Source organism: Arthrobacter sp. zg-Y238, from assembly GCF_024385525.1.
In the GTDB taxonomy this organism is placed as follows: domain Bacteria; phylum Actinomycetota; class Actinomycetes; order Actinomycetales; family Micrococcaceae; genus Arthrobacter_B; species Arthrobacter_B jinronghuae.
In genome coordinates this window covers 1-112981 of record NZ_JANFLU010000016.1, presented here as the reverse complement: position 1 = coordinate 112981, position 112981 = coordinate 1, and the positions used below count along the sequence as shown (strand labels likewise).

The window sequence follows — 112981 nt, the reverse complement described above, 5'->3', positions numbered from 1 at the left end:
TTTCGGGGGTGTGCCGGTGGCTGCCGCCCACCCCGTAGGGACTCATCCCGCCCAGGACTTCCGAGCCCAGCAGGTGCGGTTTCGCGGCCTTGCCGGCCCCCGAGGTGCCGGACGCGGACACGATGACGACATCCTGCGGCTCCAGCAGTCCGGCGGCAAAGCCGGGTGTCAGTGCGAGCAGGGAGCTTGTGGGGTAGCAGCCTGGGACGGCAATCCGTCGGGCTCCCTTGAGCCGGTCGCGGTGTCCGGGCAGCTCGGGCAGTCCGTAGGGCCAGGTTCCGGCGTGCGGAGAACCGTAGAACTTTTCCCAGGCCATCGGATCCTCGAGCCGGTGGTCGGCACCGGCGTCGATCACCAGGGTGTCCGGATCCAACTGCGCGGCAATCCCCGCGCTGGCGCCGTGCGGCAGGGCCAGGAAAACGACGTCGTGTCCCGCCAGCATCTCGACAGTGGTGTCCGCCAGGACCCGGTCAGCAAGGGAATGCAGATGCGGCTGCAGCTCCCCCAGCCGACTGCCCGCGTTGCTGTGGGCCGTAATGGCACCGATGGATACCTCCGGGTGGCCGGCCAGCAGGCGCAGCACTTCGCCCCCGGCATAGCCGCTGGCGCCCGAGACTGCTACGGAAATCGTCATGCCCCCACCATACAGCACATTTATGCACTGCCTCCAATATTTATGCAAACCGTATGATAGGAACCACATCGGGCAACGCCCGCACCGCCCGGCACGTAACAGCGAAGCAGAAGAGGCCTGCCATGCATAAAGCCATTGTCGTCCCGCAGTCCGGCGGACCGGAAATCCTGCGTTATGAAGACGTTGCCCTTCCCCAGCCCGGACCCCGCGAGATCCTGGTGAAAGTAGCGGCAGCGGGCGTGAACTTCATCGATACCTATCAGCGCGGCGGCGTTTATCCGATGTCATATCCCTTCATACCCGGTTCCGAAGCCGCCGGAACGGTGGTGTCCGCCGGGCTTGAATCGGGCTTCCGGGAGGGTGACCGGGTAGCCACAGCGGAGGGCGGAGGGGCCTACGCCGAGTACATGCTGATGGATGCAGAGGTGGCGCTGCCGGTGCCTGCCGGAATCGGGGACGACACCGCGGCCGCAGTGCTGCTCCAGGGTATTACCGCGCATTACCTGTGCAACTCCACCTTTCCGGTGCAGGAAGGACAGACGGCGCTGGTGCATGCCGGTGCCGGCGGCGTCGGACTGCTGCTGATCCAACTGCTCAAGGCCAAGGGCGCGACGGTGATCACCACCGTGTCCACCGAGGAAAAGGAACAGCTTGCCCGCGGCGCCGGTGCCGACCATGTGCTGCGCTACGACGGTTTCACTGGACAGGTGCGTGCCCTCACCGGAGGACAGGGCGTAGACGTGGTGTACGACGGCGTCGGGCAGGCCACTTTCGACGGCTCGCTCGCCTGCCTGCGCCCGCGGGGCATGATGGTGCTCTTCGGGGCCGCCTCCGGGCAGGTCCCGCCCTTCGACATACAACGGCTGAACTCCTCCGGTTCCCTGTTCCTGACCCGGCCCACGATTGCGCATTACCTGCTCACACCCGAAGAACGCCAGTGGCGGGCCCGCGAACTGTTTGACGCGGTCCTGGCCGGCAAGCTGGATGTGCGGATCGGACAGACCTATCCGCTGGCCGAAGCGTCCCGTGCACACGCTGACCTTGAAGGCCGGAAGACCACGGGGAAGGTGCTGCTGGTTCCCTAACCGACAGAACCTGCCCATACTGGCATTTCCGGGACAAAGCCGCAGCAGGAATACCTGCCGTGGATCCCGTCTCCGCACGGAACGCCCTGTGCCCCTTTGGACCAAGGAGTAAACATGGCCAATACTCTCTCCGGGTCTGCTCCCGCTGCGCTCCAGGAGTATTACCGCGTCCTGGCATCCGGACCGCAGGCATATGGTGACGGCAGCGAACTCCGTGCCCTCCTTTCAGACCGGCTGGACTTCACCGGTTCCCTTGCAGGCCATCGTCCCGATGCCACGGACGGCTTCCTGCAAGGGGTCGCAGGCTTCATTGGAACGGTGCGGAGCATCAACATCCTGCGCGAAGTGCACGACGAATCGGGGTCCGCGGTCCTGTACGACGCTGAGCTGCCGGCCGGTTCGGTCCGATTCGCGGAATTTTTTACCTTTGAGGACGGCGTGATCGACAGCCTCAATCTGCACTACGACGGAGCGGATTACATCGCCAAGGGTGGCCGCTGACGGCGGACTGTCTCGCGCAGCGTCGGCACACTACTTACCGGCCAAGCACCGAGAGCTCCGCCCGCAGGTCCGTCCCGCCGGTGTGGAGGATCGTTCGGAACCCCATGGTCCGTGCCGTAGAGATGTTCTGCGGGTTGTCGTCTATGAAGACGATGTCCTCGGGAGCCGCACCCAGACCGGCAACCACCCGCTCGAAGATCTGCCGGTCCGGTTTCACCAGGCCCATCCGTCCGCTGAAGTACAGCTTGGAGAAATACTGCGCCCAGGACGATTCGGCGGAATACCTGCGGGACATGCCGTCCGGCATGTTGGAGAGCAGGGCAAGGTTGGCGCCCTCGCTGTGCAGCGTCTCCAGAACCTCCATAGTCCGGGGATTCAGATGCGCCCACTGCGCTGCGTCCAGTTCCTCCAGGGTGTCCACCTCGGCCTGGCCCGCGTCCCGGCCCCGCACGCTTTCCCAGTACTGCGCCGGGGTCAGCCGGCCGGCGTCAAAGTCTTCGCGCCGTCGCCAGTACGGGCTCGTTCCAGCCTCCAGCTCCCGGAGGCCGGTTGCCTGCTCCAGCAGCCCCCAGTCCTCCGGAGCAGGAGCCGTCGAAATCACCATGCCGTAATCGAAGAGGTACCAGCGGGTTCCACGGGGAGTCATCGCCACAGCTTAGCGAACGGTCCGGAGTGCGGCAGACAGGTGCGGCTCCCGCCGGGCTCCGGAAACTGATCTGCACCGGCAGGGCTTAAACGCAGCAGGCCCCGCCGGATAACGACATCCGGCGGAGCCTGCTGGCTGGTTGGATAACCCTAGCGCTGAACGGCACCGAACCGTTCGGCGGCCAGGGCGACGGCGGCCGCCCGCGCCTCGGAGGCTTCGTCCGCGGTCAGGGTCCGGTCCGGCGCGCGGAAGCGCAGTGCGAACGCGAGCGACTTGTGCCCGGGCTCAATGCCCTGGCCCGCGTAGACGTCGAACAGTGCCACGTCTTCGAGCAGTTCCCCCGCACCCTCGCGCAGTGCCTCGCGGACCTGCTCGGCGGGAACATCCTCTGCCACCACCAGTGCCACGTCCTGCGTGGAAATGGGGAAGCTGGAAATCGGACGGGCCACGATGACGTCGGGGGCGGCATCGAAAATCGCATCCACGTTCAATTCCACAGCCACCGTGCGGGCGGGCATGTCCCGTGCGGCCAGGAGCTTGGGGTGCACTTCGCCGGCGTAGCCCACGGTTTCACCGCTGCGCAGGGCAACGCGTGCGGTGCGGCCCGGGTGGAACGCCTGGTGGGTTCCCTGTTCCACCACGAGTTCCACACCCAGGACGTCGCCCATCAGCTTTGCGAAGTCGACGGCGTCGGCCCAGTCCCAGGCGCGCGGCGTGTTGCCGGCTCCGGGGGCGGATTCGTGGCCGGCCAACAGGACACCTACGTGCAGCGGCTGGTCCGGAATTCCGGCATACAGCTCATCGAGGACGTCGTCGGACGGCTTGGCGCCCAGCGGCGGGATGCTCTCCGTGCCCAGGTGCTCGCCGGGCAGGAAGACCGTGCCGGATTCGAACAGGGCCAGGTCACGGAAGCCGCGGGACATGTTGCGCTTGGCCACCTCGAACAGACCGGGCAGCACCGAGGTGCGCAGGTAGCCGTATTCGGCGCTGAGCGGGTTGGCCAGCTTGAGCGCCGGCCGCGTGCCAACAGGTGCACCGAAGGTGTTGTTGTCCGCCTCGGTCACAAACGGGTAGGCCAGCACTTCGGTGAGCCCGGCAGCCGCAAGGGACTGCATCAGGCGGCGGCGCTGCTGCTGCAGACGGGTCAGACCGCGTCCGGGAGGGGCCACCGGCAGGGTGGACGGGATCTTGTCGTAGCCCACCAGCCGGATGATTTCCTCGGTGAGGTCCTCGCGCGTCTCCAGGTCCGTGCGCCAGCTCGGGGGCGTGACCAGGTAGCCGTCGTCGGTCTTCTCGACGGTGGCGCCCAGATCCTCGAGCGTTCCGGTGATCTGGGACTCGGTGAAGTCCAGGCCGATCAGCCGGGCCGGGAACTGCGCAGCCAGTTCGATGCGGCGCGGCGCGGGGGCCGTGCCGACGTCGGTAATGGACTCGTCGGCCGTGCCGCCGGCGAGTTCCACCAGCAGGTCCACCGCACGCTGCGCAGCGACGTCCGCCACGTTCCAGTCCACGCCGCGTTCAAAGCGCTTGGACGCTTCGGAGGGCAGCTTATGCCGGCGCCGGGAGCGGGCAATGCTGACTTCCTCAAAGTGGGCGGCTTCGATCAGGACGTTCTGCGTTCCGTCGGCAACCTCGGTGGCAGCTCCACCCATCACGCCGGCGATGCCGATGGCACCGGAGCCGTCAGTGATCAGCAGGTCTTCCGGGGAAAGCCTGCGTTCCTTCTCGTCCAGGGTCTTCAGGGTCTCCCCCTGGGCTGCGCGGCGCACCACGATCTCGCCGGTGAGCTTATCCAGGTCGTAGAAGTGCAGCGGCTGGCCGAGTTCGAGCATCACGTAGTTGGAAATGTCGACCACAAGCGAGATGGACCGCATGCCGGCCAGGCGCAGGCGCGAGGACATCCACGGCGGGGTGGGCCGGGAGGTATCGACGCCGCGGACGGTCCGTGCCACGAACCGGTCACAGCCGGGCTTGCCGTAGATGGGCGCGGCGTCGTCGAGACGCACCGGGTAACCGTTGCCGTCGGCCTGCGGAACAACGACGGCGGCAGCCGGGTCAGTGAACTTGGTGCCCGTGGCGTGGGCGTATTCGCGGGCGGCGCCGCGGATGGAGAAGACATAGCCGCGGTCAGGGGTGACGTTGATTTCCGCCGCCTGGTCGTACAGGCCCAGGAGCTCCATCGCGTCCGTGCCTACCTCGGGGTCCAGCCCCAGGGTGGAAAGCACCAGGATGCCGTCATGGTCCTCGCCGATGCCGAGTTCACGGACGGAGGCAATCATGCCGGCCGAGACATGGCCGTAGGTCTTGCGCGGGCTGATGCGGAAGTCTCCGGGCAGCACGGCACCGGGCAGGGTGACAACAACCTTGTCTCCCACCTTGAAGTTGTGCGCGCCGCAGACGATGCCCTGCACGCCGGAGGGCTCGATGCCCTTGCCGGTCAGGGTCTGCTCGGCACCTTCCGGAACCACCCGGACCGAGCACCAGTTGATGGTCTTGCCGTTGCTCTGTGCCTCCGGCTCCATGCTGAGCACCTGGCCCACCACGATCGGGCCCTGCAGCTCGTCGGTGGGACGGTGGACGTCCTCCTCCTCCAGGCCGACCTTCACGAGGTCTTCCATTACGTCTTCGGCGGTTGCGTCCGCCGGCACCTGGGCATACTCGCGCAGCCAGGAAAGTGGGATTCTCACTTAGATCTCCATCCCGAAGTGTTCGCTGAAACGTACGTCGCCTTCAATCATTTCGTGCATGTCCGAAACCTCGTTGCGGAACATGAGGGCACGGTCAATGCCCATGCCGAAGGCAAATCCTGAATAGACCTCGGGGTCGATCCCGGCGGCGCGGAGCACGTTGGGGTTGACCATGCCGCAGCCGCCCCATTCGATCCAGCGCGGGCCGCCCTTGGCGCCTGGGTGCCAGATGTCCAGTTCGGCGCTGGGCTCGGTGAAGGGGAAGTAGTTCGGGCGGAGCCGGACCTTTGCCTCATCGCCGAAAAGGACACGGGTGAAGTGTTCAAGGGTGCCGACCAGGTCAGCCATGGTCAGCCCCTTGTCGATGGCCAGGCCTTCGAACTGGTGGAAGACCGGGGTGTGCGTGGCGTCCAGCTCGTCGGTGCGGAACACCTTGCCGGGGCACAGCACGTAAATCGGCAGGTCCCGTTCAAGCATGGAGCGGACCTGCACCGGTGAGGTGTGCGTCCGCATCACCAGGTGCGCCTCGGGCGGCTCCACGAAGAATGTGTCCTGCATTTCCCGGGCCGGGTGGTCCGGCTTGAAGTTCAACGCGTCGAAGTTGAACCACTCGGATTCCACCTCGGGGCCTTCCGCGATTTCCCAGCCCATGCCGACGAACACATCCGCCACCCGGTCCTGCAGGGTGGCGATGGGATGCCGGCCGCCGATGTGACGGCGGCGGGGAGCTGCCGTGACGTCCACGGCCTCTTCGACGAGGATCCGGGCGTCCCGCTCCGCTTCGAGCTCAACGGTGCGGGCGGCGAGCGCGGAGTTGATCCGGCCGCGGGCGGGGCCCACGAGCTTGCCGGCGGCGGCCTTCTGCTCCTTGGGGAGCTTGCCGATGGCCCGGTTCGCTCCGCTCAGCGCCGACTTCTCGCCGGTGACGGCAATCCGGACCTCCTTGAGCTCGCTCAAGTCCGCGGCAGCGGCAATGGCGGCGAGCGCCTGCTCGACGGCGGCGGCTATGGCGGCTTCATCCAGCGGATTCGGCGGCTCGGGCTGGGTGCCCTCAGGGGAAGTATCTGGGGAACCGGTCCCCGGTGTGGAGTTAGACATGTACTGTTCTTACCTGTTTCCGGCCCTAGTTGGGTTCTGGCTTATCATTGCAAGTCTAGTAGACGCCCCCGACCGGGCCGTCATACTGCCGCAGGGAGGTGCCATGCCGTCCGTACCGATCGTTCTCCGCCCGCACGCAGTCTCCATCCGCCGCTGGATCAATCTGTTGAATCTCTCCACCCCTGCGGGTGTGCTGCTGGCACGGGCAACCCGGTGCAGCATCACCCCGGGGCCGCAGAAGATCACCCTCGCCGAGGGCTATCCACTTCCCCTCCCCCGTGCGGCCGCCTTCACCGTCGGCAACGTGGTCCTCTACCGTTCCTCCTCGGCCCGCCGCATCCACGCGCCGGACAGCCCGCTGCTGCGCCACGAGATCCGCCACAGCTCGCAGTACGCACTCCTGGGTCCGTTCTTCCTGCCGGCGTACTTCGCCGCCTCGGCCCTCTCCCGCGCCTTCGCCGGGGATCCGGCCTCGGGGAATCCGTTTGAACGGCTCGCAGGACTGCGCGACGGCGGCTACCGTCCGAACCCCGGAAGGCCGCGGCGGCGTCCCCGGGGCGCCGGTCCGGGCCGACCCCGCCGCCCGTTCCGCAGCAGCTAGAGCTATCCCTCGATTCGAACATATGTTCTAATAAGGGAATGAGGTGGCAAGGTCAGGAACTCAATGCACCGCCCGCGCAGGGCGACGATAACCGCACCGGTCGCGTCACAGCTTCCCGGACAACACCTCCAGGCACAGACGCTCCCGGCTCTGCGGCAGCCGATTCCGCGCTGCCCCTTCCCGCCGGGCCCGGCACCACCGATCCCCTGATTCCCCTGCAGGGCCTGGTCCGTTCCGTCCGCACTCCGGACTTTGCCGGGGTGACGTTCCACGAGGTCCTGGCCAAGTCGGTACTGAACAAGGTGGGCGGCGGCTCGAACATGCCCTTTGAATGGACCGTCAATCCGTACCGCGGCTGCAGCCATGCCTGCGTTTACTGCTTCGCCCGCAAGACCCACACCTACCTGGATATGGACAGCGGCGCAGATTTCGACAGCCAGCTGGTGGTCAAGGTCAATGCTGCCGAGGTCCTGCGGCGGGAACTCGCCCGGCCCTCCTGGCAGCACCACCATGTGGCCATGGGAACCAACACTGATCCCTATCAGCGCGCCGAGGGCCGCTACAAGCTGATGCCCGGCATCATCCGTGCGCTGGCAGACAGCGGGACCCCGTTCTCCATCCTGACGAAGGGCACCCTGCTGGCGCGGGACATCCCGCTCCTGAAGGAAGCCTCCGCCCAGACCGAGATCGGGATGGGCATTTCACTGGCGCTGGTGGATCCGGAACTGGCCAAGCGGGCGGAACCGGGAACGCCCACACCCCGTGCACGGCTGGAGCTGATCAGCCGCCTCCGGGACGCCGGCCTGCCGTGCTCGGTCATGGCCATGCCCATCCTGCCGTGGCTTACCGACGGAGACGAATCCCTGGACGCCCTTTTCTCCGCGCTTGCTGCTGCCGGGGCCACGGGTGTCACGGCAGGAGCACTGCACCTGCGCCCCGGAGCCCGCGAGTGGTACCTGCAGTTCCTGGCCCGGCACTACCCGGAGCTGTCCGGCAAGTACGCCGACCTGTACGGCAAGGGCACCTACGCGTCCAAGGAATACCGCGACTGGCTGGCCGGGCGGATCCGGTTCTTCAAAGCCAAGTACGGCTTCACCGGCGGCGCCCGGTTCCTGCGGCCGGCGGGGGAAACGGCTCCCGGAGCGGGAAGGCCGGATGCCGCACCGGCTGCCAGCCAAGAGGCACTGTTCTAACTTCCGGCAGCAACCGTTTGCTGCAGGGCGGTAACAATCGGCAGATCAGCCGGTATCCAGGGCAGCTCCATCAATGCCTTTTCGGTGAGCTCCACCCAGCGAAGCTCGTCGTGGTCTTCCAGCGGCTCGGGTGTCCCGTCGGTGACTTCTGCCAGCCACACGCGCATTGCGGCGGAGCGGTTGAGCGGCCAGCCCTGCTCCAAGGGGCCAGGGACTTCAGCACCCAACTCGACCCTGATCCCGAGCTCCTCTGCCAGTTCCCGGTGCAGCGCCTCCATGCAGCCTTCCCCTGGTTCCACCTTTCCGCCGGGGAACTCCCATAATCCGGCGAGCGCTTCGGGAGCGCTTCGGCGTGCTGCCAGGAGCTTCGAGGGCCTGGCCAGGGAATCCAGGATTGCAGCGCCCACCACCTGCACAGCGGGCGATGAACGGGGAGCTGTTGTACCGGCCTGGCTGGAGTTCTCTTCTGAATGCACACCCCGAGCTTAACCGGTTAGCCCGATGCCCTTGGTCCTCCGGGGCGGTGCGCTGCCCACCGCAACCGTGGCATCGGTTTCCTCATCCCGGAGAATCTGCGGGGACAGGCCTGCCGCGGCAAGCAGCCCGCTCACCGCACTTGCCTGTTCCCCGCTGCATTCGAGCAGGACCTTCCCCCGGGAACCGAGCCACTGCGGAGCTTCGCTGATGATGCGTCCCACCGTATCGAGTCCGTCCCGGCCGCCGTCGAAGGTGGCGGCGGGCTCGTAGTTCCGTGCCTCGCGCGGCAGCGTGGCCAACGCCGCGGTGGGGACATAGGGTGCGTTGGCAACAACGAGGTCGACCCTCCCGCGCAGCTCGCCGGGCAGCGCCAGAAAGAGGTTCCCCTCCAGGACGGAGGCCTGCGGCAGATTGCTGCGGGCACATTCGACTGCTTCCGGGTGAAAGTCGACGGCGTATATCCGGCAGTCCGGTACGGCCGCCGAGATTACCATCGCGACTGCCCCCGACCCGCAGCACAACTCCACCACCAGGGCAGCACTGCGTCCTGCAAGCACATGGACCGCCTGTGCGGCCAGGAACTCCGTACGCCGCCGTGGAACAAAGACTCCCGGCCGCAGCGCAACCCGAAGACCTCCGAAAGACGCCCAGCCAAGAATCTGTTCCAACGGCTGCCCGGCCAGCCGCCGGGCCACCATGAGCTCCAGCACCGCTGCGCCCGGGGCGTCCGACACCAGCAGGAGCGCTTCTTCTTCAGCGAAGACGCACCCTGCCTCCCGCAGGCGGGACACCAGCCCCTCGGGAATTTCACGGCTCTGCACGCGTTAACGGTGACAGGCCGACACTGCCGCCACCAGTCCCCCGCCATATCGGCCACGCCCCCTGCAGCAGGGAACCTTTCCCGTGCGCAGCTGTGCACTAGGCTTGAGGGGACGAAGCCGTCCCGGCGTCCGGCAGGAGCATTTCCTGCTCGTTGACCGTGAATGCCGTCCGCAGCGGCACAGCCGCATCCCCCACTCTTGAAAGCGAACATGTCCCGGAGCACCACCGCGCCCATTTCACTGTCCGGCCAGCGCACACCCGGCAACCGCCATACCACCGCAGCCAAGGCCATAGTTGCCTTGGCCGTGGGCAGCTTCGCGATCGGCACCACTGAATTCAGCATTATGGGCCTGTTGCAGGAAATGGTCGAAGACCTGGGCATCTCCGTCCCCGCGGGCGGCCACGTGATCTCTGCCTACGCAATGGGCGTTGTGGTGGGGGCTCCCGTGCTTGCCGCACTCGGAGCCCGGATGCCCCGCAAGACCCTGGTACTGGGCCTGATGCTCTTCTTCGCCCTGAGCAACTTGTCTTCGTTCTTTGCCGGGGATTACTCCTGGCTGCTTTTCACCCGGTTCCTGTCGGGACTGCCGCACGGCGCCTTCTTCGGCGTTGCCGCGGTCATTGCCGCATCACTGGTGGCGCCGACGCGCCGGGCCTGGGCCATCTCGATGGTCATGCTGGGACTGAGCATCGCCAACGTTGTAGGAGTCCCTTTTGCGACCTGGCTGGGACAGCAGGCCGGGTGGCGGTGGATGTTCGTCCTAGTGGCGGCCATCGGTCTCCTGAGCGTTGCCATGGTGGCCCGTTTCGTCCCGTACCAGCCGCCTCTGGCCGGTGCCAGCATCAAGGGTGAGCTCAGCGCCCTCGGACGTACCCAGGTGTGGCTGGCCCTGTTGGTGGGAACCGTCGGTTTCGGCGGATTCTTCGCCGTGTATTCCTACATCGCGCCCACCATGACCGAGGTGGCAGGCATCTCCGAGAACGTGCTGCCCGTCGTCGTCGGGCTCTACGGCGTGGGCCAGGTGATAGGCAACGTGGCCGGCGGACGGCTGGCCGATATCAATGTCATGGGCAGCATCTACGCGATCCTGGGCGGCACGGTGGTAATCCTGCTGGCCTACGCGTGGGCGGTGCAGTACGCGGTGACCGCCATGGTGCTGGTTTTCCTGGTGGGGGTGATCGGCTCAATGCTGACGCCGCCGCTGCAGACCAGGCTGCTGGATGTTTCGCCGGGTGCCGAGTCGCTGGCATCCTCACTGAACCATGCGGCCCTGAACCTGGCCAATGCGCTGGGAGCGCTGCTGGGCGGCGTCGTTATTGCCTGGGGCTGGGGGTACCGCTCCCCCGCTGTGGTGGGAGCGGTACTCGCCCTGCTTGGTTTGGCTATTGCGCTGATCAGCGGGTCACTTGACCGGCGTCCTGCGCGTTCTTCGAAGCAAATACATCAGGCTCCAGGTAAATAGCGGTAGCGATCGGCACGGCGGCACGGATCCGTGCTTCCGCAGCATTGATGCCGTCCGCGATCTCCTGCCCGGTGTCGCTCTTGGCCATGGTGATCTTGGCCGCCACAAGCAGTTCCTCCGGACCCAGGTGCAGGGTCTTGAGGTGGATGATCCGCGTATCGGGGTCTTCCTGGATGGCAGCTTCAATCCGGCGGACGTCAGCCTGCGTTGCAGATTCACCGAGCAGCAGGGACTTCGTCTCCATGCCCAGAATCACGGCGATGCCCACGAGCAGGATGCCGATCATCGCGGTGCCCAGCGCATCCCAGATGCCGTTGTGGGTCACCAGGGTCATGCTCACGCCGAACAGGGCGAAGACCAGACCGAGGAGTGCGCCGAGGTCTTCGAGCAGGACGACCGGCAGTTCCGGTGCCTTGGCAGTACGGACGAACTGCTTCCAGCTCTGCTTGCCGCGCGTGTGGTTCGATTCACGGATGGCGGTGCGGAAGGAGAACGCTTCGGCAAGGATGGCACCGACGAGGACTGCCAGCGGTACCCACCACCAGCGGCCTTCGATCGGGTGCGGATCCTGCCACTTGTGGTATGCCTCGTAGAGCGCGAACAGGCCGCCGACGCTGAAGAGGACGATGGAGACGATGAACGCGTAAACGTAGCGTTCACGGCCGTAGCCGAAGGGGTGCTCGGGGCTGGCCTGGCGCCGTGCGCGTTTGCCGCCCACGAGCAGCAGTGCCTGGTTGCCGGAATCGGCAACCGAGTGGATAGCCTCCGCGAGCATGGAGGATGAACGCGTCAAAGCGAAGGCAATGAACTTCATGACCGCAATGGCCAGGTTGGCGCTCAGTGCCGCGATAATCGCCTTATTACCGCCGCTGGCAGACATATAAGACCCGTTTCTCTTTTGTGCGTGGATTGGCTGGTTCAGCTGTCCGGAGACATCTGTTACCAATACGCTACATGCGAGAAGTTCCGCCGGGAGAAGACGGTACCGAGGTTTTCTGTCAGCGGGGTTTGCGGAGAGAACCTGCGGGGTTACCCGTTCTGGGCGCGCGCGGAGGCGTAGAGGCACACAGTTGCGGCAGTGCCGACGTTCAGGCTCTCAGCCCGCCCGTAGAGCGGGACCGCGACGCGGTGGTCGGCTGCGGCCAGTTCGGCGTCGGACAGCCCCTGGGCTTCATTGCCGAAGAGCCAGGCCGTGGGCTGCTCAAGCTGCGGCAGGGCCGCCTCTGCGGCTGCGTCCTCCCCATCGGGGCGGGAACTGGCGGCAGCCGCGGTTCCGCCGAAGCGGCGCACCGCGCTCAGGTCCTGGAGCCGGTCCAGATTGACGTTGCCGTAACCGTCGGCGGCCAGGACCGTCACGCCTGAGGCCTGCAGGGAGTGGATGACATCGGTGAACTCGGCGCCGGTAACCACCGGCAGGTGAAAGAGCGACCCTGCGGTGGAACGGACCGCCTTGGGGTTGTAGATGTCCACGCTGGACGCCGTGAGCACTACGGCATCGGCACCGGCGGAATCCGCTGCCCTCAGCACGGTGCCCGCGTTGCCGGGATCCCGCACCTCGCACAACACGGCAACGAGCTTCGCACCCGCGGCGAGGACATCCTCGAGCGTGGCCGTGGAGGTATGGCAGACAGCCACAATGCCCTGCGGGGAAACGGTGTCAGCCATGGCGGCCAGGACTTCGTCGGTGGCCAGGCGGAGCATGACGCCGGAGGCCAGATCAGCCAGCTCCGGCAGACGGTCCAGGCAGGCCTCGGTGGCATAGACCTCGTGGACGACGGCGGGGCCGCCGTCGACCGCAGCCGCACGGTGCGCGGAAAGCGCCTCCCGTACGGCCTGCGGACCTTCGGCCAGGAAGCGGCCGGTTTTTAAGCGCGAAGAGCGCCCGGCAAGCTTCGCTACATCACGGACCCGATCGGCTCGGGGGTTGGACATAAGCGGTGCCTGCGGGCGCCCTTCAAGGTTCATCGGCGTTTGGGAACCGACTTAGCCCTGGAACTTCTGGCGGGATTCTCCGCCAGCAGGCTCCAGGCCTGCAGCCTTGGCTGATTCAACGGAGTTGAACCAGTACTCGGCAACGGTCTGCTCGTACCAGGTGGAACCCGGGACGTGGTACTTACCCGAACCCAGGTTGCCCTTGATGACGAAGCCTTCCGGGGCGTCGCCCTCGGAAGCCTTGAAGCCGCCCTGAGCGGTGGCAACGGCAGCAGCCGGCTTTTCAGCGGCGGCCGGAGCAGCAGCCTTGGCAACCGGAGCAGCTGCGACGGCCGGAGCGGAGGTGTCGGACGGCAGTGCGTCCTTGGCCAGCTGGACCAGTGCGGCGAAGGCAGCAGCGTCATTGACGGCCAGTTCAGCCAGCATGCGGCGGTCAACCTGGATCTCCGCCAGCTTCAGGCCCTGGATCAGGCGGTTGTAGGTCAGGCCGTTGGCGCGGGAAGCAGCGTTGATGCGCTGGATCCACAGGCGGCGGAAGTCGCCCTTGCGCTTGCGGCGGTCGCCGTAGCTGTACACAAACGAGTGCAGCAGCTGCTCTTTGGCCTTACGGACCAGGCGCGAACGCTGTCCGCGGTAACCCTTGGCGCGCTCGAGAATAACCCGACGCTTCTTGTGGGCGTTAAGCGCCCGCTTCACACGTGCCACGTGCGTACTCCTTTTGGTAAATCTCCCCGACTTCAAAAAAGTCTCTGCACCTGTAAACCCAGGCGGGGAAAGCTTGATGGGTGACGCCGGCCCGGACGGGTCGGCTATCGGGGACTGGCTAGATGCCGAGCATCTTCTTGATGACCTTGGCGTCCGCCGGTGCCACGAGCTTGTCGTTGGCGAGGCGGCGGGTCAGCGTGGAAGGCTTGTGCTCCAGGTAGTGGCGGCGGTTAGCCTGCTGGCGCTTGAGCTTGCCGGTACCGGTCAGCTTGAAGCGCTTCTTGGCGCCACTGTGGGTCTTCATCTTCGGCATGTCTACCGATCTCCTTTAGGTTTCCGCGGGCAGGCCCGCGGGGCTTCGGACACCTTGCGGGTGCCAGGGCTTATTACTGGACGCCGGAACGAGGCGCAGTGCAGTGAAACTACTCTGCAGTTCCGGGCTTGTTCTGGCCGGTGGTCCCCCGCGAGGAGGACGGCTTGCCGGCAGGCTTCGGTGCTGCGGCAGGCTTGGGCCGGGCTGCAGGCTTGGGCGCAGGCTTTGCCGCCGTCGGCTTCGGAACCGCTGCAGGCTTCGGCGCTGCGGCAGGCTTCGCTGCTTCTGCCGGCTTCGCGGGCTCGGCCGGCTGGGACGGCTGGGACGGCTGGGCGGGAGCCGCAGCTTCAGCGGCAGGCGCTGCGGCCGGCCTGCTGGCTGCTGCCACACGGCGTGCCTCGGTTGCAGCCTTTTCGGCAGCTGCAGCCCTGGCCCGCTTTGCGGCCTGTTCCTTTTCAGCCTGCTCCTGCTCTGCACGGGCCTTGTCGGCAGCTTCAGCGGAGGAACCCAAACGCAGTCCGTCCGGAAGCAGGTCCGCGAGGCTCTGCGTCATAGGAGCAGCCTTCTCCGAGGTGTTCACCCGTTCGGGTGCCTCCCCGTTCTTCACTGCCTCGTTCGCTGCCTTGGCATCGGCACGCTGGGTTGCCCGTCGCGCTTCTGCCTTGGCCTCGGCCTTGTTCTTCACCGGGCCAATGACCATGACCATGTTGCGGCCGTCAATACGCGGGGTGGACTCAACCACACCCACCTCGGCAACATCCTCAGCGAACTTGTTCAGCAGCTTCATGCCCATTTCGGGGCGCTGCTGTTCACGTCCACGGAACTGGATCATGGCCTTGACCTTGTCACCGGCGGCCAGGAAGCGCATGGCGTGTCCGCGCTTGGTTTCGTAGTCGTGGGTGTCGATCTTCAGGCGGAAGCGGATTTCCTTCAGAACGGTGTTCGTCTGGTTCTTCCGGGCTTCGCGTGCCTTGACGGCGGCTTCGTACTTGTACTTGCCGAAGTCCATTAGTTTGCACACCGGAGGCTTCGCCTGCGGTGCTACCTCAACAAGATCCAGGTCAGACTCGGCAGCCAGACGAAGCGCGTCCTCAATCCGGACCACTCCGACCTGCTCACCCGCCGGACCTACCAGCCGCACCTCGGGGACGCGGATCCGATCATTGATTCTTGGCTCGCTAATGTTGCAGCTCCTGTGCTCTTCAAAACGGCTACCGCCTGCAAATGAAGAAGGCCTCCAATTGCAAGCGCAATCGAAGGCCCTGTGGGGGTCGGCAGGAACTGCCCCGAAGCCAGTTCGAAGGCAGTTAGCTCCCGGAATAAACCGCAGTAATACTGCAGCCCGTCCGGGGCCGACCTGAACCCGGCAACTCTGCCGCCAACGAGGGCGGTCAGGCTGACGCGGGTGGGAGGGGTCTCCGCTTGCATACCGGCGACGTAAGCTTCCAGGAGGAAAGTGTGATTTTCATCCCGCCCGTGATGGGCATTGAAAGTAACGACAACCAGTCGGTCTGTGACAAGCTTACCAGTATGAGTACCCCACAGAGCAATCCGGCAGGCGAAGCAACCCGCCACTCCTTCCCGGGAACATCAGCAGAGTCCGAATCTGCGGCAGCAGCACAGCAGGAAGTCGTCGAGCAGATGCGCGACATCGCCGAGGTGCCGGCCATCGAGGTCATTACGACGGCGGCCGTGCACCTGATGAGCGCAGCAGCCGTGAAGTGCGGCCTGGCCGAAGGCGATGACGCCGAGGAGCTCAAGGACCTGGACGAGGCCCGCAAGCTGATTACCGCCCTGGCCGGTTTTGTCACCGCCGCCGCTCCGGAGATCGGCAGCCAGCATGCCGGTCCGTTGCGCGATGGACTGCGTTCCCTGCAGCTGGCCTTCCGCGAAGCTTCCGTTATCCAGGATGCCCCGGGCAAGGGTCCGGGCGAAAAGTTCACCGGCCCCGTCAGCTAGTCTCCGTTCCTCCCCACACCATTTGATCGCCCGAAGGGCCTGACTCCGGCAGCTGCCGGTACCGCGGAGTCCGCGGCAGGCCCTTCGGGCTTTTTCCTGCCCGGAAACTAGCGGACCGATTCCGGGCGCCGGACGAACCACCGGACCGTAAGCGTCACCAGCGCAAGCAGGGCTGCGGAACCGCCGGCCATCAGGAAGCCGGACCAGGGACCAATGACGTCGATGGCCAGACCTGCCACGGGCGCGCCCAGCGCGGTGCCGGCAGTCATTGACGAGCCGTACCAGCCCATGGCTTCGCCCCGCCGTTCTTCCGACACGAGGTCAGCCACCCGCTCGGATGCTGAAGACAGCACAGGCGCGCAGAGCAGGCCCGCGGGAATTGAAAGCAGTGCAAGGCTGAGGGTGCTGGTGGCGAAGGCCATCGGCATGGTCAGGACGGCCATGGCCAGCAGAAGCAGCATCGGCGAGATCCGCCGGTTCATGGCTCCGTAGAGGATGCCGCCGACGGCCGACGCTGCACACCACGCGACGAACACGATGCCGACCTCGGACGGGTTCCCGCCGGCTTCCACCAGCGCCACGATGCCGACGTCCGTGCTGGACAGCAGCAGCCCGGCGCCGACGGAGACCGCAAAGACCACTGCCACGCTCGGGGTAAACCAGCCGAAGCTTCCCGCGAGGCCGTTCCTCAGCCTGCCGAACAGGTTCTGCGGTCCGCCCGGCAGGCCGGCTCCGGTCAGTTCCATCGGCGCTTCCTGCACGTTTGCGGGGGCCACGGCGACGGCGGCGGCCGCAGCGGCCTCCTGCTCATCGGCCGCGGTCACGGCGTTCCGGGGCTCCACAGTGCGGGTCGGCGGGTTAAACCAGATCAGCAACAGTCCCGCTACTGCGGAGGAGACCCCGACTGCGGTCAGTCCGATAACCGACGAGCGCGTAGCTATCACCGCGCCCAGGGCAGGGCCCATCATGAAAATCAGCTCAGTGGCGATGGAGTCCAGCGCAAAGGCGGTACGCCGCTGTTCGCCGGTGGCCAGGACGCCCAGTGACTGCCGCACGACGCTGAAGACCGGAAGGGTGAACACGCCGCCGATCAGCGCCAGGACCAGGAGCCATTCGAAGCTGGCGTGCGGAGCAATACTCCAGATGACTGCTTCGGCAATAACCGAGGGAATCAGGGCACGCCGCAGGCCCACGGTGTCCACGCGGCGGCCGCGCCAGGGGGCACCCACCGCGATGCCGATGGTGACGACGGCGGCTACGGCGCCAGCCGCTGCGTAGCCCTTGTCCATGGTGTTGACCACGTGCAGGGTCAGCAGCACTCCGGCGGCGGAATGCGGGAAACGGGCGATCATCCCGATGAGCAGGACACGGCGGATAGGAGCTATCCGCAGCATCTCGCGGTACAGGCCAAAGTTCACGGCAGTTCTCTTCTGGCGGCTACGCCGGACGGGTCAGCGCGTGATTTTCAGATCAAGTGAATCCACGCGCTCAACAAACTCGGGGTTGGCAGTCAGGCGCTGCTGCAGTCCGGCCGCCAAGGCAGAAACGTCCTGCGGATCCAGTCCGGGCGCAAGCTGAAGCACCATTCTAAGCTCAGGGCCGGCCCCGCCCCCGGCCACCGGGGTTCCGGCGGCAGTCCGCGACGCGGTCCCCGGTCCCTGTTGGAGGGTCACGGCCAGGATCCGGAGGTCCGGCCCGGCAGCGGCTTCGGCCGCCGCGACGAGTCCGGGGTCGGCATAGGAGGGCAACCACTCCTGTTGCTGGGCCAGGGCCCACATGGCCGGACGCCGTACCACGAAGGTGAATTCGGCTCCCGGGTCGATAACCAGCAGCTGGGCGTCTTCGGCGACGGCAGAGAGTGCGGCACGGTTGGCGTAGACCGCAACCGGCCGGGCTTCGGGATGCCAGTGTTCCAAAGCGGCAACGGAGGTGAACACCGGCAGCGCCTTGCGGCCGTCCGGGGCGTTGAGCGTCACCAGGGCCATGTCGGCCTGCTTGTCCGCGGTCAGCCCGTGATCGGATTCCGCTTCCTCGCCCAGCACGGCGACGATCGGCACGAACACGCGGGCAGTGGCCAGGGATGCTACAACTTCCGCTTCGCTTCCGCTCCCGGCTATCAGTTTCGCCAGGGCCGCCGCGTAGCCGGCGTCGGTCTGCCCGTTGTCGGAGTCGAAGTTGTGCAGCGGGTTTCCCTCACCGGCCAGGTCCCGTCCGGACCACGGCCGGCCTGCGGAATCGGTGGGCCCTCCGGCCCCGGCAAGGGCCGCGGCGATGTGGCCGGGCAGTTCGCGTGCTGCCATGCCTAGCGTTCCGGGTGCCCGGCGACGTCGAGGGCCTGGGGCAGCGTAAACGCGCCGGCGTAGAGTGCCTTGCCCACGATGGTGCCCTCGAGTCCCAGCGGAACCAGTTCGCGGAGCGCAGCCAGGTCATCGAGGCTGGAGATGCCGCCGGATGCGACTACGGGGCGGTCGGTGCGCTTGAGGACCTCGCGGAGCAGTTCCAGGTTGGGTCCGCGCAGTGTGCCGTCCTTCGTGACGTCGGTGACCACGTAGCGGGCGCAGCCGGCCTCTTCCAGCCGGGCCAGGACCTCCCAGAGGTCCCCGCCTTCCTGGGTCCAGCCGCGTGCGGCGAGGGTGGTGCCGCGTACGTCGAGGCCGACGGCGATGGCCTGGCCGTAGCGGGCAATGACGCTGGCGGTCCACCCCGGGTTCTCCAGTGCCGCGGTTCCCAGATTGACGCGGGCAGCGCCGAGCTCCAGCGCCTTTTCCAGGGACTCGTCGTCCCGGATGCCGCCGGACAGTTCCACCTTGATATCCAGGGACTTCACCACGCGGCTGAGCAGGTCAAGGTTCGAACCGCGCCCGAACGCTGCGTCGAGATCCACGAGGTGGACCCATTCGGCGCCGTCGTTCTGCCATGCCAGGGCTGCGTCCAGCGGATCGCCGTAGCTGGTCTCACTGCCGGCCTCGCCCTGCACCAGTCGCACGGCTTGGCCGTCCGCTACGTCAACGGCGGGCAGCAGTTCAAGGACAGGGGTTTCGCTGAAGGGCATTTGGATGCTTTCGGTGGTGGGGTCAGGAAAGGTCGAGGGTCAGCAGGTACGCGCCCAGCAGGGCCATTCCGGCCAGGACCCAGAAACTGATAACAATGATTTTGGACATGCCCTGGCTGCGGAAGGACACCGCTCCGCCGATAAGCAGTCCGGCCAGGCCCATGAGGACAACGCTCCACATATCGGTGCCTAGCCCAGGGTCTTCAGCCAGTTGTTCAGCAGCGCCGCACCGGCGTCACCGGACTTTTCCGGATGGAACTGGGTGGCCGACAGCGCGCCGTTCTCCACGGCGGCGATGAACGGGCCGCCGTGGTCCGCCCAGGTGACCTGCGGGGGGCGCATGGCGGGCTGGGTGACGTCGAAGTCCCATTTCTGCACCCCGTAGCTGTGCACGAAGTAGAACCGCTGGTCCTCGATGCCCTCAAACAGGGCCGAACCTTCCGGCGGAGTCACGGTGTTCCAGCCCATGTGGGGTACGACGTCGGCGGCCAGGCGCTCGACTACGCCGGGCCATTCGCCCATCCCCTTGGTCCGGACCCCGTGTTCCACGCCTTCGTCAAAGAGGACCTGCAGGCCAACGCAGATGCCCAGGACCGGCCGGCCGCCGGCTACGCGGCGTCCGATCATGCGGATCGCATCCACGTCCTTGAGCCCCTGCATCACGGCGGCGAAAGCTCCGACGCCGGGCACCACCAGTCCGTCGGCGTTCAGCACGTCGTCCGGCTTGGCGCTGAGCGTGACGTTGGCGCCGGCGTGCTCCAGGGCGCGGACGGCCGAACGGATGTTGCCGGAACCGTAGTCCAGGACAGTGACGTTGCGGGGACTCACAGTGCTCCCTTCGTGGAGGGGATGCCCTCGACGCGCGGATCGGATTCGACGGCTGCGCGCAGGGCGCGGGCAAAGGCCTTGAACTGGGCCTCGACAATGTGGTGCGGATCGCGCCCGCCGAGGACCCGCATGTGCAGGCAGATCTGGGCGTGCAGGGTGATGGCTTCGAACACGTGGCGGGTCAGGGATCCGGTGAAGTGTCCGCCGATCAGGTGGTATTCCTGGCCGGCGGGTTCCCCGGAGTGCACCAGGTAGGGGCGGCCGGAAATATCGACGACGGCGTTTGCCAGCGCTTCGTCCAGGGGCACGGTGGCTTCACCGAAGCGGCGGATGCCGGCTTTGGTGCCCAGGGCGGTCTTCAGCGCCTCGCCGATGCTGATCGCAATGTCCTCAACCGTGTGGTGGACGTCGATGTGGGTGTCGCCGGTGGCCCGGACGGTGAGGTCCATCAGGGAGTGCTTGGCCAGCGCGGTCAGCATGTGGTCGTAGAACGGTACCGAGGTGCTGATGTCGGCGCGGCCGGTGCCGTCCAGGTCCAGCTCGACGAAGACGGACGATTCGCTGGTGGTCCGCTCAAGGCGGGCGGTGCGTCCGGTGGCGGTCTCCACAGTCATGGGGTTCCTTCACGAAGATTGGAAGCGGGGCAATAGACAAAGCCCCGGCAGGTCATCAGTTTAGTCCCGAACGCCCCGACTCCCTGAAACCGGGACATCCTGGGCGCCCGGCTGCCGCTCAGGCGGCGAGCAGTTCCCGCAGCCGCGTCAGGAACGCAGTGGTTTCGGCTTCGGTGCCGGCCGTGACCCTCAGATGGCCCTCGATGCCGATGTCCCGGACGAGGACACCTGCCTCGAGCAGGCCTTCCCACACCGCCCGGGGATTCTCCATCCCTCTGAACAGCACGAAGTTGGCGTCCGACGGCGCCGGTTCCAGTCCGAGCGCACGCAGTTCCGTCACGATGCGGTCCCGCTGGCCCTTGATGTCTTCCACATTGGACAGGAGCGCATCGGCATGCGTGAGGGCCGCATTCGCGGTCGCCTGTGTGAGTGCGGAGAGGTGGTAAGGCAGGCGGACCAGGCGAAGCGCGTCCGCAATCTGCGGTGCTGCGGCAAGGTAGCCGATGCGCGCTCCGGCGAGTGCGAAGGCCTTCGACATGGTCCGGGAAACGATCAGTCGTTCCCGTCCAGGGAGCAGCTGCAGCGCGCTGGGAGTATCGGCGTGGGAGAACTCTGCGTAGGCCTCGTCCACCACCACGATGGCATTGGAGGCTTCTCCTGCTTCATAGGCGGCTTCGATCACCTCAAGTTCCAGGGCCGTACCCGTGGGGTTGTTCGGGGTGCACAGGATCACGATGTTGGGTGCCTGCGCCCGGATCTGCCCCGCAGCCGATTCGGGGGTCAGGGAGAAGTCCCGGTCCCTCGTGCCGGTCACGTATGCGGTGCCGGTGCCGCTGGAGAGCAGCGGGTACATGGAGTAGGTGGGAGGGAAGCTCATGGCCGTCCGCCCGGGTCCGCCGAAGGCCTGCAGGATCTGCTGGAGAACCTCATTGGAACCGTTGCCGGCCCAGATATTCTCCGCGGCCAGTCCGTGGCCGAGGTATTTGGCCAGGTTTTCCCGCAGCAGCGTGAATTCGCGGTCGGGATATCTGTTCAAGCCGGCCACCACTGATTCAATCTCGGCCATAATGGCCCGGCGCACATGCTCCGGAAGACCGTGGGTGTTTTCATTGACGTTCAGTAGGACGGGCACATCCAACTGGGGGGCGCCGTACGGGGTCAGGCCCCGCAGATCATCGCGCAGGGGAAGTCTGTTCAGGTTTTCCAACTGTTCGTTCACCACTACAGCTTAGGACGCTGCGCGGTGACGTTGCATTTGGCCGACTTCCCGCACCCCTCTGTTACGGGTTCGCGCAGGTAAAGAACTTCGGGATGCCTGCCTGGCGAATCAGCGCGAGACCGGGATGTAAATCTGGCTGCCGGCGGGGACGGTGGCATCCGCCAGGTTGTTGAGTTCCACGATGTCTGCCACCACGGTGCGGGGATCCCGGTCCGGAGCGAACTCGGTGGCGAGCGACCAGAGCGAATCACCGGCGGACACACCCACCTGGATGGTGCGTGTCTGTTCCTGGGCGTCCCCCGAAGCCATAGCCGGTGCGGTGAAGAATCCGATAAAGACCAGCAGTGCGGCGGCCACGATCATCAGCGGGGCGCCGACCAGGACGAGCCGGCCGCGCCGCGTCAGGCGCAGCGGGACCGACGCCTGGGTGTCGGCGGTGTGGGCGGCGGCAGCGGCCCGGTCCGGGGCACGCTCAGTGAGGCTCTGTGCGGTGAAGGGAAGTACGTGTACTGACATGTCAATACCTTTCCGGTCCGAAGAGCAGCTCCGCCGATTCCCCCGCTTCCCGCAAAAGCACCGGATAAACAGTGTGGCTCGAAACTGCATTCGAACATCTGGTGGGCCCGCCGAGGTGTCGGCGGGCCATTTCAAAGTCGGATCCAAACTCAGATCCATACTCAGACTCGAACGTATGTTCTAACTTGTACTCGAACATTTCTAGCACTTATCTACGAACATTGTCGAGACTCGCTCGAATATATGTTTGAAAATGAGGCTGCGCTCCCCTAGCGTTGAACCTGTTGGAAGCGGCTGGGACCAACTAACCATCCGGCACTGACAAAACGGCACTGACAAACGGCTCGGCGGGACAGACCACCACACCCGTTATCACCGCATCACCGCATCACCGCATCACCGCAGGACAAACCAGATACACCGTAAGAACCATCCGGCCCGCATCCACGGGCCGACTGTGAAGGGAAGCCGACGTGGCCCGTGTTACCAATGGCAGCACCCCCTCCCCTGCCGCGCCCGCGCCGGCAGGACGCACCAAGGGCCTAACCGCCCGCCAGACAAAGATCCTGGAAACCATCCAGCGTTCCGTGAACGCGAACGGTTACCCGCCGTCGATGCGGGAGATCGGCGACATCGTGGGCCTGGCCAGCCTTTCCAGCGTTACGCACCAGCTGAGCCAGCTGGAGAAGCTCGGCTATATCCGCCGTGACCCCAAGCGGCCGCGTGCCATGGAAATACTGGTTCCGCTGATGCTCCGCGACGCTCCCCCGCGCCGCGGCAAAGGCAACGCGGCGAACGGCGGGAACACCGGGGAGGCTGCTGACGGCACCGCAAAGGGCGGCCTGAGCTCCGTCGGCGGCAACGCACGCACACCCGCCTCCGGCAGCGTTTCCGACCTCACCACCGCAATCGACACGGCGATGGTTCCGCTGGTCGGACGGATCGCCGCAGGCGGACCCATCCTGGCCGACCAGCAGGTTGAAGAGATGGTCCCGCTTCCGCGCCAGCTCGTCGGGCACGGCGACCTCTTTATGCTTCGCGTTGCGGGCGATTCCATGGTGGATGCGGCTATCTGCGACGGTGACTGGGTGGTTGTCCGCCGCCAGCCCACCGCCGAAAACGGTGACATTGTCGCGGCCCTGCTCGAAGACGAAGCGACCGTGAAGACCTTCCGGCAGCGCAACGGACACACCTGGCTGCTGCCCCAGAACACCCGCTATGAGCCCATCCTCGGTGACGAAGCCACCATTATGGGCAAGGTTGTCTCCGTAATGCGTTCGCTCTAGGCACACCTTGAGAGGCCTGGTCGGACGCTGACAAGGTCCACGCAAAAGCAGCACCGCCGGCACACGGCGGCGCTGCTTTTTGTTTTCCGCCGATCCGGGTCCGGCGGGTTTTACTTCTTCGCGCCGGCGGGTTCCGCGGCGAGCCGCTTCAGCGCCTGAAGCACCACGGAACGGTCGGTGGTGGACCAGAAGGGCGGCAGTGCGGCCCGCAGGAAACTGCCGTAGCGTGCGGTGGCCAGGCGCGAATCCAGCACGGCCACCACTCCCTTGTCGCCGGAAGCGCGGATCAGCCGCCCGGCGCCCTGGGCGAGCCGGACGGCCGCGTGGGTGGCCGAGACGCTCATGAAGCCGTTTCCCCCGGCCTTGGCAACCGCGCGGGTCCGGGCGGTCATCAACGGATCGTCGGGACGCGGGAACGGAATCCGGTCAATGATCACCAGCCGGCAGGAGGCGCCGGGGACGTCCACGCCCTGCCAGAGGGACATGGTGCCGAACAGGCAGGTCTCGTCGTCGTCGGCAAACTGCTGAACCAGGGCGGACATGGTGGATTCGCCCTGGCAAAGGATCGGAAAGTCGACCCGCTTCCGCAGTGCTTCCGCGGCTTCTTCCGCTGCACGGCGGGAGGAGAACAAACCCAGGGCGCCGCCGCCGGAGGCCTTGATCAGCGCCTCCAGTTCATCCAGCTGCTCCGGGGAGGTTCCGCGTCCCGGTTTCGGCAGGTCCTTGGTTACGTACAGCACCCCCTGCCGGGGGTAGTCGAAGGGACTGCCGACGTCGGTCCCCGTCCATTTCGGTGCACCGGCGCCCACCAGCCCCAAGGCCCCTGCAACCGGACCGAACTCCGACCCGATGGCGAGGGTGGCCGAGGTCAGCACCACGGTGTGTCCGTCGAACAGGCCTTCGCGCAGCCGTCCGGCCACGGACAGCGGGGCAACGTTGATGGTGGGCGGTGCATCTTCTTCCGGGGCGGTGTAACCGGCGCCCGGCGAGAAGGTGCTGGCACGCGATGCCCACAGCACCTCCCCTGAATTCACTGCGTCAAGGACGCGTTCGCACAGTTCCAGGACAGCCATCAGGCGGGAGCGTGCCATCTGGCGGCCGCCGTCGACGGCGTCGGAGCCTTCGGGCTTGGAATCGGACAGGGCCGTGCGGCAGGCTTCACGCACCGCGCCCAGGACCAGCTCCTGGTCCTCGGACAGTCCTCCTGCCAGCAGGCCGGAGGGCACCGGGGCAAAGACCGAGTCGAAGGCCCGGCCGGCAGCCGCAAGGGGCTCCATGGTGGCTGAAGTGTGCTTGCGCGCGGCGGCGACCGCCGCGGAAATAACGGTTCCGGAGAGCTGCCCGGTAACCGCGCCGGTGACGCGGTCCTGCAGCTCGTGCGCCTCGTCAATGACCACCACGTCGTAGTCCGGCAGGACCGCCAGTCCCTCGAACGCGCTGATGGCCAGCATCGCGTGGTTGGTGATCACCAGGTCGGCGACGGCCGCCTTGGCCCGTGCCTGTTCGCTGAAACAGGCCTCCGCCACCGGGCACTTCTGCGCCCCCAGGCACTCCATTGAGGTGACGGACACCTGACGCCAGGCACGGTCGCTGACGCCGGGAAGCAACTCATCCCGGTCACCGGTTTCCGTTTCCTGCGCCCATTCCTGCAGGCGGACGACGTCGCGCCCCAGCGCCGAGGTGGGCCCGCCCGCAGGAGCGGGATGGGAAACAGCGTGCTCGTCGCCAAGCAGAAACAGTGTTCCGGCTTCGTCTTCCTCGGGGAAACCGCCGCCGGTCTTGTGGACACAGACGTAATTGCTGCGGCCCTTGAGCAGGGCGACGTCGACCTCCCGGGGAAGCTTCGGTTCCAGCGTCTTCAGCAGGCGCGGGAGGTCCCGTCCGACAATCTGTGATTGCAGGGCCAACGTGGCCGTGGAGACCAGCGCGGGTTTGCTGCTCTCCAGGGCGTGCGCGATCAGCGGGATCAGGTAGGCAAGCGACTTGCCCGTACCGGTTCCGGCCTGGACCAGCAGGTGGTCGCCGGACTCAATGGCCTCGGCCACCTGCCGGGCCATCTCGTGCTGGCCGGGCCGGTTCTGCCCGCCCATGGCCGCTACCGCGGTGTCGAGCAGTTCCAGGACCTGGGCAGGTCCCTGCGGGTCTTTCCTACCCATTGGTCACGAACTGCTCCAGCTCCGCTGCCAGCCCTTCACGAACCTTCACATGCAGCTGGGTACCGGATTCACCGTGCTCCAGGGACAGGATTTCAGCGTCCTCCTGGTGCAGGCGGGAGACGACGTCGCCGCGCTCGTAGGGCACCAGCAGTTCCAGGTCCACGCCGGGGCGCGGAATGCCTTCGGAAATCGCCTGCAGCAGCTCGGGGATGCCCTCGCCGGTACGCGCCGAAACGACCACGTGCCGGGACTCGCGCTGCCGCAGCCGCTCAAGAACGAACGGATCCGCTGCGTCGGCTTTGTTCAGCACGATGATTTCAGGCACCTTGCGGGCGTCGACTTCCGCCAGGACGGAACGGACGGCTGCAATCTGGCCTTCCGGGTCCGGGTGCGAAGCGTCAACGACGTGCAGGATCAGGTCTGCGTCCGCTACTTCCTCAAGGGTGGAGCGGAAGGCTTCCACCAGCTGGGTCGGCAGCGACCGGACAAACCCTACGGTGTCCGCCAGCGTGTACCCGATGCCGTCTTCGGTCTGGGCCTTGCGGATGGTGGGATCCAAGGTGGCGAACAGTGCGTTCTCCACCAGTACCCCGGCATCGGTGAGCCGGTTCAGCAGCGAGGACTTTCCAGCGTTGGTGTATCCGGCGATAGCTACGGACGGCACTGAGTTGCGGTGGCGGTTGGCCCGCTTGGTTTCCCGTGCCGGCTTCATGCCCGCTATTTCGCGGCGGAGCTTGGCCATCCGCGTGCGGATCTTCCGCCGGTCCAATTCGATCTTGGTTTCACCGGGGCCGCGCGAACCCATGCCTGCGCTGGCGCTGCCGACCTGGCCGCCTGCCTGCCGGGACATCGATTCGCCCCAGCCACGCAGGCGCGGCAGGAGGTATTCCAGCTGCGCCAGTTCCACCTGGGCCTTGCCCTCGCGGGACTTCGCGTGCTGGGCAAAGATGTCCAGGATCAGCGCCGTCCGGTCGATGACCTTGACCTTGACGATGTCTTCCAGCCCGCGGCGCTGGGACGGAGCCAGTTCGCTGTCCACGATCACTGTGTCTGCGCCGGTGGCCGTCACAATGTCCTTGAGTTCCTGGGCCTTGCCCGAACCGAGGAAGGTGCCGGGATCCGGCTTCAGCCGGCGCTGGATGATGCCGTCGAGGACTTCCGACCCCGCGGTTTCCGCCAGCGCGGCAAGTTCCTTCAACGAGTTTTCGGCGTCGGCGGCAGTGCCTTCACTCCACAGTCCGGCAAGTACAACCCGTTCCAGCCGCAGCTGGCGGTATTCGACCTCGGTAACGTCTTCGAGTTCGGTCGAGAGGCCGGCGACGCGGCGCAGTGCTCGGCGTTCTTCCAGGTCCTGCTGGTCGCCGTCGTAGACGGAATGCTCGTCGTCGCCGAGTGCCAGGGCACGGCCCTGCTGCTTGTCGGCCGGAGCCTTTGCTTCGACGGCGCTGTCCTTGGCGAGGATCCTGTCGATGACCCCCTGGATATCCGAAGGGCTCAGTTCCGGTGTGGAACCGTTCGCAGAAGTGTCTGTCGAATCCGTGGCACGGGAGTTGTTGATGGTCATAATCTCCTTATAGGAACGTACTTTCTATGGTAGGCCAGTGAACCGACAAATCCTCAGGAAAACAACCTTCTCCGCTATGGATCCCTACCGCGCCAGCCACCCTTTACAACCCGTGCGGCCGTCCATAAATTCCATGCCGCACGCCTGCAGCGACTAATCTGGATTGTTATGGGTTCAGACCACTACTTCTCCTCCACACCGTCCGGGCCCGAGGTCCGCAAACCGCTGCGCGTCAGCCTCAACGGAACCGAAAGGACCCTGCAGACAGCCGGTGGCATCTTCAGCCCCGACGGGATCGACAAGGGCACGATGGTCCTGCTGGATGAAGTTCCCGCCCCGCCGGAGACCGGCAACCTGCTGGACATCGGCTGCGGCTGGGGCCCCATCGCCCTGACCCTGGCACTGAAATCCCCGGCCGCCCAGGTCTACGCCGTCGACGTCAACGAACGCTGCATCGCACTGACCCGGGATAACGCAGCAGCTTTGGGGTGCGGAAACGTCACGGCCTCCCTGCCTGAGGAGGTTGACCCGGAAGTACGCTTCGACACCATCTGGTCCAACCCGCCCATCCGGATCGGCAAAGAGGAGCTGCATGCCCTGCTGCTGCTTTGGCTGCCGCGCCTGGCCCCGGGAGGCACTGCCTGGCTGGTGGTGCAGAAGAACCTGGGCTCGGATTCCCTGCAGCGCTGGCTGGCGGAGACCCTGCCGTCCGGATTCGCGGTCTCCCGCCACAGCACCGCGAAGTCCTTCCGGACCCTGAAGGTGGAACGCAGCGCCTAGAGCAGGGTTCCGCGGGCCACCAGCACGGCCGGTCCGCTGAGCTCCACATGTTCGCGGCCGTCGGGTCCGGTGCGGAAACGGACGCCGACGACGCCGCCCGGCACAGTCACTGCCCAGTCATCGGGTGCTTCGGCTCCGGCCCAGAACCGGGTGGCTACGGCGGCGGCGCAGGCGCCGGTTCCGCAGGAGAGGGTTTCGCCGACGCCCCGCTCGTGGACGCGCATGGTGAGCAGCCCCACCCCGTCTTCTACGAGCGGCTCGGCCGGGACCACGAACTCCACGTTGGTTCCGTTCTCCGGTTCCGGCTGCACGGACGGTGCTGCGGTCAGGTTGGTCGAGGCCAGTTCGTCCAGTTCCGCGAGGGCCACGACGGTGTGGGGGTTACCCATGCTGACGGAGAGGCCCGGGCGCGGCACTTCCAGTCCGTCTGCGTTGACCACTGTATCCATGGACTTGGCAGCCGCGTGGTCGGGGTAAATGAACTCCCAGGGCCCCATGTCCACCGCGTAGCCGCCGGCCATCCGGGTGACGGTCTTGACCCCGGCGCGGGTACCGATCACCAGGGACGCGCCCTCGGCCAGTTCCACCAGCCGCTCTTCCAGCAGGAAGTGCACGAAGACACGCACCCCGTTCCCGCACATTTCCGAAATGCTGCCGTCCGAGTTCCGGTAGTCCATGAACCACTGGGCTTCCGGAGCCGTCTGCAGCAGGGCACGGCCTTCCGGGAGATGCTCGGACCGGACGGCGCGGATGAAACCGTCGCCGCCCACTCCGCGGTGCCGGTCGCAGACTGCGGCTACTTCGTCGGCGGCAAGATCATGCGCAGCGTCGGGATCGGCCACCAGCACAAAGTCGTTGCCGGTGCCGTGGCCCTTCGCGAAGGGCAGCCCGGCCACGGAGGAGGGAAGGCCGGAGGCGGACAGGGATGCAGCTGAGGCAGCAGAAGTATTGGTCACTTATCAAGGATACTGGGCGGGCGCCCTTCACGGACGGCCGCGGCCGCCCGGGCCAGCAGCCGGGGGTCGTTATGCTCCAGCCAGGTGATCCGCGGATCCGCACGGAACCAGGTCAGCTGCCGGCGGGCGAACTGGCGGGTAGCCACCACTGTGGCCGCCGCGGCTTCCGGCACGGACGATTTCCCGTCCAGGACGGCCAGGAACTGGGCGTATCCCAGGGCGCGCGAGGCGGTCCGGCCGGTCCGCAGTCCGGCCGGCTCAAGCCGCCGGACTTCTTCCAGCAGACCTTGGTCCACCATCCTGTCCACCCGGCGGGCCAGGCGTTCGTGCAGCACCGGCCGTTCCACGCCCAGGCCGATCTGCACGGCCGGCGAGACGTACTCCCGCACCGGCATGAAGGAGCTGAACGGTCGTCCGGTCAGCTCAACCACCTCGAGTGCGCGTACCACCCGGCGCGCATCGGAAATCCGTTCGGCAGAGACCGGGTCCACGTCCCGCAGCCGGTCCTGCAGCGCGGGCAGGCCCCGGGCTTCCAGTTCGGCTTCGATCCCGGCGCGGACGGCCGGGTCGGTGCCCGGGAATTCCAGGACGTCCAGTGCGGCCCGGACGTACAGCCCGGAACCTCCGACCAGGACGGGATACCGGCCCCGCGCCCGGATCCCGGAAATCAGCTCCCGTGCCTGCGCCTGGAAGGCCGAGACGCTTGCCTCTTCGGTCACGTCCATGGTGTCCAGCAGGTGGTGCGGCACGCCGCGGCGTTCGGCCTCGGTAATCTTCGCGGTGCCGATGTCCATCCCCCGGTAGAACTGCATGGAGTCGGCATTGATCACTTCGCCGCCGAGTTCCAGGGCCAGGGCAACGCCCAGGTCGGACTTTCCGGACCCGGTGGGACCGACGACGGCGATCACCGGCCGTTCGTCGGCGGACGGCATAGGAGCACTCACGGGGGCTACCGCAGGGGAATTTCCGGGGACACTTTGGGAGGGGTTCACGGGCGCTCAGGAACGCGGCGGCAGCGCCGGCATGCCGAGGGACACGCCGGTCCGGGTGCCTGCAGGTCCGGCCGGTACGCCGCAGGACTCGGCCTGCGAGCGGTCCCAGGCATCACCGGCACGGGAACGCCGCAGCGAGTAGTCGGCGGGTCCGGCGGGGTCGGAGATCAGGTGGAACGCGGCGGCGGCGGTGACCGGCACGGTAACGAGGTCGCCCGGGCGCGGTACCGGCGCGCCGTCGGGCACCGAGAAGTGCACCAGGCGCTGGTCCCGGGAACGTCCGGAGAGGCGTCCCGTCTCCCCGGATTTGCGGCCCGAGGCCGCGGTGACCATGACCTCAACGGTGGTGCCGACCTGCTTGGCGTTTTCCTCGGCGGCGATCCGGTCCTGCAGCGCGGTGAGGCGTTCATAGCGCTCCTGCACCACGGCCTTGGGCAGCTGGTCGGCCAGCTCCGCCGCCGGGGTGCCCGGACGCTTTGAATACTGGAAGGTAAAGGCGTTCGCGAAACGGGACTGCTCGACGACGTCGAGGGTGGCGGCGAAGTCTTCCTCCGTCTCCCCCGGGAAACCCACGATGATGTCAGTGGAGATGGCTGCGTGGGGCATCCGTTCCCGGACCCGGTCCAGGATCCCGAGGAACTTCTTTGACCGGTAGGAGCGGCGCATGTCCTTGAGGACCTTGTCCGAACCCGACTGCAGCGGCATGTGCAGCTGCGGCATCACGTTGGGCGTCTCGGCCATGGCCTCAATGACGTCGTCGGTGAATGCCGCAGGGTGCGGGCTGGTGAAACGCACCCGCTCCAGCCCCTCGATGTCGCCGCAGGCACGCAGCAGTTTGGCGAAGGCCCCGCGGTCGCCGAATTCCACCCCGTAGGAGTTCACGTTCTGGCCCAGCAGCGTTACCTCGATGGCGCCGTCGTCCACCAGGGCCCGGATTTCCGCCAGGATCTCCCCCGGCCGCCGGTCGCGTTCCTTGCCGCGCAGCGACGGGACGATGCAGAAGGTGCAGGTGTTGTTGCAGCCTACAGAGATCGAGACCCAGCCCGAATACACCGAATCGCGTTTGGTGGGCAGCGTGGAGGGAAAGACGTCCAGGGACTCCAGGATCTCCAGCTCGGCCTTGGCATTGTGCCGGGCCCGTTCCAGCAGTGCCGGCAGCGAGCCGATGTTGTGCGTGCCGAAGACGGCGTCCACCCAGGGTGCCTTGCGCAGGATGGTGTCCCGGTCCTTCTGCGCCAGGCAGCCGCCCACGGCAATCTGCATCCCGGGCCGCTTTTCCTTGACCGGCGCCAGCTGCCCGAGGTTGCCGTACAGCTTGTTGTCCGCGTTCTCCCGCACGGCACAGGTGTTGAACACGACGATGTCCGCCAGTTCGCCGTCGGACGGCACGTAACCGGCGCCTTCCAGCAGGCCCGAAATCCGCTCGGAATCGTGCACATTCATCTGGCAGCCGAAGGTGCGCACCTCGTAAGTGCGGGGCTGGGCCGCGGTGGCCTCGGGGGCAGGAGAGGAAACAGTCAAACTCACCCTCCTAGGGTACGTCCATTGGCGCTGCCGCCCGGTATGCCCCGCGGCAGACTTTTTCCTAGTACCAGTTGTTGGCGTAATGGAAATTGAGTGCGCTGCAGGGGCTGCCGTAGCGCGACGCAATGTAGTCCAGGCCCCAGTTGATCTGCGTGGCATAGCTGACTTTCCAGTCGGCTCCGGCAACTGCCATCTTCTCGGCCGGGAGGGACTGCGCGATCCCGTAGGCACCGCTGCTGGGATTGACCGCGCTCGTCAGCCATTCCGATTCCTTGGTCCAGAGGGTGTCGAGGCAGGTCAGCTGGCCCGCATCCCAACCCCGGGCGGGCAGGGCCGAGGCAGCATAGGCCTTGGCCGCGGCGGGATCATCCAGCGGTACGGCCGCTCGGGCCGCTTCTTCCGCAGCCGTTTGCGCAGCGGCGTCGGCTGCGGCGCTCCGTGCGGCCGCATCGGCCGCAGTCTTCGCTGCGAGCTCCAGGTGTTCCGGGACCTCCACCCCTGTTCCCGTCCCTGCTTCGACCTTGTCGGGCCGGGCTTTCTCCGGCGCCAGCCGGTCGGACTCGTTATCAGCCGGTGGACGGTCGTCAGGTCCGGCTGCCCGAGCCCCGCCGTCGTCGGCGTTTTCGGCGTTGTCGACGTCCTCTGGGGCGGCAAGGAGCGGTTCGGCCAGGTTCACCAGCTGGACACCGGCCGTGGACCGGAGGTTTGCCCCCGCAGTGCCAACGGCAGCGCCGGAAACACCGGCCACAGCCAGGGAACCCAGCGCGGTCGCGGCACCGAGGCGGAGCCGCCGGCGGCGTCGCCGGCGGCGTCGCAGGGCTCGCCGGATGCGGGTCTGATCGCGTCGCGTGAAGTTAGTTGAAGTCACAAGCGCAGGACCGTATCGGAGTTTTCTAGGAAAAGTCTCAAAACGGTAACGCTGCTATTGACTCGATCAGGTAGCCCGTTTCCCGCCGCAGGTACCTGATCAGTACCAGTTATTGCGCTGCCAGAAACCATAGGCCGCACACGGTGTGCCATACCTGGAACTGATGTAATCCAGCCCCCAATTGATCTGGGTCCGGTAGTTGGTCTGCCAATCGGAGCCATGACTCGACATATTGCTCCCCGGCAGGGACTGCGGGATGCCGTAAGCGTCGCTGTACGGGTTGTCGGCAGTGGTTAGCCAGTTGGACTCGTGATTCCAGAGGATTACCAGGCAGCGGAACTCGTTCCCGTCCCAGCCGTAGTTGCCCATGCGCCCGGATGCGTAGTTCTGCGCACCCGCCGGGTCATTCACCGGCTGCCCCGGTGCGGGTGCGGGCGGCGGTGCAGGCTGGACCGGGGCAGGTGCCGGTGCCGGGGCTGGTGCCGGTGCGGGGGCTGGGGCTGGCTGGGGCGCAGGCACCACGACTTCCGGGGGCCGTGTTCCCGGCGGATTCGGTGCCGCACCGACCGGCGGATTTGCCGGCTGTTGCCCTTCCGGCGCGGGCTCTCCTGCAGCCGCCCGTCCCGCGGCATCGTGCTGTTCCTGAAACGCCTTCTCGGCGGCGATCCCGCGGAGCCGTGCCTCCTCGGCGGCGGCTGTGCTGCCGTGCAGGTCTGCCAATTGTGCAAGCAGGACGGCCTTGCGGGCCTCTTCGTCCTGCACTGCCTTGCCAGCGGCGGCAGCGGAGGCTCCGGCCTCCTCGAGGGCCTTTTCCGCTTCGGCGGCAAGCTCGGCCCGTGCGTCCCTGGCTTCCTGTTCCTGCTCCCGGAATCCGGCGGCAACTTTTTCCGATGCCACTGCTTCGGCATACAGGTTGCCCGCCCGCGACGAGACCCTATCCATAAGGCCCGCACCGTGCAGTGCGTCCGCCGAGGCATCCGTGTCCAGCAGCATCAAAGCCATGCTGTCGGAAGCCGACCCGCCGGACTTGTAGGTTTCGGCCGCGAGCCCGGCGACTTGCCGCATCAATCCAGCTGAATGCTCGGCTGCCGCTTCGCGCTGTGCGGCCATGGCAGCAAGCTCCTTGTCGCTGGCGGCAAGGGCATCCTTGGCTGCGTTGTAGCGGTTCGCCGCATCCACGGCTGCATCGCCCAGGGATCCGGCGTCCTCGCGCAGGTCCGACAGCAGGCCTTCCAGCTTCTCCGCTTCAGCAGCTTTGGCAGACTCAGAGGATTTTGCCTGCTGGATATCGTCCCAGGAAGGGTAGGGATCCGCCGCAGAACCGGGCGCGGCAGTCAGGACCGCCGAAGCGAGCACACCGGTAAGGACCAGGGCATAGAACGGGGTTCTCCGTGCACGCACCAGAGAGAAACGACGTACCGGATGCAACATGGGCCCCGCCAACCTCATCTTTAACATAGTTGGCACAGCATAGGATACGGCGCGTCGGATTGACACTACGACGAATAGTGCTGGTTATTTCCCGTCCTGTGCATTGCGCCGGGTAGCTTTGCTTCGCCACCTGCCCTACGGCCGGGGCCCGGCCCGCGGTCCGCCGCCTAGACGGAGTCTCCCCGGGCATCACGGACTTCGCCGATAATTTCGGCCGCCACCGTAAAGCCGAGCGACGGGGAATAGCCCTTCCGGGCCAGCATCCCCACCAGTCGGCGGGTCTGTTTGTCGCGCACGCCGCGGTCGGAAAGATCGGCGGACATCTGGAGCTTTTTCCTTGCCAGGGCGCGCGCCGCCTCGAGTTCGTCGTCGGCACTGACCTGCTCAAGCGCTTCGGCGGCGAGGTCCGGCGCAATCCCCTTTTCCGTCAGTTCACGGCGCAAGGCACCGCGGGCAAGGGACTTGCTTTGGGACCTGCTGCGGACCCACAGACGCGCAAACTCGGCATCATCCACGAGTTGCACTTCTTCGAACCGGTCAAGGACCGCAGCTGCGGCATCCGGCGGAATGTCTTTTTCCGCAAGCTTGGTTTCAAGCTGTTTGCGGCTCTTGGGAGAGGCAGTCAGCTGACGCAGGACGATCGCCTTGGCCTCAGCGTAAGCTTCCTCGGGCGTCAGCGCGACGGCTTCCTCCGGCGGGCCTGCGTCTGCACCCTGCTGTCCCCAGGCCTGCCGTCCGCGGCCGGACTTTTTCCCGCTCCGTTTCGAACCGGCGTCCCCCGTACCGGTTTCCGCCCAGGGCTCGTCGGCGGGAGCTTCCTCACCGAAGCCGTCTTCCTTGAAGGTGTCGGGTACTTTGGCAGGCGGCTTCCGGCGTCGGGTCGGTGTGGCAGCACGGGTGTCCACCGGTTCGGGTGCCGTGCGTGTTCCCTTCGCACGGCCCGGAGCGGCCCCGTCGCCGGCCGGCGTGGCTGCCGCCGCCACGCTGATTTCGGCGAGCCGCCGCTTCAGCTCAGCCAGGGTCTCTTCCTGCGAGGTATCCATAACTATCCGCTCCCGGGACTCTGCTCCCGTTTTCCTCCCCCGGACTTCCATTCCCTGGACCGCCGCGGAGAGTGGCCGCGGGTAGCGCGCCGTTCCGAGCGGCCTGGGCAGACCGGACAGGAAGCCGCCCCCTCTCCGGGAGCGGCTTCCCTCTGTCCCGGGTCCGGTATCGCCGGGACCGCGGGCCGGCTGCTAGGAGTCCTTTCCGACTGCCTTCAGCTTCGGCGCTGCGGGCTCTTCAGCGGCAGGAACGCCGATTCCGAGCTTTTCACGGATACGGCGCTCCAGCTCGTCCGCCAGATCGGGGTTGTCCTTCAGGAAGTTGCGCGAGTTTTCCTTGCCCTGGCCCAGCTGGTCACCGTCATAGGTGAACCAGGCACCGGACTTTTTGACCAGGCCGTGTTCCACGCCCATGTCAATCAGTCCGCCCTCGCGGGAAATGCCGACGCCGTACATGATGTCGAACTCGGCCTGCTTGAAGGGCGGAGCCATCTTGTTCTTGACGATCTTGGCACGCGTACGGTTACCGACCGGGTTGGTGCCTTCCTTCAGCGTCTCGATGCGGCGGACGTCGATGCGGACCGAAGCGTAGAACTTCAGCGCCTTGCCACCGGTGGTGGTTTCCGGGCTGCCGAAGAAGACACCGATCTTTTCACGCAGCTGGTTGATGAAGATTGCGGTGGTATTGGTGTGGCTCAGGCGGCCGGCGATCTTACGGAGCGCCTGGCTCATCAGGCGGGCCTGCAGGCCCACGTGGCTGTCGCCCATGTCGCCTTCGATTTCGGCACGGGGAACCAGTGCGGCAACGGAGTCAATGACCACGACGTCGACCGAACCGGAGCCGATCAGCATGTCCATGATTTCCAGGGCCTGCTCGCCGGTGTCCGGCTGCGAAACGAGCAGCGAGTCCGTATCTACGCCCAGCTTGGCTGCATAGATGGGGTCCAGAGCGTGCTCGGCGTCGATGAAGGCCGCAATGCCGCCGTTCTTCTGCGCATTGGCGACGACGTGGAGGGCCAGGGTGGTCTTACCGGAAGATTCCGGTCCGTAGATCTCCACCACGCGGCCGCGCGGCAGGCCGCCGATACCCAGCGCAACATCCAAAGCGACGGAGCTGGTGGAAATGGTTTCGGCGGGGGCACGCACTTCGTCGCCCAGGCGCATGATCGAGCCCTTGCCGTATTGCTTGTCAATCTGGGCCAGCGCTGCCTCTAGGGCTTTTGCGCGGTCGGCTGGAGCAGCCATTGTTCACCTCGTGTTGTGGTTGTGGGCGGCCCGTAGGCCGGTCGTCATTTCTTATCTACGACCCTATCCGGCGGCACTGACAAAACGGCTGACCGGAACGTATAACTCGTTGTCTTGTGGATATTCCCGGGCCGTATCAGCTAGGACGGGCCCCTGTGTAGGAGCATATCTTTATCCGAACAAATATTCGAACAGCGAACCCGGCGTGTCCGTTCGCCGTGGAACGGCGGCAGCCCTAGTTTGCCTTGGGCTTGATGTCGCGGCCCAGCCGGCGTTCGGGTGGAACGTCCTGGATCTCGCATACCGCCAGCCATACGGATTTGGGTTCCATGCCCTTGTCCAAGGCCTGCGCAGCCGTGACCCCTCCGAGTTGGCCGAGCACCAGATCCGCGGCAAGGACCCGGGAGTAGGCCGCACCGAACTCGTCATCCATAAGCCGCCAGAAATCGCTGATACGCATCAATTAATCCTCTCACGCACGAAACACGGCAGCGAACCGGCCCGCCGCCTTCGAAAGCCAACATATTCCAGTGCTGTGGAAGGGCCGCGATCCTACAATGGGAGGATGACCGAGACATCCGGTCCCGCCGATTCACCCACCGGCGACGCTTCTCCCCCCTCCGGTACCGAGCCGGACAAGGACACGGCAATAGAGGACCTTGAGCAGGAACTCAGCGTGCTGTGGCGCCGCGCCCGGGCCAGCTCCCACCGGATCGCCCGGGAGGTCCACCCCGAGATGGAACCTTCGGCCTACGGGCTGATGGTCCTGCTCCATCAGCAGGGTCCCATGCGCCTGACGGACCTGGCCGCAGCGGTCGGTGTGGGTAAGCCCTCCCTCAGCCGGCAGGTAGCTATGCTGCAGGCGCTGGGGCTCGTGGAAAAGCATGCGGACCCGGAGGACGGAAGGGCGCAGCCCATCAATCTCACTGAGGTTGGTGCTGCCCGCCTGGAAGGTACGGCCACCGCCCGCAAAGAGCACTTCCGGCGCACCTGGACGGGGTGGGAAGCCGAGGAACTGCATACCCTGGTCCGGCTGCTGCACAAACTGAATGCTTCCGTCCGGCCAGCCGGGGATCGACCGGAGGACGAGCCTTCCGGCCCGGACGGCAGCTAGGTGCCGGACTGTGCAGGCCGTGGCTACACCGGGCAGAACAAACCCCCGCAGGCACCGCGCCTGCGGGGGTTTTCCTTGGAGATTTCGTCGCCCTGATGCAACAGCATCAAGGAGTATGTCTATGGGGCGACGCAGTCACTACGGCCAATTCCGTTCGGCCGGCGTGACGCGCCGCGGTATGCGGTTTTTAGGATGTGCGGGCCAGGTCGCGTGCCAGGTCTTCGGGGAATTCGCGGGCGAACTCCCGGGAAAACTCAGATGGCACGGTGTCTGGAATGGCAACGCCTTCGGCGTTTGCCACCCGGTCGCTGACCTCTCGGAGCATCAGGGACAGGGGCACATCGAGGGCGGTGCAGATTGAAGACAGAAGTTCCGATGATGCTTCCTTCTGTCCGCGCTCAACCTCGCTCAGGTAGCCGAGAGAAACGCGGGCGCTATGCGACACCTCGCGCAGGGTCCGGCCCTGGCGCTGGCGCACGTCGCGGAGAACATCACCAATCTCGTGACGAAGAACTACCATCTTGCGCTCCTTAGGCTCCCGGTGTGCGTCTTCCGCCAACCCTACATCCCGCCAGCGGATCACGCCGTTCACGGATACGGGTTGCTTAACCATGTGTATCGTCCTGCTCCCTGTGAGTACGGACTGCGGCGGTACCGCAGACTGTCCAAAGATCGTAATAAAGGAACCTTGGCGGTTCCTGATACTAACAACTGACGCCCTGCCGGTTTTGTTCCCGCCTGCGCAGCTTCCCGATTCGTCCGTTGCGCTAGCGGTGTTCCAGGGCTGACGCCAGCATGGAGAGTGCTTCACTGCATGCCGCCGTTCGGATGGCCGTCCGGTCCCCCGGGAACAGAAACTCCCGGAAGGAAGTCCCTTCCGAAGTAGCGATCCCCACGAACACGGTACCAACCGGTTTGCCGTCGTGCGCCTCAGGCCCGGCGACGCCGGTGGTGGAGACCCCGACGTCGGCGCCGAGAACACGCCGCGCCCCGGCTGCCATGTGCTCAGCCACCCTCCCGTCAACGGATCCGGCTTCGGCCAGGAGCTCGGCCGGAACCCCGAGGACGGACAGCTTGATTCCATTTTGATACGCAACCACGCCGCCCTGCAAAACCGCGGAAGCGCCGGGGACGGACCCCAGTTCGGCGCAAAGCATGCCCGCGGTAAGCGACTCGGCAGTGGCTACGGTCTGTCCTGCCTCCCGGGCTGCGGCCAGAACCTCGCCCGCCAGGACGGCGGCAGGCGCGTTGCTCATGCGCGCTTGCCGTCGCGGCGCAGCTTGACGGCCTGCAGGACGTAATCGACGCCCGTGACGACCGTGATGACGAGCGCGGCGGCCATGAAGACGGCTCCGATCCACCATGCCCAGGCACCCAGCCAAGCAGTCAGCGGAAGCAGGAACACAAAGATGGCGAAGGTCTGGACGACGGTCTTGAGCTTGCCGCCCCGGGAGGCGGCCATAACGCCGTACCGGATCACGATGAAGCGCATGAGCGTGATACCCAGTTCGCGGACCAGGATAACGATGGTCACCCACCACCACAGCTCGCCCAGCAGGGAAAGCATCACCAGCGCCGAACCGATCAGCAGCTTGTCGGCAATCGGATCGGCGATTTTGCCGAAGTCGGTAATCAGCCCGCGGCTGCGGGCAATATCGCCGTCGAGCTTGTCGGTGTAGATGGCGACGGCGAAGGTTGCCACGGCGAGCCAGCGGAACAGGCCGTCACGGCCGTCGTCGGACGCAAGGAACCAGATAAAGAGCGGAACCATCAGGATCCGCGCCACCGTCAGGGCATTGGCGATATTGAGGGTCGGAACCCTATCGGTAGGAGAATTGCTCACGTCTTCAGCGTAGCGAAGTTTCACCGGCCGGTGAGGTTCCAGGCGTCTTCGGAACCGTCCGGGTCCTCCGCGTCGTCGTGGTAGTCGCTCGCCTGCGGCCTGCCCTCCAGGTCTGCGGCCACCAGGTCCGTCGGTCCGGCAGGGTCGAAGCCGTGGTTGGCATTGGCGTTCTCCGCCAGCGCCGCGGCTCCGGCGCCCCCGGACGGGGCCGGGGCTTCACCTCCGCTGATGGCAGCGAGGGTGGCGGCCAGGTCATCCGGCTTCACGAGAACGTCGCGGGCCTTCGAACCCTCGGACGGTCCCACCACGCCGCGGGATTCCAGCAGGTCCATGAGCCGGCCGGCCTTCGCGAAGCCCACGCGCAGCTTGCGCTGGAGCATGGAGGTGGAACCGAACTGCGTGGTCACCACGAGTTCGGTTGCCTGCAGCAGGACGTCGAGGTCGTCTCCGATGTCGTCGTCGATCTGCTTCTTCGGCGCCGTGACTGCTACATCTTCGCGGTAGACGGCCTGCAGCTGGCCCTTGACGTGCTCAACGACCCGGTGGATCTCGGACTCGGTAACCCAGGCGCCCTGCACGCGGATGGGCTTGTTGGAGCCCATCGGCAGGAACAGGGCATCGCCTTGGCCCAGGAGCTTTTCGGCGCCGGGCTGGTCCAGCACCACGCGGGAGTCGGTCACCGAGGAGGTGGCGAACGCCATGCGGGAGGGGACGTTCGCCTTGATCAGGCCGGTGACGACGTCGACGGAGGGCCGCTGGGTGGCCAGCACCAGGTGGATGCCGGCGGCGCGGGCAAGCTGGGTGATGCGCACGATGGAGTCTTCGACGTCCCGCGGGGCGACCATCATGAGGTCCGCGAGTTCGTCCACGATCACCAGCAGGTACGGGTAGGCCCGGATGACCCGCTTGGATCCGGCCGGGGGCACCACTTTGCCGTTGCGGACGGCCTTGTTGAAGTCGTCGATGTGCTTGAAGCCGAAGTTCGCGAGGTCGTCGTAGCGGGTGTCCATTTCGCGGACCACCCACTGGAGCGCTTCCGCGGCCTTCTTCGGGTTGGTGATGATCGGGGTGATCAGGTGCGGCACGCCTTCATAGGCCGTCAGTTCCACACGCTTGGGGTCCACCATCACCATGCGCACTTCATCAGGTGTGGAGCGCATCAGGATGGACGTGATCATCGAGTTCACGAAGGAGGATTTACCGGCACCGGTGGCACCGGCCACCAGCAGGTGGGGCATCTTGGCCAGGTTGGCGACCACGAAGCCGCCTTCGACGTCCTTGCCGACGCCCATGACCATGGGGTGTTCGGTCTTCCGTGCGGAGTTTGACCGCAGGACATCGCCCAGGGCAACTACTTCCTTGTCCGCGTTGGGGATTTCAATGCCGATGGCGGATTTGCCCGGAATGGGCGAGAGGATGCGTACGTCGGAGCTCGCCACGGCGTAGGCAATGTTCTTGGACAACGCGGTGACGCGTTCCACTTTGGTGCCTTCGCCGAGTTCGATCTCGTAGCGGGTCACCGTCGGGCCGCGGGAGAACCCGGTGACCTTGGCGTCCACGTTGAACTGCTCGAGGGTGTGCGTCAGGGCCGCGACGACGGCGTCGTTCGCTTCGGAGCGTTCCTTTGCCGGCGGTCCCGGGGGCAGGAAGTCCGACGGCGGCAGCGTGTAGGTGATGTCGCCGGAAAGCTGCAGCTGCTCGGTGCGCTGCGGGATGGGCGTGGCCGGCGGCACCGGCTGGACCCGCCGGGAAGGCACGGGTGCTACGGGCGGAACGGCTGCCAGGTTCAGGACTTCGGTGGCGCCGGGGACCGTACTGATGGCCTCGGTGGGCGGCTCTGCGGCGTCCGTGCCGCCGTCGACGGGCAGGCCCTGGTTGCGCCGGATCTTCTGCGTAGCCAGTTCGGACTGGGTGGGACGCCGGACTCCCGGGGGTACCGCCGGTGCGGCGGCGGCAGCGGCCGCGGCTGCCTCGTCCTCTTCGTCCTGCAGCAGCGCGCGTTCAAACGCTTCATCGCCGGCGAAGCCGTCCTGCACGGCGGCTGCCTCGGCTTCTTTCTCACGCCGGGTCTTGCGGGGCTTGCGGACCTTTTCCGGCTTCGGCGAGCCGTAGAGGTAGCTCTGGTCGTGTGCCTCAGGATCATCGGGGTCCAGGTCCTGGCCCATCAGGTGTTCATACAGTGCCCGCAGGCGCAGCGGTATGTGGCGGAAGGGCGTGGCGGTGATGATCAGGACGCTCACGAACACCAGCAATGCCAGAAGGAGCAGCACGGGCCACTGGGTCAGTGCGGCGGACAACGGCCCGGCCACAAGGAAGCCGACGATGCCTCCGGAGGCCCAGAGCCGGTCGAAACCGTCAGACAAGGCGGGCAAGCCGCCGGCAATGTGCGTGATGCCGGAGCCGGCCAGCAGCATGATCACGAGGCCGATGCTGATCCTGCTGTTGGCGCGGTGCCGCTCCGGGTAGCGGAACAGGCGGACTGCGCCGGCGGTGAGCATGAAGGGCAGCACCACGGCCATCCAGCCGAAGGTTCCGGCCGCGCCGGCATGGATCACGTCGGCGACGGGACCGCGCAGGGCCCACCACTCGACGGTGGCAACGGCAAGGGCGAGCAGGATCAGGAAGAATCCGGTCCCGTCGCGGCGGATTTCACGCTCGGGTGAGACGTCCGTGCCGAGCTTGCGGACGCCGGCCCCGGCGAGGCGGGAGATGCCCATCCAGGCGCTCTCCACCGCGCGCAGCGGCAGCGGCAGCTGGTCCGGGGGCGCCTGGCGCGAGACGGAGGTCCCCCGGCCCCCGGATCCGCCGCGCGGACTGGACTTGCCTGATGTCTTGCTTGAGCTGCCGCCGGCGCTCCGGGCCGTTGTCCGGCCGGAGGCACCGCTGCGTGCGGCAGGGGAAGTACGAGTCGCCATACCAGCCACGCTACCCGATGCCGCCCCCGATACCCTGAATTTACGCGGCCGGGAAGGGCTTTGGGACTACTTACCCGCCGCGTACCACGGCGGGAACTAGGCTTCGACCACTACCGGCACGATCATGGGACGGCGCCGCAGGCGGCGGTTGACCCACGTGCCCACGACCCGCCGGACCACCTGCTGCAGCTGGTAGGTGGTGTGGTCGGTGTTGGAGCGCACCGCCTCTTCCAGGGCGGCACTGATCTTGGGGATGATCTCGTCGAAGACCGCGTCACCCTCGGCAAAGCCGCGGGCGTGGATCTCGGGGCCGGAGACGATGGTGCCGGTGCTGCGGTTCACCACGGAAATGATGGAGATGAAGCCTTCCTCGCTGAGGATCCGCCGGTCCTTCAGATCGGTGTCGGTGATCGCTCCGACGCTGGACCCGTCCACGTAGACGAAGCCGCACTCCACTTCCCCGACCACGCGGGCCTTGCCGTCGCGAAGGTCGACCACCGTGCCGTCGTCGGCCAGGATGATGTTCTGCTCGGGGACACCGGTGGCGGCGGCCAGGCGGCCGTTGGCGATGAGGTGCCGCGTCTCGCCGTGCACCGGCATGGCGTTTTTCGGCCGCAGGATGTTGTAGCAGTAGAGCAGTTCCCCGGCGGCGGCGTGCCCGGAGACGTGGATTTTCGCGTTGCCCTTGTGCACGACGTCGGCGCCCAGCCGCATGAGCCCGTTGATCACCCGGAACACGGCGTTTTCGTTGCCGGGAATCAGCGACGAGGCCAGGATGACGGTGTCCCCCTTGCCGATGCGGATCCGGTGGTCGCCGTTGGCCATCCGGGACAGGGCCGCCATGGGCTCGCCCTGGGATCCGGTGGACATCAGCACCACCTTGTTATCCGGCAGGTCGTCGACGTTCTTCAGGTCCACGAGGATGCCCTCGGGTACATGGAGGTAGCCGAGCTTCTCGGCGATCGCCATGTTGCGCACCATGGACCGGCCGACGAAGCAGACGAACCGGTTGTGCGCGGCGGCGGCGTCGAGGACCTGCTGGACGCGGTGGATGTGGGAGGAGAAGGAAGCGACGATGATGCGCTTGTCCACCTTGCCGAACAGTTCCTGCAGCACCGGGCCGATTTCGCGTTCCGCGGTGGTGAACCCGGGGACGTCGGCGTTGGTCGAGTCGGCCATAAACAGGTCCACGCCCTCTTCGCCGAGCCGGGCGAAGGCGCGCAGATCGGTGATCCGGCCGTCCAGGGGCAGCTGGTCCATCTTGAAGTCGCCGGTGTGCAGCACGGTGCCGGCCTCGGTCCGGATGAACACGGCCAGTGCATCGGGGATGGAGTGGTTGACCGCCACGAATTCGCACTCGAACGGGCCGAGCTGCTCGATCTGTCCCTCGGTGACGGTCAGGGAGAACGGCTTGATGCGGTGTTCCTGCAGCTTCGCCTCCACCAGCGCCAGCGTCAGCTGCGAGCCGATCAGCGGGATGTCGTTCTTCAACCGCAGCAGGTACGGCACCGCGCCGATGTGGTCCTCATGTCCGTGGGTGAGCACAACGCCGACCACGTCGTCCAGGCGGTCCTCGATGTAGGAGAAGTCCGGCAGGATGAGGTCGACGCCGGGCTGGGTTTCCTCGGGGAAGAGGACACCGCAGTCCACGATGAGCAGCTTGCCGTCGATTTCGAAGACGGCCATGTTCCGGCCGATTTCCCCGAGGCCGCCCAACGCGACGATCCTCAGGGTTCCTGCCTCCAGCGGCGGCGGGGTCAGCAGGCCGGGTCCGGCGGTTTCGGGGGTTTCGCTCATGATTGCTTACGCCTCGGTCCGGGAGAAGTCCATGCCGGCTTCTGCCAGATCGGTCAGGATGGTTTCCATTTCGACGGCGTCGGGCGCCACCAGCGGCAGCCGGACGGTTGCGGTGGGAATAACCTTCTGCATCGCCAGGATCTGCTTGGTCGAAACGGTGCCGGGAATGTGGGTCATCACTGCACGGACCACCGGATCCAGTTCGAAGTGGATGCGGCGGGCTGTGGCGAAGTCCCCTGCTGCCGCGGCGTCGACCAGGGCACGGAACTGCGCGGTGGCAACGTGCGCGGACACGCTGACGACGCCGACGGCGCCGGCCACCATCCAGGGCAGGGTCAGGCCGTCGTCGCCCGCGTACACGTCAAGGGTGGTGTTGGCCAGGACCCGGGTGATGCCGGCGAAGTCGCCCTTCGCGTCTTTCAGGGCCAGGATCCGGGGGTTCTCCGCCAGCTTGAAGATAGTGGAGGTGCTCAGGGCGATGCCGGCGCGGCCGGGAATGTCGTACACCATGACCGGCAGGTCGGTGGCGGCGGTGACGGCGTCGAAGTGCGCGATCACGCCCGCCTGTGTCGGCTTGTTGTAATACGGGGTAACCACGAGCTGGCCGTCAACGCCGGCACGCTCTGCGCGGCGGGCCATCTCCACGGAGTGGGACGTGTGGTTGGTGCCGGTGCCGGCAATGACCTTGGCGCGGCCGCCGACGGTCTGGGCAACCACGCGGAACAGGTCTTCCTTCTCGCTGTCTTCCAGCGTGGAGGTTTCACCGGTGGTGCCGGAAACCACCAGGCCGTCGCAGCCGTCTTCGACGAGCTTGTTCGCGAGGTAGGCAGTGGCATCGAAGTCCACTTCTCCGTCCTCGGTAAACGGGGTCACCATGGCGGTGACGAGGGTGCCGAAAGGAAGCGTGCTGTTTTGGAAATCCATGGGTAAAACGTTACCCGTTACGCAGCGCAATGGGACAACAAGGCATAGGAAGTGGAAGCCGGCCGAGCTTCAGGGAGGCGACGGCCGCCTGCAATGTCCTGTGAGACGATTCTGTGCATGAACCAACGCCGCCTGACCGGCATCGATGCTGCCCGCGGAATCGCCCTGCTGGGCATGATCGCCACGCACGTGCTGCCGCTCTACAACCAGGAAACCGGCGATCCCAGCCTGACCGGGCTTGTGTTCTCCGGACGTTCCTCGGCCTTGTTCGCGGTGGTTGCCGGCGTCGGGCTGGCGCTGCTGACCGGCGGCAGCGAACCCCATGAGGCGAAGGCAGTGAACCGGGACCGGCGCGGAATTGCCGTGCGGGCACTGATCATCGCCCTGGTCGGCCTGATCCTGGGCGGACTCGAAACCACCATCGCCGTCATCCTCTTCCATTACGCCGTCCTGTTCCTGCTGGCGCTGCCGTTCCTGGGCATGCCGCTGCGCCGGCTGGCCGTCTGGGCCGGGGCCTGGCTGCTGCTGTCCCCGGTGCTTGCCTACGTGGTGCGGGACTGGCTGATCCGGAACCTGTCGCCGTCGGACATCAATGGGAACATCACCTGGGAGGCGTTCCTCTCCCCCGCCGCGCTGGCAGCGGACGTTTTCGTCACGGGGTTCTATCCGGTGCTGCAGTGGCTGAGCTATATCCTGCTGGGGCTGGTGATCGGGCGCCTGGCCCTGACCAGCCTGCCGGTGCAGGTGGGACTGCTCACGGGCGGGGTGTTTGCCGCCGTGACCGCCAAGTTGATCTCCAATTACCTGCTTGGTGAGCTGGGCGGTTTTGATGTCCTCCGGGCCACGGAGTCCGGGCAGCAGTGGCCGCTGGCACGGATGTTGGAGGTCAATCTCAGTTCGGTGGAGCAGACCGGTTCCTGGTGGTGGCTCGCCCTGTCAGGACCGCACTCCAACACCAGCCTGGACATGCTGCACACCGCCGGCGCTGCCGCCGCCGTGCTGGGCGTCTGCCTGCTGCTGACACGTGCCCGGCCTCTCCTCCTGCTGCCCCTGTCCGCGGCAGGCGCCATGACCCTCACCCTTTACAGCCTGCACGTGTGGATAATGACCATGGTGGACCAGCAAAGCCCGCCCCTGGAACCGATGCCGGTGTACTGGATCCAAGTGGCGATCCTGGTGGTGCTGGCCGTACTGTTCCAGCGCATCGACGCACGCGGTCCGCTGGAACTGGTCACCTCGGGTGCCTCCCGGCTGGCCCGCGGCAAGGGCGGCCGGACCTCGGCCCCGGCCCGGCAGAAGCGCTAGGCTCCGGGCTGCTTCCGGGTTCCCGCATAGAGCCTGCCGGCCTGCCGCATGGTGCGCCGGGCGCGGGTACGGTCCCCGGCGGCGTCGTACGCGCAGGACAGCCGGAACCAGCTGCGCCAATCCTCGGGCGCCGCCTCGGTTTCGGCCTTGTACTGAGGGAACTGGGCGTCCGCGGCTTCCCGCACAATCCGCCCCGCAGGCGTCCGCGGGAGGTCATCCACCGGCAGCCGGCCTTCCTCGGCAAGGATCCGGGCCATCTGCTCCGTCCGGTTGCCGAACATCAGTTCGCGGATGAGCGCCCAGGCGCCCACCACGGGCAGCACCAGATAGGCAAGGCCCATCAGCTTGGCCGGAATCTCGTCAGAGGTGAGCAGCAGCCAGCCGCGCTGCCCCGAAACCACCAGATAAAAGAAGAGCAGCAGGGTCACCAGTGCCACGCCGAGCTTGGCGCGGTTGGAGAAAAGGCCGGTGAAGAAAGACAACGTGTTCCTTAGTCGTTCAGGTTGAGGTAGCCGTCAAGTCCGACGGTCAGTCCGGGATGGCCGGCGACCTGCCGCAGGCCCAGCAGGACACCGGGCATGAAGGAGGCGCGGTCGAAGGAATCATGCCGGATGGTCAGCTGCTCGCCGGGACCGCCCAGGAGCACTTCCTGGTGGGCCACCAGCCCGCGCAGCCGCACCGAATGCACGTGCACCCCGTCCACCTCCGCGCCGCGCGCTCCCGGCAGCGCCTTGGTGGTGGCATCCGGAGAGGGAGCCACGCCGGCTTCGGCGCGTGCGGCGGCGACCAGCTGGGCGGTGCGTACGGCCGTTCCCGAGGGGGCGTCCACCTTGTCCGGGTGGTGCAGCTCAATCAGTTCCACCGATTCGAAGTAGCGGGCGGCCTTGGCAGCGAAGGCCGAGGCCAGCACCGAGCCAAGGGCGAAGTTCGGAGCGATGAGCACACCGGTTCCGGGGGACGTTTCCAGCAGGTCCGCCAGGCGGCCGAGCCGTTCGGCATCCCATCCGGTGGTGCCGACGACGGCGTGCATGCCGTGTTCGACGGCGAAGCGGACGTTGGCCTCGGTGCTGTCCGGCACGGTCAGGTCCACCACGTACCGGGCACCGGCCGAGACGAGGGTTTCCAGCGGGTCGGTACGGCCCAGCGCTGCCACCAGTTCCATGTCTTCGGCGGCCTCGACGGCGGCAACGGCCTCGGACCCCATGCGGCCTGCGGCCCCGAGGACCGCTACGGCAAGTTTTTCGCTCATAGGCTCCAGATTACCGGTCAGGGCCGGTCGCTGACGCCCACCCACTCGGTGCTGCCGTCCGTGAAGCCCTGCTCCTTCCAGATGGGCACGTTCGCTTTGACCGCGTCCACGAGCTCGGAGCACGCCGCAAACGCGGTGCCCCGGTGGGCCGAGGCGACGGCCGCCACCAGGGCGGCGTCGCCGATCTCCAGGTCTCCGGTGCGGTGGGACACCCAGATCCGGACGCCGTCGTACTTCGCCGCGATTCGGGCGGCCACCTCACCCAGCACGGACTGTGCCGTGGGGTGGGCGCTGTAGGCGAGGGCGGTGACGGACTTGCCGTCGTCGTGGTTGCGGACGATGCCGCTGAAGAGGACCACCGCGCCGCAGTCCGGCGACCATGCGCCGTGTTCGGCCTCGGCGCTGCTCAGCGGCTCCGCGGAAACCGTGGCACGGACAACTTCGCTAGTGTTCACGCTTTCCCTCCAGCTGGCCGCAGATGTGGCCGATGATCGGTTCCAGTACGGCAAGTCCGTCCGCCACCGCTACCGGGGAACCGGGCAGGTTGACCACGAAGGTGCGGCCGGCGGTGCCGGCGAACCCGCGGCTGATGGCGGCCATCGGCGTCGAGGCCAGCCCCTTGGCGCGGATGGCTTCCATGACTCCGGGAACGTGGCGGTCCAGGAGGGGCTCGGTGGACTCGGGGGTGACGTCGTCCGGACTGAGCCCGGTGCCTCCGCTGGTCAGCAGCACCGAAGGTTCCAGTGCGAGGATGCGCTGCAGCGACGCGGCGACCTCCACGCCGTCGGGCACCACTTCGGCCAGCACAATGTCATAGCCCAGTGCGTAGAGCCAGTCGGCGATCAGCGGGCCGCATTCATCCTGGTAAGTCCCGGCCGCCGCGCGGGTGGAGGCAATCAGGACCCCTGCGGTGCGGCGGGGTGACGGAGTGCTCACAACGCCCAGTCTCCGCTTTTGCCGCCGGACTTGGCCAGCACCATGATGTCGGTGATGCGGGCATGTTTGTCCACGGCCTTGATCATGTCGTACAGCGTCAGCGCGGCCACGGAGGCGGCGGTCAGCGCCTCCATTTCGACGCCGGTGAGTGCCTTGGTCTTCACGGTGGCTTCCACGACGACGTCGCCCTCCCGCGGGGCGAAGTCCACGGTGACCTTCGTCAGGGGCAGCGGATGGCACAGCGGGATGAGGTTGGACGTCTGCTTGGCGGCCATGATGCCGGCAACCCGGGCCACGGCGAGTGCGTCCCCCTTCGGCAGCCCGCCGTCGGCGATCAGGCGAACCACTTCGACGGTGCTGCGCAGCACTGCCTGCGCCGTGGCCTGGCGCGTGGTTTCGGTCTTGGCGGATACGTCCACCATGTGCGCGGAGCCGTCCTCGCGGACGTGGGTCAGTCCCGCGGGGTGGAGGTCTTCGGGTTCGGCGCTCACGGCAGGGTCCTTTCGGGCACGGCGTCCGGGCAGGACACAGTTGCGGTTATTCCAGTAGCAATACTGTCACTTCTGCGCCGGCCTCGAGGTGCTCGGTTCCCACGGGGACGGAGATCAGGGCGTTGGAGGAGGCGAGGGCATGGACCAGGTGGGAGCCGGGTCCGCCCACCGGCTCCACGGTTCCGGCCGTGTACCGGCCGCGGCGCACCTGGTGCTTGCCGGCCGGGCTGCCGAGCGGGGCGGTGAGGCGGGCCGGCACTTCCGCCCGGGGCCGCGGGGCACCGGTGACGGCGCTCAGGGCCGGGCGCAGGAACATCTCGAAGGACACCAGCGAGCTGACCGGGTTGCCGGGGAACCCGAGGAACGGGACGCCGTCCACCGTACCGATGCCCTGCGGGCCGCCCGGCTGCATTGCCACGGACAGGAACGCCACGTCCTGCGCAGCGAGGCCCTGGCGCACCACCTCGTAGGCTCCCTTGCTGATGCCTCCCGAGGTGAGGACCAGATCCGGGGTGTCGGCGGCGACGTCGGCACGGAGCCGGTCGGTGAACTCCTGCGGGGAGTCGGCCAGGATCCGGGACCGGAGCACCTCGGCGCCTGCCTCTTCCAGTGAGCTCCTGAGCAGGGTGGTGTTGGCGTCGTGGATCTGGCCCGGCCCGAGCGGTATGCCCGGTTCAATGACTTCGTCCCCGGTGGTCAGCAGCAGCACCCGCGGCCGTGCCCGGACGGTTACGCGGTCCAGGCCGAGGGCCGCGAGCAGGCCAAGCTGCAGCGGACCCAGCACGGCTCCGGCGGGCAGTGCCGGGGTGCCGGCGGCAATGTCGCTGCCTGCCCTGCGGACGAACTGCCCGGGGGACACATCCGCCGGGACCGCCACGGTGCTGCCGGCCTGCCCGGCGGGCTGGAAATAATCGGGGGTGCATGCCTCGATCGGGACGACGGCGTCGGCACCCTCGGGCAGCATGGCCCCGGTCATGACGGGGGCGGCCGTGCCGGGAAGCAGCGGCGGCGCTGCCGAGCCGGCCGGAATGGGCGCGGCCGTGGCCAGGCGGACCCTGCCGGGATCGGCCGGCTGGTTCCCGGCGGCCAGGTCGGCAACACGGACCGCGTAACCGTCCATCTGCGAGTTCGTGAACGGCGGCAGGTTCCCCGGTGCCCGCACTTCGGCGGCAAGGAGCCGCCCGGCCGCGGCGTTCAGCGCCACGGTCTCGCGGGCGGGCGGATGATCCCGGAACCAGGTCCGCAGGAGGTCCTCCACGGCTTGCCGGTGTGCCGCCACCGTCCGGGGTCCGGCAGTAGCAGCGGATGCCCGTGCCGGGACACCCTGTGGAGCCGGTTCTACCGACATGGTCCTCCTTGGGAGATGGGACGGTGTCGAGGGACGAGAAAAACTCAGCGCACCGTCACCCGAATTGTATGCAGGCCGGTGGCTCCGTCGGGAAGCACAGGCCGTTTTTCTTCCGCCTGCCGCATGCCGTTTGCATCCACGGCCCGGACCGCGATGTCATGCCCGCCCGGTGCCAGCTCCACTGCGATCCGGTACTGCCGCCACGTGTCCGCCGAGATCCCGGGAGCCAGCTCCGCATCCTGCCAGCCGCCGTCGTCCACGCGGACCTGCACGGCGCTGATGCCGGTGTGCTGCGCCCACGCCACGCCGGCCACGGTGACCGTGCCGGCGGAGACCGGTGCACGGCCGGGAACGTCGATGCGGGAGGAGAGCTTGACCGGGCCGCGCTCGCCCCAGCCGCGTTCCGTCCAGTAAGCCGTTTCGTCCGCGAACCGGGTGACCCGCAGCTCGGTGACCCACTTGGTGGCGGACACGTATCCGTACAGTCCGGGTACAACCAGCCGGACGGGGAAACCGTGTTCCAGCGGCAGCGGTTCCCCGTTCATACCCACGGCCAGCAGCGCATCCCGGTCATCCGTCAGTGCTTCCAAAGGGGTGGAAGCACTCCACCCGTCCCGGCTTGTGGAGAGCACCATGTCCGCGCCCGGCTGCACGCCTGCCCGGGCCAGCACTTCCCTGACGGGCATTCCCAGCCACCGGGCGTTGCCGATCAGGTTTCCGCCCACCTCGTTGGAAACGCAGGCGAGGGTGACGTAGCTTTCCTGCAGCGACGCAGCGAGGAGTTCCGCGTAGTCCAGTTCCACTTCACGGTCCACCATGCCGGTGACCCGCAGCCGCCAATCCGCCGGGTCGATCAGCGGCACCCTCAGGGCCGTGTCGATCCGGTAAAAATCGGCAGCGGGTGTCACCAGCGGCGCCAGGCCGTCGACGGCGAGCTCGGCTCCGGCGGGTATCGCTGCCGCACGCCGGGACGGTACCGGCAGCCGGACCGTTTCGCGCAGGGCCGTGACGCCCACCTGTCCCCCGCGGGCTATGCCGGCCAGCGCGGCACCGAGCAGGGCCACCATCGCTCCCCCGCCCACCGAGGTTATTACGGTACGGCGGCGCACCACGGCGTCGTCGATCGTCTGCGCCGCGGCCAGGTTCCGGATCCGCGCCGTGAGCGCCCGCAGGACCAGGACGGCGACGACGCCGGCGGCCAGCGGCGGCAGGAGGGCCAGCAGCGAAAACTGCTGCCGGGTAAGGACGGCGGCCAGGCCGGCTGCCCCGAAGAGGCCCAGGACCGCCGCGCCCGTCGGCGGACGGCGCAGCTCCAGGACACCCGCAGCGGCGGCGGCAAAAGCGATGACCAAGCCCATGCCCACCAGCAGCGCGGCCTTGTCCGCCGTCCCGAAGAGGCTGATTGCGGCGTCTTTGACCGGGCCGGGAACTAAGTCGATGACCACCGATCCGACGGCGGACACAGGGGAAAGCGACGGGCTGGCAATGGCGGCAAGCAGCTCACCGGCAGCCACGCCCAGTCCGGCGGCGACCAGTCCCGCGACCGCCGACCACCGCCGGTTGGCCCGCTCCGGACCTCCGGCGGAGCCCCGGGTGCGCCGTTCACGGGTGCTCATCGCGGCAGCAGCCGTCCGGTGGCGATCCGGGCCAGCAGCAGCACCAGCAGGTACAGGGCAATAAGCATCAGGCAGATGCCCAGGGCCGCCTGCGGCTGGTTGGAGTTCAGGCTCAGTTCGATCTGCAGCGGCAGGGTCCGGGTGCTCCCCTCGATGCTCCCCGCGAAGGTGATGGTGGCCCCGTATTCGCCCAGCGACCGGGCGAAGGCCAGCAACGTGCCCGCCACGATGCCTGGCAGCGCCAGGGGCAAGGTGATGTGGCGCAGGATCGCGGTGGGACCTGCCCCGGACGTGGCGGCGGCCATTTCCAGGTCCCGGTCCACGGCGGACAGGCTGTTCAGCGACGCGACCACGAAGAAGGGCAGGGAAACAAACACTTGGACAATAACGACGGCGGCCGGCGAGTACCCCACGTCCAGTCCCACGGTGCCGAGCAGCTTTCCCGCAATCCCCTGCCGGCCCCAGAAATACAGCAGGGCGATGCCGGAGACAACCGGTGAGAGCACCAGCGGGATCAGCAGGATTCCGCGCATCAACTGGATCCACGGGCCCTCCAGTTTGCTGAGCAGCACGGCCAGCGGCAACCCCAGCAGGACGCAGAGAAGCGTGGAGCCGGCCGAGGTGGCAAGGGAGAGGCCTAATGCCGTGCGGGCCGCGTCTGAGCCGAGCAGTTCCGGCAGCGACGTCCAGGGGACGTTGAGCAGCAGCGCCGCGACGGGTCCGGCGCACAGGAGCAGGGCGATGCCGGCCGGCAGCCACAGCCAGGCGGGCGTCGTGGCTCGTGCCTCCCGGCTCATGGCGGACGCCGAGCCGGGCGCCGCTTCGAATTCCCGCGTCCTAAGGGGCATCGCTGCTCCCCGGGTCCGCCGGACCGAACCCCGCCTCGGCAAGGATGCCTGCCGCTTCGGGGCCGATAAGCCACTCGTAGAATGCTGCCGCGTCGGGGTTGCCGGCTCCTTCGGCGGTCAGTCCCGCCGGATACCGGTTAGGGGCGGGATCCTCCAGCGGCAGGTAGGTCACGCCGGACCCGGCTGCGGCCAGGGCATCGGTCCGGTAGACAAACCCGGCATCTGCCTGGCCACTGGTTACCTTGGTCAGCACCGAACGGACGCTGTCCTCCAGGCTCGGTGCGGGAACGGCGACACCGGCTGCTTCGAGGACCCGCGATGTTGCCCGCCCGCACGGAACGGAGGGTGCGCACAGGGCTGCCCGAACGCCGTCGCCCGCAACATCGCGTAATACGCGGATCCCGGCGGGGTTGTCCGCGGCCAGGGCCAGCACCAGGTTGTTGCTGGCCAGCACCGTCTCCCGGTCCAGTCCGTTCCGCAGGGGTTCGAGTGCCTCGAGGTCGGCTGTAATCACAACGTCCGCTTCCGCGCCGGACTGCAGCTGCGCCACGAGCTGGCTGCTGGAGCCGATGTTGACGCGCAGGCGCCCGCCGCCGTCGTAAGCCGCATTCAGCTGCTCAACCACGTCCGTGAGCGAGGAAGCCGCAAAGACCGTGATGCCGGTTCCGCTGCGGTCGGCGGCGCCGGTGGTGTCCGCGGAGGTGCATGCGGCTGCGGAAGCGGCTAGAACCATCACGGCGCACGCTGCCAAAGTCCGGCGGCCCCGGGGAACAAAGCGCATTTATAGAGCCTAACTGTCAAAAGGCGTAACCTCGAGGAATGGGAACACAGCTGGGAATGCCTGCAGTACGCCCTTCCCCCAGTACACCAGAAATCAGCCCGCCCGAAGCCGCGGCACCGGGCAGCGGTTCTACCGCTGCCGTCTCGGCGCTGCCCTCCCCCGCGTCTGCCCTGGCGCTTTCCCCGGCAGACGGTCTGCTGGACCGGCACGGCCGCCGCGCCACGGACATGCGGCTGTCGCTGACGGACAAATGCAACCTGCGCTGCACGTACTGCATGCCCGCCGAAGGGCTCAACTGGCTGGCCCGGGACAAAGTACTTGCCCGGGACGAAATCGTCCGCCTCGTCCGCCTCGGCGTCGACCGGCTGGGTGTGCGCGAGCTGCGGCTGACCGGCGGTGAACCGCTGGTCCGTGCGGACCTGGTGGACATTGTTGCCGGTATCCGTGCCAACCACCCGGAACTGCCGATTTCCCTGACCACCAACGGGCTCGGCCTGGACAAGAAAGCCCAGGCACTGAAGGACGCCGGCCTGACCCGCATCAACGTGTCCCTGGATTCCCTCCACCCGGACACCTTTGCCCAGCTCACCCGCCGCCCCTTCCTGGACCGGGTGCTGCACGGGGTGGAGGAAGCCGCCCGGGTGGGCCTGGGCCTGGTCAAGATCAACGCCGTGCTGATGCGGGGAATCAACGACGCCGAGGCGCCGGACCTGCTGGAGTGGGCGGTCAACCGCGGCTTCGAACTGCGTTTCATTGAGCAGATGCCCCTGGATGCGGACCACGGCTGGACGCGGGACGGAATGATCACCGCCGCCGAGATGCGGTCCCTGCTGGAACGGGACTTCGTCCTGACCCCCGATCCCCGGGAGCGCAACGGCGCACCGGCGCAGCGCTGGGAGGTCCGCCGGCACGCGGACCCGGCAACGGTTGTCGGGACCGTCGGCATCATTGCTTCCGTCACCGAACCTTTCTGCGCAGAGTGCGTCCGGACCCGGATCACCGCCGAGGGCAAGGTCCGCAGCTGCCTGTTTTCCCACGACGAGACGGACCTGCTGGCGCTGCTGCGCAGCGGTGTGGACGACGACGCCGTCGTCCGCCGCTGGCAGGAAGCCATGTGGGGCAAGCCCAAGGCACACGGCATGGGCCATACCGGGCTCGGCGACTCCGACTATGTCCAGCCCGAACGAACCATGAGCGCGATAGGCGGCTAAGTGCTGATCAGATACTTCGGCGCTGCGAAGGCAGCAGCCGGCACGGAAGAAGAACACCTGGATGAAGGGCCGCTGACGCTGGCCGAGCTGGCGGAAAAACTTGCCGCCCGGTACCCGTCACCCGGCGCAGGCGTCCCGGCGCTCGGTACGGTGATTGCCCGCAGTACGTTCCTGGTCAACGAAACGGCGGCCCGGAACCCGGACCTGCTGCTGCAGCCGGGAGACGTTGTGGACATCCTCCCGCCCTTCGCGGGCGGATAGACGCAGGAGCCCGGCGATCAAACGGCAAAGGCACACCCGGGACGCGGTCCGCGCCGGGTGTGCCTTTTGCAAAGAGGTTAGAAGCCCAGTTCCGCCGCGGATTCGAACGGACCCACCACGGTGATGGTGCGGGGGGCTGCGGCCAGTTCTACGGCCAGCTCCTGGACCTGTTCTGCCGTGACTGAATGGATCCGGCGCAGGGACTCATCGATGTCGATGAACTCGCCGCTGACCAGCTCCGCCCGGCCCAGGCGGGACATCCGCGAGCCGGAGTCCTCCAGGCCCAGCACCATGCCGCCGGAGATCTGGCCCAGGGCCTTGGCCAGTTCGGCGGGCTCGACGCCGCCGGCGGCCAGCCGCTCGAGCTCACTGCCGAGCAGGTCGATGACCTGGCGGGTCTTGGCGGGCGAGCAGCCTGCATACATACCGAAGTAGCCGGCGTCGGCGTACGACGCCGAGAAAGAGTAGGTGGAGTACACCAGTCCGCGCTTCTCGCGGATCTCCTGGAAGAGGCGGGAGGACATGCCGCCTCCGAGGATGGTGTTCAGCACGCTCATGGCAAAGCGGCGGTCATCCGTTGCGGTCAGCGAAGGGCAGCCCATCACGATGTTGGCCTGCTCCACCGGACGGTTGATGACGTGGACTCCGGCGGTGCCGGAGATCGACGCCGGCGCGGTGTCCCGGCGCGGCGCAGGCGTTGCCGCCGGGTCCAGTTCCCAGCCGGCGGTCTGCAGCGCCTGCAGCACGAGTGCGCAGACCTGCTCGTGGTCCAGTCCCCCGGCAGCGGTGACTACCAGTTCCTCCGGACGGTAGTACCGCCGGTAGTGGTCAAGGACCGCTTCGCGGGACACGCTCCGGATGGCGTCGGGAGTGCCGCCGATGGGACGGCCGAGGGCATGGTCGCCGAGGACGGCTTCGGAAAACTTTTCGTGGCAGAGATCGGCCGGATCGTCATTGTCCATGGCGATCTCTTCGAGGATGACGTCGCGTTCCTGTTCCAGTTCCTCAGGATCCAGGACGGCGGACGTAACCATGTCGGTGATGACGTCAATGGCCATCGGAAGATCAGTATCCAGCACCCGAGCGTAGTAGCAGGTGCTTTCCTTGGCGGTGGCCGCATTGGACTCGCCGCCCACCTCGTCAAACGCCGAGGCGATGTCCAGCGCCGAACGGCGGCTGGTGCCCTTGAACAGCAGGTGTTCAAGGAAGTGTGTGGAGCCGTGCCGGCCCGCGGCTTCATCCCGCGAGCCGACACCAACCCAGAATCCGATGGCCGTGCTGCGCTGGCCCGGCATTTCCTCCGTCAGGACCCGGACGCCGCCGGGCAGTACCGAACGGCGCACGACGGCGCCTCCCGGAGTTCCGACCACAAGGGTCGGGTCGGAGGAAAGAGTGGTCAGCGGAAGCTGGACAACCGTCCCGTGCCCCTTCGGTGAGGAAGGGGACACGGGACGGTTTCCATCGGAGTAGTCCGGCATTTACTCTGCAGACTCGGTTTCTGCTGCTTCTTCGCCTTCGGCGTCTTCAGCAACCACCGGGGAGAGCGAAAGCTTTCCGCGGTCATCGATCTTGGTGATTTCCACCTGGACCTTCTGGCCCACGGAGACGACGTCGTCGACGTTGTCCACGCGCTTGCCGCCGGCGAGCTTACGCAGCTCGGAGATGTGCAGCAGGCCGTCCTTGCCCGGGGTCAGGGAGACAAAAGCACCGAACGTGGTGGTCTTGACTACCGTGCCGAGGTAACGCTCGCCGATCTCGGGGACCTGCGGGTTGGCGATCGCGTTGATCGCCGAGCGGGCAGCCTCGGCGGAGCCGCCGTCGGTTGCGCCGATGAGGACGGTGCCGTCATCTTCGATGGAGATGTCAGCGCCGGTGTCCTCCTGGATCTGGTTGATCATCTTGCCCTTCGGGCCGATGACCTCGCCGATCTTGTCCACGGGGATCTTGACCGAGATGATGCGCGGGGCGAACTCGGAGAGCTCGTCCGGTGCGTCGATCGCGGCCTGCATCACGTCGAGGATGTGCAGGCGGGCTTCGCGGGCCTGCTTCAGTGCTGCTGCCAGCACGGAGGCGGGGATACCGTCGAGCTTGGTGTCCAGCTGGATGGCCGTGACGAACTCGGAGGTACCGGCAACCTTGAAGTCCATGTCGCCGAAAGCATCTTCGGCGCCGAGGATATCGGTCAGGGCTGCGTAGCGGGTTTCGCCGTCAACCTGGTCGGAGACCAGGCCCATGGCGATGCCTGCCACCGGAGCGCGCAGCGGAACACCGGCGTTGAGCATGGACAGCGTCGAGGCGCAGACCGAACCCATGGAGGTGGAACCGTTGGAGCTCAGGGCTTCGGAGACCTGGCGGATGGCGTACGGGAATTCTTCACGCGTGGGCAGCACCGGCATCAGGGCGCGCTCTGCAAGTGCACCGTGGCCGATTTCGCGGCGCTTGGGCGAACCCACGCGGCCGGTCTCACCGGTGGAGTACGGCGGGAAGTTGTAGTTGTGCATGTAGCGCTTGCGCGTTACCGGCGACAGCGAGTCGATCTGCTGTTCCATCTTCAGCATGTTCAGCGTGGTGACACCCATGATCTGGGTTTCGCCGCGCTCGAAGATGGCCGAACCGTGTACGCGGGGCAGGACCTCGACCTCGGCGGTGAGCTGGCGGATGTCCGTCAGGCCGCGGCCGTCGATGCGGACCTGCTCCTTGAGGATGCGCTGGCGCACAACCTGCTTGGTGACGGAGCGGAAAGCAGCGGAAACTTCGCCTTCGCGGCCTTCGAACTTCTCAGCCAGTGCGGCCTTGACTTCGTCCTTGAGCTCGTCGGCAGCGGCGTCGCGCTCCTGCTTGTCGGCGATCGAGAAGACCTTGGCCAGCTTCTCGCCGGCAGCGGCTTCAACGGCCTCGTACACGTCGTCCTGGTAATCCAGGAAGATCGGGAACTCGACGGTGGGCTTGGCTGCGCGGGCAGCCAGGTCCGACTGGGCGTCGCACAGGACCTTGATGAACGGCTTCGCCGCTTCCAGGCCTTCTGCAACAACCTCTTCGGTCGGGGCGGTGGCGCCCTCTTCCTTGATGAGGTTCCAGGCGTTGTCGGTGGCTTCGGCTTCCACCATCATGATGGCGACGTCGTCACCGGCAATGCGGCCGGCAACCACCATGGAGAACACGGCGCGCTCCAGCTCGGAGTGCTTCGGGAACGCAACCCACTGGCCGTCGACCAGGGCAACGCGGACGCCGCCGATCGGGCCGGAGAACGGCAGGCCGCTCAGCTGGGTGGACATGGAGGAAGCGTTGATCGCAACCACGTCGTAGAGAACGTCCGGGTTGATCGCCAGGACGGTGACCACAATCTGGACCTCGTTGCGCAGGCCCTTGACGAACGCGGGGCGCAGCGGGCGGTCCATCAGGCGGCAGGCCAGGATGGCTTCGGTGGACGGACGGCCTTCGCGGCGGAAGAACGAGCCCGGGATGCGGCCGGCAGCGTACATACGCTCCTCGACGTCCACGGTCAGCGGGAAGAAGTCGAAACCTTCACGCGGGGACTTGCCGGCGGACGTGGCCGAGAGCAGGGCGGTGTCTTCGTCAATGTAGACCATCGCCGAACCGGCTGCCTGCTGGGCAAGGCGGCCGGTTTCGAACCGGATGACGCGCTTGCCGTACTTGCCGTTGTCAATAACGGCTTCTGAGAACTGAATTTCGGGACCCTCCATATGAGAGTCACCTCCGTTTCTTCTGTGGGCGGAGGCACCCAGCACCGTATCGAACTTCTTTCCGCGCGGCACGGGCCGCACGTTCAACACCCGGTCTTCGATCGAGGTCCTCGGGCAGATTCTCCCGGAGACCACTACCGAGGACCGCGAATGCTGCGATGCTGGCTGACTCCTGTGATGTGTGCTTCTTTACTGCTTTACTTCTGTGGTTCTTTTACTGCATAACTACCTTCGCCGGCCCCCTATTGGTGGAGACCGAAATCAGACAGGTGCGCTTCCGGCTTTCCCGGTGTCCATGCCTGCCTGCGCAAAAGGCGGCTCCCCGTGCAGTGCACAGGTGCCGCCTTTCACAAAGACTATCGACGCAGGCCGAGGCGCTCAATGAGCGTACGGTAGCGGGCGATGTCGGTCTCGCGCAGGTAGGTCAGCATGCGACGACGACGACCAACCAGGGCCATCAGGCCGCGGCGGGTGTGGTGGTCATGCTTGTGGGTCTTCAGGTGCTCGGTCAGGTCGAGGATGCGCCGTGAAAGCACAGCCACCTGAACCTCGGGGGAACCGGTGTCCCCTTCAGCGCGAGCGAATTCCCGAATGATTTCCTGCTTGACGGCGGGATCGAGTGCCAATGTAACTCCTAGAGTTGTGCCGTGAGGCCCGAGTCAGCACTTCGCTGCCGGGAATCTTTCTGCCCTGGGGCGTCAGCCCCGGAACATAAAGAAATTCAGCCGCCACGGACCGCAGCCGAATTTGAAACCAGTTTACCTGCCCGTGCCGCTTTCTGTCGAAAGGACCTCGCGGGTGCGTTCGACGTCGAGGCGCATCTGGGCGACCAGCGCCTCGGGGCCGGTGTACGCCACCATGCCACGGAGCCGGTCCACGAATTCCACCACCACGTGCTGGCCGTACAGGTTGAAATCCTCGATTTCTTCGGCGGGCCGGTCGATGACATGTGCTTCCACCTGGCGGCTCACGCCCTCGAAGGTGGGGTTGGAACCCACCGACACGGCGGCGGGCCACCGGGCGCCGACCTCGTCCACCAGCCAGCCGGCGTAGATCCCGTCGGCGGGGATGAGGCCTGAGGACTCCGGGGCGAGGTTCGCGGTGGGGAAACCGAGTTCGCGGCCGCGTGCCGCCCCGTGCACCACTTCGCCGCGCATCCGGTGGGTACGTCCGAGCAGGCGGGCAGCGGTGCGGACATCACCTTCCCGCAGTGCTTCGCGGATCCAGGTGGAGGAACAGCGCCGGCCGGAGTCCGGGCCGTCCGGGAGTGCGCCGAAATCCTCCACCGCTTCCACGGCGAACCCGAGCTCGCGGCCGAGTTCGCGCATGGTGTCCAGGTCTCCGGCGTTGCCCCGTCCGAAGCGGACGTCGTGGCCGATGACGACTGTCTTGACGTGGAGCGCCTCAACCAGGACCGTGCGGACAAATTCCTCTGCGGTCAGGGAAGCCAGCTCCAGCGTGTAATGCATCATCAGCAGGCCGTCCAGCCCGGTGTCGGCCAGCGCCTGCACGCGGTCCACGAGGCCCATGATCAGTTCCGGTGCGCTCTGGGGCCGGTGCACCTGCGCCGGGTGGGGATCAAAGGAGATGGCGACGGCGGCCGCATCCTGGGCACGCGCCACCTTGACCAGGCGGTTGAGCACATGCTGGTGGCCCAGATGCACGCCGTCAAAGTTGCCGATGGTGATTACTGTCGGACCAATGTCGGCAGGTATTTCCGCCAGGTCATTCCAGTAGTACACGCAGGCTCCTTAGCAGCATTTTCCAGCGCCGGTCGAACGGCTGGTCCAGGTTTCCGGGCGGCTTTCGCCGCGCCGGGACCTATCCATTATGTCCGATCTGCGCCGCTTACCGGGAACCGCCCGCAATCCCGGTATCTCCCCCGGCCTGCTGGCTGTACTCGCGGCGCAGGTCGGATGTCTTGGCGATGAACCGGTGCCAGACCAGCAGCGCCGGCGGGAAGGCCAGCTCAACGATCATCAGCACAATGAACGTGAAGTGCGGGGTTCCGGAGAAGGCCCAGGAAAGCACACGGCCAATGCCGCCCAGGAACACCATCAGGCAGACGAGCCAGAGCATGTTCGCCCACTGGAACTTCACGGCAATGGCCACGAATGCCGCGCCCACGCCCACCATCATGGCGGCGAAGAACCGGTACTGGCTTTCCAGGGTGGGATTGACCTCTCCCCCGGCACCGTCCGGCAGGCCGGCCGTGCCGGTAATGAGGTTGTAAAGGCCGAAGCCGGCTACCAGGATGCCCACACCGATGACGACGGCGCGGAAGACGCCCCAGTCGTCACTGCTCTTATAGGGCTTGGCCGGCTTCGGCTGCTTTCCTGCCCTGCCGGGCCTGCCGGCGGACGGCTTGCCGGACTGCGTCCGGCGGGTCGGGGAATCCGACCCGCCCGGCGCCGATGTCCCCGGCGCCTTCGGTGCCTGGCTTCCCGGCCCGTCCGTGCCCGAAGGGCTGTTCCTATCGCCCGGTGTCGGCGCTGCGTTGCTCATGGCTCCCCTTTGACGGAGTTGGAACTGAAGTTGTTCCTGCCATCGTCTCACGCACCCGCGCCGAACAGGTAAGCATACTTATTTCAGCGGCGCGCGTCTGCGCGGTGCCGGTAAAGCCACCACAACCCGACGATCGGCAGGATCAACGGCACATACCCGTACCCGCTGCCGAAGCCGGACCAGACGGTGTCGTCGGGCAGCGCGGCGGGGTCGATCAGGCCGAAGATTCCGACAGCGAGCACACCGACCATTTCCACTCCCACTGCCGCCACGGAAATCCGGTAAGCGGTGGCGCCGGAGCGCGCCAGGCCGACGGTGGCCACGATGTAGACCACGGCGGCGAAGGCGGACAGCAGGTAGGCCACGGGCGCGTGCTCGAACTTGGTGAGGATCTGGAACGCAGCGCGGGCCGACGCCGCCAACGCGAAAATCGCGTAAACGGCTACCAGCAGCCGGCCGGGCCCTGCATTGCGGGCCGCGGGAGCGGAGCTGTCCGCCGATTCGGCGTCGTCGGGATTAGTACTGCGGTTCATAGAAGTGTTGCTCCGTCCCAGATCTGTTCCATCCGGAACAGCATGACAAATACGGTGATTCCCACGGCGGAAAGCACGATGTTGCTCCAGCGGCTCCGGTCCAGGAGCGACCACCAGACCGCACCGACCGGAATGACCAGCGCGGTCAGCAGATAGCCCCAGAACTCCCAGGCTTCTCCGGCGATGCCCTCCCCGCCGGCGAGGCGGATCAGGGAAGCGGCGCCGTAGACCAGCAGGAAGAGTTCGACGGCGGCCGCAGACAGGATGGTGAGGTCGTTTGGTCCCTGCTTCAGGACGGCGGCACCGATGCACAGCACCACGGACACCAGGCAGACGAGGGAACCGACCAGGAACAGCGGATCCATTTACGCCTTCTCGTTTCCGGGTGTGAAGACCAGCAGTGCCTTTGCCTGCTCGCCCTTGTCCTCGAGCAGTCCCACCACCCGGCCGTCCGGATCGATGGCCGCGACGGGTCCCGGCTGGCCGTTGCCGGTGGCGCCGATCCGGCGGCCGTGCGAGAGGTCCTCGGCTTCGGACGCGGACAGGCTGCGGACCGGGAAGAGGTCGGCGGCGGCGTCGTCGAGGTCCAGGACCCGCAGGTCCTCTGCCAGTTCCTCGAGGGTGGAGGCCTGTTCCAGGCTGAACGGTCCCACGCAGGTGCGGCGCAGGGCGGTCAGGTGCCCGCCGACGCCGAGTGCGGCACCGAGGTCACGGGCCAGGGCGCGGATGTAGGTGCCGGAGGAGCAGTCGACGGTGACGTCGACGTCGCGCAGCCGCCCGCCGTTCTCGCGCCGGATGGCATGGACCTCGAACCGGGAGACGGTAACCGGCCGCGCGGGCAGGTTCACTTCCCCGCCGGCGCGGACCTTCGCGTAGGAACGTTCGCCGTTGACCTTGATCGCGCTGACGCTGCTGGGGACCTGCTGGATGTCGCCGGTCAGGTTCGCCACCGCAGCCCGGATTTCCTCGTCCGTCACGGCGGCGGCAATGGTTTCCGCGGTGACTTCACCCTCGGCGTCGTCCGTGACGGTCGCCTGTCCGAGCCGGATGGTGGCCTCGTAGGTCTTGGTGGTGCCGACAATGTAGGTCAGCAGGCGGGTCGCCTTGTTGATGCCGACCACCAGCACGCCGGTGGCCATCGGATCCAGGGTGCCTGCGTGTCCGACCTTCCGGGTGCCTGCCAGCCTCCGCAGGCGTCCGACCACGTCGTGGCTCGTCCATCCCTGCGGCTTGTCCACAATAATCAGTCCTGAACGGACCTGCCCTGAATTCACGCCTTTCAGTATATGTTGCGGCACGCGGCGTCCGTTCCGCACCGCTGCCGCCCGCGGGCGGCGATAGCATTCGGATATGGCACAGCTCTCACCGCACGTCCGGAAAGTCCCGCCCAACCAGATCCGTGAAATCACCCAGGCCGCCTGGGCCAAGCCGGACGCGATTGTCCTGAGTATCGGCGAGCCCGGTTTCCCCACCCCCGGGCATATCCTCGACGCCGCCCGGGCCACGCTTGACCGGGACGAAACCGGTTACACCCCGAACGCGGGCATCGCTCCCCTGCGCTCCGCCTTCGCCCGGCACGCGGGTGCCGCCTGCGGGAAGGAGATCAGCCCGGAGCGGGTTTTCATTACGTCGGGGGCGCAGCAGGGCCTGCATCTGGCCATGAGCCTGCTCCTGGACGCCGGAGACGAAGTCCTGGTGCCGAACCCCGGATATCCGACGTTCGCGATGACCGCCGAACTCCTGCACGCGGTGCCGGTGGAGTACCCGCTGTATCCGGAGCACGGGTTCCAGCCGAGGATCGAAGACATCGAAGCCCTGCTGACGCCGCGCACCCGGGTGTTGCTGCTGAACTCCCCGTCCAATCCCCTGGGTGCCGTGTTCAGCGGCGAACTGACCCGTTCCCTGGTGGAGCTGGCACGGCGGCACGACCTGTGGATTCTTTCGGACGAGTGCTACGAGGCCTTCACATTCGACGTGCCGCATGTGAGCCCCCTGGCGTTCGACGGCGACGCCGGGGACCGCGTGATCACTTCCCTCACCCTGTCCAAGACCTACGGCCTGACCGGGCTGCGCATCGGCGCACTGGTGCTGCCGGAAGGGCTGGAACCGGTGCTGAGCACGGTCATGGAATCCATCGTGTCCTGCGTGGCCTCCCCGTCGCAGTATGCTGCCCTGGCCGCACTCACCGGACCGCAGGATTACGTGGACATGGCGTCCGCGCATTACCGGGCCAACCGGGATGCTGCCTGCTCCGTCCTTGCCGAAAAGGGCATTCCCTATCTCGAGGCACAGGGGGCCTTCTACCTCTGGGCCGATCTGTCCGCCGCAACCGGCGGAAACGTCCGGGACTGGACCCTGCGCTTCCTGGAAGAGGAGTCGGTGGCGGTGGCCCCGGGCACCGCTTTCGGCTCCATTGGGGAGGGCTGGATCCGGATTGCACTGTGCGGGGACCGCGATGAGCTGCTGGAAGGCGTCAGCCGGCTGCCGGCCCCGGGATCGGCCTAGGCCGCCTTTGGCCCGCGTCTGGGCGGCCCCGCAGCCAATACCCGCCGTCTCGGTTTACGGCGGTATTCCCGGGGCCTAGGCTGTGAGCCCTTCAGCGGGGGAACCGCGGGGCGGGTGCGTGCTGGAGCAGTCTTTCACTGCAACGCATCCTGCCGAGGAGAACGTCGTGAAAAAGTCACCCGCTTTAGTTGTCCCTGCCCTGACCGCCCTCCTGCGGCGGGGCTCCCCCGGCGCCGGCTCCCGCCTCCGGGCACCCGTGTCCGACGTCCCGCCGCCCGGCGCACGACCGCGGGCATCCATACGGAGAATCCTCACCGCCGCGGTCTGTGCCGCCGCGCTGGTTAGCCCCTCCGGGATTGCCGGTGCCGCCGACGGACAGTCGGGCAGGTCCAGCGAACGTTCCTGGTGGGACGAGGACCGGTCCGCCACCGAACGGGCCAATGCACTCCTGCCACAGATGTCGCTGGAGGAAAAAGTGGACATGCTCCACGGCGAGCTAAACAGCAACTACGGCTTTTACAACGCACCGATCGAGCGCTTGGGGATTCCGGCCCTCACCATGACCGACGGCCGAAACGGCGTTCGCCAGGCCAACAACATCAACAACAACGGGCTATCCACGCTGCTGCCCTCCGCCATCAGCGTGGCTGCCTCCTGGGACCGGAACGTTTCGGAGCGCCATTCCCAGGTGGCCACTGACGAAGCTTTCCGGAACGGACTGAACGTGCTGTTGGCACCCTCAATGAACATTGCCCGGGTGCCGCAGAACGGTCGGAACTTTGAGTCCTTCGGTGAGGATCCGCTGCTGCAGGGAATTATGGGCTCCGCCTATTCCGAGACCACGCAGGACTACGGCGGGGTGATTTCAAACCAGCAGAATGTAGCGGCGTACACCCAGGAAACCAACCGCCTGCAGGGCCTGAACAACGTGATGGACGAACGGACGCTGCAGGAGATTTACACCCGTCCCTTTGCCATCGCGATTGAAGGGTCCCATCCGGGGTCGGTGATGTGCGGCTTCAACCAGGTCAACGGGGAACAGTCCTGCGACAGCGGGTACCTGCTGAACGAAATTCTCAAGACCCAGCTGGAGTTTGAGGGCTGGGTGCTGACCGATTACGGCGCCCGGACCACCACCCTGGGCATCAACAACGGGCTGGACCAGCTGCAGCCGGGCAACTTCACCCCGGTGGCGGGCGAGCCCGGCACGTGCCTGTTCTGCCAACCCCTGATCGACGCCGTCAACGCCGGGGACGTTCCGATCGAGCGGATCAACGACGCCGTCCGGCGCATCCTCCGTCCCATGTTCGCCCTGGGGCTCTTCGACCGCAGCTACGAGGGCCTGCCGATCGCCTTCGACGCCCATAACGCGGAGTCCGCCGAGCTCGCCGAGGAGGGCATGGTCCTGCTGAAGAACGACGACGAGCTGTTGCCGTTCAACGCAGACGAGCTGGATTCAATTGCGGTCATCGGTACGGATGCCGACGTCGTTGTCCAAGGAGGCGGGAGCGCGTACATCGCAAACCCCGCGGAGGAGACTTCGGCGCTGCAAGGGATCCGGAACCGGCTGGCAGGCACCGGCACGGAGGTGGCCTTTGTACCCGGCACGGATCCGGTGACCTCCGTGGCCGCACTGCCCGGCGCCCAGCCGATTCCGTCGTCGTTCCTTACTCCCGTGGACGGAACGCCGGGAACCGGGCTGAGCGCCCAGTACTTCCTGAACCAGGATTTCTCCGGCACCCCCTACCTCGACCGGGTGGACCCTTATGCCGGGTTGAACGCGGGCTTCCTGACCTTCACCGGGCTGGGCGCTTCCTCACCCAATTTCCCGGCCCAGCCGCAGGCGCTAAACACCAACATGTCCGCCCGCTGGACAGGCACGCTCACTGCCCCGGTCACCGGCACCTACGAACTGCAGGTGGTAACCAACGGGCGGACCATCCTCACCGTCGACGGCAACCAGGTGGTGAACGAAACCGGGTTCTTCACGCCCTCTACGGAAGCTTCCAACCAGACCATTTCAGTGCCGCTGGACTTCACCGCAGGCTCCAACCACTCGGTGGAACTTTCGTACGTGTACGACACGGGTTCCGAATGGAACCAGTCAGCCGCCCAGATCAAGCTCGGCTGGGTGCCGCCGGAAGGCACACCCCTCCCCCAGGCTGTGAACGCGGCCGCTGCAGCTGCTGAAGCGGATGCCGCCGTCGTGATGGTCCGGGATTTCTCCAGTGAAGGCGCGGACCTGCCTGACCTTGCACTGCCGAACCGGCAGGCGGAGCTGATCCGCGCGGTGGGAGCCGCGAACCCCAACACGGTCGTGGTGATGACCACGGGCGCGGCGGTGGAGGTGGTCGACTGGCAGGATGCCGTGGACGGCCTCGTCCAGGCCTGGTACCCGGGCCAGAACCAGGGTACGGCCATCGCCGGCCTGCTCTTCGGCGACACCAATCCGTCCGGCCGCCTGCCGATCACCATGCCCGTCAGCGCTGATCTGACTCCGACCGCCTCGCCCGCCCAGTTCCCCGGTATCGACGGCGTCAACGCGCAGTTCACCGAGGGAATCTTCGAGGGCTACCGCGGCTACCGGCAGTTCGGCCTGCCGTCGGCATACCCCTTCGGCTTTGGACTGAGCTACACGGAGTTCGACTACTCCGATCTCAGGGTCACCTGCGACGCCTCTGCACCCGGCGGCTCGAAATCCGGCAGCTCGGATACCGGCAGCTCGGATTCCGGCACTGCACCGGAGCCGCAGCTCTCCGGCGATGCCGCCCAGGGGCACGGGCACGGGAAGGACCGGTGCAAGGGCAGGCCGCTGGAGGTGTCGGTGCGGCTGACCAACACGGGCGACCGAACCGGCAGTGAAGTAGTGCAGGCCTATGCCGGCCCGCTGCCCGCCCCGGTGGCGACCGCCGAACGTTCGCTGGCGGGCTGGGAGAAAGTCACGCTGGACCCGGGACAGAGCCGGCGCGTCCGGCTTCCCCTGGATATCCAGTCCTTCTCCTACTGGGATATCGCCACGGATCAGTGGGTTACTCCGGCAGGCACTGTGCCGGTCTATGTAGGTTCCTCCGTCGAGGACACCCCGCTGACCACGGAGGTGCGGATCCGGCCGCTCGGCTGAACCCGGCCGGCTTAAACCAAAAGGGAGCGGCTCCGTAAAACGGAACCGCTCCCTTTTCGGGGTCTAGGACCTACTTCGCGTCCGAGTCGACCGGAGCATCGGATTCGAGGTCTTCGTCGAAGTCCTCTTCGTCCTTGCGGTACGGATCGGCGTCGCCTGCGTAGCTGGCGCCTTCCTTGAGCGCTGCCAGTTCGGCGTCGCGCTTCTTGGCGGCCCGGATCAGTTCCTCGAGGTGGCCGGCGTTGACCGGGATCTCGTCGGCAACGAATTCGAGCGTCGGCGTCAGCCGGACAGTGATGTTCTTGCCCACCTCGGCGCGCAGGATTCCGCGTGCGGATTCCAGGGCTGCCTTGGTGTCTGCCTGCTGTTCTTCGTCGCCGAAGACCGTGTAGTACAAAGTGGCGTGCTGCAGATCATTGGTGACCCGTGCATCGGTGATGGTCACGAATCCCAGCCGGGGATCCTTGATCCGCCGCTCGAGCGCCTGGGCAACTACTACCTTGATACGGTCAGCGAGTTTCGCAGCGCGTGCTGGATCTGCCATTACCTCTCCTTACTAAGACTGGAAAACAAGTACCCGCAGGCCGCCGGGAGACCCGGCGGCCTGCGGCCACGGATTAGACGCGCGGCTTCTCGCGCATCTCGAAGGTCTCGATGATGTCGCCTTCGCGCAGGTCGTTGAACGAGCCCAGGCCGATACCACATTCGAAGTCCGTCCGGACCTCGGTGGCGTCGTCCTTGAACCGCTTGAGCGAGTCCACGGTGAGGTTCTCACCGATGATCTTGCCGTCGCGGGTGACCCGTGCCTTGGCGTTGCGCCGGATAACACCGGAGCGGACGATCGAGCCGGCAATGTTTCCGAACTTGGAGGAACGGAAGACTTCGCGGACCTCGGCGGTGCCGAGCTGGACTTCCTCGTACTCGGGCTTGAGCATGCCCTTGAGTGCGAGCTCAATGTCATCGATTGCTGCGTAGATGACGGAGTAGAAGCGCATGTCCACGCCTTCACGCTCTGCCAGGTCGGCAACGCGCTCGGCCGGCTTGACGTTGAAGCCGATGATGACGGCGTTGTCCACCGTCGCCAGGTTGACGTCGTTCTGCGTGATGGCACCGACGCCGCGGTGGATGACGCGCAGCTGCACGCCTTCGCCGACGTCGATCTTGAGCAGCGAGTCTTCCAGGGCTTCGACGGCACCGGAAACGTCACCCTTGAGGATGAGGTTAAGGGTGTCGACCTTGCCGTCAGCAACGGCCTGGTCGAAGTCCTCGAGGCTGATGCGCTTGCGGCGCTTGGCCAGGGCGGCGTTGCGGTCCGCAGCCTCACGCTTTTCAGCGATCTGGCGGGCGGTGCGCTCGTCGTCGGTAACGAAGAACGTGTCGCCGGCGCGGGGAACGTTGGACAGGCCGAGCACCTGGACCGGACGCGAGGGTCCGGCTTCGGTGACGTTGTCGCCGTTCTCGTCGAACATGGCACGGACACGGCCGTGGGCCGTACCCGCCACGATGGTGTCGCCGACCTTCAGCGTTCCGGACTGGACCAGGACAGTTGCTACTGCACCGCGGCCCTTGTCCAGGTTGGCTTCGATCGCGATACCGCGGGCGTCCTTGTTCGGGTTGGCGCGCATGTCCAGGGCAGCATCTGCGGTAAGCAGAACGGCCTCGAGCAGGGCGTCGATGTTGAGGTTCTGGCGGGCAGAGACCTCCACGAACATGGTGTCGCCACCGTATTCTTCGGGAACCAGTCCGTATTCGGTCAGCTGGCCGCGGACCTTCTCCGGGTTGGCGCCTTCCTTATCGATCTTGTTCACTGCGACCACGATCGGCACATCGGCAGCCTGCGCGTGGTTGAGTGCTTCAACCGTCTGCGGCATAACGCCGTCGTCGGCTGCGACAACCAGGACGGCAATGTCGGTGACCTTGGCACCACGGGCACGCATGGCGGTGAACGCCTCGTGGCCCGGAGTATCGATGAAGGTGATGGGACGCGTTGCGCCTTCATGGTCAAACTGAATCTGGTAGGCACCGATGTGCTGCGTGATGCCGCCGTGTTCGCCTTCCACAACGTTCGAGTTGCGGATGGCGTCCAGCAGGCGGGTCTTACCGTGGTCAACGTGACCCATGATGGTGACTACCGGAGGACGTGCCTCAAGCTCTTCGTCGCCTTCGGCTTCGAGTTCTGCCTCGAAGTCGATGTCGAACGTGCTCAGCAGCTCGCGCTCTTCGTCTTCGGGCGAGACAACCTGGATCTTGTAGCCCAGCTCGCTGCCCAGGACGCCGAACGTCTCTTCGTCCAGGGACTGCGTGGCCGTTGCCATTTCACCAAGGTGGAACAGTACGGTCACCAGTGCTGCCGGGTTTGCCTCGATCTTGTCAGCGAAGTCCGTGATGGACGCGCCGCGGCGCAGCCGGACAACAGTGTTGCCGTCGCCGCGGGGTACCGAAACGCCGCCCAGCGACGGAGCTGACATCTGCTCCAGTTCCTGCCGCTTCGCCCGCTTCGACTTGCGCTGCTTGCCGCGTCCTGCGCCGCCCTTGCCGAAAGCACCGGCAGTGCCGCCGCGTCCGCGGCCGCCCTTACCGAAGCCGCCGCCGACAGGTGCGCCGCCGCCGCCGGTACCCGGGGCTCCGCCCGGTCCGCGGCGCGGTCCTGCTGCACCCGGACGTCCCGGAGCTGCCGGACGCTCGGTGCGGTTAGGCATCATTCCCGGTGTGGGGCGTGCGCCGCCGGCGCCTGCTCCTGCCGGACGGGGAGTACCCGGACGCGGTGCGCCGGGACGGGGAGCACCGGGACGCGGTGCACCCGGACGCGGTGCGCCGGGACGGGGTCCACCTGCACCGGCTGCGGGACGGGGGCCTGCGGCACCCGGCGTACCGGAGCGTTCGGCCTCATCGCGGCGTCCACCCGGACGCGGCATACCCTGCGAGGTAGCGAAGGGGTTGTTGCCCGGACGCGGTGCGCCGGCACCCCGTTCGCCGTCGCCGCGGCCACGCGGACGCGGCATGCCCTGGGAAGGTGCAAACGGGTTGTTACCGGGGCGGGGTCCGCCAGCGCCCGGACGCGGTGCGCCGGGACGAGGTGCCGAAGAGGCGGGCGCCTTGGCGGCGTCGTCCTTGCCGGCTTCGGGTGCAGCAGGTTCCGCGGCCGGAGCCGGTGCTGCGGCGGGTGCCTCCGCTGCGGGTGCAGCGGGTGCAGCCGGGGCTGCCGGGGCCGGAGCGGCCTCAGCGGGAGCTGCCGGTGCCGGCGGAGCGGCGGGCTGCTCCGCTGCGGGAGCTGCCGGGGCAGGCTTCGCGGAGCCGGGCTTGGGGGACGGGGCCGAAGGCTTGGACGGGGAAGCGTCAGCCTTGGCGGGGGCTGCCGGGGAAGCAGCAGCCTTGTTTTCAGACGCCGGGAAGGCGCCTCGAAGTTTCTTGACTACCGGGGCCTCAATAGTTGATGAGGCGGAACGGACGAATTCGCCCAGTTCCTGCAGTTTTGCAACTGCATCCTTCGAGGTAATGCCGAGCTCTTTAGCAAGCTCGTGTACGCGGACCTTGGCCACATTTCTCCTGTCTCGGTCCGCACCGAGCCAGGTACGAACCGTCTATTTACTGCGGGCTTCCACTGCAGTTGCAGCGGGGCCCATCACAGAGCACAACAAAGTACTCATCGCTGGGTACTCATCGGGTTTCCATCAGATTTCTGACCCGCTTTCAGGTTGGACGGTTTTGAGTCCGTTCCCGGTCGGAACGTCCTCAAGGGCCTTGAACCAACGTTCAACGTCCGATATTCCCACGGAGCCCCTAAAGGCCCGCGGAAAGCCTGAACGTTTCACTGCCAATCTCAGGCATGCCGTGTCGGGGTGCAACCAGGCACCCCTTCCAGGCATTCGGTGGTCCTCATCGACACGGACGGCGTTGCCGCCTTCCATGCTGACACGGACCAACCGCAGCAGAACAGCTTGGTCATCCTTTTTCCTGCACCCTATGCACGTCCGCAAGGGGACGTGCCTGGATACCCGATTTCCCGCGGCAGCGCCGGAAGCGGCTGCCGATGATTGGGACGCGGAGGGTGACCCGGCCTTATACATTCTAGCGCCTTTCTTGTCCGGCGCTGCATCCGCTTCCGGCACCGGAGCCTAGGAGGCCTTCGCGTCGGAAACGATATCGATCCGCCAGCCGGTCAGCTTGGCCGCGAGGCGGGCATTCTGGCCTTCCTTGCCGATCGCCAGGGACAGCTGGTAGTCGGGGACCACCACGCGTGCAGAGCGCATGTCTTCGTCCGTAATGGTCACGGAGTTGACGCGCGACGGCGAGAGGGAGTTGGCGATGAACGTCGCCGGATCCTCGCTGAAGTCGACAATGTCGATCTTCTCGTCATGCAGTTCGTTCATGACCGCACGTACGCGGGAACCCATCTCGCCGATGCAGGCACCCTTGGCATTGATGCCGGGAACATTGGCCTTGACGGCAATCTTGGAACGGTGCCCGGCCTCCCGGGCCAGAGCCACGATTTCGACGCTTCCGTCGGCAATTTCCGGAACTTCCAGTTCGAAAAGCTTGCGGACCAGGCCGGGGTGGGAGCGGGAGAGCGTGATGGACGGACCCTTGAATCCGCGGCGCACATCCACAACGAAAGCGCGCAGGCGGGAACCGTGGAGGTACTTCTCCCCCGGAACCTGCTCGGGCGGGGGCAGCAGCGCCTCCACCGAACCCAGGTTCACCTGGATCATGTGCGGGTTGTTGCCCTGCTGGATCTGGCCGGAGACCAGTTCCCCTTCACGGCCCTTGAACTCGCCCAGGATGTTGTCATCCTCGACGTCGCGCAGCCGCTGCAGGATGATCTGCCGGGCGGTGCTGGCGGCGATCCGGCCGAAGCCGGCGGGGGTGTCGTCGAACTCCCCCACCGCGGTTCCGTCGTCGTCGAGCTCAGCGGCCCAGATCGTTACGTGACCGGTCTTCCGGTCCAGTTCCGCCCGCGCCTGCTCCTGCGCACCGTTGGTCTTGTGGTAGGCAACCAGCAGAGCCTGCTCAATGGTCGGCACCAGCAGATCCAGGGGGATCTCCCGTTCGCGTTCCAGCAGCCTCAGCGCACTCATATCTATTTCCATCTAGGCCTCCTCAGCTGTGGTTTCATCATCCGGGGCGTCCTCGCCTGCCGGGTCGTCTTCAAGGTGGGCGAATTCAACTTCAACGCGCCCCTTGCGGATGTCGGCGAATGCCAGGCGGACCGGGTCCCCCTGTTTGGCCTTCATCCCTTTCTTAACCGGGAGTTCCGGTATCAACGTAATGCCGTCGTCTTCGACGGAGATGAGCCGTCCCATCACGTCGTCCCCGCGCTCAACGGAAACGGACACCATCCGGCCTACGTTGCGGCGCCAGTGGCGCGGCTCGGTGAGGGGACGGGAAACCCCCGGGGATGAAACCTCGAGGTTGTAGGGACGTCCGTCATCGCCCGGATCGTTGTCCATGGCTTCGGAAATTACTTGAGCTGCGGACGAAATCCTGTCAAGGCTGACGCCTCCGGGCTGGTCCTCGGGAAGGTCCACGATGACGTGGACAGTGCGGTGGGCACCGGCCAGTTTGATCTCGATGTCCTCGAGGAACAGATCCTGCATCTCTACCGTGGGGGCCAGGTAATTCTTGAGCCGCTGCGTCTCCGCGGCTACTTCTGCACGCATCGCATTCCTGCGGTAATCCGACGACGTGTCTTTTTTGGGGTTGGGCCGAACCGCCATAGCTGCCTCCCACTAGATGTTGTTGTAGTCCTAGACTACCGACATTCCTGTGCCCTTGAGGCATCGATGCAGATGAGAGCGCGTTCGTGACATCATCGACTGTTGTGGATGCGCCCTTGGAAAACCCCGGACCCGAGCCCGAGCCTGCCCGCCGGTTCCGCCGTTTGGGTGCCGGTGCGCGGCGTCTTGTGTTGTTCCTCGCACTGGGAGCCGTGGTCCTCGGCTTCGGCCTGGTGGCCGGTACCGGGGACGCGCCTGAGCGCACCCGTTCCTTTTCGGAGATTGCCCTGACCGAGGCACGGAACAGTGCGCGGAGCCTTTCCGCCGAGGCGGACGTGCTGGCCGCTGCAGGAAAGAACCCCGGAGCAGCCGAGCTCCTCGCCCAGGCCGAGGGACTGCGCGATCAGGCTGCCCTGCTGACCAGCACCGGGCGGGAACCGGCTGCGGCCCGGAACAGCTTCGAGGAACCGCTGGATGTTTCCGGCACTGCCGGAAAGGACGGGGTACGGTCCGCCGGAGCCCCCGAAGTGCCGGATGCCAAGGACCTCGAACCCTATGTGCAGGCACTGGCGGCGTCGGCACAGGCCAATCTGCAGTCCGCATGGCGGGCGGACGCCGGCACGGCACGCCTGCTGGCTGCGACCGGGGCCGCGCAGCAGGTCTGGGCCGCCCGCACCGCCGGCCTTTACGGACTGGAGCTGCCGGAGACTGACAGCCCGCACCCCGGCGATCCGGCTGCCGAAAGTGAAGCGACCGGCGTGCCGGCAACGGATAAGGGGTTGTCCAACTGTCCGGATGCCGGCACCGGAGAAATGACCGCGGACACGGCGGCGGGAACTCCCTCCGGCAGCGCGGCAGCCGGTTCCGCGGCCCCCAGTGCAGCCGATGCCCTGAAGGCTGCCGTTGACGCGGAATTCGGGGCCGCCTACGCCTATGAGGTCGCTTTGGCTCAGGACCCCTCCGCAGCCACCCGCAGTGAGCAGTGGCAGACGCGCATGGCCGCGCATGAGTCCCGCGGCACGGACGCTGTGGCCTACCTGCCCGATTTGTGCCTGCCGGCGGTTGCTCCGGTGGCCGCCTACCGCCTGGATGCGGGTTTCCTGCGGAATCCGGCCGACGCCCTGCCCGCACTGGAACAGCAGTTCCCGGCGGTCTACGCTGACCTCGTGGCGTTGAGCGAAGGAGACCTCCGCGGCTGGGCGATCGGCCGGCTCGCCGCCGTCTCAGAGGAACTGTATCTGCCGGCGGAAATGGTCCCCGCTGCTCCCGGTCTGGACGCCGTCCCGGAGGATCTGCCGTGGAACTGATTGCCCGGCGCAGCACAGTCCCCCGTTCCGGCGGCCGCCGTCCCCGCCGCAACCGTAGCCGCAACCGCCTAGGAGAACTGCATGGCACCCGCCGTCGTCGTACCTGAGGCCCTGCGCCGACGCTACCTTGGCAGCCGGGACGGCCGTACCTGGCTGGCGGGCCTGCCCGAACTGGTGGAGACCAGCCTTGCTGCTTTCCGGTTCACTCCGGATCCACCCGGTGCCGCACCCTGGCACGGGCACGGAGCGCTGGTGCTGCCCGTGCGTTCTGCCGATGGCAGCCCCGCCGTGCTGAAGTTCCCGTTTCCCCATCCGGAGGCAGCCACCGAGACTGCTGCCCTGGCCCTGTGGGACGGCAAAGGGGCCGTACGGCTGCTGGACCGGGACGCGGCCGGGACCTGCCTGGTCCTGGAACGCCTGGACCCCGACCGCACGCTGCTGTCCGTGGACATGGACGCTGCCGTACGAATCTGGGGTTCCCTGGTACGCCGGCTGAGCCTGCCGGAATCCGATTCACCCCACTGGGCGGCCGTGCCTTCCCTCGCCGAGCACGCCGAGCAGCTTTCCGACGAGCTGCCAGCCGAGTGGGACGCCCTGGGGCGTCCGTTTGAACGCTGGCTGCTGGAGGCAGCGCTGGAGGTCTGCCAGACCCGCGGCGCGGTGGGACGGCGGTCCGGCCGGGACGTCCTGGTCCACGCTGACCTGCACTATGCCAACATCCTGGCCCGCCCCGGACAACCCGAGGACTACGCGGCCATCGACCCGCAGGCGGTGTTCGGCGAGGCCGAGTACGCCGTGGCTCCGATGCTGTGGAACCGCCTGCATGACCTGGCTGCCTCGGCGCCGGAGGACGCACTGCTGGCACGGCTGGACGGACTGTGTACCGCTGCCGGCCTGGACCGGAACGCGGCCCTGGACTGGAGCGTCCTGCGTGAGGTGACCAACGCGCTCGACTACGTGCGAGACGGGCAGCACGGCGACGCACAGCGATCCGTGTGGGTCGCATCGGCACTGACCGGCCGGCGGCATCCGGGCATTCCGCCGGTGCAGGAGCTGCCCGCGGCCTAGCCGCGGATGTTCTCCACCCAGACGTCGTGGCCAAGCTTGACGATCAGGGCGGCAACGACCACCAGGAAAACTATCCGGACGAACTTGCTGCCCTGCTTTACCGCCATCCGCGCACCGAGATAGCCGCCGATCATGTTGGCGAAGCCGAGCACCAGTCCCAGCCCCCACAACACCGATCCGTTCGGCAGGAAAAACGCCAGCGCTCCTAGGTTGGTGGCCATGTTCACGATCTTGGCCTTGGCGCTGGCGGCGAGGAAGTTGTACCCGAGCAGGGTGACCATGGCAATGATCAGGAATGAGCCGGTCCCCGGGCCGATCAGTCCGTCGTAGAAGCCGACCACCAGTCCTATGCCGGCCGCGGTGCCGTAGTGCCGGCGGCCGGTGTGGCGCAGCTTCGTCAGCTCGCCCACGGTGGGCTTGGTGGCGGTGAACACAGCCACCGCAACAAGGGCCACCACGATGATGGGCTTGAAGACCGACGACGGAAGCGAGGCCGCCAGGATGGCCCCGCCGAAGCTCCCGGCCAAGGCGATGCCCGCCATCGGCAACGCCGTCCGAAGATCCGGATGGGCGCGCCGGTAATAGGTCACGGCACTGGTGGTGGTGCCGAAAATGGAGCCCAACTTGTTGGTCGCCAAGGCCTGGACCGGGCTGATCCCCGGTACGAGGAGGAGCGCCGGAAGCTGGATCAGCCCGCCGCCGCCCACCACTGCATCCACCCAGCCGGCGGCCAGGCCTGCCACCACCACAAGCGCAATGGTGGCAAGCGTGACCTCCTCGAGACCGGAGACCACTGAGGTTAGAGCCCGGCTGCGCGGCGCACGTACTCCACCGCTTCGGCAACAGGCACGTTCTCGGCGTTGCCCGTGGCACGGTCCTTGATTTCCACGACGCCGTCCGCCAGGCCGCGGCCAACCACCAGGATGGTCGGGACGCCGATCAGTTCGGCGTCGCCGAACTTCACGCCCGGGGACACCTTGGGGCGGTCGTCATAGATGACTTCCAGTCCCGCAGCCTCGAGCTCTTCGGAGAGCTGGGCGGCGGCGTCGAAAATCTCGGTGCCGCGGCCGGTGGCAACCACGTGGACGTCGGCCGGGGCCACGGCGCGGGGCCAGATGATCCCCTTGTCGTCGTGGTGTGATTCGGCGAGGGCGGCCACCGCGCGGGTGACGCCGACGCCGTAGGAACCCATGGTCACGGTGGCGAGCTTGCCGTTGCGGTCCAGGACCTTCAGGCCCAGGGCGTCCGCATACTTGCGGCCGAGCTGGAAGATGTGGCCCATTTCGATGCCGCGGGCCGCTTCGAGCGGGCCCGAGCCGTCCGGAGCCTCGTCGCCTTCGCGCACCTCAACGGCCTCAATGGTGCCGTCCCAGGTGAAATCGCGGCCGGCGACCAGGCCGATGACGTGCTTGCCGGACTCGTTGGCGCCGGTGATCCAGCTGGTGCCGGTGACCACGCGGGGATCCACGAGGTACAGCAGGCCGGTGGCGGATTCAGTGCCCAGCACCGGCTCGGCCGTGCTGAGGCCCGGACCGATGTAGCCCTTGACCAGGCCGGGGTGCTTTTTGAGGTCTTCGTCCGTGGCGGCGTCGACGGCCAGTTCGCCGCCCATTCCCACGTGGGAGCTGATGTTGGCTTCAATGCGCTTGAGGTCGACGGCGCGGTCGCCCGGAACGCCGACAACTACGATGCGGCGTTCCCCGGTGGGCAGGGTGACGGCCAGGACCACGTTCTTCAGGGTGTCTGCAGCAGTCCATTCGCCTGCTTCCCTCGGGAAGCGGGCGTTGACGTCGTTCACGAGGGTTTCAATGGTGGGGGTGTCGGGAGTGTCCACCACGCGGGCTTCCGGCGCGCCGGTGTAGTCGATGTCCGCGGGAACCACGGTGGTGACGGCTTCGACGTTGGCAGCGTAGCCGCCGGCCGAGCGCACATAGGTGTCTTCACCCACGGCCATCGGGTGCAGGAACTCCTCGCTCTTGGACCCGCCCATGGCGCCGGAGACAGCCGAGACGACGACGATTTCCAAGCCCAGGCGCTCGAAGATCCGCAGGTAGGCCTCGCGGTGCGCCTGGTAGCTGGCGTCCAGACCCTCGTCATCCATGTCGAAGGAGTAGGAGTCCTTCATGATGAACTCGCGGCCGCGGAGCAGGCCGGCGCGCGGCCGTGCCTCGTCGCGGTACTTGGTCTGGATCTGGAACAGGGACACCGGGAGGTCCTTGTAGGAGTTGTAGAGGTCCTTGACCAGGAGGGTGAACATCTCCTCGTGGGTCGGTGCCAGCAGGTAGTCCGCGCCCTTACGGTCCTGCAGCCGGAACAGGTTCTCGCCGTATTCCGTCCAGCGGTTGGAGGTCTCGTACGGCTCGCGCGGCAGCAGCGCGGGGAAGTGCACTTCCTGGGCGCCGATGGCGGCCATTTCCTCACGGATGATGTTCTCGACCTTGCCCAGCACCCGCAGGCCCAGCGGCAGCCAGGAGTAGATGCCCGGCGCGGCACGGCGGATGTAGCCGGCACGGACCAGGAGCCGGTGGCTGGCGACGTCGGCGTCGGCCGGGTCTTCGCGCAGGGTGCGCAGGAAAAGGGTGGAAAGTCGAAGGACCACGCTGGGAATCCGTTTCTGCAGCCAGTCGGCTGCATCTCTCAAGAATGTATGCCCTACTAATCTAACGCGCCCGGCTGTCGATGCCGGACAGGCGTACGACGACGGCGGGGCCGGACCTGCAGTGCAGATCCGGCCCCGCCGGTATCGGGTGAGGCGGGGGTTACTGCTTTTCCAGCTCGGCGTACACCGCGTCGATGAGCTCCTCGGCCTCCGCTACGGAAGCCTCGGGATCGGCAGAATTTACGAACCGGGCTGCGATATTCGTGGTGCCGCTGGCGCCTGCAACCTGGGTGATGCCTTCCTCGACGGTTCCGTTGGACGTGATCGAGTGGAAGGCCTGGGTGGTATCCGCGTCTGTCGAAGCCTCGATGCCTTTATTGATCACCGTGGCCTGCCCTCCCGGACCTTCCATGGTGTACTGGGCGCATTCGCCCAGCAGCGAGTCGTTGTCCTCGACCTGCTTTTCCAGGACAGCGGGGTCGGAGTGGCTGACGACTGTCAGTGAATCCGTCTCGTTGAGCAGCAGGACTGCAATATAGGCGTTGTCCAGCACCTTGTTGATGTTCGTCGAGGCCAGCACGTCACAGGACGCCGGCGCTATGGTGATGCCCTCCAGGGGATCAACGGCGTTCATCATTTCCGGGCGCACCGTCTCATCATTGCCGAGCGGGCCGTCCAGATTCTTGTCCTTCATGACCGCAGCGAGTGCCTCTTCCAGCTCATCCGCCGTGTATTGCTTCTCCCCGACCGCCTGCGTGGTGGGCGTGGGCTTCGCTGATGCCGACTTGGTCTCAGCCGATCCGGAATCCGACGATCCCTCAGAGCTGCCGCAGCCCGAAAGTACAAAGACGCCGGCCACGAGCAGGGCGCCGGCCTTAATGCTTTTCTTCACTTTTCCCCCAATTTGGATGTTTCTCCGGCCGCAATCCGGCAGCAGTTCTTTGTTTTGCTGCCGACATTGGTGCCATGACTTCCGGATAGGAAGTCCACTGAGAATCCTAACCACGTGACACGGCTCACCCTAAATCGGCGCTAGCCCTCGACACGGTCCAATACCTCTTCGAGGATCGGAGTAACGTAACGAACGCTTTCCTGGGGGTCGGCCTCGTGGAGGGTGATCTGGACCGAGTTTGTGCCGGACCAGGCTGTCAGTACCACTGACGTCTGAGTGGTGCCGTTCGCGGTCTGACGGGTGACGTAGGCCTGTGATGCATCTCCGATCGCGGGCATGTCCACGGCTTCGGTAACCGAGGAAACCGTCTGCCCGTTGGCGGTCAGGCTGAACTCCGGGCAGGATTCGAGCTGACGCCTGCTTACCTCGATTTCCTCCGCGACGGGCGCTTCGCTGGCCCAGCTCAGGACGGAGATCGTGTCCGGCATGCCCGGGGCGTTGCCATCGATAGCCAAGGCACCCATGCTTGCCTCGCTGACAGCCTTCATGGGGTCGGTGCCCTCGGTCGGGTTGCAGGGTGTGTACTCGACGTCCTGCAGTGCATCCATACCCTGCGCAGTGGACTGCTTCAGCTGTGCTTCTTCCACCACGGTGCCGCCGATGTCCAGGTCCGTGTTCAGCTCGCTCAGGACGGCGGCCAACTCCTCGCCGCTGAGTGCTCCTGCGCCGTTTCCGTCGGCCCCTTTGGACGCAGGGGAGGTGGCTGACGGGGACGCCTTCGCTGATTTGGCTGGCTTGGCGGGTTTCGAAGGCGACGGTGACGGCTTCTCGCTTGCGGTGGCGGCCGAGCCATCGACCCGGACGGCAGGCTCATCGCCTCCCCCGCAGCCGGTCAGGACCAAGGCCAGTGCCAGACCGGCACCTGCGGCTCCTGCCCAGCGGGATCCGGTGTTCCGGACTGCGGCTCTCGTGGTCTTTGCGGTGAAAGCAACCATTTTCTTGATCCCCCAACATCGTCGTCGGCGGACAGGGTCCCTGCCCGCGCCTTCGCAACGGGACGGGTGGCAGACATGCTGCCAGACGTATTGCACCTGCTCCCCCGTGCCTGAGTGCGTGCCCAGAGCCTACGGCATCCGGAACACCGCATCGAACGGGCCGGCCAGGGGCAGGGGCCCGGTTAGAACAGGATGGTGGCGAAGGTACCCACCTGGTCGAAGCCGACGGCCTCATAGGTGGCCCGCGCGGGGACGTTATAGGAGTTCACGTACAGGCTGACAACCGGGGCAACTTCCAGCGCGGCGTCAACGACGGCGGACATGTAGGACCGGCTCAGCCCCTGTCCACGGTATTCCGGATTCATCCAGACACCCTGCACCTGTACGGCCTGTCTGGAGACCGTACCGAGCTCGGCCTTGAACACCACCCGGCCGGCGGCGTCGAAGTCCACCAGCGACTGACGTCGTTCAATCAGGCCCTTGACCCGCTGCCGATAGTGCCGGTCCCCGTTGGCGACCGGCGAGTAGCCTACTTCCTCCTCGAACATGGCCGTGCAGGCGGGGAGCAGCACATCAAGCTCGTCAAGGCGTGCAGGACGCAGCCCCGGCGCCGCAACGACGTCGGAGGACTCGGCAATCTGCAGCAGGGGCTGCTCCGGACGGACGTCGAACGGCCGCGGGGAAACGTTCCGAAGTTCGGACCAGAGGGAGAGTACGGCCTCGGAGGGACCGAAAATGGACGAAAACCGGTTCCGCGACCTGGCCAGATACTGTCCGACCTCGGGGCCGGTATCGGCGTCCAGACCAACGGGCACCACGTTCACACCGGACCAGCAGGCACCGATCAGCGTGCCGCCGTCGAACACTCCCACAATCCGTCCGCCTGCCGAGGTGGGTGCTGCCGTCCGGGCCGTCTCCAGATGGGAAAGCATAAAGATGTTGGCCACCGGGTCAGCGGCGGCCAGATCCCACAGTGCAACGGTGTCGTCGTCGCGCAGGATCCGCAGCGCCGCGCTCGACGAGGCGCTGCGGATATCGTGCTTAGCTGACGGTAACCATGGGGCCACCCGTCCCAGCATCCTCGCCATCGGGTTCTCCCATATCTTCTGCGATCCTCATCGCTTCTTCGATGAGGGTCTCCACAATCTGGTCTTCGGGTACGGTCTTGATGACCTCACCCTTGACAAAGATCTGGCCCTTGCCGTTACCGGAGGCTACACCCAGGTCCGCTTCACGCGCTTCACCGGGTCCGTTTACTACGCAGCCCATCACGGCAACGCGCAGCGGGATGGTCATGCCTTCAAGGCCTGCGGTGACCTGCTCGGCGAGCGTGTAGACGTCCACCTGGGCGCGGCCGCAGGACGGGCAGGAAACAATCTCAAGCTTGCGGGGCCGCAGGTTCAGCGACTGCAGGATCTGGTTTCCAACCTTGATCTCCTCTACCGGAGGAGCGGAGAGGGACACGCGGATGGTGTCGCCGATGCCCTTGGACAGCAACGCCCCGAAAGCGGTAGCGGACTTGATGGTGCCCTGGAAGGCCGGACCGGCTTCGGTCACGCCCAGGTGCAGCGGCCAGTCGCCGCGTTCGGCCAGCAGCTCGTAGGCACGCACCATGACTACCGGGTCATTGTGCTTTACGGAGATCTTGAAGTCGTGGAAGTCGTGTTCCTCGAAGAGGGATGCTTCCCAGACGGCGGACTCAACCAGCGCCTCCGGCGTTGCCTTGCCGTACTTGGCCAGCAGCCGCGGGTCCAGGGAACCGGCGTTGACACCGATGCGGATGGAGACGCCGGCGTCCTTCGCCGCATTGGCAATCTGCTTGACCTGGTCGTCAAACTTCCGGATGTTTCCGGGGTTCACGCGCACCGCTGCGCAGCCGGCGTCGATCGCGGCGAAGACATACTTCGGCTGGAAGTGGATGTCGGCGATCACGGGGATCTGGGACTTCTTCGCGATGATCGGCAGTGCGGCAGCATCGTCGGCGCTGGGGCAGGCGACACGCACAATGTCGCAACCGGACGCCGTCAGTTCGGCGATCTGCTGCAGGGTTGCGTTGATGTCCGTGGTGGGGGTGGTGGTCATGGACTGAACGCTGATCGGCGAGTCCGAGCCAACTCCAACGGAGCCCACTTTGATCTGGCGGGTCTTGCGGCGGGGCGCAAGCGTGGGCGGCGGTGCAGCTGGCATTCCAAGGTTGACCGAGGTCAAAACGTCCTCCATGTGCCGAAACGGCAGGTATTAGGCTGTGAAGCGCGCGCTAATGAAACGCGCCCTTCCTATTATCACCCCGCCCCGGACAGAGACTGCTGGGGGCGGGCGAATATCACTGTGGGCTTAGAACGTCCGGGCTACGCGAGGTCGGAGAACGCGCCGAGTGCGGGTTTCCAGGCAGTGGTCTTCATGCCGGAAATGGCGCCGACGACGGCGAACGGATCCTGCTTCAGCAGGGCAAGCAGGCCGGCTTCATCCTCTGCAACAACCAAAAGCAGCGCTCCGGCGCCGTCCACGAACGCGCCCGCAGACAGGACATGCCCCTCGTCCACCAGCTGCTGAAGCCACTGCCGGTGTGCGGGACGGTGCTGGTCGCGGAGCTGGGCCGAATCGGCGTCGTAGACATACTCAACTGCAAAAATACTCATATCCCCAAGCCTACGTGATGCCCGGACCGCTGCAGGAAGGCGGTACCGCAGCGACCGGTTACAGCAGGAGCAGGCGGACGGGAACGGCTACCGCCACGGCCCACAGCATGGAGGCCAATGTGCCGATGATGAAGCGCTCCGCCGCCGCCGGGGTCTCCTTGAGCTCCGCGTACCGTCCGAGCCCCTTCACTGCGACGACGTACGCGATCGCCACCGGCTCGTCGGCAAGGACCGCTGCGGCCACCGCGAGGCGTTCCAGCATGCCGATGGCCAGCCCGCCGCGGAGGACGGCATTCGGTGGCGGGGGCGGTGGTGGGGGCTGGACCGCGCTGGCCAGGCGCAGCACGCCGGCGGTCACGGGCCAGCCGAGCAGCGCGGCGGCCAGGAGGCCGGTTACTACCCACACAATCGTCATTTACCCGTCCTTCGTTGAGCTGTTTCCCGTTCCGCCTGCGAGGTCATCGGCACGCTCCAGCAATACCGCTGCTGCAGGCCGTGCAGCCCATTCCTCCTGCCAGCCGCCCCGCCGGGCTGCCTTGCTCACCGCTTGGGAACTGATGCCGAGCTTACGGGCAGCAGCAGTCTGCGAACCCCATTTTGCGGGGTCCACGTGTTGCAGGATCCGCCATTCGGCGTCCGTACGTTCGGCGATCAGGCGGCCGAGCAGGACCAGGACCGCCTCTGCCTCGGGTGCGCCCGGCGATCCCTCCACCGCAATGGGCGGCCGGTCGCCGCTTTTCTTGGCCCGGTCCACCGCCTTCCGGGCCGCGACGAAAGCCGGTCCCCCGGCTTCACGGGGACTGGACGGCAGGGGTTCATGGACCCCGCCGACGCCGACTCCCACGTACCAGTCCCTGTCCCTCAGGACCCGGAGAACGACGTCGGTAGCGGTCTGCGCCGAGTCGCAGACGCCTTGGATTTCGTCGCCGACCGACCGCTCGAAGGCCAGCAGCATCGGCAGGTCCGCAAGGGCAGCGAGCAGTTCGGGCACCTTGTCTCTGCTGCCCTGGCTGTTTCGCTGGTCTATCGTGAGGACGAACATCTTGCAACCGTAAGCGTGTGCAAATCAGATTGCAACCACATTTGGGCTCATTTTCTTTTGCAACTGTGTTAGCCGGAGTTGGTTGCGGCCTCGCGAAGAGATTCGCGAACACAGCGTCCCACCCCGTGGTGCTGGTGTTGCGGTGTGGCCCCAGCAGTGCTGCCCCGTCCCAGACGGTGGGATGCTCTGCGGTTTCCCCTCCCCCGAAGCACCATCTGTCGATAGGCGCTGTCACTCGTTGCGGGCTCTATCAGTCCATATGCCGAAGGACACCCCACATGAATCTTGGAACGTTGCGAACCAGCGGTCATCGCCGCCGAGGTCAGTTCTGCTTCGTTCGACTTGGCCGCCGAGCTCACGGACTCGTGAGAGGAAGCCTTCCAGGTCATCAGTTTCGAAATAGACCCGGGTTCCGGCCGTAGGCGCTGTTCCTTCGGTTGCGCGCTGAAGACCGCCAATTCCCGACTCGCCACTTCTGATGATCCAGTAGCTCGCGTCGAGCTCTGAATCCTCGAACGCTGAGGCGAACGTCCAACCTTGGAGATCGCCATGGAACGACATGAACTTCTCGGGGGCTTCGGTCTCGACTTCCCACCAGACGATGCTCACCATGGGGGAATGCTAGCGGACGGCCAGCGGTCTTGGTGCCGGGTCTACTTCAGCCCGGGCTCCGCGTGCTGGACCGAGTGGAGGGCGCGCGGTGCTCTACCCGTTGGTGCTGCGGTGACGGATGTGACCCCAGGGGCGCTCAGCAGTCCCAAACGGTGGGATCCTCTGTGACAGTCGGACCGGGCCGAAAGCGCGAAGGCCTACGCCGTAGGCACGTCCTGGCGGGCCAAGCAGGACAGGAGTCGTTCCGGTTCGCGGCAGGACACCAGCACGGCGCTCTGCCCGCATTCGATCCGAACTGACGGTCCGCCAACCAGGTAACCTGTGGCCCCCGGCAGGATACGGAGACCCATACCCTCCGCCAGTCCGGTGACCGGTCCTGCTGTCGCCCGCGTGATGTCCGGATACGGAATTTCGGTGGCAAACACCACCACCCGGATCTGTACGCTTTCCGGGCCTACCCGGATCCGAGCTGTCATCATCAGGACGGCGACGAACACCACAGCTATCAGCAGGCCCAGCACGAGCGGCATCGGTCCGGCTTCGAGGGTGGCAATCACTGTTCCGCCGGCAGCCACTAGGCCCAACAGACCCAAGGTCAGGCGGTACCGTGCGGGCAAACCCGTACGGAAGGTAGTTGTTTCTGCTTCTCCCCCGGAACTCATGCCTGCCATCCTGCCATGCCGGCTCGTGAAGCACATGGATCCGATACCCGAGCCCGATTCCCTGCAGTTCGGGGAAACCCTGCAGTTTGTCGCAATCCCTGCGCCGCGCAGCGCAGGGATCCGGACAAACTGCAGGGATCTGGACAAAGCGGGGGGAATGCCGCGCAGGATCCCGATCTGGCCGGAACGGGGCACAACCGCGCAGGCGGCGGGGTAGCCGGAGTGACATGACCGTGCAGGCGCCCGGATGAGGCGGGCATGCGGGGACAGTACCCGTGCAGGGGCCCGGATAAGGCGGCTTTAATATCCCGGCGAGCTCTGCGAGCAAGGGATTTCGTTGCCGCCGTTCCGGGCGCCGGAGCGGGACCGGTAGCGGGCCCCGGAGCAGGACCCACCGCCGTTCCGGGCACCGGAACGGAACCACACCACCGGAGCACCGGCACCCCGGAACACCTAGTTGAACAGGCTGACCGGCTTCACGATGTCCGCGTAGATCAGCAGGGCGCCCATACCCATCAGCAGCACCGCCACGGCATACGTCAGCGGAAGCAGTTTCGCCATGTCGAAGGGCCCGGGATCCGGGCGGCGGAACAGCTTCGCCACGCGGCGCCGCAGTCCCTCCCACAGTGCGCCGGCAACATGGCCGCCGTCCAGGGGCAGCAGCGGAATGAGGTTGAAGACAAACAGCGCCAGGTTGACGCTGGCAACCAGTCCAATCAGTGTCGCCACCCGGTCCGACAGCGGAATGACTTCCTGCGAGGAAATCTCCCCGGCAATGCGGCCGACGCCCACCACGCTCATGGGTCCGTTCGGGTCCCGGGGTTCGGAGGAGAACGCCGCCTGGGCAACGTCGACCAGTCGCTGGGGAAGGTTGACCACCACGCCGGCGATGTTGACCAGGTTGTCGCCCACCGCAGGCAGCACAGCGCTGGCCGGCTGGTTCACCAGTTCCTGCTCCGCGCCGACCCCAATGAAGCCCACTTCCTCCGTGAGGTAGTTGCCGTCGTCGTCGGTCTTAGCCGCGCCGTCATCGCCCACCACCGGGCGTTCGGTGAGCAGCGGCGTGATGCTGGTAGAGGCCTCGACGCCGTCCCGCTCGTAGGTCAACGGAACCGTCTTGCCGGCAGCCTCGCGGATCCAGCCCGTCAGCTCTGCCCAGGACGTCACGTCCCGGCCGTCGAACTTCGTGATGGTATCTCCGGGAAGCAGGCCGGCCTCGTACGCGGGTGCGGCCGGATCGGATTCCGTGCAGTCGGTCTGGCCCGTGGCGGCCTGCTGCTCGGCGGTGATCACGCACTTGTTGACCTCCGCCAGCGTGGTGGTGGTCTGGGCGGTGCCGAAGCCCATCAGCAGGACGGCAAAAAGCACGACGCCGATCAGCAGGTTCATGAACGGCCCGCCGAGCATGATGATGATCCGCTTGTACACGGGAAGCTTGTAGAAGACCCGGTTCTCGTCGCCCTCGACCAGGCGGTCGGTCTCGGCCTGCCGCGCTTCGGTGGCGAGCTGCTGGAACATGCCGGTGCTGGAACGCCGCACCTCGCCGTCGTGCTCCTTGTTGGGCGGGAACATTCCGACCATGGAAACGTAACCGCCCAGGGGCAGGGCCTTGACACCGTATTCGGTTTCGCCCCGGGTCCGGGAGAAGACGGTAGGGCCGAACCCGATCATGTACTGGGTGACCCGCACCTTGAAGGCCTTGGCCGGCAGGAGGTGGCCTACCTCGTGCAGGGCGATGGAGACAGCAATCCCGACCGCCACGAACAGCACGCCAAGGATGAAAAGCAGAATGGTCAACGGGCTTCCTTCAGTTCAGCTGCGGGTCTTGTCATCTTCCACAACGCTTCCGCGCAGCGGCACGTGCCCATTCCTCCGCCGCCAGCAGCGACTGGAGGGTGAGCGGCCCCGAATCCGGGGCTTCCTCAAGTACGGCCGCGATCGTATCAACGATGTCTGTGAACCCGATCAATCCGTCGTGGAAAGCGTCCACGGCTTCCTCGTTGGCAGCGTTGTAGACGGCCATGCGCGTGCCCCCGGCAGCGGCGGCCTGCTTGGCCAGCGCGACGGCGGGGAAGGCTTCCTCATCCAGGGGTTCGAAGGTCCATTCCGTGGCCCGGGTCCAGTCGCAGGGCCGGGCAGCGCCGGGCACCCGGTGCGGCCACCCCATGCCCAGGGCGATCGGCAGCCGCATATCCGGCGGCGATACCTGGGCGATGGTGGATCCGTCCACGAACTGCACCATGGAATGCACCATGGACTGCGGATGGACGACGACGTCGATCCGGTCCAGCGGGATATCGAAGAGCAGGTGCGCCTCGATGACTTCCAGGGCCTTGTTGACCATGCTGGCCGAGTTGGTGGTGATCACCCGGCCCATGTTCCAGGTCGGGTGCGCCAGGGCCTGTTCCGGAGTGACGTCCGCCAGTTCGGAGCGTTTGCGCCCGCGGAACGGACCGCCCGAGGCCGTGACCACCAGCCGGTCCACTTCGGTGTGGGTGCCCGAGCGCAGGGCCTGTGCGAGTGCCGAATGCTCGGAGTCCACCGGAACCAGCTGCCCGGGAGCAGCGGCACGCTTTACCAGTTCCCCGCCCACGATCAGGGATTCCTTGTTCGCCAGGGCCAGCAGGTGACCGGCAGCCAGGGCCGCCAGCGTGGGTTCCAGTCCGATCGACCCGGTGATGCCGTTGAGCACGACGTCGGCTTCGGTCCAGGCCGCGATAGCGGTCGCCGCGGACTTCCCGACAAACAGTTCAGGTGAATATCCGGTGATGCCGGCGGCGGCCGCGGCGTCAGAGATGTGCCGGTGCAGGGTGGGGAGGTCGACGGCGGCGCATCCGACTGCTTCGGCCCGGGTGTGCACGGCCTGCCGGGCCAGGAGCTCCGGGTTGGATCCGCCGGCGGCCAGCGCCACAATGCGGAACCGCTCCGGTGCACCGTCGGCCACGTCGATGGCCTGCGTTCCAATCGACCCGGTGGAACCGAGCAGGACTATCCGCCGTGGCAGATGGTCCGAACCGGGCCGGCGGGAACGGACGTAATCGTGGTCGGAGGAGATCGAGTCGGAAGGCTGCATGCCTCCAGTATCCCGCAGCCCGCTGATCTTCGGCATCGTCGCGCGCCGACGGAGCCGGGTCGCGCCCCGACAGGGCAGCGCAGCGTCCGGGACTAGCGCCCCGGCTGCAGTGCCTGCACGGCGTCGGGAATAGGCGTGGTCCCGGAGACCAGGCCCAGCGCCTGGTGGACACCGTTGCCGGTCTTGAGCAGCTCGGCGAGTACCGCGGCGACGTCGGCGCGCGGGATGGACTCCCGGTTCACCTCGGGCGCGAGTTCCACCAGGCCGATGGGTGCGTCATTGGTCAGGATGCCCGGCCGGACGATCGTCCAGTCCAGCTGGCTGCGCGCCATCAGGTCTTCTTCGGCGGCGAGCTTGGCCACCAGGTAGGCGTACATCACCTCGTCCATCGACTCCGGGCGGGCCCCGCCCCGCACCGCGTCCAGGCCGCCGGAGGAGACCTGGAGGAACCGGCCGGCTCCTGCCTGTTCGGCGGCGTCGGCAAGCAGTACGGCGGCGGCGCGGTCCACGGTGTCCTTGCGGGCCGCTCCGCTTCCGGGTCCGGCGCCGGCGGCAAAGACGGCCGCCTCCGCACCGGTGAGGACCTGCACAACGTCCTCCAGGGTGCTGTTCTCCAGGTCCAGTACCACCGGCGCGACGCCGTCCGCCTCCAGGTCCGCCGCCTGGTCCGGGTTCCGGATCAGGCCGGCAACATCGTGTCCGTCCGCCGCCATGAGGCGTCCCAGTTCGCGTGCGATTCTTCCGTGGGCTCCCGCTATGACTATGCGCATGATGAAAGAGTAGCGGCCGTCACCGGCAGATGATTCCCCGGCGGCAACAATCGCTGTCCGGGATTCAGCCCTGCGCCCGGCGCAGCGTCTGCTCGGCCTGCTTCAGCAGCGGACCGTCGATCATCTGTCCGCGGAAGTTAAACACTCCCCCGTGGTTCCCGGCCTCGGCCAGGACCTGCTCGGCGTAGGTGACGTCCGCTGGGTCCGGGGCGTAGGCGGCGCGCACGGCGGCCACCTGGCCGGGATGGATGCAGGCCTTGGCGGCGAAACCCGAAGCGACGGCGTCGCGCGCTTCGACCTCCAGCCCCTCGGTATCCGGGATGTTGCCGTAGATCGAGTCGATGGCCCCCTTGCCGAAGGCTCCGGCGGCGAGCAGCACCGTGGAGCGGGCCTGCACGGCGACGCTGCGGTAGGTGCCGTCCTGGTGGCGGCTGGATTCCCCGCCGAGCGACGCCAGCAGGTCCTCGGCGCCCCACATCAGGGCGGCCACATTTTCGGCAGCGGCAATGTCCGCGGCCCGGACCACGCCGAGGGCGGTTTCCAGCAGTGCGACGACGGTGAAGCCGGCGAGCGCCCGGGCGACAGCGGGTCCGTCCTCCGTCTTGGCCAGCATCACGGTGCGGTACGGGGTCTGCTTCAACGCGGCAAGGTCTTTGTCGAAGTCCTCGGTCCCGAGGGGGTTGACCCGGACAATGGTGCGTTCGGGGTCCAGTTCCGCGGCAATGAGGTTCTTCCGGGCCGCTTCCTTATCCCGGGGAGCGACGGCGTCCTCGAGGTCCAGGATGACGGCGTCCGCCCGCTCGGCAGCTTTACCGAAGCGTTCGGGCCGGTCCCCCGGGCAGAAAAGCAGTGCTGGTCCCATGGGGAAGGTGGTCATCGCTGTACTCCTAGGTCTTTCCGGTTGTGCTTGCCGATCCAACCTATCGCGTGCCGGTGCCTGCCTCCCGCGCGGCGTAGCCCTCCTCCGTCCACATCAGGGCGGTCCGGGTGCACCGCCCCACAATGTCGCCGTTCTGGTTCCTGCCGGTGTGGGTCAGCGTGACAATCCCCTGGCCGGGCCGGGAAGAGGAAAGCCGCTTGTCCGCGACTTCGGTTTCGGTATACAGGGTGTCGCCGTGGAAGAGCGGGTGCGGGAAGCTGATCTCCCCCAGCCCCAGCTGCGCCACCAGGGTGCCCTGCGTCAGCTGCGCCACCGACTGGCCCACCATCGTGGCCAGGGTGAACATCGAGTTCACCAGCCGCTGCCCAAACGGCTGGACCTCACTGTAGACAGCATCCAGGTGCAGGCCCTGGGTGTTCATGGTCAGGGTGGTGAACAGGACGTTGTCCGCCTCGGTGACGGTGCGGCCGGGCCGGTGGCGGTAAACGGTCCCCGGCTCGAACTCCTCGTACCAGAGGCCGCGCTGCTCAATGACCCGCGGTGCCATTGCGAGCTCCTCGGTGCCGGCGTCGGGCTCCTCATACGTCAACGGAGACCTCCAACGGAGCATCCGTGCCCGCGACCACTTCCTCGACGCTGACGCCGGGGGCGGTCTCGCGCAGGATCAGCCCCTCCGGTCCCACCTCGATCACGGCCAGGTCGGTGACGATCAGGTCCACGCAGCCCTTTCCGGTCAGCGGCAGGGAGCATTCGCGCACGATCTTGGGCCGTCCCGCCCGGTCCAGGTGCTCCATCATGACGATCACGCGCTTGGCGCCGAACACCAGGTCCATTGCCCCGCCCATGCCCTTGACCATCTTTCCGGGCACCATCCAGTTGGCCAGGTCGCCGTTTGCGGCCACTTCCATGGCGCCCAGGACGGCGACGTCCACGTGGCCGCCGCGCACCATCCCGAACGAGGCGCCGGAATCAAAGAAGGACGCGCCGCTGTTCACGGTGACGGTTTCCTTCCCGGCATTGATCAGGTCCGGGTCCAGCGTCTCTTCGGTGGGGTACGGGCCGACGCCGAGGATTCCGTTCTCGGAGTGCAGCACCACTTCCACGCCTTCGGGGATGTAGTTCGGAATCAGCGTAGGCATGCCGATGCCGAGGTTCACATATTCGCCGTCGTGCAGCTCGCGGGCTACCCGGGCGGCCAGTTCCTGCCGGGTCAGTGCCATCTCAGGACTCCTTGCTTCCGTTGGTGCTGCCGGTGCCGGCAGTAACCGTCCGCTTCTCGATGCGTTTCTCTGCATCGGGTGCCACGACCACCCGCTGCACGAAGATTCCCGGGACGTGGACGTGTTCGGGGTCCAGCTCCCCCGGTTCCACCAGCTCTTCGACCTCGGCGATGGTGATGCGCCCGGCCATGGCGCAGAGCGGGTTGAAGTTCATGGCCGTGGCATGGAAGACCAGGTTTCCGTGCCGGTCTCCCTTCGCTGCATGGACCAGGGCGAAGTCGGGGGTAAGTGATTCCTCCAGCACATAGTCCGCGCCGTTGAAGCTGCGGACCTCCTTCGGGTCGGAGGCCAGCGCCACACCGCCCTCGGCGTCGTACTTCTGCGGCAGCCCGCCCTCGGACACCTGCGTGCCTACCCCGGCCGGGGTGTAGAAGGCCGGGATGCCGGCGCCGCCGGCGCGCAGCTTCTCCGCGAGGGTGCCCTGCGGGGTCAGCACCACTTCCAGTTCCCCGGCGAGGAACTGGCGGGCAAATTCCTTGTTCTCCCCGACATAGGAGCTGACGGTGCGCCGGATCCGGTGGTCGGCGAGCAGCCGGCCCAGCCCCCAGTCATCCACGCCGCAGTTGTTGCTGACGGTCTCCAGGTCCGTAGTCCCCGCCGCGTGCAGGGCATCGATCAACGCCACCGGAATGCCGCAGAGGCCGAAGCCGCCCACGGCCAGGGAAGCGCCGTCCGGGATATCGGCGACGGCCTCGGCCGCACCGGGGTACACCTTGTTGATCATGGCAGTGTCCGTTCGTTCTCAGTTGGCAAAGTCACCGTCGGTTGTTACAGGCCCATACTGCGGGCAATCAGCATCAACTGCACCTCAGTAGTTCCCTCCCCGATTTCCAGGATCTTGGAATCGCGGTAATGCCGCGCCACCGGGAATTCGTTGATGAAACCGTAGCCGCCGAAGATCTGGGTGGCGTCGCGGGCGTTGTCCATGGCGGCTTCTCCGGCCACCATCTTGGCGATCGCGGCCTGCGTCTTGAACGGACGTCCGGCGAGCATGCGCGCGGCGGCGTCGTAATAGGCCAGGCGGGCCGTGTGCGCCCGGGCCTGCATGCGCGCGATCTTGAAGGAAATGGACTGGTAGGTGCCGATGGCTGCACCGAACGCCTCGCGTTCCTTGGCGTACCGCAGGGATTCGTCCACGCACCCCTGTGCGGCACCGGTGGCAAGCGCCGCGATGGCGATGCGGCCCTCGTCCAGGATCTGCAGGAAGTTGGCGAAGCCCCGCCCCCGGGCTCCCAGCAGGTTCGCCTCCGGGACCCGGACGTCGGTGAGGGTCAGCGGATGCGTGTCCGAGGCATTCCAGCCCACCTTGTTGTACGGCTTTTCGGCTGTGAAGCCGGGGGTTTCGGTCGGCACGAGGATGGTGGAAATGAGCTTCCGGACGGAGCCGTCCGGTTCGGTGACGGTGTCCGTCACGGCCGTGACAGTCACCAGGCGGGTGATGTCGGTGCCGGAGTTGGTGATGAACTCCTTGCTGCCGTTGATGACCCACTGCCCGTCCTCGAGCCGGGCAGTGGTCTTGGTGCCGCCGGCGTCGGAGCCTGCCTCGCGTTCGGTGAGGCCGAACCCTGCGAGCGCCTCCCCGCTGGCGAGCAGGGGCAGCCACTGCTGCTTCTGCTCTTCATTGCCGAACCGGTACACGGGCATGGCACCGAGCGAGACCCCGGCTTCCAGCGTGATGGCCACGGACTGGTCCACCCGGGCGATCTGCTCCAGCGCGAGGGCCAGGGCGAAGTAGTCCCCGCCCATGCCGCCGTATTCCTCCGGGAAGGGCAGTCCGAACAGTCCCATCTCCCCCATCTGGGAGATGACCTTGTACGGGAAGCTGTGCTCCGCGTCGTGCTGGGCGGACACCGGGGCGATGACTTCGTCAGCGAAGTCGCGCACCGTGTCGGAGAGATCCTGGTATTCCTCGCTGAGTTCAAAGTCGGGCATGGTCTGCTCCTTGTTCGTTGTGCGGGTCTGTTGCGGCGTCGGTGCCGGAGTCCGTTTCCGGCGTGAGTGTGGCCAGGACCTGGTCGGCCTTCACCAGGTCTCCGGGTTTCAAGCTGAGGGAGACGACGCCGGCCATGGGTGCCCGGAGCTGGTGTTCCATCTTCATGGCTTCGACGCTGAGCAGCGGCGCCCCGGCGGGCACCCGGTCACCGTCCGCCACGGCCACCGCGACGACGGTGCCCGGCATCGGGGAGCGCACCACCGGGTCCGCTTCGCCGGCAACGCGTCCGGCCGCCGCCAGGTGCCAGTCCAGCTGCTCTCGCCGGCTGCGCAGACGCAGCCGGACCGTGAACAGCTCTCCGGCCGTTCCTCCGGCCAGCCAGTACGCCCCGGTTTCCGGTTCGGCGGCGGCGGTGAAGGTGTGCAGGACCCCGTCCAGGGAAACGCTCACGCGTCCCCCTTCGCGGGTATCGCTGCCGGCCAGCAGGCCGGCGGTGTGCGTGGTCCCGCCGATCCGCACCGTCGCCTCCCGTGCGGTGCCGGTAACGCCCACTTCGATGTCGTCGCCGCCGGATACGGGGGCGGCAAAGACCAGGTGCAGGGGCGTACCCCCGGGGTTGCCGTTCCCACCGCCGCTGCCCGCACCGCTGCCGGCGATCCGCCAGCCGTCCGCCTGCCGCCAGGGTGAACCCGACGCCGTGTCCGCCAGGTCCTGCGCGTACAGCAGGGCGGCAGCGGCGAACTCGGGGAGCTGCGGGGTCCGGAACTTCAGTCCGGGAAGCCGCCGCTCGATCAGGGTAGTGTCCAGCCGCCCGGCGCGGACATCGGGATCGGCCAGCAGCAGGCGGAGGTATTCCACGTTGGTGCCGATGCCCAGCACTGCAGTACCTGCGAGCGCCGTGTCCAGGCGGGCCAGTGCGGCGGCACGGTCCGGCCCCCAGGCGATGACCTTGGCCAGCATCGGGTCATAGCTGGAGGAAACGGCCAGTCCGGGCAGCAGGGAGGAATCCACCCGGACGCCGTCGCCCACGGGTTCGCGCAGCCACTGCACCGAGCCCGACGTCGGCAGGAAGTCCCGTTCCGGGTCCTCCGCGTAGATCCGGGCTTCCACCGCATGCCCGGTCAAGGTGACGTCTTCCTGCTTGAGGGACAGCGGATGCCCGGCGGCGATGCGCACCTGCTCGGCCACCAGGTCCACGCCGGTGACCATTTCGGTCACCGGATGTTCCACCTGCAGGCGGGTGTTCATTTCCATGAAGAAGAACTCGTCCGGAGCGGCGTCGGAAACCAGGAACTCCACGGTTCCCGCGCCGGTGTAGTCCACGGAGCGGGCGGCATTGCACGCCGCCTCGCCGATGCGTTCCCGGGTGGCCGCGTCCAGCAGCACGGAGGGTGCTTCCTCGATGACTTTCTGGTGCCGCCGCTGCAGGGAGCATTCCCGCTCCCCCAGATGGACGACGTTCCCGTGCGTATCCGCGAGGATCTGCACCTCGATATGACGCGGTGAAGAGACCAGCCGTTCCAGGAACAGGGTGTCGTCGCCGAAGGCCGATGCTGCCACCCGCCGGGCCGTCTGCAGCGCCGCCGGCAGATCCCCGGGATTCAGTACGGCCTGCATGCCCTTACCGCCGCCCCCGGCGGAGGGCTTGATCAGGATGGGATAGCCGACGTCGGCCGCGGCCGCCAGCAGCCGGGCATCGTCCAGGCCCGGTTCGGCGATCCCGGGCACCACCGGCACGCCGTGCGCCTGCACATGGTTCTTGGCGCGGATCTTGTCGCCCATCAACTCAAGGGACCGGACCGGCGGACCGATGAAGGTGATTCCGGCGTCGGCCAGGGCAGAGGCGAAGTCCGCGTTTTCGCTCAGGAAACCGTAGCCGGGATGCACGGCCTGCGCACCGGTGCTGCGGCAGGCGGCGAGCACGGCGTCCACGGACAGGTAGCTCTGCCGGGCCGGTGCCGGACCGAGCCGGACCGCGAGGTCGGCTTCGCGCACATGGCGGGCCCCGGCGTCGTCGTCGCTGTAGACCGCCACCGAACGGATCCCCAGCGTCTTCAGGGTGCGGATCACGCGGCAGGCGATTTCGCCGCGGTTGGCAACCAGGACGGTGTCGAAAAGCGGTGCGGCGTTATAGGGCTGCGGGGTCATAGTCGCTCACATCCGGAACAGGCCGAAGGAGGTCTCCGGCAGGGGCGCGTTGGCGCAGACGTCCAGGGCCAGGCCCAGGACGGTGCGGGTGTCGAGAGGGTCAATGATGCCGTCGTCCCACAGCCGGGCCGTGGAGTAATACGGGCTGCCCTGGGTTTCGTAGGTTTCGCGGATCGGTGCCTTGAAGGCTTCCTCGTCCTCCGCCGGCCATTCCTCGCCGCGGCCCTCGAGCTGGTCCCGCTTGACGGTGGCCAGCACCGACGAAGCCTGGGCTCCGCCCATGACGGAAATCCGGGCGGCCGGCCACATCCACATAAAGCGCGGCGAGTACGCCCGGCCGCACATGGAGTAGTTGCCGGCGCCGAAGGAACCGCCCACCACCACCGTCAGTTTGGGGACCCGGCAGGTGGCCACCGCGGTGACCATTTTGGCGCCGTTCTTGGCGATTCCGCCGGCTTCGTAATCCCGGCCGACCATGAACCCGGAGATGTTCTGGAGGAACACCAGGGGGATGCCGCGCTGGTCGCACAGCTCAATGAAGTGGGCTCCCTTGAGCGCGGATTCGCTGAAGAGCACGCCGTTGTTGGCGACAATGCCGATCCGGTGGCCGTGCAGCCGCGCGAACCCGGTGACGAGGGTGGTGCCGTACTCCTTCTTGAACTCGTGGAACTCGCTGGCGTCCACCAGGCGGGCGATCAGTTCGCGAACGTCATAGGGGGTCTGCAGGTCGGTGGGAACGGTGCCGTAGATTTCCGCGGGGTCCTCGGCGGGCGGCCGGGACTCGGCGATGTCCCACACCGGTTCCTGCTGCGGGAAGGTCTCCACGATGCTGCGCACTATCTCCAGGGCGTGTGCGTCATTTTCGGCCAGATGGTCGGTGACGCCGCTGGTGCGGGAGTGCACGTCTCCGCCGCCGAGCTCTTCCGCGGTGACGATCTCGCCGATGGCGGCCTTCACCAGCGGCGGACCGCCCAGGAAGATGGTCCCCTGGTTGCGCACAATCACGGTTTCGTCGCTCATTGCCGGCACATAGGCGCCGCCGGCGGTGCAGGAGCCCAGGACGGCGGCGATCTGCGGAATTTTCCGCGCGGACATCTGCGCCTGATTGAAGAAAATCCGGCCGAAATGTTCCCGGTCGGGGAAAACCTCGTCCTGCCGGGGAAGGAAAGCTCCGCCGGAGTCCACCAGGTAAATACACGGCAGCCGGTTTTCCAGGGCGATTTCCTGTGCCCGCAGGTGCTTTTTGACCGTCATCGGATAGTACGTTCCGCCCTTGACCGTGGCGTCATTGGACAGGACCATCACCTGCCGGCCCTGCACCAGGCCGATGCCGGCAATCAGTCCCGCACCGGGGCACTCGCCGTCGTACATGTCCGCGGCGGCCAGCGGCGCCACCTCAAGGAAAGGGCTGCCCTCGTCCAGGAGGCGGATGACCCGCTCGCGGGGCAACAGCTTTCCGCGTGCAGTATGCCGCTCGCGGGACCGCAGCGGTCCGCCGGCGGCGGCGTCCGCCAGCCGTCCGCGCAGCTCACGTACCAGCGCCTGCTGCGCCGCGGCATTGGCGGCAAACGCGGCCGAAGCCGTATCCAGTCCGGATTTCAGTGTCTCCATTGACATCTTTCTGCAACAGTTGCGAGCAAAAACCCGGCAGGAAGCTGAGTTAATAACCCCTAACCCAAGTCAGGTTATTGGTTATTAACTCACCTGTCCACCACAATAGGAATATATGCGCAGTCCAATCAGAAGGGGTGGGAATGGACGTAGCAAAAGACGAAGCAGCCGCAGAGGCCCGGATGACCGGGCGTAGTCAGGCAAAGGCCTCCCGTCGGGCAGTGATGCTCGACGCCGCCGCATCCCTGTTTGCCGAACGCGGCTACAACGGGGTCTCCATTGAGGAGCTCGGGGCCGCCGCAGGGGTCAGCGGGCCGGCGGTATACCGGCATTTCAGCGGCAAACCCGCGGTGCTCTCCGCCCTGTTGATCGGCGTCAGCGAAGACCTGCTGGAGGGCGGGAAGGCGGTGGTCGCCGAGTCTGCGACCCCCGAAATCGCCCTGCGCGGCCTAGTGGAATTCCAGGTGGATTTCGCGCTGCGCCAGGCGGATGTCATTCGGGTCCAGGACCGGGATCTGGGCAGCCTGCCGGAAAGCGACGAGCGGCGGGTACGCTCCCTGCAGCGCCAATACGTCGAGGTCTGGGTGGATGCGCTTTCCGCACTGCACCCCGGCTCCGATCTCCCGTTGCTGCGGCACCGGGCGCAGGGCGTTTTCGGCCTGATCAATTCCACCTCCCATACCGTCCGCGGCCGGATCAGTGCCCGCGAGACGGCAAGGCTGCGTACGCTGCTCGATAGAATGGCGTGGGCGGCCTTGAACGCCCAGTAGCTGTCAGGCCTGCCGGCTCTCCCGGCAGGCAGAACTCCACCCCCGAGCAGAAAGACCTGCCGTGATTGAGCTTCGTGCCGTAGTTCCCGCCGACCTGGAGGAGTTTTTCTCCCACCAGCTGGACCCGAGTGCCAACCATATGGCCGCGTTCAGCGCCAAGAACCCGGCGGACCGCGGCGTCTTTGACCACCATTGGCAGAGCATCCTGAATGATCCGACCGTTACCGTGCGCACCATCGTGGCCGACGGCGAAGTGGTGGGCAGCATCCTCGCCTACCGGGACGGCGACATCCCCGAGATCAGCTACTGGATCGACAAGGCGCACTGGGGGCAGGGCCTTACCACCGCAGCCGTGGGACTGTTCCTGGAGGAATTCACCGACCGCCCGATCCGGGCACGTGCTGTTGCGGACAATGTCAGTTCCATCCGCATCCTGGAGAAATACGGCTTCACCGTCATCGGTGAAACGCAGGGCTTCGCCAATGCCCGCGGCGCCGTGGTCAAGGAACTCGAACTCGAGCTTCGCTAGCGCTGCATACTGCCCTCCGGCGGGTTAACTCCCGGCCGGACCATCAGACTCCACCCGGCCGCGCCCGGCCACGACTAACTGCAGCAGCAAACCGAGCCGGCCAACGATGAGCCGGGACCAGCCTGGCGTGCAGTGCGGAACCTGGTCGGGTTGTTCCTGTCCGCCCCGGATTCCCTTCGGTTTGTCGGAATCCCTACGGTTTGTGGCAATCCCTGCGCCGCGCACCGCAGGGATCCGGACAATACGCAGGGATCCGGACAAAGCGCAGGAAAGGCGCACCGCACCGTGGCCGGAACCGGTCCCGGCAGCGGCACGCGAAAGGGCTGCCCCGGATGGCTCCGGGGCAGCCCTTGATGCTTCTAGGCCATGGCCAGAGCCAGTGCGGGTTCGGCCAGAACGGCTCCCACTTCGCTCAGGAACCCGGCGCCCTGCTCCCCGTCGACAAGCCGGTGGTCAAACGAAAGACTCAGCGTCATCACCGAGCGCAGGGCAATCTCTCCGTTGTACTCCCACGGCTGCCGGCGGACCGCCCCCAGCGCCAGGATGCCCGCCTCGCCCGGATTCAGGATGGGAGTCCCGGTGTCGACGCCAAACACCCCCACGTTGGAGATGGAGATGGTCCCGCCCGCCAGGTCCGCCGGCTGCGTCCTGCCTTCCCGTGCGGTCTGCGCCAGGGAGGTCACCGCAGCTGCCAGTCCATGCAGGCTCAGCGTCTGGGCGTCCTTGATATTGGGAACCATCAGCCCGCGCGGCGTGGCCGCGGCAATGCCGAGGTTCACGTAGTTGTAGCGGATGATCTCCCTCGTGGACTCATCCCACCGCGAATTCAGCGACGGGAAGCGCTTCAGCCCCAGGCAGACTGCCTTGGCCGCCAGGGTCAGCGGCGACAGCTTCAGGCCGTTGAAGGCCGGCTGCTGCCGGAGCCGTTCCAGCAGCTCCATGGTGGGAGTGACATCCACCGTCAGGAAGACCGTGGCGTGGGGAGCAGTGAAGGCGCTGGCCACCATGGCGGCCGCAGTATGCTTCCGCATGCCGGAGATCGCCGTCCGTTCCTCCCGTCCCGCAGGTGCCGGCAGGGCAGGCACGGCAGCGGCGGCGCCGGGTGCGGACACTTGCATCGTTTCGGCGTCCGGTGAAGCAGCACGGACGACGTCGGTACGCACCACGAGCCCGCCCGGACCCGATCCCTGCACCTGGGTGAGGTCCACTCCCATATCCCGTGCCAGCTTGCGGACCGGCGGGGTGGACCTCGGACGCTCCCGGACCGGAGCAGCTGCAGGCACAGGTACAGGTGCAGGTGGGGAATCTGCAGGCACAACAGCAGGGGCCGCGGCAGGGACGGGACCCGGGGCAGGAGCCTGTCCGCGGCGTCGTCGGGCGGGGCGTCCGGTGGCATCCGGCACCGCACCGTATCCCACCAGGTTCGGCTCCCGCTTGGCCTGCACCGTCTCACCCGCCTCACCGGCGTCGGCACCCGCCGGCACCGCCACCTCGAATGAAACGATCGGGGATCCGACCTCGACCACCGTTCCGGCCTGCTCGTGCAGGTGCGCCACTATTCCGGCATACGGGGACGGCAGCTCAACCACTGCCTTGGCGGTCTCCACATCGGCAATCACCTGGTTCAGCTGTACGGTGTCGCCCACGCTGACGTGCCAGTTCAGGATCTCGGACTCGGTAAGCCCCTCCCCCAGATCCGGGAGGCGGAATTCGCGCAGCATCAGCTCGCCGCCGATCCGGAAACAACGCCGGCCAGGGAACTGGGCCGGTCCATGGCGCAGTCCACTCCGTTGAGGATGCGGTCGAGATCCGGCAGGTAGTGGGACTCGAGCCGGGAGGCAGGGTACGGGATGTCAAAGCCGGTGACCCGCACGGGCGCATGCTCGAGGTAGTCGAAGCACCGCTCGGTGATGCTTGCCGCGATTTCCGCGCCCAGGCCGCCGGACTGGGCGGCCTCATGCGTGATCACCAACCGCCCGGTCTTGCGCACGGAGGCCTCCACTGTGGCGAAGTCGATCGGCGCGAGCGAACGCAGGTCGATGACTTCCACGGAGACGCCCTCGTCCGAGGCCGCCACGGCGGCGTCACGTGCGGTGGGGACAAGCGGTCCGTAGGCCACCAGTGTCACGTCGCTGCCCTCGTTCAGGACCCGCGCGGTGCCCATGGGCAGCTGCGGCGCCGCTGCTTCGTCCACCTCACCCTTGACGTGGTAACGCCGTTTCGGCTCGAAGTAGAGCACCGGGTCGTCGGAAGCGATGGCCTGCTGGATCATCGTGTAGGCGTCCTGCGGGTTGGACACGCTGATGACGCGCAGTCCGGAGGTATGGGTGAAATACGCCTCCGGTGATTCGGAATGGTGTTCAGGTGATCCGATGCCGCCGCCGAACGGCACCCGGATGGTCAGCGGCAGCTTCACTGCTCCGCGGGTCCGATAGTGCATCTTCGCCACCTGGGAAACAATCTGGTCGAACGCCGGGTAGATGAAGCCGTCGAACTGGATCTCCACCACGGGGCGGTAGCCGCGGAACGCCAGCCCCACGGCCGTGCCCGTGATCCCGGATTCGGCGAGCGGGGTGTCCACTACCCGCAGCGGACCGAAGTCCTTCTGCAGGCCGTCCGTGATCCGGAAGACACCGCCGAGTTTGCCGACGTCCTCGCCCATAATAAGGACGCGGGGGTCTTGTTCCATTGCCCGGCGCAGGCCGGCATTGATCGCCCGCCCGAAAGTCATGCTGGTCATTAGCGGTTCTCCTCGCCAGCGAAACCGCTGAGATAGCGCGAGTACTGCTCCTGCTGGCGGTCCAGCCAGGAGTGGGGCTCGGAATAGACATGGGCAAAAACATCCGCGGGCAGCGGATCCGGCATCCCGAGGCACGCGGCACGCAGTTCGGCGGCCACATCGTCGGCCCGGCGGCCCGCTTCGGCGGCAAACTCGTCACTGAACAGACCCATGGAAGCCAGCAGTGCCTGCAGCCGGGACAGCGGATCCTTTCGCCGCCACTGGTCCAGTTCGGCGGAGTCCCGGTAGCGCGTGGGATCGTCGGCCGTGGTGTGCGGCCCCATCCGGTAGGTGACCGCTTCAATGAAGGTGGGTCCGTTGCCGGAGCGGGCCCGGTCCAGTGCCTCGCGGGTTGCGGCCATCACAGCAAGTACGTCGTTGCCGTCCACCCGGATGGACGGGATGCCGAAGCCCGGGGCCCGGTTGGCGATGGGTACCTGTGCCTGCAGCGCCACCGGTTCGGAGATGGCCCACTGGTTGTTTGAGCAGAAGAAAACCACCGGGGAGTTGAAGCTTGCGGCAAAGACCATTGCCTCGCTGACGTCCCCCTGGCTGGTGGCGCCGTCGCCGAAGTAGCTGATCACGGCGTCGTCGGTACCGTCGCGGGTGATCCCCATGGCGTAACCGGCAGCGTGCAGTGTCTGGGCGCCGATGATGACCTGGGTGGGCGCCATGTTCACTTGATACGGATCCCAGCCGGCGCCGGCATTCCCGCGCCAGACCCGCATCAGGTCACCTACCTCCACGCCGCGGCAGTACGCCACACCGTTCTCCCGGTAGCTGGGGAAAACGAAGTCGGAGGAGCGCAGGGACCGCACGGAGCCGATCTGGGCGGCTTCCTGGCCGAGCAGCGGAGGCCACAGCCCCAGCTCGCCCTGCCGCTGCAGGGCGGTGGCTTCGGTGTCTATCCGGCGGATGACCGCCATGTCGATGTAGAGCTCCTGCAGCCGGGCGCCGTCGATATCCTCGATCCAGCGGTCATACAGGGGGTCTGGGGTGCGGACGCCGTCAGGGCTGACGAGCTGTACGTACGGGTCGATGGGTGAGCTGCCGGAGTTTTCCGGGTGCCGCACCGGGGTATGCAGGGACACTTGGATACGCATCCTTCCGTGTTTGGGCCTCTGGGGTGGCGGGGCCAAACCGACCCCGGGCTCCGTTGCCCGGGTAGATGTGACCCTACTCACACTCAGCACCCGGCACAACCATTCCCGCAAAGACCGAGCATCCTGCCCTATAAACGACTAAAACGCCGTGCTAGCGTTGCGCACTATGCAGCCCCTCGACACCACCGACCTACGCCTCCTCCTTGCCCTGGCGGAGGATTCAACCCGTACGGCCGTGGCCCTGGCTGCAGTCCTCGGCCTCTCCCGCAATACGGTCCAGGCCCGGCTGGCCGGATTGGAACGCAAGGGAGCGTTCCTGCCGTTTGAGCGCCGGATCAGCACGGCCGCACTCGGTTACCCCCTGATGGCGTTTGTGCATGTCCATGTCCACCAGCCGAGCCTGGCGCGGATCACCGAGGACCTGGCCGGGCTGCCCGAGGTTGTCGAAGCCCACGGCCTCACCGGAGACGCCGACATCCTGCTGCGCGTCGTGGCGGCGGACGCTGAAGATCTGTTCCGCATCAACAAGCAGATCCTCGCCGTTGAAGGCGTCCAGCGCTGCGACACCAACCTGGCGATGGGTGAACTCATTCCCCTGCGCGCCGCTCCCCTGCTGCGCCGCGGCGCTCAACTGCCGCAGCCGCCGTCGTCGGGCCCCGAACGGCGGGAGCAGGCCCCGGCCACGGCAAAGGCAGGCCCCGCCTGAGCGGAACCTGCCTTTGCTGAGGCTGTTGCCCCTTAGTGGTCGACGGCCTTCTCGGCGCCGACGCCGGTCAGGGACCGGACTTCCATCTCCGCCTGCTTGATGGCGGATTCGGTGTTCTTATCCAGCACGGTACCCAGCCAGCCCAGGAAGAAGGCCAGCGGGATGGACACGATTCCCGGGTTGTTCAGCGGGAACCAATCGAAGTCCGCGCCGGCGATCATTGAAGTTTCCGCACCGGAGACAACCGGCGAGAAGGCAATGAGCACAATCGCGGATCCGAGGCCGCCGTACATGCTCCACAGCGCACCCTGGGTGGAGAACTTCCGCCAGTAGAGGGAGTAGACGATGGTCGGCAGGTTGGCGCTGGCCGCCACGGCGAAGGCCAGGGCCACCAGGAAGGCGACGTTCTGCCCCTGCGCGCCGATACCGCCCAGAATCGAGATGATGCCGATTACCACCACAGTGGTTCGGGCTACCTTGACCTCTCCGTCTGCGTCCACTTGTCCCTTGCGGATGACATTGGCGTAGATGTCGTGGGCGAAGGAGGCCGCTGCGGTGATGGTCAGGCCGGCAACCACCGCCAGGATGGTGGCGAAGGCGACGGCGGAGATGAGTCCCAGCAGCACCGGTCCGCCCAGCGCAAACGCCAGCAGGGGTGCTGCCGAGTTCACGCCGCCGGGAGCGCCCTTGATGGCCTCCGAGCCGATCAGCGCCGCAGCGCCGTAGCCCAGGACCAGGGTGAACAGGTAGAAGATGCCGATCAGCCAGATGGCCCACACAACGGAGCGCCGGGCTTCCTTGGCGGTGGGCACCGTGTAGAAGCGCATCAGCACGTGCGGCAGGGCGGCGGTGCCCAGTACCAGTGCCAGTCCGAGGGAGACGAAGTCCAGCTTGGAGGTATCCGACTTGCCGTACTGCAGCCCCGGATCCAGGATGGCGGGGTTGCCGGTGGTCTCGACCGCTGCCCCCAGCAGGTCGGAGAGGTTGAAGTTGTGCATGGCCAGGACCCAGACGGTCATGATGGCCGCGCCGGCAATCAGCAGGAAGGCCTTGATGATCTGCACCCAGGTGGTGCCCTTCATGCCGCCGATCAATACGTAAATGATCATCAGGGCGCCGACGACGGTAATCACCAGGGACTGCCCGATCTTGCTGTCGATGCCCATCAGCAGGGAGACCAGTCCGCCTGCGCCGGCCATCTGCGCCAGGAGGTAGAAGAAGCAGACGGCCAGGGTGGTGATGGCTGCCGCAATCCGGACCGGGCGCTGCTTGAGCCGGAAGGAGAGCACATCGGCCATGGTGAACTTGCCGGTATTGCGGAGCATTTCAGCAACCAGCAGCAGGGCTACCAGCCAGGCGACAAGGAAGCCGATGGAGTACAGGAAGCCGTCATAGCCATTGACGGCAATGGCTCCGACGATGCCGAGGAACGAGGCCGCGGACAGGTAATCGCCGGCAATGGCGGTGCCGTTCTGCGGCCCGGTAAAGGACCGGCCGGCGGCGTAGTAGTCGGCCGCTGTCTTATTGTTGCGGCTCGCGCGCAGCACCACCACGAGGGTGACGGCCACGAAGACGCCGAAGATGATCATGTTCAGCAGGCCGGTGTCCTTAATGGACTCGGCCGTGACCTCAGTGGCGGCGGAAATGTGCAGGGTGTTCACTTGGTCTCCTCCGGACGGCTTACTCCATGGGCCTCAAGGTCGCGCCGGAGGTCCGCCGCAATGGGATCCATCTTGCGGTTGGCGTAACTGACGTACGCCATGGTGATACCGAATGTGCTGACGAACTGCAGCAGGCCCAGGATCAGGCCGACGTTGATGTTGCCGATCACCGGGGTGGACATGAATTCGTGGGCGTAGTCCGCCAGAAGGACGTACGCGAAATACCAGACCAGGAAAACCACGGCCATGGGGAAAATAAAGCTTCGCTGGCGCTTGCGCAGTTCCTGGAACTCAGGCGAGCTCTGGACCTCCCGGAAATCCACCTGTTCCGGGTGCGCAGCGTGTGAAACCGGCTGCTCTTCAGCCATTGTTCCTCCTCTGTTGGGAGCCCGCTCCGCGCGCTGCATCCACCTATGGAGGTCAGGACACGACGCTGTGCAAGCTGTGACGCTCATCACTTTCCTACAGTCCCCGCGCGGGTGTCTGCCTGCCGCGCCAAACCGTCGGTGAACGGTTGGTTCCGTGCGGTGAACGGCGCTCGACGGCGCCGAACGGTGTTGAACGGCCGGGACGACCGCCGGGCCGCTAGGGTTGGTGCATGCTCAGTCCCGCCGTCGATATAGCCCTGGTCTGCGCCGTCGCCGTCCTGACCATCGCGGCCGTGGGCGCGCTTGGCTTCCGCCTCAGCCGCTCGCAGCGGGACCTCGGGTCCGACGCCGAGCAGGCCACCTACGCGACCCTGCATACGGCGTCGCTCGCCTCGGCTCATCTTCGTGCGGGCCTGACCCCGGCCGGGGCCCGCAAGGCCAGCCGGCACCTGCGCGACCTGCTGGACTGCGACACCCTGGTGATCACCGACGCCTCAGCGGTACTCGCATGGGACGGTTCCGTGAACGACACGCCCTTCCGGCGCCAGCGGCTGTTATCCGCCGCCGCACTGGTCCTGGAATCGGGCCGCACGCGGATCTTCCGGGGTGCAGCACTGCGGGCCTTGGGCCTGCAGGACAGTGGCTGCGAACTGCTGGTCTCCCCGCTTCCGGTCAACGGCCAGACGGTGGGCACGGTGGCGGTGTTCGCACCGGCGGTCCGGGCCGGGCTGGTCCGGGCAGCCAATGAAGTGGCAGCCTGGCTCGCCACACAGGTGGAGCTGGCGGAACTGGACGCCTCACGGGCGCAGTTGATGGAGGCCGAAGTGCGGGCGCTTCGCGCGCAGATCAGTCCGCACTTCATCTACAACTCCCTGAACGCCATCGCTTCCTACATCAATACGGATCCGGCCCGCGCCCGGGAGCTGGTGGTCGAGTTCGCCGATTTCACCCGGTATTCCTTCCGCCGGCACGGCAACTTCACCACCATCGCCCAGGAACTGGAATCCGTGGACCGGTATCTGCTGCTCGAAAGTGCGCGCTTCGGTGAACGGCTCAAGGTGGCCCTGCAGATCGCCCCGGAAGTGCTGGGAACCGTCATCCCCTTCCTGTCCCTGCAGCCGCTGGTGGAGAACTCCGTCCGCCACGGCCTGGAAGCCAAGGACGGACAGGGGCGGATCAGCATTGCAGCCGTCGACGCCGGAGCGGACGCGGTGATCACCATCGAGGACAACGGGGTGGGAATGGACCCCGAGTACCTGCGCTCCGTGTTGGCCGGGCATGCGGACGGGGACCACGTGGGCCTGCGCAACGTCGATGTGCGGCTGCGGCAGGTGTACGGCGACAGCCACGGCCTCGTGATTGACACTGCTCCCGGCGCCGGGACCCTGATCACCATGCGTGTGCCCAAGTCGCAGCCGGAGAACCGCCCGACGAACGCGTAATCTGTTGTCCATGCGCAAACCCCTCCGGCCGCTCACCGTCGTAGTTGCCGACGACGAAGCCCCCGCTGTCGAGGAACTCGCCTATCTCCTGGGACAGGATGCCCGAATCGGTACGGTGTACCGGGCCTCCAGCGGCGCCCAGGCGCTGCAGGAGATCGAGGCCCGCGACGTCGACGCCGTCTTCCTCGACATCCACATGCCGGCTCTCTCCGGGCTGGAGATCGCCAAGGCCCTGAGCCGCAGGCAGCGCCCGCCCGCCGTCGTCTTCGTGACCGCGGACGAGGACCAGGCGCTGCGGGCCTTTGACCTTGCTGCCCTGGACTACCTGCTGAAGCCGGTGCGGCCGGAGCGCTTGTCCGAGTCGGTGCGCCGGATCTGCGAACTCGCAGCCGATACCGAGACGGAGGACGCCGACGTCGTCACCGTGGTCCAGGGCGCGACGACGAGGATCATCCCGCGCGGCGACATCCGCTATGTCCAGGCGCAGGGCGACTATGCCCGGCTGCATACGGCCGAGGCCAGCTACCTGATCCGGGTCCCCCTCGCGGATCTGGAAGAGCAGTGGGCAGGCGCCGGGTTTGTCCGCATCCACCGGTCCTATCTGGTGTCCCGGAACCATATCCGCCAGGTGCGGCTGAGCGGAGGTCGGGCAAGCGTGCAGCTGGGCGAGGTGGACCTTCCGGTCAGCCGCCGGCATCTGCCTGCCGTGCGCAACACGCTTGACGCCGGCCGGGTTCGGCCCACGCCGTGAGCGGGGACGCCATGCCCGGTTCGGCCCCGGTCCCCCAGCGGGTCCGGGTGACCGCTCCCGGCACGGGGGCAGCACCGTTCCCCGTCTCGCGCGAACTGGACGAACAGTCCGAGGTGGGCGAGTTGATCATCGGCTCGCTGATCCGCAGCCAGCTCCGGCTGGCGCTGGTGGTGGGCGGCGGATTCCTGCTGATCCTGCTCAGCGTGCCGGTGCTGCTGGCCTTTCTGCCGGTGATAGCCGAGCTGTCGATCCTCGGGGTGCCCGCGCCGTGGATCCTGCTCGGCGTCGGAGTCTACCCGCTGGTGATCGGCTGTGGACTGCTTTACGTGCTCAGTGCCCAGCGGAACGAAACCCGCTACCGCGACCTGGTGGACGGGCGGTAGCCGGTGGACTGGGATGTAGCCGCGGGCATGAGCCCGGGCATCGGCTACACGGCACTGGCATTGGTGTCCGCAGCGACTCTGCTGATCGGTTTCTACGGGCTGCGGGTCTCGCGGACCACGAGTGACTTCTACGTGGCCTCCCGGACGGTGAAACCCTGGTGGAACGCCTCGGCGATTGGAGGCGAATACCTCTCCGCGGCGAGTTTCCTGGGCGTGGCCGGACTGATTGTCGCCTCCGGCGTGGACGCGCTCTGGTTCCCCATCGGCTATACCGGCGGCTACCTGATGCTCCTGCTCTTCGTGGCGGCTCCGCTGCGCCGGTCCGGTGCCTACACCGTTCCGGACTTCGCCTCCGCCCGGTTGGAATCCCTTCCGGTGCGGCGCCTGACCAGCCTGTTGGTGATCGCCATCGGCTGGCTCTACATCGTCCCCCAGCTGCACGGCGCTGCCCTCACCATGCGCATCACCACCGGGCTGCCTGCATGGCTCGGCTGCCTGGTGGTGACCGGCGTCGTCTGCCTGAGCGTGGTCACCGGAGGGATGCGTTCGATCACCTTTGTCCAGGCTTTCCAGTACTGGCTGAAGCTGGTGGCGATAGCCGTACCGGTGCTGTTTATCCTCTTCCGCCTCGCGGGTGACGGCCCGCCCGGTGACGGCGGCACCCAGCTCCTGGCGGAGGCACTGAATCCGGAGACCCATGCCCCGCTGTACCGCAACATTTCGCTGAGCATCGCGCTGCTCTGCGGCACGCTGGGCCTGCCGCACGTGCTGGTCCGCTTCTATACCAACCCCGACGGACCTTCGGCCCGGCGGACCACGCTGATTGTCCTGGGCCTGCTGTCCCTGTTCTACATCTTTCCGATCACTTACGGGGTGCTGGGCAGGATCTATGCTCCGGACCTGGCCGGCGGCGGAGCAGCAGACTCGATGGTGCTGCTACTTCCGGGCCGGGTGTTCGACGGCGTCTCCGGGGATCTCTTGGCGGCGCTGGTAACGGCCGGCGCCTTCGCGGCCTTCCTTTCCACCAGCAGCGGATTGACGGTCTCGTTGGCGGGCGTGATCAGCCAGGAATTCTTCCGCGGGAGTGTGTCCGGGTTCCGCGTCTCCGCGGTGCTGGCCGCCGTCGTACCGCTGGCCGTTGCCCTGCTCACCGAATCCTCCGCCCTGGCCGGGAGCATTGGAATGGTGTTCGCGTTCACCGCGTCCACCCTGTGTCCGCTGTTGGTGCTGGGAATCTGGTGGCGGCGGTTGACGGCCGCCGGAGCCGGAGCCGGGATGTTGACCGGCGGGCTGCTGTGCGGCGGGGCAATGGCTGCCGCGGCCATCCTGCCGCGGGCAGGTGCCGGCATTCCCGCCTGGATTGAACAGCCCGCAGCCTGGACGGTTCCCGCAGCGTTTGCCGTGATGGTGGTCGTGTCCCGGCTGACCGCCGGATCAGCGCCGCACGGGGCGGCGAAGTTCATGGCGCAGCTGCACACGCCGGAACCTCTGGACCGGCCCCGTCCGGGAACCGGCACAGGGGCGCGCTAGGCCTGCCTAGTCGATGGACGCCATCAGTTCGACCACGCGGTCGAGGAAGGCATCCACCTGGCTTTCCTCGTAGCCCTGCTCGCCCTTGGCCTCACGGAAGACGGCGCGGCGCACCACGTCCACGCTGAGGGGCCGGTCATGTTCGAAGTATCCGAGCAGTTCGTTGCACAGCGCGTCAACATCCTCGACGTTGTAGCTGGTGACGCGTTTCTTGCCGGGACGGCGGAACCGCTCCCCCGGCTTGCGGTGCAGGCGTGCCCTCAGGACCGCGGACATCCGCCCGATCTGCAGCAGCCAGGCTTCTTCGCCGCGGTCGGCGATCAGGCGGTCCCGTTCCCGCTGGGCGAAAACGTCCTCCAGCCGGTCCAGTGCGGCGTCCACTGCCTGCGGTTCGTAACCGCCCTTCGCCGGGTCGAAGGCCATGGACCGGACGTCCGCACTGGTCACCGGATTAGCCGAGGTGGAATCCGAGTTGTAGTAGTTCCTGGCCTTGGTCAGGAACTCATCGACCTGGCGGATGTTGTAGCCGTAGTCCCGTCGTCCCACGCGTTCGAAAGGGGCACTGGCCTGCCGCACATCGTCCATGAATAAATTGTTCCTCTGTGGTTTTTCCCCGCGCAGTGATTGCCGCTGGAACCGGTTGGCCCTACAGGGCTCCTGCCGGGCATCGTCTGAAAACTCTGAAACATCTTACGATGCCAGTGCCTCGGACGTGATCCGGCACACCGTCCGTTGCCGGACCGTTACGGTTGCTCCTGCTAGGAAGCCGTTGAGAGCAGCACCGACAGCAGGAACACCACCGGGGAGGCGAAGACCACGGAGTCCAGCCGGTCCATTACTCCGCCGTGTCCCGGCAGGAGGTTGGACATATCCTTCACACCCAGTTCCCGCTTGACCATCGACTCGGAGAAGTCACCCGCGGTGGCCGCGGCAACTGTCGCCACAGCGAGCACCACGCCGAACCACCAGGGCTGGTCCAGGAACAGGACTGCGGCGCCGACGCCCACGATGGCCGCGCCGACGGCAGAGCCGGCAAAGCCTTCCCACGACTTCTTCGGGCTGATCTTGGGCGCCATCGGGTGCTTGCCGAAGAAGGCACCTACGAGGTAGCCGAAGGTGTCGTTCGAGACCACGAGCAGGAGCAGCACGGCAACGCGGACCTGCCCGTCGGGCTCGCGCAGCAGCAAGAGCGCAAAGCTCAACAGGAACGGCACCCAGAGAACCACGAAGATTCCCGCGAGAATGCTCTGGATCGCTTCGGCAGCGGTGTCGATGCTCCGCCACAGGAGGATGGCCACCGCCGTGGCGACCATCGCGAACGCCAATGCTTCCGTGCCGCCGAAGAACGCCGCGAACGGCAGCGCAACGGAACCGACCAGCACCGGCACCTGCGGAACTTTCATGCCGCGCACTTCGAGTGCACGGTTGACTTCCCAGACACCGACAGCAGCGAAACCGACTGCAATGATCACGATGGCGAACGGGAAAAAGAGCAGCCCGCTAAGCAGTGAGCCGAGCAGGATCACTCCGACGGCGATGGCAGCAGGCAGGTTACGTCCCGCACGCGAGACCTTTACGGGTTTCTCGGCAGTGCGCCGGCCCCGGGCGGCGCGTCCGCCGACCTGTCCTGGATCAGCTGCGCTCATGTCCTTGGCCTTTGCTGCTGCCGGAACTGTCTCGACGGACGGTGAACCGCCAGCCTGGGTTGGAGGCTGGGCGTCACTCATCAGACCTCGAGAAGCTCGGCTTCCTTGCGCTTGAGGAGCTCGTCGATGGAATCCGTGTGCGCCTTCGTCAGTGCATCAAGATCCTTTTCGGCACGAGCGCCGTCGTCCTCGCCCACCTCGCTGTCCTTGACCAGGCGGTCGATGCCGTCCTTGGCCTTGCGGCGGATGTTGCGGACGGAAACCTTTGCGTCCTCAGCCTTGCCGCGGACGATCTTGACGTATTCCTTGCGGCGGTCCTGCGTCAGCTCCGGCATGATGACCCGGATGACCTTGCCGTCGTTGGACGGGTTGGCGCCGACCTCGGAATCGCTCAGCGCCCGTTCGATGGCACGCAGGGCGCTGACATCGTAGGGGGTGATGAGCAGTGTGCGGGCGTCAGGAGTGGCGAAGGATGCCAGCTGCTGCAGCTGCGTCGGGGAACCGTAGTAGTCCACCAGCACCCGGTTGAACAGTGCCGGGTTGGCGCGGCCTGTGCGGACGGAGGCGAAGTCCTCCTTAGCAACTTCCACCGCCTTGTCCATCTTGTCGGCGGCCTCTTTCAAGGTGTCTTCGATCACGGTCTCTCCTCATAAAACAGTGTCCACCAAGCGCTGTCGGCTTAGTGGCCGGACTCTAATATCATCCTAAGCCAAAAGGGTGCGGGTTCCCTGCACCGAGCCTGCGAGGTGTAGGGGAAACCTTTCGGCGCAAAAGGGTGCGGGTTCCCTGCACCGAGCCTGCGAGGTGTAGGGAAACCCTTTCGGCGCAAAAGGGTGCGGGTTCCCTGCACCGAGCCTCGCACTCCCTGTCCGGACCCCGGCCGCGGAGCGGGAATGCCCGGCCGTTTCCGGTGCGCGTGCAGTCCGGTCCCGGAGGGACCTGGAGGAAGGCGGCTTTAAATTCCGGAGGCCGCCTGCGGCCGAGGGGATTTCGTTGCCGCCGTTCCAGGTCCCGCAGGGACCACCTGCCCAACGCTAGTTGGAAACGATGGTGCCGATCTTCTCGCCGCGGAGGGCGCGGGTTACGTTACCTTCACCCTCCATGCCGAAGACAACCATGTTCAGGTCATTGTCCTTGCACATGGTCATGGCCGTCTGGTCCATAACGCGGATGTCCTGGCGCAGGGCGTCGTCGTACGTCAGGGTCTCCAGCCGTACTGCGGTGGAATCCTTGTTCGGATCGGCAGTGTAGACACCGTCCACTCCGCTCTTGGCCATCAGCACCTCGTCGGCGTGGACTTCCAACGCACGCTGGGCGGCCACCGTGTCAGTGGAGAAGTACGGCAGGCCTGCGCCGGCACCGAAGATGACCACACGGCCCTTTTCCAGGTGCCGAATGGCGCGCCGCGGAATGTAGGCCTCGGCCACCTGTCCCATGGTGATGGCGCTCTGGACACGGGTTTCGACGCCGGCCTGCTCCAGGAAGTCCTGCAGCGCGAGGCAGTTCATCACGGTGCCGAGCATGCCCATGTAGTCCGCACGGGAGCGGTCCATGCCGCTGGTGGACAGCTCCGCACCGCGGAAAAAGTTGCCGCCGCCGACGACGATAGCCACCTCAACCTCGCCGACGGTTGCAGCGATCTGCTTGGCCACTGCCCGCACGGTATCCGGATCCACACCGAGCTTGCCGCCGCCGAACACCTCTCCCGAGAGCTTCAGCAGGACGCGTCGTCGCGGGGAATCGGTTTCTTTCAATACGTGGGCCATTGTGCCTCCCGGGCATAGGTGCTGGTGCTGCTTTAAGACTAGTGAGCTGTTCTGGACAGGCAAAAGGGGTGGTCACCCGTGGTGACCACCCCCTTTGTCATGATGAGGTTTCCGTCGAAACCGTTGTTACCTAACTAATTAGGCGCCTACACGGAAGCGGGCGAAGCCGGCCGGTGCAACACCGGCTTCTTCGAGAACCTTGCCCACGGTCTTCTTGGCGTCCTTGGCGAACGGCTGGTCCACCAGGACGATTTCCTTGAAGAAACCGGTCAGGCGGCCTTCAACGATCTTCGGCAGTGCGCCCTCGGGCTTGCCCTCGGCGCGTGCCGTCTCGTCAGCGATGCGGCGTTCGTTCTCAACCGTTTCAGCCGGAACTTCGTCGCGGGTCAGGTAGGTCGGAGCGTATGCAGCGGTGTGCACGGCCACGTCGTGGGCGGCGGTAGCGGCTTCTGCACCTTCGCCGTCAACGGCGAACAGCACGCCGACCTGCGCCGGAAGATCCTTGGAGGTCTTGTGCAGGTACGCGTCGACAGTCTTGCCTTCGATGCGTGCCACGCGGCGGACAACAACCTTCTCGCCCAGGATGGCGCCTTCTTCGACTACGACCTCGGACAGCGGCTTGCCGTCGACGTTGTAGGCGAGGAGGGTTTCGGCGTCGGCAGCAGCAGATTCAACTGCCGTGGCCAGGACCTTGTCCGCCAGTTCGATGAACTTCGGGGACTTGGCAACGAAGTCGGTCTCGCAGTTGAGTTCGATCATGACGCCAACCGTGCCGTCGATGACCTTGGCGGCAACCAGGCCTTCAGCGGTGGAACGGCCTTCACGCTTGGTCGCGCCCTTCAGGCCCTTGATGCGGATAAGCTCCATGGCCTTGTCGGCATCGCCGTTAGCCTCGTCCAGAGCCTTCTTTACATCCATCATGCCTGCGCCGGTGCGCTCGCGCAGTGCCTTGATATCAGCAGCAGTGTAGTTCGCCATTTGGACTCCAGTCCTCCCGTAATAAGTATTGGTGCGGTTCTGCCAGTGCGGCTGGCCGGTAAACCGGCCAGCCGCACCACAACCCATGTCCAGGGGGTGGATTCCCCCCGGCTCAGGGAATACGGTCGTTTCTTGTCGGGTTCGTAA

Annotated in this window: 111 protein-coding genes (1 of these 111 cut by a window edge); 23 read left to right on the top strand and 88 right to left on the bottom strand. The window is 66.6% G+C overall.

Going from position 1 to position 112981, the window contains the following annotated elements:
• A protein-coding gene (gene argC / locus NNX38_RS16670) for an N-acetyl-gamma-glutamyl-phosphate reductase (protein ID WP_255799041.1) crosses the window boundary here: on the bottom strand, window positions 1-634 show its 5' portion. The gene continues 398 nt to the left of window position 1, outside the view; only the first 634 of its 1032 coding nucleotides appear in the window; the start codon lies at window positions 632-634; its stop codon lies off the left edge, out of view.
• 122 nt (window positions 635-756) lie between these two features.
• Here argC and NNX38_RS16665 point away from each other — a divergent pair, with 122 nt between their 5' ends.
• Both NNX38_RS16665 and NNX38_RS16660 read left to right on the top strand, forming a co-directional pair.
• On the top strand, window positions 757-1719 hold the full coding sequence (locus tag NNX38_RS16665) for a quinone oxidoreductase (RefSeq protein WP_255799067.1): 963 nt from the start codon (window positions 757-759) through the stop codon (window positions 1717-1719).
• 114 nt (window positions 1720-1833) lie between these two features.
• Window positions 1834-2220, top strand: coding sequence for a hypothetical protein (locus tag NNX38_RS16660; RefSeq protein WP_255799040.1), 387 nt, complete (start codon window positions 1834-1836; stop codon window positions 2218-2220).
• A gap of 34 nt (window positions 2221-2254) precedes the next feature.
• On the opposite strand, the gene NNX38_RS16655 is transcribed toward NNX38_RS16660, so the two are convergent.
• From NNX38_RS16655 to pheS, 3 genes are all read right to left on the bottom strand, one after another.
• Window positions 2255-2866, bottom strand: a complete 612-nt coding sequence (locus NNX38_RS16655) for an HAD family phosphatase (protein ID WP_255799039.1) — start codon at window positions 2864-2866, stop codon at window positions 2255-2257.
• A 149-nt stretch (window positions 2867-3015) separates the two neighbouring features.
• The gene (pheT, locus tag NNX38_RS16650; RefSeq protein WP_255799038.1) at window positions 3016-5553 is read right to left on the bottom strand and encodes a phenylalanine--tRNA ligase subunit beta; all 2538 of its coding nucleotides are present in this window, start codon (window positions 5551-5553) and stop codon (window positions 3016-3018) included.
• Complete coding sequence (pheS, locus tag NNX38_RS16645) at window positions 5554-6651, bottom strand: phenylalanine--tRNA ligase subunit alpha (RefSeq protein WP_255799037.1); 1098 nt, start codon at window positions 6649-6651, stop codon at window positions 5554-5556.
• Between the two features lie 103 nt (window positions 6652-6754).
• Here pheS and NNX38_RS16640 point away from each other — a divergent pair, with 103 nt between their 5' ends.
• Together NNX38_RS16640 and NNX38_RS16635 are read left to right on the top strand one after the other, a co-directional pair.
• The gene (locus tag NNX38_RS16640; RefSeq protein WP_255799036.1) at window positions 6755-7252 is read left to right on the top strand and encodes a hypothetical protein; all 498 of its coding nucleotides are present in this window, start codon (window positions 6755-6757) and stop codon (window positions 7250-7252) included.
• 38 nt (window positions 7253-7290) lie between these two features.
• Window positions 7291-8445: an Rv2578c family radical SAM protein gene (locus tag NNX38_RS16635; protein ID WP_255799035.1), complete on the top strand. Its 1155-nt coding sequence runs from the start codon at window positions 7291-7293 to the stop codon at window positions 8443-8445.
• Here the strand turns inward: NNX38_RS16635 and NNX38_RS16630 are convergent.
• Window positions 8442-8921, bottom strand: coding sequence for a (deoxy)nucleoside triphosphate pyrophosphohydrolase (locus NNX38_RS16630; protein ID WP_320416876.1), 480 nt, complete (start codon window positions 8919-8921; stop codon window positions 8442-8444). The two genes, NNX38_RS16635 and NNX38_RS16630, sit on opposite strands and share 4 nt — an antisense overlap.
• Window positions 8922-8930: 9 nt before the next feature.
• The gene (locus NNX38_RS16625; protein WP_255799034.1) at window positions 8931-9743 is read right to left on the bottom strand and encodes a putative protein N(5)-glutamine methyltransferase; all 813 of its coding nucleotides are present in this window, start codon (window positions 9741-9743) and stop codon (window positions 8931-8933) included.
• A gap of 210 nt (window positions 9744-9953) precedes the next feature.
• On the opposite strand from NNX38_RS16625, the gene NNX38_RS16620 reads away from it, so the two are divergent.
• Window positions 9954-11207: an MFS transporter gene (locus NNX38_RS16620; RefSeq protein ID WP_255799033.1), complete on the top strand. Its 1254-nt coding sequence runs from the start codon at window positions 9954-9956 to the stop codon at window positions 11205-11207.
• On the opposite strand, the gene NNX38_RS16615 is transcribed toward NNX38_RS16620, so the two are convergent.
• The 5 genes from NNX38_RS16615 to infC form a co-directional block, all read right to left on the bottom strand.
• Window positions 11140-12087: a cation diffusion facilitator family transporter gene (locus NNX38_RS16615; protein ID WP_255799032.1), complete on the bottom strand. Its 948-nt coding sequence runs from the start codon at window positions 12085-12087 to the stop codon at window positions 11140-11142. The genes NNX38_RS16620 and NNX38_RS16615 overlap by 68 nt on opposite strands.
• A 149-nt stretch (window positions 12088-12236) precedes the next feature.
• Window positions 12237-13172 carry an RNA methyltransferase gene (locus NNX38_RS16610; protein WP_255799031.1) on the bottom strand — a complete coding sequence of 312 codons (936 nt, stop codon included), beginning with the start codon at window positions 13170-13172 and terminating at the stop codon, window positions 12237-12239.
• Window positions 13173-13190: 18 nt separating this feature from the next.
• Complete coding sequence (rplT, locus tag NNX38_RS16605) at window positions 13191-13844, bottom strand: 50S ribosomal protein L20 (RefSeq protein WP_255799030.1); 654 nt, start codon at window positions 13842-13844, stop codon at window positions 13191-13193.
• A gap of 118 nt (window positions 13845-13962) precedes the next feature.
• Complete coding sequence (gene rpmI, locus NNX38_RS16600) at window positions 13963-14157, bottom strand: 50S ribosomal protein L35 (protein ID WP_146363238.1); 195 nt, start codon at window positions 14155-14157, stop codon at window positions 13963-13965.
• 109 nt (window positions 14158-14266) lie between these two features.
• Window positions 14267-15298 carry a translation initiation factor IF-3 gene (gene infC, locus NNX38_RS16595; RefSeq protein ID WP_370646500.1) on the bottom strand — a complete coding sequence of 344 codons (1032 nt, stop codon included), beginning with the start codon at window positions 15296-15298 and terminating at the stop codon, window positions 14267-14269.
• Between the two features lie 389 nt (window positions 15299-15687).
• On the opposite strand from infC, the gene NNX38_RS16590 reads away from it, so the two are divergent.
• Window positions 15688-16116, top strand: a complete 429-nt coding sequence (locus tag NNX38_RS16590; protein WP_255767216.1) for a DUF1844 domain-containing protein — start codon at window positions 15688-15690, stop codon at window positions 16114-16116.
• A gap of 107 nt (window positions 16117-16223) precedes the next feature.
• Here the strand turns inward: NNX38_RS16590 and NNX38_RS16585 are convergent, their stop codons facing one another.
• The 8 genes from NNX38_RS16585 to NNX38_RS16550 all read right to left on the bottom strand — a co-directional run bounded on the left by NNX38_RS16585 (window position 16224) and on the right by NNX38_RS16550 (window position 22345).
• Complete coding sequence (locus tag NNX38_RS16585) at window positions 16224-17534, bottom strand: MFS transporter (protein ID WP_255799029.1); 1311 nt, start codon at window positions 17532-17534, stop codon at window positions 16224-16226.
• A gap of 33 nt (window positions 17535-17567) precedes the next feature.
• Window positions 17568-18416: an SseB family protein gene (locus NNX38_RS16580; RefSeq protein WP_255799028.1), complete on the bottom strand. Its 849-nt coding sequence runs from the start codon at window positions 18414-18416 to the stop codon at window positions 17568-17570.
• 2 nt (window positions 18417-18418) lie between these two features.
• Entirely contained in the window at window positions 18419-19168 is a 750-nt protein-coding gene (gene priA / locus NNX38_RS16575) for a bifunctional 1-(5-phosphoribosyl)-5-((5-phosphoribosylamino)methylideneamino)imidazole-4-carboxamide isomerase/phosphoribosylanthranilate isomerase PriA (protein WP_255799027.1), read from the bottom strand.
• Window positions 19169-19190: 22 nt separating this feature from the next.
• Window positions 19191-19349, bottom strand: a complete 159-nt coding sequence (locus NNX38_RS16570) for a hypothetical protein (RefSeq protein WP_229950136.1) — start codon at window positions 19347-19349, stop codon at window positions 19191-19193.
• 8 nt (window positions 19350-19357) lie between these two features.
• A complete protein-coding gene (gene hisH / locus NNX38_RS16565; RefSeq protein ID WP_229950135.1) occupies window positions 19358-19996 on the bottom strand; it encodes an imidazole glycerol phosphate synthase subunit HisH in 639 nt (212 codons plus the stop codon).
• Window positions 19993-20610, bottom strand: a complete 618-nt coding sequence (gene hisB / locus NNX38_RS16560) for an imidazoleglycerol-phosphate dehydratase HisB (protein WP_227924520.1) — start codon at window positions 20608-20610, stop codon at window positions 19993-19995. Before hisB ends, hisH begins: the two co-directional genes overlap by 4 nt.
• Before the next feature lie 118 nt (window positions 20611-20728).
• Complete coding sequence (locus NNX38_RS16555; RefSeq protein WP_255799026.1) at window positions 20729-21829, bottom strand: histidinol-phosphate transaminase; 1101 nt, start codon at window positions 21827-21829, stop codon at window positions 20729-20731.
• 108 nt (window positions 21830-21937) lie between these two features.
• Window positions 21938-22345 (bottom strand): LysM peptidoglycan-binding domain-containing protein, encoded by a 408-nt coding sequence (locus tag NNX38_RS16550; protein ID WP_255799025.1) that lies wholly within the window; start codon window positions 22343-22345, stop codon window positions 21938-21940.
• Window positions 22346-22818: 473 nt separating this feature from the next.
• Here NNX38_RS16550 and lexA point away from each other — a divergent pair, with 473 nt between their 5' ends.
• The gene (gene lexA / locus NNX38_RS16545; RefSeq protein WP_255799024.1) at window positions 22819-23631 is read left to right on the top strand and encodes a transcriptional repressor LexA; all 813 of its coding nucleotides are present in this window, start codon (window positions 22819-22821) and stop codon (window positions 23629-23631) included.
• A gap of 110 nt (window positions 23632-23741) precedes the next feature.
• Here lexA and NNX38_RS16540 read toward each other — a convergent pair whose 3' ends face one another.
• Complete coding sequence (locus NNX38_RS16540) at window positions 23742-25787, bottom strand: ATP-dependent DNA helicase (RefSeq protein WP_255799023.1); 2046 nt, start codon at window positions 25785-25787, stop codon at window positions 23742-23744.
• Window positions 25780-27351 carry a GTPase HflX gene (hflX, locus tag NNX38_RS16535; RefSeq protein ID WP_255799022.1) on the bottom strand — a complete coding sequence of 524 codons (1572 nt, stop codon included), beginning with the start codon at window positions 27349-27351 and terminating at the stop codon, window positions 25780-25782. The genes NNX38_RS16540 and hflX overlap by 8 nt, the downstream gene beginning before the upstream one ends.
• A gap of 168 nt (window positions 27352-27519) precedes the next feature.
• On the opposite strand from hflX, the gene NNX38_RS16530 reads away from it, so the two are divergent.
• On the top strand, window positions 27520-28131 hold the full coding sequence (locus tag NNX38_RS16530) for a class I SAM-dependent methyltransferase (RefSeq protein ID WP_255799021.1): 612 nt from the start codon (window positions 27520-27522) through the stop codon (window positions 28129-28131).
• On the opposite strand, the gene dapF is transcribed toward NNX38_RS16530, so the two are convergent.
• From dapF to NNX38_RS16490, 8 genes are all read right to left on the bottom strand, one after another.
• The gene (gene dapF, locus NNX38_RS16525; RefSeq protein WP_255799020.1) at window positions 28128-29087 is read right to left on the bottom strand and encodes a diaminopimelate epimerase; all 960 of its coding nucleotides are present in this window, start codon (window positions 29085-29087) and stop codon (window positions 28128-28130) included. The two genes, NNX38_RS16530 and dapF, sit on opposite strands and share 4 nt — an antisense overlap.
• Complete coding sequence (gene miaA / locus NNX38_RS16520) at window positions 29084-30019, bottom strand: tRNA (adenosine(37)-N6)-dimethylallyltransferase MiaA (protein WP_255799064.1); 936 nt, start codon at window positions 30017-30019, stop codon at window positions 29084-29086. The genes dapF and miaA overlap by 4 nt, the downstream gene beginning before the upstream one ends.
• A 66-nt stretch (window positions 30020-30085) precedes the next feature.
• Entirely contained in the window at window positions 30086-31606 is a 1521-nt protein-coding gene (gene miaB / locus NNX38_RS16515) for a tRNA (N6-isopentenyl adenosine(37)-C2)-methylthiotransferase MiaB (RefSeq protein WP_255799019.1), read from the bottom strand.
• Between the two features lie 58 nt (window positions 31607-31664).
• Entirely contained in the window at window positions 31665-32471 is an 807-nt protein-coding gene (locus tag NNX38_RS16510) for a hypothetical protein (RefSeq protein ID WP_255799018.1), read from the bottom strand.
• 99 nt (window positions 32472-32570) lie between these two features.
• A complete protein-coding gene (locus NNX38_RS16505; protein WP_255799017.1) occupies window positions 32571-33902 on the bottom strand; it encodes a lytic transglycosylase domain-containing protein in 1332 nt (443 codons plus the stop codon).
• Window positions 33903-34069: 167 nt separating this feature from the next.
• On the bottom strand, window positions 34070-34945 hold the full coding sequence (locus tag NNX38_RS16985; protein ID WP_370646499.1) for a RecX family transcriptional regulator: 876 nt from the start codon (window positions 34943-34945) through the stop codon (window positions 34070-34072).
• A gap of 192 nt (window positions 34946-35137) precedes the next feature.
• Window positions 35138-36190, bottom strand: a complete 1053-nt coding sequence (recA, locus tag NNX38_RS16495; RefSeq protein ID WP_227924507.1) for a recombinase RecA — start codon at window positions 36188-36190, stop codon at window positions 35138-35140.
• Between the two features lie 235 nt (window positions 36191-36425).
• A complete protein-coding gene (locus tag NNX38_RS16490) occupies window positions 36426-36650 on the bottom strand; it encodes a DUF3046 domain-containing protein (protein WP_255799016.1) in 225 nt (74 codons plus the stop codon).
• A 105-nt stretch (window positions 36651-36755) separates the two neighbouring features.
• Here NNX38_RS16490 and NNX38_RS16485 point away from each other — a divergent pair, with 105 nt between their 5' ends.
• The gene (locus tag NNX38_RS16485) at window positions 36756-37304 is read left to right on the top strand and encodes a MarR family winged helix-turn-helix transcriptional regulator (protein ID WP_255799015.1); all 549 of its coding nucleotides are present in this window, start codon (window positions 36756-36758) and stop codon (window positions 37302-37304) included.
• 187 nt (window positions 37305-37491) lie between these two features.
• On the opposite strand, the gene NNX38_RS16480 is transcribed toward NNX38_RS16485, so the two are convergent.
• The 6 genes from NNX38_RS16480 to dapA all read right to left on the bottom strand — a co-directional run bounded on the left by NNX38_RS16480 (window position 37492) and on the right by dapA (window position 44783).
• On the bottom strand, window positions 37492-37917 hold the full coding sequence (locus NNX38_RS16480) for a helix-turn-helix domain-containing protein (RefSeq protein ID WP_269438011.1): 426 nt from the start codon (window positions 37915-37917) through the stop codon (window positions 37492-37494).
• 154 nt (window positions 37918-38071) lie between these two features.
• Complete coding sequence (locus NNX38_RS16475) at window positions 38072-38560, bottom strand: CinA family protein (RefSeq protein ID WP_255799013.1); 489 nt, start codon at window positions 38558-38560, stop codon at window positions 38072-38074.
• Window positions 38557-39147 carry a CDP-diacylglycerol--glycerol-3-phosphate 3-phosphatidyltransferase gene (pgsA, locus tag NNX38_RS16470; RefSeq protein ID WP_255799012.1) on the bottom strand — a complete coding sequence of 197 codons (591 nt, stop codon included), beginning with the start codon at window positions 39145-39147 and terminating at the stop codon, window positions 38557-38559. Before pgsA ends, NNX38_RS16475 begins: the two co-directional genes overlap by 4 nt.
• A 20-nt stretch (window positions 39148-39167) precedes the next feature.
• Window positions 39168-42062 carry a DNA translocase FtsK gene (locus NNX38_RS16465; protein WP_255799011.1) on the bottom strand — a complete coding sequence of 965 codons (2895 nt, stop codon included), beginning with the start codon at window positions 42060-42062 and terminating at the stop codon, window positions 39168-39170.
• A gap of 96 nt (window positions 42063-42158) precedes the next feature.
• Window positions 42159-43859 carry a ribonuclease J gene (locus tag NNX38_RS16460; protein ID WP_229953148.1) on the bottom strand — a complete coding sequence of 567 codons (1701 nt, stop codon included), beginning with the start codon at window positions 43857-43859 and terminating at the stop codon, window positions 42159-42161.
• Between the two features lie 6 nt (window positions 43860-43865).
• Window positions 43866-44783, bottom strand: a complete 918-nt coding sequence (gene dapA / locus NNX38_RS16455; protein ID WP_255799010.1) for a 4-hydroxy-tetrahydrodipicolinate synthase — start codon at window positions 44781-44783, stop codon at window positions 43866-43868.
• Between the two features lie 117 nt (window positions 44784-44900).
• Here dapA and NNX38_RS16450 point away from each other — a divergent pair, with 117 nt between their 5' ends.
• Entirely contained in the window at window positions 44901-46088 is a 1188-nt protein-coding gene (locus NNX38_RS16450; protein ID WP_255799009.1) for a heparan-alpha-glucosaminide N-acetyltransferase domain-containing protein, read from the top strand.
• Here the strand turns inward: NNX38_RS16450 and NNX38_RS16445 are convergent.
• The 9 genes from NNX38_RS16445 to modA are packed head-to-tail and all read right to left on the bottom strand — an operon-like array spanning window position 46085 to window position 53357.
• The gene (locus tag NNX38_RS16445; protein ID WP_255799008.1) at window positions 46085-46570 is read right to left on the bottom strand and encodes a hypothetical protein; all 486 of its coding nucleotides are present in this window, start codon (window positions 46568-46570) and stop codon (window positions 46085-46087) included. The two genes, NNX38_RS16450 and NNX38_RS16445, sit on opposite strands and share 4 nt — an antisense overlap.
• 8 nt (window positions 46571-46578) lie before the next feature.
• Window positions 46579-47337 (bottom strand): 4-hydroxy-tetrahydrodipicolinate reductase, encoded by a 759-nt coding sequence (gene dapB, locus NNX38_RS16440; protein ID WP_255799007.1) that lies wholly within the window; start codon window positions 47335-47337, stop codon window positions 46579-46581.
• A 17-nt stretch (window positions 47338-47354) separates the two neighbouring features.
• Entirely contained in the window at window positions 47355-47792 is a 438-nt protein-coding gene (locus NNX38_RS16435) for a molybdenum cofactor biosynthesis protein MoaE (RefSeq protein ID WP_255799006.1), read from the bottom strand.
• Window positions 47782-48273, bottom strand: coding sequence for a MogA/MoaB family molybdenum cofactor biosynthesis protein (locus NNX38_RS16430; RefSeq protein ID WP_255799004.1), 492 nt, complete (start codon window positions 48271-48273; stop codon window positions 47782-47784). Before NNX38_RS16430 ends, NNX38_RS16435 begins: the two co-directional genes overlap by 11 nt.
• Window positions 48270-48764, bottom strand: coding sequence for a cyclic pyranopterin monophosphate synthase MoaC (gene moaC / locus NNX38_RS16425; RefSeq protein WP_255799003.1), 495 nt, complete (start codon window positions 48762-48764; stop codon window positions 48270-48272). Before moaC ends, NNX38_RS16430 begins: the two co-directional genes overlap by 4 nt.
• A 46-nt stretch (window positions 48765-48810) precedes the next feature.
• Window positions 48811-50112: a gephyrin-like molybdotransferase Glp gene (glp, locus tag NNX38_RS16420; protein ID WP_255799002.1), complete on the bottom strand. Its 1302-nt coding sequence runs from the start codon at window positions 50110-50112 to the stop codon at window positions 48811-48813.
• A 44-nt stretch (window positions 50113-50156) separates the two neighbouring features.
• Window positions 50157-51728, bottom strand: a complete 1572-nt coding sequence (locus NNX38_RS16415) for a molybdopterin-dependent oxidoreductase (RefSeq protein ID WP_255799001.1) — start codon at window positions 51726-51728, stop codon at window positions 50157-50159.
• On the bottom strand, window positions 51725-52576 hold the full coding sequence (locus tag NNX38_RS16410; RefSeq protein ID WP_255799000.1) for a molybdenum ABC transporter permease: 852 nt from the start codon (window positions 52574-52576) through the stop codon (window positions 51725-51727). Before NNX38_RS16410 ends, NNX38_RS16415 begins: the two co-directional genes overlap by 4 nt.
• Entirely contained in the window at window positions 52566-53357 is a 792-nt protein-coding gene (modA, locus tag NNX38_RS16405; RefSeq protein WP_255798999.1) for a molybdate ABC transporter substrate-binding protein, read from the bottom strand. Before modA ends, NNX38_RS16410 begins: the two co-directional genes overlap by 11 nt.
• Window positions 53358-53395: 38 nt before the next feature.
• Here modA and moaA point away from each other — a divergent pair, with 38 nt between their 5' ends.
• Window positions 53396-54568 (top strand): GTP 3',8-cyclase MoaA, encoded by a 1173-nt coding sequence (moaA, locus tag NNX38_RS16400; protein ID WP_255798998.1) that lies wholly within the window; start codon window positions 53396-53398, stop codon window positions 54566-54568.
• A complete protein-coding gene (locus NNX38_RS16395; RefSeq protein WP_255798997.1) occupies window positions 54569-54829 on the top strand; it encodes a MoaD/ThiS family protein in 261 nt (86 codons plus the stop codon).
• A 77-nt stretch (window positions 54830-54906) separates the two neighbouring features.
• Here the strand turns inward: NNX38_RS16395 and NNX38_RS16390 are convergent, their stop codons facing one another.
• From NNX38_RS16390 to truB, 8 genes are all read right to left on the bottom strand, one after another.
• Window positions 54907-56307: a M16 family metallopeptidase gene (locus NNX38_RS16390; protein ID WP_370646496.1), complete on the bottom strand. Its 1401-nt coding sequence runs from the start codon at window positions 56305-56307 to the stop codon at window positions 54907-54909.
• Window positions 56308-58533, bottom strand: coding sequence for a polyribonucleotide nucleotidyltransferase (locus tag NNX38_RS16385; RefSeq protein ID WP_255798996.1), 2226 nt, complete (start codon window positions 58531-58533; stop codon window positions 56308-56310).
• A 356-nt stretch (window positions 58534-58889) separates the two neighbouring features.
• Window positions 58890-59159 (bottom strand): 30S ribosomal protein S15, encoded by a 270-nt coding sequence (rpsO, locus tag NNX38_RS16380; protein WP_229953160.1) that lies wholly within the window; start codon window positions 59157-59159, stop codon window positions 58890-58892.
• A 132-nt stretch (window positions 59160-59291) separates the two neighbouring features.
• The gene (locus NNX38_RS16375; RefSeq protein WP_255798995.1) at window positions 59292-60275 is read right to left on the bottom strand and encodes a bifunctional riboflavin kinase/FAD synthetase; all 984 of its coding nucleotides are present in this window, start codon (window positions 60273-60275) and stop codon (window positions 59292-59294) included.
• A gap of 106 nt (window positions 60276-60381) precedes the next feature.
• Window positions 60382-61038 carry a DUF4345 domain-containing protein gene (locus NNX38_RS16370; protein ID WP_255798994.1) on the bottom strand — a complete coding sequence of 219 codons (657 nt, stop codon included), beginning with the start codon at window positions 61036-61038 and terminating at the stop codon, window positions 60382-60384.
• 83 nt (window positions 61039-61121) lie between these two features.
• Complete coding sequence (locus NNX38_RS16365) at window positions 61122-61571, bottom strand: hypothetical protein (protein ID WP_255798993.1); 450 nt, start codon at window positions 61569-61571, stop codon at window positions 61122-61124.
• On the bottom strand, window positions 61568-61936 hold the full coding sequence (locus NNX38_RS16360) for a hypothetical protein (protein ID WP_227924482.1): 369 nt from the start codon (window positions 61934-61936) through the stop codon (window positions 61568-61570). Before NNX38_RS16360 ends, NNX38_RS16365 begins: the two co-directional genes overlap by 4 nt.
• The gene (gene truB / locus NNX38_RS16355) at window positions 61937-62845 is read right to left on the bottom strand and encodes a tRNA pseudouridine(55) synthase TruB (RefSeq protein WP_255798992.1); all 909 of its coding nucleotides are present in this window, start codon (window positions 62843-62845) and stop codon (window positions 61937-61939) included.
• Window positions 62846-62921: 76 nt separating this feature from the next.
• Between truB and NNX38_RS16350 the strand changes: the two genes are divergently transcribed.
• Together NNX38_RS16350 and NNX38_RS16345 are read left to right on the top strand one after the other, a co-directional pair.
• Window positions 62922-64076 carry a pyridoxal phosphate-dependent aminotransferase gene (locus tag NNX38_RS16350; RefSeq protein ID WP_255798990.1) on the top strand — a complete coding sequence of 385 codons (1155 nt, stop codon included), beginning with the start codon at window positions 62922-62924 and terminating at the stop codon, window positions 64074-64076.
• A gap of 166 nt (window positions 64077-64242) precedes the next feature.
• Complete coding sequence (locus NNX38_RS16345) at window positions 64243-67197, top strand: glycoside hydrolase family 3 C-terminal domain-containing protein (RefSeq protein ID WP_255798989.1); 2955 nt, start codon at window positions 64243-64245, stop codon at window positions 67195-67197.
• A 70-nt stretch (window positions 67198-67267) separates the two neighbouring features.
• Here the strand turns inward: NNX38_RS16345 and rbfA are convergent, their stop codons facing one another.
• From rbfA to rimP, 5 genes are all read right to left on the bottom strand, one after another.
• Complete coding sequence (gene rbfA, locus NNX38_RS16340) at window positions 67268-67741, bottom strand: 30S ribosome-binding factor RbfA (protein ID WP_255798987.1); 474 nt, start codon at window positions 67739-67741, stop codon at window positions 67268-67270.
• A gap of 73 nt (window positions 67742-67814) precedes the next feature.
• On the bottom strand, window positions 67815-70736 hold the full coding sequence (infB, locus tag NNX38_RS16335; RefSeq protein ID WP_255798986.1) for a translation initiation factor IF-2: 2922 nt from the start codon (window positions 70734-70736) through the stop codon (window positions 67815-67817).
• Between the two features lie 132 nt (window positions 70737-70868).
• Window positions 70869-71264 carry a YlxR family protein gene (locus tag NNX38_RS16330; RefSeq protein WP_255799061.1) on the bottom strand — a complete coding sequence of 132 codons (396 nt, stop codon included), beginning with the start codon at window positions 71262-71264 and terminating at the stop codon, window positions 70869-70871.
• Between the two features lie 48 nt (window positions 71265-71312).
• Window positions 71313-72284, bottom strand: a complete 972-nt coding sequence (gene nusA / locus NNX38_RS16325; RefSeq protein WP_255798985.1) for a transcription termination factor NusA — start codon at window positions 72282-72284, stop codon at window positions 71313-71315.
• Window positions 72285-72911, bottom strand: coding sequence for a ribosome maturation factor RimP (rimP, locus tag NNX38_RS16320; RefSeq protein ID WP_370646495.1), 627 nt, complete (start codon window positions 72909-72911; stop codon window positions 72285-72287).
• 86 nt (window positions 72912-72997) lie between these two features.
• On the opposite strand from rimP, the gene NNX38_RS16980 reads away from it, so the two are divergent.
• Together NNX38_RS16980 and NNX38_RS16310 are read left to right on the top strand one after the other, a co-directional pair.
• The gene (locus tag NNX38_RS16980) at window positions 72998-74218 is read left to right on the top strand and encodes a DUF4439 domain-containing protein (protein ID WP_255798984.1); all 1221 of its coding nucleotides are present in this window, start codon (window positions 72998-73000) and stop codon (window positions 74216-74218) included.
• A gap of 81 nt (window positions 74219-74299) precedes the next feature.
• Complete coding sequence (locus tag NNX38_RS16310) at window positions 74300-75286, top strand: aminoglycoside phosphotransferase family protein (RefSeq protein ID WP_255798983.1); 987 nt, start codon at window positions 74300-74302, stop codon at window positions 75284-75286.
• Here the strand turns inward: NNX38_RS16310 and NNX38_RS16305 are convergent.
• From NNX38_RS16305 to NNX38_RS16205, 21 genes are all read right to left on the bottom strand, one after another.
• Window positions 75283-76080 carry a TSUP family transporter gene (locus NNX38_RS16305; RefSeq protein WP_255798982.1) on the bottom strand — a complete coding sequence of 266 codons (798 nt, stop codon included), beginning with the start codon at window positions 76078-76080 and terminating at the stop codon, window positions 75283-75285. The two genes, NNX38_RS16310 and NNX38_RS16305, sit on opposite strands and share 4 nt — an antisense overlap.
• 5 nt (window positions 76081-76085) lie before the next feature.
• Entirely contained in the window at window positions 76086-77885 is a 1800-nt protein-coding gene (locus NNX38_RS16300) for a proline--tRNA ligase (RefSeq protein WP_255799060.1), read from the bottom strand.
• Between the two features lie 160 nt (window positions 77886-78045).
• Entirely contained in the window at window positions 78046-78777 is a 732-nt protein-coding gene (locus NNX38_RS16295; protein WP_255798981.1) for a hypothetical protein, read from the bottom strand.
• A 140-nt stretch (window positions 78778-78917) separates the two neighbouring features.
• Window positions 78918-79772, bottom strand: a complete 855-nt coding sequence (locus tag NNX38_RS16290) for a hypothetical protein (RefSeq protein WP_255798980.1) — start codon at window positions 79770-79772, stop codon at window positions 78918-78920.
• 182 nt (window positions 79773-79954) lie between these two features.
• The gene (locus NNX38_RS16285) at window positions 79955-80839 is read right to left on the bottom strand and encodes a GNAT family N-acetyltransferase (protein ID WP_370646494.1); all 885 of its coding nucleotides are present in this window, start codon (window positions 80837-80839) and stop codon (window positions 79955-79957) included.
• Complete coding sequence (gene ispG, locus NNX38_RS16280) at window positions 80814-81980, bottom strand: flavodoxin-dependent (E)-4-hydroxy-3-methylbut-2-enyl-diphosphate synthase (RefSeq protein WP_230026182.1); 1167 nt, start codon at window positions 81978-81980, stop codon at window positions 80814-80816. Before ispG ends, NNX38_RS16285 begins: the two co-directional genes overlap by 26 nt.
• A gap of 140 nt (window positions 81981-82120) precedes the next feature.
• Window positions 82121-82411 (bottom strand): YciI family protein, encoded by a 291-nt coding sequence (locus tag NNX38_RS16275; RefSeq protein WP_255798979.1) that lies wholly within the window; start codon window positions 82409-82411, stop codon window positions 82121-82123.
• 58 nt (window positions 82412-82469) lie between these two features.
• A complete protein-coding gene (locus NNX38_RS16270; protein WP_255798978.1) occupies window positions 82470-82826 on the bottom strand; it encodes a hypothetical protein in 357 nt (118 codons plus the stop codon).
• The gene (locus NNX38_RS16265; RefSeq protein WP_255798977.1) at window positions 82827-83453 is read right to left on the bottom strand and encodes a helix-turn-helix domain-containing protein; all 627 of its coding nucleotides are present in this window, start codon (window positions 83451-83453) and stop codon (window positions 82827-82829) included.
• A gap of 231 nt (window positions 83454-83684) precedes the next feature.
• Window positions 83685-84065, bottom strand: coding sequence for a VOC family protein (locus NNX38_RS16260; protein ID WP_255798976.1), 381 nt, complete (start codon window positions 84063-84065; stop codon window positions 83685-83687).
• A gap of 197 nt (window positions 84066-84262) precedes the next feature.
• Window positions 84263-84727: a hypothetical protein gene (locus NNX38_RS16255; RefSeq protein ID WP_255798975.1), complete on the bottom strand. Its 465-nt coding sequence runs from the start codon at window positions 84725-84727 to the stop codon at window positions 84263-84265.
• A gap of 453 nt (window positions 84728-85180) precedes the next feature.
• Complete coding sequence (locus NNX38_RS16250) at window positions 85181-86524, bottom strand: RIP metalloprotease (RefSeq protein ID WP_255798974.1); 1344 nt, start codon at window positions 86522-86524, stop codon at window positions 85181-85183.
• 31 nt (window positions 86525-86555) lie between these two features.
• The gene (dxr, locus tag NNX38_RS16245) at window positions 86556-87800 is read right to left on the bottom strand and encodes a 1-deoxy-D-xylulose-5-phosphate reductoisomerase (RefSeq protein ID WP_255798973.1); all 1245 of its coding nucleotides are present in this window, start codon (window positions 87798-87800) and stop codon (window positions 86556-86558) included.
• Between the two features lie 92 nt (window positions 87801-87892).
• The gene (locus tag NNX38_RS16240; RefSeq protein ID WP_255798972.1) at window positions 87893-88570 is read right to left on the bottom strand and encodes an NAD(P)-binding oxidoreductase; all 678 of its coding nucleotides are present in this window, start codon (window positions 88568-88570) and stop codon (window positions 87893-87895) included.
• A gap of 64 nt (window positions 88571-88634) precedes the next feature.
• Entirely contained in the window at window positions 88635-89447 is an 813-nt protein-coding gene (locus NNX38_RS16235) for a CoA ester lyase (RefSeq protein WP_229953183.1), read from the bottom strand.
• A 43-nt stretch (window positions 89448-89490) separates the two neighbouring features.
• Entirely contained in the window at window positions 89491-89997 is a 507-nt protein-coding gene (locus NNX38_RS16230) for a MaoC family dehydratase (RefSeq protein WP_255799057.1), read from the bottom strand.
• A gap of 31 nt (window positions 89998-90028) precedes the next feature.
• Entirely contained in the window at window positions 90029-90670 is a 642-nt protein-coding gene (locus NNX38_RS16225) for a CoA transferase subunit B (protein WP_255798971.1), read from the bottom strand.
• Between the two features lies 1 nt (window position 90671).
• Window positions 90672-91454: a CoA transferase subunit A gene (locus tag NNX38_RS16220; RefSeq protein WP_255798970.1), complete on the bottom strand. Its 783-nt coding sequence runs from the start codon at window positions 91452-91454 to the stop codon at window positions 90672-90674.
• A gap of 44 nt (window positions 91455-91498) precedes the next feature.
• A complete protein-coding gene (locus NNX38_RS16215; RefSeq protein ID WP_255798969.1) occupies window positions 91499-92662 on the bottom strand; it encodes an acyl-CoA dehydrogenase family protein in 1164 nt (387 codons plus the stop codon).
• Window positions 92649-94811, bottom strand: a complete 2163-nt coding sequence (locus NNX38_RS16210; protein WP_255798968.1) for a biotin carboxylase N-terminal domain-containing protein — start codon at window positions 94809-94811, stop codon at window positions 92649-92651. The genes NNX38_RS16215 and NNX38_RS16210 overlap by 14 nt, the downstream gene beginning before the upstream one ends.
• 6 nt (window positions 94812-94817) lie before the next feature.
• Complete coding sequence (locus NNX38_RS16205) at window positions 94818-96422, bottom strand: carboxyl transferase domain-containing protein (RefSeq protein ID WP_255798967.1); 1605 nt, start codon at window positions 96420-96422, stop codon at window positions 94818-94820.
• 143 nt (window positions 96423-96565) lie between these two features.
• On the opposite strand from NNX38_RS16205, the gene NNX38_RS16200 reads away from it, so the two are divergent.
• Window positions 96566-97192, top strand: coding sequence for a TetR/AcrR family transcriptional regulator (locus NNX38_RS16200; protein ID WP_255798966.1), 627 nt, complete (start codon window positions 96566-96568; stop codon window positions 97190-97192).
• Window positions 97193-97253: 61 nt separating this feature from the next.
• The gene (locus NNX38_RS16195; protein ID WP_255798965.1) at window positions 97254-97721 is read left to right on the top strand and encodes a GNAT family N-acetyltransferase; all 468 of its coding nucleotides are present in this window, start codon (window positions 97254-97256) and stop codon (window positions 97719-97721) included.
• A 359-nt stretch (window positions 97722-98080) separates the two neighbouring features.
• On the opposite strand, the gene NNX38_RS16190 is transcribed toward NNX38_RS16195, so the two are convergent.
• Genes NNX38_RS16190 through pdhA form a run of 3 tightly spaced genes read right to left on the bottom strand, consistent with a single transcriptional unit; the run spans window position 98081 to window position 101603 of the window.
• The gene (locus NNX38_RS16190; RefSeq protein WP_255798964.1) at window positions 98081-99442 is read right to left on the bottom strand and encodes a dihydrolipoamide acetyltransferase family protein; all 1362 of its coding nucleotides are present in this window, start codon (window positions 99440-99442) and stop codon (window positions 98081-98083) included.
• On the bottom strand, window positions 99442-100461 hold the full coding sequence (locus tag NNX38_RS16185; RefSeq protein WP_255798963.1) for an alpha-ketoacid dehydrogenase subunit beta: 1020 nt from the start codon (window positions 100459-100461) through the stop codon (window positions 99442-99444). Before NNX38_RS16185 ends, NNX38_RS16190 begins: the two co-directional genes overlap by 1 nt.
• Entirely contained in the window at window positions 100461-101603 is a 1143-nt protein-coding gene (gene pdhA, locus NNX38_RS16180) for a pyruvate dehydrogenase (acetyl-transferring) E1 component subunit alpha (protein WP_370646492.1), read from the bottom strand. Before pdhA ends, NNX38_RS16185 begins: the two co-directional genes overlap by 1 nt.
• Window positions 101604-101769: 166 nt before the next feature.
• On the opposite strand from pdhA, the gene NNX38_RS16175 reads away from it, so the two are divergent.
• A complete protein-coding gene (locus NNX38_RS16175; RefSeq protein ID WP_255798962.1) occupies window positions 101770-102309 on the top strand; it encodes an Lrp/AsnC family transcriptional regulator in 540 nt (179 codons plus the stop codon).
• 32 nt (window positions 102310-102341) lie between these two features.
• Here the strand turns inward: NNX38_RS16175 and NNX38_RS16170 are convergent, their stop codons facing one another.
• Both NNX38_RS16170 and NNX38_RS16165 read right to left on the bottom strand, forming a co-directional pair.
• Window positions 102342-103898, bottom strand: coding sequence for a cation acetate symporter (locus NNX38_RS16170; RefSeq protein ID WP_257794686.1), 1557 nt, complete (start codon window positions 103896-103898; stop codon window positions 102342-102344).
• A gap of 68 nt (window positions 103899-103966) precedes the next feature.
• Window positions 103967-104338, bottom strand: coding sequence for a DUF485 domain-containing protein (locus NNX38_RS16165; RefSeq protein WP_255798960.1), 372 nt, complete (start codon window positions 104336-104338; stop codon window positions 103967-103969).
• A gap of 230 nt (window positions 104339-104568) precedes the next feature.
• Between NNX38_RS16165 and NNX38_RS16160 the strand changes: the two genes are divergently transcribed.
• Genes NNX38_RS16160 through NNX38_RS16145 form a run of 4 tightly spaced genes read left to right on the top strand, consistent with a single transcriptional unit; the run spans window position 104569 to window position 108444 of the window.
• Entirely contained in the window at window positions 104569-105780 is a 1212-nt protein-coding gene (locus NNX38_RS16160; protein WP_255798958.1) for a sensor histidine kinase, read from the top strand.
• Between the two features lie 10 nt (window positions 105781-105790).
• Window positions 105791-106531 (top strand): LytTR family DNA-binding domain-containing protein, encoded by a 741-nt coding sequence (locus NNX38_RS16155; protein WP_255798957.1) that lies wholly within the window; start codon window positions 105791-105793, stop codon window positions 106529-106531.
• On the top strand, window positions 106528-106914 hold the full coding sequence (locus NNX38_RS16150; protein ID WP_255798956.1) for a hypothetical protein: 387 nt from the start codon (window positions 106528-106530) through the stop codon (window positions 106912-106914). The genes NNX38_RS16155 and NNX38_RS16150 overlap by 4 nt, the downstream gene beginning before the upstream one ends.
• A 27-nt stretch (window positions 106915-106941) precedes the next feature.
• The gene (locus NNX38_RS16145; RefSeq protein WP_255799055.1) at window positions 106942-108444 is read left to right on the top strand and encodes a cation acetate symporter; all 1503 of its coding nucleotides are present in this window, start codon (window positions 106942-106944) and stop codon (window positions 108442-108444) included.
• A gap of 6 nt (window positions 108445-108450) precedes the next feature.
• Here the strand turns inward: NNX38_RS16145 and NNX38_RS16140 are convergent, their stop codons facing one another.
• The 5 genes from NNX38_RS16140 to tsf all read right to left on the bottom strand — a co-directional run bounded on the left by NNX38_RS16140 (window position 108451) and on the right by tsf (window position 112834).
• On the bottom strand, window positions 108451-109029 hold the full coding sequence (locus tag NNX38_RS16140) for a DivIVA domain-containing protein (protein WP_229953200.1): 579 nt from the start codon (window positions 109027-109029) through the stop codon (window positions 108451-108453).
• Between the two features lie 173 nt (window positions 109030-109202).
• On the bottom strand, window positions 109203-110090 hold the full coding sequence (locus NNX38_RS16135) for a phosphatidate cytidylyltransferase (RefSeq protein ID WP_255798955.1): 888 nt from the start codon (window positions 110088-110090) through the stop codon (window positions 109203-109205).
• Between the two features lie 80 nt (window positions 110091-110170).
• Window positions 110171-110728 carry a ribosome recycling factor gene (gene frr, locus NNX38_RS16130; protein ID WP_255798954.1) on the bottom strand — a complete coding sequence of 186 codons (558 nt, stop codon included), beginning with the start codon at window positions 110726-110728 and terminating at the stop codon, window positions 110171-110173.
• Between the two features lie 396 nt (window positions 110729-111124).
• Entirely contained in the window at window positions 111125-111856 is a 732-nt protein-coding gene (gene pyrH, locus NNX38_RS16125; RefSeq protein ID WP_229953202.1) for a UMP kinase, read from the bottom strand.
• Window positions 111857-111994: 138 nt separating this feature from the next.
• Window positions 111995-112834, bottom strand: a complete 840-nt coding sequence (tsf, locus tag NNX38_RS16120) for a translation elongation factor Ts (RefSeq protein ID WP_229953203.1) — start codon at window positions 112832-112834, stop codon at window positions 111995-111997.
• Between the last annotated feature and the right edge of the window lie 147 nt (window positions 112835-112981).

What these genes read in the sequence shown, in the direction of transcription:
- NNX38_RS16460 (WP_229953148.1), bottom strand. Translation starts at nt 43,859, where the DNA reads ATGAGCGAAACCCCCGAAACCGCCGGACCCGGCCTGCTGACCCCGCCG.
- NNX38_RS16230 (WP_255799057.1), bottom strand. Translation starts at nt 89,997, where the DNA reads ATGGCACCGCGGGTCATTGAGCAGCGCGGCCTCTGGTACGAGGAGTTC.
- NNX38_RS16480 (WP_269438011.1), bottom strand. Translation starts at nt 37,917, where the DNA reads ATGGTTAAGCAACCCGTATCCGTGAACGGCGTGATCCGCTGGCGGGAT.
- NNX38_RS16590 (WP_255767216.1), top strand. Translation starts at nt 15,688, where the DNA reads ATGAGTACCCCACAGAGCAATCCGGCAGGCGAAGCAACCCGCCACTCC.
- NNX38_RS16985 (WP_370646499.1), bottom strand. Translation starts at nt 34,945, where the DNA reads ATGGATACCTCGCAGGAAGAGACCCTGGCTGAGCTGAAGCGGCGGCTC.
- NNX38_RS16665 (WP_255799067.1), top strand. Translation starts at nt 757, where the DNA reads ATGCATAAAGCCATTGTCGTCCCGCAGTCCGGCGGACCGGAAATCCTG.
- NNX38_RS16390 (WP_370646496.1), bottom strand. Translation starts at nt 56,307, where the DNA reads ATGCCGGACTACTCCGATGGAAACCGTCCCGTGTCCCCTTCCTCACCG.
- NNX38_RS16620 (WP_255799033.1), top strand. Translation starts at nt 9,954, where the DNA reads ATGTCCCGGAGCACCACCGCGCCCATTTCACTGTCCGGCCAGCGCACA.
- NNX38_RS16370 (WP_255798994.1), bottom strand. Translation starts at nt 61,038, where the DNA reads ATGAGCAACGCAGCGCCGACACCGGGCGATAGGAACAGCCCTTCGGGC.
- tsf (WP_229953203.1), bottom strand. Translation starts at nt 112,834, where the DNA reads ATGGCGAACTACACTGCTGCTGATATCAAGGCACTGCGCGAGCGCACC.
- NNX38_RS16265 (WP_255798977.1), bottom strand. Translation starts at nt 83,453, where the DNA reads ATGTTCGTCCTCACGATAGACCAGCGAAACAGCCAGGGCAGCAGAGAC.
- priA (WP_255799027.1), bottom strand. Translation starts at nt 19,168, where the DNA reads ATGCCCTTCAGCGAAACCCCTGTCCTTGAACTGCTGCCCGCCGTTGAC.
- NNX38_RS16145 (WP_255799055.1), top strand. Translation starts at nt 106,942, where the DNA reads ATGAGCCCGGGCATCGGCTACACGGCACTGGCATTGGTGTCCGCAGCG.
- NNX38_RS16385 (WP_255798996.1), bottom strand. Translation starts at nt 58,533, where the DNA reads ATGGAGGGTCCCGAAATTCAGTTCTCAGAAGCCGTTATTGACAACGGC.
- pyrH (WP_229953202.1), bottom strand. Translation starts at nt 111,856, where the DNA reads ATGGCCCACGTATTGAAAGAAACCGATTCCCCGCGACGACGCGTCCTG.
- dapB (WP_255799007.1), bottom strand. Translation starts at nt 47,337, where the DNA reads ATGAGCGAAAAACTTGCCGTAGCGGTCCTCGGGGCCGCAGGCCGCATG.
- NNX38_RS16610 (WP_255799031.1), bottom strand. Translation starts at nt 13,172, where the DNA reads ATGAACCTTGAAGGGCGCCCGCAGGCACCGCTTATGTCCAACCCCCGA.
- moaA (WP_255798998.1), top strand. Translation starts at nt 53,396, where the DNA reads ATGGGAACACAGCTGGGAATGCCTGCAGTACGCCCTTCCCCCAGTACA.
- dapA (WP_255799010.1), bottom strand. Translation starts at nt 44,783, where the DNA reads ATGGATTTCCAAAACAGCACGCTTCCTTTCGGCACCCTCGTCACCGCC.
- NNX38_RS16615 (WP_255799032.1), bottom strand. Translation starts at nt 12,087, where the DNA reads ATGTCTGCCAGCGGCGGTAATAAGGCGATTATCGCGGCACTGAGCGCC.
- NNX38_RS16170 (WP_257794686.1), bottom strand. Translation starts at nt 103,898, where the DNA reads ATGATCATCTTCGGCGTCTTCGTGGCCGTCACCCTCGTGGTGGTGCTG.
- NNX38_RS16660 (WP_255799040.1), top strand. Translation starts at nt 1,834, where the DNA reads ATGGCCAATACTCTCTCCGGGTCTGCTCCCGCTGCGCTCCAGGAGTAT.
- NNX38_RS16635 (WP_255799035.1), top strand. Translation starts at nt 7,291, where the DNA reads ATGAGGTGGCAAGGTCAGGAACTCAATGCACCGCCCGCGCAGGGCGAC.
- NNX38_RS16290 (WP_255798980.1), bottom strand. Translation starts at nt 79,772, where the DNA reads ATGGTTGCTTTCACCGCAAAGACCACGAGAGCCGCAGTCCGGAACACC.
- NNX38_RS16275 (WP_255798979.1), bottom strand. Translation starts at nt 82,411, where the DNA reads ATGAGTATTTTTGCAGTTGAGTATGTCTACGACGCCGATTCGGCCCAG.
- NNX38_RS16220 (WP_255798970.1), bottom strand. Translation starts at nt 91,454, where the DNA reads ATGATCAACAAGGTGTACCCCGGTGCGGCCGAGGCCGTCGCCGATATC.
- NNX38_RS16365 (WP_255798993.1), bottom strand. Translation starts at nt 61,571, where the DNA reads ATGAACCGCAGTACTAATCCCGACGACGCCGAATCGGCGGACAGCTCC.
- NNX38_RS16485 (WP_255799015.1), top strand. Translation starts at nt 36,756, where the DNA reads ATGACCGAGACATCCGGTCCCGCCGATTCACCCACCGGCGACGCTTCT.
- NNX38_RS16360 (WP_227924482.1), bottom strand. Translation starts at nt 61,936, where the DNA reads ATGGATCCGCTGTTCCTGGTCGGTTCCCTCGTCTGCCTGGTGTCCGTG.
- NNX38_RS16215 (WP_255798969.1), bottom strand. Translation starts at nt 92,662, where the DNA reads ATGCCCGACTTTGAACTCAGCGAGGAATACCAGGATCTCTCCGACACG.
- NNX38_RS16505 (WP_255799017.1), bottom strand. Translation starts at nt 33,902, where the DNA reads ATGTTGCATCCGGTACGTCGTTTCTCTCTGGTGCGTGCACGGAGAACC.
- NNX38_RS16260 (WP_255798976.1), bottom strand. Translation starts at nt 84,065, where the DNA reads ATGGTGAGCATCGTCTGGTGGGAAGTCGAGACCGAAGCCCCCGAGAAG.
- hisB (WP_227924520.1), bottom strand. Translation starts at nt 20,610, where the DNA reads ATGACTGTGGAGACCGCCACCGGACGCACCGCCCGCCTTGAGCGGACC.
- NNX38_RS16200 (WP_255798966.1), top strand. Translation starts at nt 96,566, where the DNA reads ATGGACGTAGCAAAAGACGAAGCAGCCGCAGAGGCCCGGATGACCGGG.
- NNX38_RS16205 (WP_255798967.1), bottom strand. Translation starts at nt 96,422, where the DNA reads ATGGAGACACTGAAATCCGGACTGGATACGGCTTCGGCCGCGTTTGCC.
- NNX38_RS16140 (WP_229953200.1), bottom strand. Translation starts at nt 109,029, where the DNA reads ATGGACGATGTGCGGCAGGCCAGTGCCCCTTTCGAACGCGTGGGACGA.
- miaA (WP_255799064.1), bottom strand. Translation starts at nt 30,019, where the DNA reads ATGCCGTCCGCCGACGAACGGCCGGTGATCGCCGTCGTCGGTCCCACC.
- modA (WP_255798999.1), bottom strand. Translation starts at nt 53,357, where the DNA reads ATGCGCTTTGTTCCCCGGGGCCGCCGGACTTTGGCAGCGTGCGCCGTG.
- NNX38_RS16655 (WP_255799039.1), bottom strand. Translation starts at nt 2,866, where the DNA reads ATGACTCCCCGTGGAACCCGCTGGTACCTCTTCGATTACGGCATGGTG.
- pheS (WP_255799037.1), bottom strand. Translation starts at nt 6,651, where the DNA reads ATGTCTAACTCCACACCGGGGACCGGTTCCCCAGATACTTCCCCTGAG.
- dxr (WP_255798973.1), bottom strand. Translation starts at nt 87,800, where the DNA reads ATGCAGCCTTCCGACTCGATCTCCTCCGACCACGATTACGTCCGTTCC.
- NNX38_RS16490 (WP_255799016.1), bottom strand. Translation starts at nt 36,650, where the DNA reads ATGCGTATCAGCGATTTCTGGCGGCTTATGGATGACGAGTTCGGTGCG.
- rbfA (WP_255798987.1), bottom strand. Translation starts at nt 67,741, where the DNA reads ATGGCAGATCCAGCACGCGCTGCGAAACTCGCTGACCGTATCAAGGTA.
- NNX38_RS16530 (WP_255799021.1), top strand. Translation starts at nt 27,520, where the DNA reads ATGGGTTCAGACCACTACTTCTCCTCCACACCGTCCGGGCCCGAGGTC.
- rpmI (WP_146363238.1), bottom strand. Translation starts at nt 14,157, where the DNA reads ATGCCGAAGATGAAGACCCACAGTGGCGCCAAGAAGCGCTTCAAGCTG.
- NNX38_RS16135 (WP_255798955.1), bottom strand. Translation starts at nt 110,090, where the DNA reads ATGAGCGCAGCTGATCCAGGACAGGTCGGCGGACGCGCCGCCCGGGGC.
- hflX (WP_255799022.1), bottom strand. Translation starts at nt 27,351, where the DNA reads ATGACCATCAACAACTCCCGTGCCACGGATTCGACAGACACTTCTGCG.
- NNX38_RS16185 (WP_255798963.1), bottom strand. Translation starts at nt 100,461, where the DNA reads ATGACCAGCATGACTTTCGGGCGGGCGATCAATGCCGGCCTGCGCCGG.
- NNX38_RS16350 (WP_255798990.1), top strand. Translation starts at nt 62,922, where the DNA reads ATGGCACAGCTCTCACCGCACGTCCGGAAAGTCCCGCCCAACCAGATC.
- NNX38_RS16155 (WP_255798957.1), top strand. Translation starts at nt 105,791, where the DNA reads ATGCGCAAACCCCTCCGGCCGCTCACCGTCGTAGTTGCCGACGACGAA.
- NNX38_RS16165 (WP_255798960.1), bottom strand. Translation starts at nt 104,338, where the DNA reads ATGGCTGAAGAGCAGCCGGTTTCACACGCTGCGCACCCGGAACAGGTG.
- NNX38_RS16190 (WP_255798964.1), bottom strand. Translation starts at nt 99,442, where the DNA reads ATGCTGCGCGAATTCCGCCTCCCGGATCTGGGGGAGGGGCTTACCGAG.
- NNX38_RS16255 (WP_255798975.1), bottom strand. Translation starts at nt 84,727, where the DNA reads ATGAGTTCCGGGGGAGAAGCAGAAACAACTACCTTCCGTACGGGTTTG.
- NNX38_RS16235 (WP_229953183.1), bottom strand. Translation starts at nt 89,447, where the DNA reads ATGACCACCTTCCCCATGGGACCAGCACTGCTTTTCTGCCCGGGGGAC.
- NNX38_RS16540 (WP_255799023.1), bottom strand. Translation starts at nt 25,787, where the DNA reads ATGGGTAGGAAAGACCCGCAGGGACCTGCCCAGGTCCTGGAACTGCTC.
- NNX38_RS16410 (WP_255799000.1), bottom strand. Translation starts at nt 52,576, where the DNA reads ATGCCCCTTAGGACGCGGGAATTCGAAGCGGCGCCCGGCTCGGCGTCC.
- glp (WP_255799002.1), bottom strand. Translation starts at nt 50,112, where the DNA reads ATGTCGGTAGAACCGGCTCCACAGGGTGTCCCGGCACGGGCATCCGCT.
- NNX38_RS16210 (WP_255798968.1), bottom strand. Translation starts at nt 94,811, where the DNA reads ATGACCCCGCAGCCCTATAACGCCGCACCGCTTTTCGACACCGTCCTG.
- NNX38_RS16415 (WP_255799001.1), bottom strand. Translation starts at nt 51,728, where the DNA reads ATGAGCACCCGTGAACGGCGCACCCGGGGCTCCGCCGGAGGTCCGGAG.
- NNX38_RS16475 (WP_255799013.1), bottom strand. Translation starts at nt 38,560, where the DNA reads ATGAGCAACGCGCCTGCCGCCGTCCTGGCGGGCGAGGTTCTGGCCGCA.
- NNX38_RS16450 (WP_255799009.1), top strand. Translation starts at nt 44,901, where the DNA reads ATGAACCAACGCCGCCTGACCGGCATCGATGCTGCCCGCGGAATCGCC.
- pdhA (WP_370646492.1), bottom strand. Translation starts at nt 101,603, where the DNA reads ATGCGTATCCAAGTGTCCCTGCATACCCCGGTGCGGCACCCGGAAAAC.
- NNX38_RS16640 (WP_255799036.1), top strand. Translation starts at nt 6,755, where the DNA reads ATGCCGTCCGTACCGATCGTTCTCCGCCCGCACGCAGTCTCCATCCGC.
- NNX38_RS16550 (WP_255799025.1), bottom strand. Translation starts at nt 22,345, where the DNA reads ATGTCAGTACACGTACTTCCCTTCACCGCACAGAGCCTCACTGAGCGT.
- NNX38_RS16270 (WP_255798978.1), bottom strand. Translation starts at nt 82,826, where the DNA reads ATGACGATTGTGTGGGTAGTAACCGGCCTCCTGGCCGCCGCGCTGCTC.
- rimP (WP_370646495.1), bottom strand. Translation starts at nt 72,911, where the DNA reads ATGGCGGTTCGGCCCAACCCCAAAAAAGACACGTCGTCGGATTACCGC.
- NNX38_RS16330 (WP_255799061.1), bottom strand. Translation starts at nt 71,264, where the DNA reads ATGTATAAGGCCGGGTCACCCTCCGCGTCCCAATCATCGGCAGCCGCT.
- NNX38_RS16225 (WP_255798971.1), bottom strand. Translation starts at nt 90,670, where the DNA reads ATGGCACTGACCCGGCAGGAACTGGCCGCCCGGGTAGCCCGCGAGCTG.
- NNX38_RS16240 (WP_255798972.1), bottom strand. Translation starts at nt 88,570, where the DNA reads ATGCGCATAGTCATAGCGGGAGCCCACGGAAGAATCGCACGCGAACTG.
- nusA (WP_255798985.1), bottom strand. Translation starts at nt 72,284, where the DNA reads ATGGAAATAGATATGAGTGCGCTGAGGCTGCTGGAACGCGAACGGGAG.
- NNX38_RS16570 (WP_229950136.1), bottom strand. Translation starts at nt 19,349, where the DNA reads ATGTGGAGCGTTGTCCTCATGGGCCTGGCCGGACTGCTTATCGGCGGA.
- NNX38_RS16310 (WP_255798983.1), top strand. Translation starts at nt 74,300, where the DNA reads ATGGCACCCGCCGTCGTCGTACCTGAGGCCCTGCGCCGACGCTACCTT.
- NNX38_RS16580 (WP_255799028.1), bottom strand. Translation starts at nt 18,416, where the DNA reads ATGGCAGCACGCGAACTGCCCGGCCACATCGCCGCGGCCCTTGCCGGG.
- NNX38_RS16175 (WP_255798962.1), top strand. Translation starts at nt 101,770, where the DNA reads ATGCAGCCCCTCGACACCACCGACCTACGCCTCCTCCTTGCCCTGGCG.
- NNX38_RS16465 (WP_255799011.1), bottom strand. Translation starts at nt 42,062, where the DNA reads ATGGCGACTCGTACTTCCCCTGCCGCACGCAGCGGTGCCTCCGGCCGG.
- recA (WP_227924507.1), bottom strand. Translation starts at nt 36,190, where the DNA reads ATGGCTGCTCCAGCCGACCGCGCAAAAGCCCTAGAGGCAGCGCTGGCC.
- NNX38_RS16160 (WP_255798958.1), top strand. Translation starts at nt 104,569, where the DNA reads ATGCTCAGTCCCGCCGTCGATATAGCCCTGGTCTGCGCCGTCGCCGTC.